Below are 111747 nucleotides of genomic sequence, written 5' to 3' on the forward strand. Positions count from 1 at the left end.
GTCGAGCGGTGCCGGGCGAACTCGTCGAACTCGACGAAGGAGCCCTCGTCGAGGAGGAGGTCGATGCGCTCACGGGCCGTCAACTTGCCCTTGGCATGCTGTTTCTCGACGGCGCGTTCCGAACCGGCGTGCGTCGCTTCCTCGATGCGGCGCTGGAGATCCGCGAGCTTGCCCGCGGTCGTGTGGATGTCGATCCCTGGGATCTCGTGGCGCTCTTCCGGCTCGGACATCGGGATTCGGCTCCCTGCCTGCTCAAAAGGGGGGACGGTTACTCATCCGTAGAGTAGTGGGGGCCCTACCGATCGGCAGTGCGGCATTGAACACACCTAGGGTGGGTTGCATGACACCGCGAGATGCAGCAGACGCAGGCGGCAGCCGGTGGTCCGATCTGGACCGTCCGCCCCTCAACGCCCCGGCCCTGCGCCGGGCGCTGGTGCGCGAGGGCGGGCTGTGGTCGCAGGTGGACGTGGTGCAGCGGACCGGCTCCACCAACTCCGACCTGGTGGCGGCGGCGAGCGCCGGCAAGGCGGGCGAGGGCGCGGTCCTCGTCGCCGAGGAACAGACCGCGGGCCGGGGCCGGCTGGACCGGCAGTGGACGGCGCCGCCGCGCTCCGGGCTCTTCTTCTCCGTGCTGCTCACCCCGAGCGAGGTGCCGGTCGCCCGCTGGGGCTGGCTGCCGCTGCTCACCGGGGTCGCCGTGGCGACGGGACTGTCCCGGGCGGCGGGCGTCGACACGGCACTCAAGTGGCCCAACGACCTCCTGGTGACCGTCGGGGGCGAGGAACGCAAGGCCGGCGGCATCCTCGCCGAGCGCGCCGGGGAGGACGCGGTGGTGGTCGGCGTCGGCGTCAACGTCTCGCTGCGCACGGACGAACTCCCGGTGCCGCAGGCGGGCTCGCTCGCCCTGGCCGGCGCGGTGACCACGGACCGCGACCCGCTGCTGCGCGGCGTCCTGCGGGCGCTGGAGGAGTGGTACGGGCGCTGGCGGACCGCCGGCGGCGACCCCGAGGCGAGCGGTCTGCAGGAGACGTACGCGGCCGGGTGCGCCACGCTGGGACGAACGGTACGGGCCGAGCTGCCGGGGAACCGGTCCCTGGTGGGAGAGGCGGTGGCGGTGGACGGCGACGGCAGACTCGTGATCGCCACGGCGGAAGGCGTCCAGCAGCCGGTGGGCGCGGGTGACATCGTGCATCTGCGGCCCGCCTGAGGCCTGCACACGGCCCGCATGAGGCCGCGTCTTTCCGGCATTTTCCCCGGTCGGCCCCCGTCTGACAGGAACGCCGGGCAACATGTTCCCGCCGGCATCGAACGGAGTGAGCTGGCGCACACCTGCCGTAGAGTTGAGGCCGGTCGATACCTGACCGCGGAAGATCGGAAGGGCAGCAGGCGTGACCGTCGACGACACGGGCTCCGGCGCGGGCGCGGACGGCCGGGTAAACCTGCCGGCCGCTGAACCCGGCGAACCGGGCGACCCCGGAGAGGACCCGCATCCTCTCGCGCTGCGCCTCGAACAGCTCATCCTCGGCGCCGAGCGGCGCTACACCCCTTTTCAGGCCGCCCGTAGCGCCGGCGTCTCCATGGAGCTGGCCTCGCGGTTCTGGCGGGCCATGGGCTTCGCCGACATCGGACAGGCCAAGGCGCTCACCGAGGCCGACGTCCTCGCCCTGCGGCGGCTGGCCGGTCTCGTCGAGGCGGGCCTGCTGAGCGAGGCGATGGCCGTGCAGGTGGCGCGGTCCACCGGACAGACCACCGCCCGGCTGGCCGAATGGCAGATGGACTCCTTCCTGGAGGGCCTGACCGAGCCGCCCGAGCCGGGTATGACCCGCACCGAGGTCACCTACCCGATCGTCGAGCTGCTCCTGCCCGAGCTGGAGGAGTTCCTCGTCTACGTCTGGCGCCGCCAGCTCTCCGCCTCTGCCGGGCGGGTGGTGCAGGCCACCGACGACGAGGAGATGGTCGACCGCCGGCTCGCCGTCTGCTTCGCCGATCTCGTCGGCTTCACCCGGCTGACCCGGCGGATGGAGGAGGAGGAACTCGGCGAGCTGGTCGAGGCCTTCGAGACCACCTCCGCCGACCTGGTCGCCGCCCGCGGCGGACGGCTGATCAAGACCCTCGGCGACGAGGTGCTGTACGCCGCCGACGACGCGGGCACCGCCGCCGACATCGCGCTGCTGCTGGTCGAGACGATGAGCAATGACGAGACGATGCCCGAGCTGCGCGTCGGCATGGCCTTCGGCACGGTCACCACCCGGATGGGCGATGTCTTCGGCACGACCGTCAACCTCGCCTCGCGGCTGACGTCGATAGCGCCCCGGGACGCCGTCCTCGTCGACAGCGCCTTCGCCGAGGAGCTGATCCGCACCGGCGACGCCCCGGCCTCGGAGGCGGAGGCCGCGGAGGAGGCGGCCGCCGCCGAGAAGGAGGGCGAGGAGCCGCCCACGTACCGCTTCGCACTGCAGCCGATGTGGCAACGGCCGGTGCGCGGCCTGGGAGTGGTCGAACCCTGGCTTCTTACCCGCCGCCATACCGTGGACGGCTGAGGGCTCTGGCGCTGGGCTGTGCCGCGCTGTGCCGTCGTTGCCCCGCGGCGCCGTCGTGGCTGGTCGCTCCCCCACTCTCGACTGCGCTCGAGCGGGGGGACCCCCATCGCGGCGGAGCCGCATATGTCAGCGCCCCGCGCCCCTTCAGGGCGTGACCAGCGGGTCTACGCAGAGGCCGATGATCGGGACGCAGACGGCTGGGTGGCGGGGGGTTTCCGGGATTTCCGGGGTTTCCGGCTCGGGCTCCGGGGCCGCGGTGGTCGGGGTCTGCTGTGCGGGCTGCGGGGCCGTCGTCGGCGTGGGGGCGGGGGCCGCCGGGGTGTAGGTGGCGCCCGGGGTGAGGGCGACGGACGTCGGGGAGCCGGGGGCGCCCGGGAGGAGTCGGCCCGGCTCGGGTGTCGGGGCGGTGCGCGCGCCGCCCATCGCGCTGGGCGCGGTCGGAGTGGCCGTGACGAGGTCCGGTGTGTCGGCCGAGCGGCCGACGCCGCTGTCCGCGTCCGCGTCCGCGTCCGTGTCTCTGTCCGCGTCGGCGCCGAGGTCGTCCGTCGTGCTCGCGACCGGGTCGGGCTGCGGCTCGGCCTCGACCGTGCCGAGACCGCTCGCGCTGCCCGGATCGGGGGTCAGCCGGACGAAGCTCAGCACCCCGGCCGCCAGCGCGAGGCCGCCCGCGGCGAACAGCACCTTGCGCGGGCGGGGGCGGCGATGCCGGCCCCGGGCGCGCGGGGCCCACGGCCGGTCGGCCTCCGCCGGCCCCGCCACGTCCTGGGCCGCCGTGTCGTCGTGCCCGGTCCGGGTGCTCGTCATCGTGTTCCCTCCCCGATGCGGTCGCGCCCCCGATGCGCCGGGGCGGACGCACGTTATGCGCTCCCGTGAGCGGTGCGGGGGGAGTTGGGCGGGATGTCACTCGAACGGGTGGGCGGGGCCGTTTCCGGGGACCGGTCCGCCCTTTCGCTCGCGGGCCCGGGCTGGGATGATCGGACGGGAGTTGTTAACCGTCGTTAACCGGAGGGTGTCGTGAGCGGAGTCGGCGAAGAGCGGTTCGGGGAGTTCGTGCTGGTGCGGCGGCACGGGGACGGCGGGCAGGTCGCGGAACTGGCCCTGGACCGGCCGAAGGCCATGAACGCCGTCTCCACCGACATGGCCCGGTCGATCGCCGGGGCGTGCGCGGCGCTGGGCGAGGACCGGGACGTCCGGGTGGTCGTGCTGACCTCGACGCATGAGCGGGCGTTCTGCGTCGGCGCCGACCTCAAGGAGCGGAACTCCTTCAGCGACGCCGACCTGCTGCGGCAGCGACCGCTGGGGCGCGCGGCGTACACCGGGGTGCTGGAGCTGGCGGTGCCCACGGTCGCCGCGGTGCACGGCTTCGCGCTGGGCGGCGGGTTCGAACTGGCGCTGGCCTGCGATCTGATCGTGGCGGACGGCACCGCCGTGGTGGGGCTGCCCGAGGTGTCGGTGGGCGTGATCCCCGGCGGCGGCGGGACGCAGCTGCTGCCGCGCCGGGTCGGGGCGGCCCGGGCGGCCGAGCTGATCTTCACCGCGCGCCGGGTGGAGGCGGCCGAGGCACGGGAACTGGGGCTGGTGGACGTCCTGGTGGCGGACGGGCGGGACCGGGCGGAGGCGCTGGCGCTGGCCGAGCGGATCGGCGCCAACTCGCCGGTGGGGCTGCGGGCGGCCAAGCGGGCGCTGCGGCTGGGGCAGGGCCTCGACCTGCGGGCCGGGCTCGAGGTCGAGGACGCCGCGTGGCGGACGGTGGCCTTCTCCGGAGACCGCGCGGAGGGAGTGGCCGCGTTCAACGAGAAGCGCAAGCCGCAGTGGCCGGGGGAGTGAGCCGGGGGCCAAGCGGGCCAGGCGAAGTCAGCTGCGGTGAGGCAGCTCCCTGAAGGGGCGCGGGGCGTTGACATATGCGGCTCCGCCGCGCGGGCGCGATCAGCCACGATGGCGCCGCAGCGGAACGACGGCACATCGCGGCACTCCCAGCGGAGCGCTTGGTCGGGAGCGAGGGGGCGCGCTTCGGGGCCGGGTCGTGTGCGGAGTGTCACCCGTCACTCTAAGTGGTCCTTCGCGTCCCCTTTCTGGCTGAATGTCCCTAGCCTGGGGATATGGGTGAGGACAGACGCCTGGTGGCCGTGGTGGCGCTCGCGCAGGGGATGGCGGCCGCGCACACCCCCCGCGAGTCGTGGCGCGCGGCCGCGCTCGGCGCCTGCCGTGCGCTGGCCGGGAGCTTCGCCGCGCTCTCGGTGTGGGAGCGCGACCTCGGTCGGCTGCGCGTCCTGGTGAACGTGGGGGACCGGGCCGCCGACGAGGACGAGTTCCCGGAGGCCGAGGCCTACCCCGTGCACCAGTTCCCGGAGATCACCGAGTTCCTGCACGAGCGCTGGGTGTCCGGCGGCGAGCCCGACGCCTGGGTGGAGACCGCCGCCGGGTCGGCCGCCGCCGGGCGTTCCGGCTACTGCCATCAACGGGTCGCCGCCCTGCGCCGCCGGGGCCGCGGCTCCTGCGTGGTCGCGCCGATCGTGCTGCACGGGCGGGCCTGGGGCGAGCTGTATGTCGCGCGCTCGGCCGGCACGCCCGTGTTCGACCGGGCCGACGCCGACTTCGCCACCGTCCTCGCCGCGGTCGTCGCCGCCGGGCTCGCCCAGACCGAGCGGCTGGAGGAGGCCCGCCGGCTCGCCTTCACCGACGCGCTCACCGGCCTGGCCAACCGCCGGGCCGTCGACGTACGGCTGGAGGAGGCGGTGGAGCGGCACCGTGCGGAAGGGGTCGTCGTCAGCCTGGTCGTGTGCGACCTCAATGGGCTGAAGCGGGTCAACGACACCCTCGGCCACGCCGTCGGGGACCGGCTGCTGGAGCGGTTCGGGTCGGTGCTGTCGCTGTGCGGGGCCATGCTGCCCGGCGCGCTGGCCGCCCGCCTCGGCGGGGACGAGTTCTGTCTGCTGGCCGTCGGGCCGCCCGCCGACGACGTCGTCAAGGTCGCCGACGACCTCTGCCGCCGGGCCGGTGAGCTGGAGCTCGGCGAGGGCGTCGCCTGCGGGGTCGCCTCCACCGAGGACCCCATCGGGCCGGTGCGCTCGGCCCGCCGGCTGTTCCGGCTGGCCGACGCCGCCCAGTACCGGGCCAAGGCCGTACGGGCGGCCCGGCCGGTGGTCGCCGGGCGGCAGGGGCCCGACGACCCCGTCGTACGCCTCGCCGACGAGCCGCGCGGCGAGCGGGCGACGGGCGAGCGGCGACGCTTCCGGGGGCGGTCGTGAGCGCGTCGGCAGCCACGGCGGTGATGGCGGTCGTGACCAATTCGGTAAGGGGCAAACCCGTGCCCCACTCGTGACATCCTCATCTTCACTGCGTACGCTCCTGAATATGGATATGCACACTGTGGTGGTGGGGACGACCGGGGTCACCGCGTCCGACGTGCTCGCCGTGGCGCGCGACGGCGCCCGGATCGAGCTCTCCCAAGAGGCGGTCACGGCCCTGGCCGCGGCCCGCGAGATCGTGGACGCCCTGGCGGCCAAGCCCGAGCCCGTCTACGGCGTCTCCACCGGTTTCGGCGCGCTCGCCACCCGGCACATCAGCCAGGAACTGCGCACCCAGCTCCAGCGCAACATCGTCCGCTCGCACGCCGCCGGCATGGGCCCGCGGGTGGAGCGGGAGGTCGTCCGCGCGCTGATGTTCCTGCGGCTGAAGACCGTCTGCTCCGGGCACACCGGCGTGCGGCCCGAGGTCGCGCAGACCATGGCCGACATCCTGAACGCCGGCATCACCCCCGTCGTCCACGAGTACGGCTCCCTCGGCTGCTCCGGCGACCTGGCCCCGCTCTCGCACTGCGCCCTCACACTGATGGGCGAAGGGGACGCCGAGGGCCCGGACGGCGTCCTACGGCCCGCCGGCGAGCTGCTCGCCGCCCACGGCATCGCCCCCGTCGAACTGCGCGAGAAGGAGGGCCTGGCGCTCCTCAACGGCACCGACGGCATGCTCGGCATGCTGGTCATGGCCCTCGCCGACCTGGAGATGCTCTACAAGTCCGCCGACGTCACGGCCGCGCTCAGCCTGGAGGCGCTGCTCGGCACCGACAAGGTCCTCGCCCCCGAGCTGCACGCCATCCGCCCGCACCCGGGTCAGGGCGCCTCGGCCGCCAACATGCTGGCCGTGCTGGCGGGTTCGGAGCTCACCGGCCACCACCAGGACGACGCGCCGCGCGTCCAGGACGCCTACTCGGTGCGCTGCGCCCCGCAGGTCGCCGGCGCCGGCCGCGACACCATGGACCACGCCCGGCTCGTCGCCGAACGGGAGCTGGCCTCCGCGGTGGACAACCCCGTCGTGCTGCCCGACGGGCGCGTCGAGTCCAACGGCAACTTCCACGGCGCCCCGGTCGCCTACGTCCTGGACTTCCTCGCGATCGCCGTCGCCGACCTCGCCTCCATCGCCGAGCGGCGCACCGACCGGCTGCTCGACAAGAACCGCAGCCACGGCCTCCCGCCGTTCCTCGCGGACGACGCCGGCGTCGACTCCGGGCTGATGATCGCCCAGTACACGCAGGCCGCGCTGGTCAGCGAGCTGAAGCGGCTGGCCGTCCCGGCGTCCGCCGACTCGATCCCGTCGTCCGCCATGCAGGAGGACCACGTCTCGATGGGCTGGTCCGCGGCCCGCAAGCTGCGCACCGCGATCGACAATCTGACGCGCGTCATCGCCGTCGAGCTGTACGCGGCCACGCGTGGCGTGGAGCTGCGCGAGGGGCTGACGCCGGCGCCGGCCACCCGCGCGGTCATCGACGCGGTGCGCGAGGCGGGCGTCCAGGGCCCCGGCCCGGACCGGTTCCTCGCGCCCGACCTCGCGGCGGCGGACGCGTTCGTCCGCGCCGGGCGGCTGGTGGCGGCGGCGGAGACGGTCACCGGACCGCTGCGGTGACATGGACGGGGCCCTGCCGTAGAGATCTACGGCAGGGCCCCGGTGTCCGTGGGTCCGTCGTGCGGATTACTTGAGCTTGGCGACCTGCGCGGTGATGAGGGCCGCCGGGACGTCGCCCATGTCGCCGCCCTTCTCGAACGCGGCGAAGTTCACCGTGTAGAAGGTGGCGAGGGTGTTGCCCTTGCGCACCACCTCGGTGTGGAAGGTGGCGGTGCCCGCGCCGTCCATGTCGACGTCCTCGTTGAACGCCAGCGACTCGTCGCCCGTCCCGGAGGCCTTCTCCGCGGCGACCTTGGTGACCTTCGTGTCCTCGCTGTCGGCCGAGAGACCGTAGCCCGCGGCGCAGGCGGTGATGCCGTCGGAGACGGCCTTCATGGCCTTCGCGGCGCCATCGCCCTCGTAGGAGGACAGGCCCACGAACGTGATGTCCATGTCCAAGGCGGCCTCGAGGTCCGCCGGCGGGGCCGTGGCCGTCGAGGACTTGTCCTCGGTGAGGCTGTTGCTGGCGTTCGCGGTCGTGTCGCCCGGGGCGAGCGCGCCCGTGGCCCAGGCGAGCGGGTCGCAGGCCGGCTTGTCGGTCTTCACCTCGGTCTTGGACTTCGGGAGGGTGTCGTCCCCCGAGTCGACCTTGAAGCCCTTCGCCTCGCCCTGGGCGAGCAGCAGCTTCTCGAGTTCGGCGGTGGTGAGCGCCTTCGCGGCCGGGGCCGAGGAGGAAGCGGACGCCGACGCGGAGGACTTCGAGTCCTTGGCGTCGGCGGAGTTCGATCCCTCGTCCGAGCAGGCGGTGAGGAGGGAGAGCGACAGTGCGCCTATTGCGGCAGTGGCGCACAGCCGCGCCCCCGAGGTTCTCTTCATGAGCGAACTATGAAGAGCCTGTCAAAGGAGAGTCAAATCAATTCAAAAACCCAGACGTTCACGGCGAATGGAATAAACCACGAAGCCGGCGCCGAGGGCGAGGAGCGTGGTTCCGCCGACGACGTAGGGGGTCGTGTCGAAGCTTCCGGTGTCGGCGAGCCGGGTGCCGTCGTCGGCCATGGTCCGGGCCGCCTGCTCGCCCGTCGTGTCGGCCGTCGTGTCGGTCGTCCCGTCGGTGGTCGTATCGGTCGACGTCGTGTGCGTCGTCGTCTGAGTCCTGGTGTTCGTGGTGTTCGTGGTGTTCGTGGTGTTCGTGGTGGTCGACGCGGTGCGCGCCTGGGTCGTGACCTGCGTCGTCGGCTCCGTTCTGGCCGGTGTGTCCTGGGACGCGTTGGCGGACGGGACGAACCACAGGGCACCCAGCAGGGTCCCCGCGGCGGTGGCGGTCAGCAACGGACGGCGAGCGGATGACACGGAATATCTATCCCCTTGTGGCGCTGGCGAATTGGCCGTGTGGCCCGATGCTAATGAAAGGCGCGGGTCGCGGGAAAGTTGCGGGAGCCATGAGCCGTACGCTCCGGCCATGAGAACTGAAGAGACATCACGTTTTGTACGGGTTCGAGTGGAGATTCTCGTCGAGGTTCATGACGAGGACGCCCTGACGAAGGCGGCGCTGCGCAGACTCGCCGAGGATACGGACGTCGCGGACGACGAACGGGCGCATGCCGAGGGCGCTGTGACGGAAGACACTGCGGAGGCTCTCGCCTGTCTCGTCGACCCGTTCGACCTGATCGGAGAGGTGCCCGGGGTGGAACTCCAGCAGGCCTCCTGGTCCAGCGAACACGTCGACTACGACCCGGATTCGCCCGAGTGGGACCTCGACGACGATGATGTCGACGAGGATGAAGAGGCGTTCGGCGACGACGAGCGCGGCATCGGCTGAACGTCTTGGGGAATTCGTGACCCCGGACGGCAACCGCCGCCCGGGGTTTCGTCGTCTCAGCAGACGCACGAACCGACACCCGCACCATCCGATGTCTGCACCACGAACGCCGCGAACGTGGCGTGCCCCACACCTTCGGAAAATGTGGAACGGGAAGAAGCGGTCGTAGCGTTGAAGATTCTTAGCGGGGATCTCGGGGTTTTGTTAACGGCAACGATGGAGAAGCGTGTGATGACGGACAGTAGGCGGCGTCGGGGTCTCATGACCGCGTCCGCACTGCTCGGCGGTGTTCTGGTGCTCTCTGCGTGTTCCGGCGGTGACAGCAGCGCCTCGGACGGAGGGGACAGCTCCTCGCAGGCCAAGGCCGACGAGGCGGCGGCCAAGAAGTCCTCCGAGGCCCAGATCAAGATCACACCTGCGGACGGCTCCGACAACGCCTCCATCAACAACTCGGCGGCCGTCACGGTGAGCAAGGGCACGCTCACCGAGGTGACGATGACCACCTCCGAGGGCGCCGCCGTCGAGGGCACGCTGTCCGCCGACAAGACCAGCTGGAAGCCGAACGACCAGCTGGAGCGCTCCACTACCTACAAGCTGGCGGCCAGCGCGAAGGACTCGGCCGGTCTTGAGGCCCACGAGAACGCCTCCTTCACCACCGTCTCCCCGGACAACAGCTTCATAGGCAACTTCACCCCCGAGGGCGGCTCGACCGTCGGCGTGGGCATGCCCGTGTCGATCAACTTCAACAAGGCGATCACCGACAAGGCCGCCGTCCAGAAGGGCGTCACGGTCACCTCCACCAGTGGCCAGGAGGTCGTCTGCCACTGGTTCTCCGCCCAGCGCATGGACTGCCGTCCGGACGACTACTGGAAGGAGAACTCCACCGTCACGCTGAAGCTCGCGCTCGACGGAGTGGAGGGCGCCTCCGGTGTCTTCGGCGTCCAGCAGAAGACCGTCACCTTCAAGATCGGCCGCAACCAGGTCTCCTACGTCGACGCGAAGACCAAGCAGATGAAGGTCACGCACAACGGCGCCACCATCAAGACCATCCCGATCTCCGCCGGCTCGCCCGACAACACGACGTACGAGGGCAAGATGGTGATGTCGGAGATGTTCAAGGAGACGCGCATGAACGGCGCGACCGTGGGCTTCACCGACGACGACGGCAAGGGCGAGTACGACATCAAGGACGTGCCGCACGCCATCCGCCTCACCAACTCCGGCACCTTCGTGCACGGCAACTACTGGGGCGCGAAGTCCGTCTTCGGCTCGGTGAACACCAGCCACGGCTGTGTGGGCCTGTCCGACACCAAGGGCGCCAACGACAAGGGCACCGCGGGCTACTGGTTCTACACGAACTCGATGGTCGGCGATGTCGTGGTCGTCTCCAACACCGGCGACAAGACGGTGTCTCCGGACAACGGCCTCAACGGCTGGAACATGGACTGGGCGCAGTGGAAGGCGGGTTCGGCCGTCTGACGGTCGCTCGGCCGGTCCGCTTTGCCGGCTTTTTCACAGCTTTCCGATGCCGCCCTCAGGGGCGGCATCGGTGTTTCCGGGGTTCAACACAGTCTTCTCATCGTTCTCTTATTTCGGCCTTATCCAGTCATCACCCGCCGTACCTAGCTTGCGGCCATGTTCTTCACCTACCTGAGGCGCGAGCTGCGCCGCCGCAGAAAGGCGGCCCTCGTCGTCGCCTCCGGCCTCGCGCTGGGCATCGCGCTGGTCATCGTGGTCACCTCCGTGTCCTCCGGCATGGGGAAGGCCCAGGACAAGGTCCTGGAGTCCCTGTACGGCCTGGGTACGGACATGACGGTCACCAAGGCCGCCACGCCCACCGCCAACGCCTCGGACCGTCCGCGCTTCCAGTTCGACGCGCAGGACCAGGACTCCGACGCCGAGCAGAGCACCGACCGCGTCATGGTGCAGGGCTTCCAGACCCTGTCGACGGCGACCGTCACCAAGGTCGGCAAGCAGAGCGGCGTCTCGGACGCGGTCGGCGGGCTGAGCCTGCAAGTCCTCAAGGTCAGCGGCCAGTTCACCCGCGGCCAGTTCCAGCAGGACGGCGGCGACACCGGCGGAGGCGGCGGAGGCGGCGGCCAGCCGGGCGGCGGCAACGGCGGCGGCCAGCCGCAGGGTGAAGTGCAGGGCGGCGGCGCCAACTTCGACGTCAACAGCTACTCCGTCTACGGCACCGACGTCACCCAGCCCGCGCTCGGCCCGCTGACCTCCTCGACGCTCACCAGCGGCCGCACCTTCAAGACCTCGGAGACCAACGGCAAGGTCGCCCTCCTCGACTCGGCGTACGCCAAGGAGAAGTCCCTCAAGGTCGGCTCCACCCTCACCATCAGCAGCACCAAGTTCTCGGTGATCGGCATCGCCACCGCCGACAGCGGCGACGCCGCCGCCAACGTCTACATCCCGCTGGCCCAGGCTCAGACCCTCAGCGACTCCAAGGACAAGGTCACCACGATCTACGTCCAGGCGACCGACTCCAAGAAGATCGACAGCGTCAAGTCGACCATCCAGAAGAACGTCTCGGGTACGACGGTGACGACCTCCGCCGACCTCGCGGACACCGTCTCCGGCTCCCTGTCCACGGCCTCCTCGCTCGCTTCCAACGTCGGCAAGTGGCTGTCCATCGCGGTGCTGCTCGCCGCGTTTCTGGTCGCCGGTCTGCTCACCTCCTCGGCGGTCTCCCGCCGCGTCCGTGAGTTCGGCACCCTGAAGGCGCTGGGCTGGAAGTCCGGCCGGGTCACCCGGCAGGTCGTCGGCGAGGCCATGGTCAACGGTCTGCTCGGCGGCGCCCTGGGCATCGGCCTGGGCCTGGCGGGCGCGTACGCCGTGACCGCCGTCAGCCCCACGCTGCAGGCCCAGTTGGGCGGCGGCGGGGGCGGTGGCGGCGGCCAGGGCGGTCCCGGCGGGGGCGGCGGCTTCGGCGGCGGCTTCGGCGGCGGTCCCGGCCGCCAGGCGGCGGCCAAGACCCTCGACGTCGCACTGACGGCTCCGGTGAGCGTCACGACGGTGGCCGTCGCGGTGGGTCTCGCCGTGGCCGGCGGCCTGATCGCGGGGGCGTTCGGCGGCTGGCGGGCGTCCAGGCTGCGCCCGGCGGACGCGCTGCGCCGCGTCGAGTAGCAGCCAACCCACCTACCAGCTCCAGGAGTTGTTGTCCCCATGTACGAACTCAGAGGCGTCACCAAGCGCTACACCCGGGGCAAGGACACGGTCCACGCCCTCGACGGCGTCGACCTGACCATCCCGGACGGCGACCGGCTCGTCATCCAGGGTCCCACCGGCGGCGGCAAGTCCACGCTGCTGCAGATGATCGGCGGCCTCGACCGGCCCAGCGAGGGCGAGATCGTCCTGGACGGCGTCGACCTGGCCAAGCTCTCCGAGGCCAGGCTGACGAAGGTGCGCAGCGAGAACATCGGCTTCGTCTTCCAGTCCTTCAACCTCATCCCGACGCTCAACGCGCAGGAGAACGTCGAGACGGCCCTCGTGCCGCTCGGCGTGAAGGTCAAGGAACGCCGCGAACGGGCCGCCGAGGCGCTGAGGTCCGTGGGCCTGGGAGAGCGCCTCGGACACCTGCCGTCCGAGATGTCCGGCGGTCAGCAGCAGCGCGTCGCCATCGCCCGCGCGCTGGTGAAGCAGCCGAAGGTGCTGCTTGCCGACGAGCCCACCGGCAACCTCGACGAGGGCATGCGCGACGAGATCATGGAGGTGCTGCACACCATGTGGAAGGAGCACGGGCTGACCTTCATCATGGTCACCCATGACTCCTCGATCGCGAAGAAGGCCCCTCGCGTGGCGACGATCCGCAAGGGCAAGATCACGGTGAAGGAGAACGCGGTTTCGTCCTGACGCGGCAGCCTTCGGGTTCGACGTATCTCACCCCCCGGCGCACTTCTGTGTGTTCCGGGGGGTTTGCGCGTGCAGCGGGTCAGGCGGAACGGGTCTGCAGGCCCGAATTCCGGGCGTCCGTGCCCCAGCTGGCCAGCAGGCGCAGCGCCTCCGCCGAGGGCGAGCCGGGCTCCGCGTGGTACGTCACCAGCGACTGGTCGCCGTCGTCCGCCAGCCTGAACCCCTCGAAGTTCAGGGAGAGTTCGCCGACCAGCGGATGCCGCAGCCGCTTCACCCCATGGCTCTTCTCCTTGACGTCATGGGTCGCCCACAGCCGCCGGAAGTCCTCGCTCTTCACCGACAGCTCGCCCACCAGCGCCGAAAGCCGCGGATCGTCCGGATAGCAGCCGGCGTCCATGCGCAGATGGCACACGATGTCGATCGCCTTCTGCTCCCAGTCCACGAAGAGCTCCCGGTAGTCGGGGCGCAGGAAGACCAGCCGCGCCCAGGTGCGCTCCGCCGGCGGCAGCTCCGCCCAGTCGCCGAATACCGCGGCCGCCATCCGGTTCCACGCCAGGATCTCCGAGCGCCGTCCGACGATGTACGCGGGCACCGAGTCCATCGTGTCCAGCAGCTGCCGCAGCGCCGCCCGTACCTGCTGCGGCCGGGCCGTCTGCTTCTTCTTGTGCTTCGGCTTCGCCAGGTGGGTGAGGTGGGCGTGCTCGGCGTCCGTCAGCCGCAGCGCGCGGGCGATCGAGTCCAGCACCTCCGCCGACACGTTCCGCCCGTTGCCCTGCTCCAGACGCGTGTAGTACGCCACCGACACCCCGGCGAGCTGCGCCAGCTCCTCGCGCCGCAGCCCCGGCACCCTGCGGTGCCGTCCGAAGTCGGGCAGGCCCACGTCCTCGGGCTTCAGGCGGGCCCGCCGGGTGCGCAGAAACTCGCTGAGCTCGGCACGCCGGTCCAGGGAGGCGCCGACGGGTTCGGGGCGTTCGTCCATGCCGTCCAGTATTCCCGGTCGTACGCACAGCAGCCTGACCCCGCCAGTGGTAGGCACAGCGGACGTACGCAAAGCCGTGACCTGGGTGAATCCGCAGCGGTGCGGCAGGCTGGACGCCGTACCCGGCCCGAAGGCAGGCCGGGACGACGAACCCCCCGCTAGGAGAACCCGGCATGACCACCGTTGCCGCGTACGCCGCACCCGCCGCCAAGGCTCCGCTGGAGCGCACGACGATCGAGCGCCGCGCGGTGCGCGAGTTCGACGTCCTGATCGACATCGAGTTCGCCGGCATCTGCCACTCCGACATCCACCAGGCCCGCGAGGGCTGGGGCGAGGCGATCTTCCCGATGGTCCCCGGTCACGAGATCGCGGGCATCGTCTCCGAGGTCGGCCCCGGCGTGACCAAGTACGCCGTCGGCGACCGCGTGGGCGTCGGCTGCCTCGTCGACTCCTGCCGTGAGTGCGACAACTGCAAGGCCGGACTGGAGCAGTACTGCACCGGCGGCAGCGTCGGCACGTACAACGCCGTCGGCAAGGACGGCGAGCCCACCTACGGCGGCTACGCGCAGAAGATCGTCGTCGACGAGAACTACGTCGTCCGCATCCCCGACACCCTGAAGCTCGACGAGGCCGCGCCCCTGCTCTGCGCCGGCATCACCACGTACTCCCCGCTCCGGCACTGGAACGCCGGCCCCGGCAAGAAGGTCGCCATCCTCGGCATGGGCGGCCTCGGCCACATGGGCGTCAAGATCGCGCACGCGCTCGGCGCCGAGGTGACCGTGCTGTCCCAGTCCCTGCGCAAGAAGGACGACGGCCTCAAGCTGGGCGCCGCCCACTACTACGCCACCAGTGACGAGAACACCTTCGAGGAGCTGCGCGGCGCCTTCGACCTCATCCTGTCGACCGTCTCGGCCCCGCTGAACCTGGACGCCTACCTGTCCCTGCTGAAGACGGACGGCGCGTTCGTGAACGTCGGCGCGCCCGAGGAGCCCGTCGCGCTCAACCTGTTCTCGGTGATCGGCGGCCGCAAGACCCTCGCCGGCTCCGGCATCGGCGGCATCCAGGAGACCCAGGAGATGCTGGACTTCTGCGCGGAGCACCGCATCGGCGCGGAGATCGAGCTGATCGGCGCGGACGAGATCAACGAGGCCTACGAGCGGGTGCTCGCGAGCGACGTCCGCTACCGCTTCGTGATCGACACGTCGACGATCTGACGACCGACGGGATCGGCACGTGGGCTGAGTCGCGCCCTGAAGGGGCGCGGGGAACTGCGCGACCAGCCACGACGGCGCCGCAGCCGAACGACGGCACATCGCGGCACCACGTAGGCACTCCCAGCGGAGCGCCTACGTGGTCCCGCCGGTGGCCGCCTCGGCGGTGAGGTCCGTGGGCGGGTTCGTGGTCCTCAGGAGGGCCGTACCTGCTGTGGCTCCCGTCCCAGCAGCCACAGCAGGTACGGCCCGCCGACCAGCGCGGTCAGTGCGCCGACCGGGATCTCCAGCGGCGGCAGCAGCATTCGGGCGGCCAGATCCGCGCCGACCAGGACGACCGCACCCGTCAACGCGCTGGCCACCAACGGCAGTTGGGGCGTACGGGTGAGGCGTCGGGCCAGCTGGGGCGCGGTCAGCGCGACGAAGCCGATCGGCCCCGCCGCACCCGTGGCGGTCGCCGCGAGGACGACGCCGAGGACCGTCAGACCGAGCCGCGCCCGGTCCACCCGAACGCCGAGCGCGGCCGCGGTGTCCGGGTCGAGACCGAGCGGACGGACCGCCCGGCTCGCCCACACCAGCGCGGGCAGCGAGAGCAGCAGCACCGCGGCCAGCGGCCCCGCCTGCTCCCAGCCGCGGCCGTTGAGGCTGCCGGTGAGCCACAGCTTGACCTGCTCGGCCGCCTCCAGCTCGCTGTCGGCGAGATAGAGCTGGACCACCGCGGAGAGGGCGACGCCGATCCCGACGCCGGTGAGCACGAAGCGGCTCGGCTGCATCCCACGACGCCAGGCCAGCGCGTAGACGAGGGCCGCGGCCGCGAGACCGCCCACGACGGACACGGCCGGCATCGCACCGGGCGAGGAGACCACGCCGGTGGCGAGCGCGAGGACGGTCGCGGCGGCGGCGCCATGGCCCACGCCGATCACGTCCGGGCTGGCCAGCGGATTGCGGGTGACCGTCTGCACGAGCGCCCCGGACATCCCGAGGGCGACGCCGACGAGGGCGCCCAGCACGATCCGGGGCACCCGCAGCTCGCCGACGATCAGGTCGTAGGGGCCGGTTTCGCCGCGCAGGGTGCGGTAGACCTCGTCCGGCGGGACATAGGTCTGCCCGCAGCAGGCGGCGGCGAGCATGACGCACCCGAGGAGGAGAAGAAGCGCGGTGGCGACGCAGGCGGCACGGCGGTGCAGGAGGACCGAGATCCGGGGGCGGGGCCGCAGCACGGTGACGCCCTTGGGACGGGCGACCGGAAACCGCTGCTCAGGGCGCACCTGTTCTGCCGCCCGTTTTGCCGGCAGCTCTGCCGGGACTTCCGCCGGGACTTCCGCCGGGACTTCTGCCGGGAGGGTCACGAGGCGATCGCCTTCCGCCGCACCAGTACCACCAGCACCGGCACCCCCACCAGCGCCGTCATCACCCCGGCCGGTACCTCCGCCGGAGCCCGCACCACCCGCCCGGCCACATCCGCGAGCAGCAGCAACGCGGCGCCCAGCAGCGCCGACAGCGGCAGCACCAGCCGATGCGCCGCGCCCCGCGTGACCCGGCGCGCGAGATGCGGCACCGCCAGGCCCACGAAGGCGATCGGCCCGGCGGCGGCCACCGCTGACGCGGTCAGCAGGGTCGCCCCGAGCGCCGCGCACACCCGTACCGTGTGCACCCGGTGCCCCAGCGCACGGGCCGTCTCGTCGCCGAGGGCCAGCGCGTCCAGCCCCCGTGCGCACGCCAGCACCAGCAGCGCGCCCGCCCCCAGGAACGGCAGCATCCGGACGACGGTGTCGGCGTCGCGCCCGCTCAGCGCGCCCACCTGCCAGAACCGGAACTGGTCGAGGGTCGCCGAACTCGACGTCAGGACGACGGTCGTGGCCCCCGCGGTCATCGCCGACAGGGCCGTACCGGCCAGCGCCAGCTTCACGGGGGATGCCCCGCCCCGGCCCCGGACGGCGATCCCGTACACCAGACACGCGGCGGCGACGGCGCCGAGGAACGCGTACCAGACATACCCCGAGAAGCCGTTCGCGAGGCCGAGGGAGATGGCGAGGACGACCCCGGCCGCGGCGCCCTGGCTGAGGCCGAGGATGCCGGGATCGGCGAGCGGATTGCGGGTGACCGCCTGCAGCGCCGCCCCGGCGAGACCGAGCGCGGCTCCCGCCGTCAGCCCGATCTCGGTCCGCGGCAGCCGCAGCGACCGGACGACGAGGGCGTCCGGTGAGCTCCCGCCGTTCAGCAGGGCGTCGAGCACGGCGGACGGCGGCACGGCCCGCGCGCCGACGGCGAGGCTGAGCACGGCCGCGACGGCCACCAGCAGGGCGGCCGCCGGCCAGGCGAGGTGTCTCACGGGACGGCAGACCCTACCCGCCGAGGCGGTCGGCAAGCTCGGTCACGACCAGCCGCGCGGCCGTCGGACCCGCGTTCAGGTACCAGGGGTCGTCGTCGACCTTGACGGCCTGCCCGGACTTCACCGCGCCCATCCCCTTCCACAGCGGCCCGGCGACCACGCTCGCGGCGTCCGTCTTGCTCGCGTCGCCCTGGACCGAGTAGAAGATCCAGTCACCGTCCGCGGTATCGATCTTCTCGGCGCTGATGTCCTGCGAAATGGCGTTGAACTGCTGCGACTTGGGGCGGGAGAGCCCCATGTCCACGGCGATCGACCCGGTGAAGGACGACACGCCGAACATGCGCGTGCGGTCCGGGGTGAACCGCACCATGGACACGATCGGGTCGCCCTCGACTGCGGCGCCCTTCGTCCGCGCGTCGCCGACGATGCCGTCGAGCAGCTTCTGCGCGGCCTGCCCCTTGCCGATCGCCTCGCCGACGAGCAGCAGGTCCCGCTTCCAGTTGATGCCCTGTCCGGCCGTGACGACGGTCGGCGCGATCTTCGACAGCTTGGGGTAGAGGTCGCCGAGGGAGTCGTTGAGCAGGATCAGGTCCGGCTTTGCGGCCGCCAGGGACTCCAGGTTGGGCGCCTGACGGGTGCCGGCGTCGGTCATCGCGGCGAGCTTCGCCTTGTGCTGCGGGAAGGCGTCCGTCAGATAGTCCGGGACGAGACCGGCGTTGTCGGCGCGGGTCGAGGCGGTCGGGACGACGCCGAGGCTGAGCAGGTCGTCGAGCTGTCCCGTGCTGAGGACGGCGATCTTCTTCGGCTCCGTCTTGACGGTCGTGCTGCCCTGGAAGTGCTTGACCGTGCGCGGGAAGGCGCCGTCCGCGTCGGTGTCCGCGCCCATGCCGTCGGCGAGGGCGCTCGGCGCGGCGGTGGGTCCTTCGGAGGCCCCGGCGACGAGGTTCTTCTCACCGTCGGCCTTCGCGCCAGCGGCGGCTGAAGCCGACGAGTCGGCATCGTTGTCAGAGGCGGACGAACAGCCGACGAGCAGTCCTCCGACGGCAACGACGGAGACCACGGAGACCCGGGAGACCACGGGGACTTTCCACTTCAACGTACGCACTCCACTGCTTCCGGTCATCCACTAAGGCGAGCCTTACCTTAACCGGTGTTGGAGTGCGGTGATGACGGGGGTCGGGGTCGGGCGACGGAGGCCCGCCCCCTGGAAACACCCTCAGCCGCCCGCCTGGAGGCCCTGAAGACCGTCGTACGCGGCCATGACGAGCTCCATTCCCCGCTGGTCGTCGGCGGGTTCACGCATCTGGTTCGTCACGTACGCGACCGTCATCCGCGACTCGGGGTCGATCACGACCAGCGAGCCGCCCCAGCCGCCCCACCCGTACGTGCTGCCGAAGCGCCCGTAGCCCAGACCCCAGCTGACCGGGACGCCCAGGACGCGGTCCTCGCCGCTGAACTGCTCCTCCCACGCGCGCTCACAGCCTGCCCGCGACAGCAGCCGCACCCCGCGCACGGAACCCCCGCAGGCCATCACGGACTGGACGAGCGCCACCGAGCGGGCGTTGCCGAAGCCGCTGGCCGCGGGGATCTGCGCCCGGCGCCAGGCCACGCTGTTGCCGTCGCGGACCCGGATCGCGGTCGCCGCGGTCGGGGCGGCGGTGCCGCCGGGCGCGCTCGCGGCGTAGTCCTCGTCGCGCGACGGCGGCGGGATCGTCGCCGCCACCCGGTGGTCGTGCTCGGGCGGCAGCCCCATGCGGAAGTCCGCGCCCAGCGGTCCGGCGATCTCGTCGGCGAAGAACTCCCCGGGGCTCCGGCCGGTGATCCGGCGGACCACCTCGCCCACGAGGAACCCCTGGGTGAGCGAGTGGTACCCGACCGCGCTCCCCGGCTTCCACTGCGGTGCCGTCGCGGCCAGTCGTGCCGTTGCCGCCGACCAGTCGTAGACCTCCGCCAGCGGACCCTCCCAGTCGGGCAGGCCCGCGGTGTGCGAGAGCAGGTGCCGGACGAGCACGCCCTCCTTGCCCGCCGCGGCGAACTCCGGCCAGTACCGGGCGACCGGCGCGTCCGGATCGAGCTCCCCACGGTCGGCCAGCACCAGCGCGCACAGGGCCGTCATCGTCTTGGTGACGGAGAAGACGTTGACGATCGTGTCCCGCTGCCACGCAGCCGTGCGCTCCGCGTCGGCGAACCCGCCCCAGACGTCCACCACCGGCTCGCCGTCCACGAACACGGCCACCGAGCCACCGGCGTCCCCGCCGTCCAGCAGCGCGGCGAGGGCGGTGGGCACGGCGCGGAAGAGATCGTCGTACGAGCCTTGAACGCCGCCAGTGCGAGCGATGCCAGCCATGTCAGCCATGTCAGCCATCTAGCCTCGGTCCGTCCGCCCACGGCAACCGAATTTCGCTGCCGCGCGGGATGCGCATGTTGCTGCCTACGCTCGAAGGGAGATCGCGCGGAAACGGTCGCGGAGGTGACAGCCATGCGTGCCTCGCTGATACAGCTGTCCGTGGACTCGTCGGACACCGCCGAGGAACGCCGCCGCAGGGCAGCGTCGCTGGTCCGCGGCCGCGCGGGCGACGATCTCGTGGTCCTGCCGGAGCTGTGGACGGCCGGCGCATGGTCGTACGACCGCTGGGGCGACGATGCCGAAGGCGTCGACGGCCCCACCGCCGAGGCCATGTCGGCAGCCGCCCGGCAGGCCGGGGTGTGGCTCCACGCCGGATCGATCGTCGAGCGGGACGCGGACGGGACGCTCTACAACACCGCGCTGCTCTTCGACCGGACCGGCGAGCTGCACGGGCGCTATCGCAAGATCCACCGCTACGGCTTCGACACCGGCGAGGCGACCCTGATGGGCGGCGGCGACGACATCGTCACCGTGCCCGCCGACTTCGGTGTCGTCGGCCTCGCCATCTGCTACGACCTCCGCTTCCCCGAACTCTTCCGGGGCCTGCTCGACGCGGGCGCGGAACTGATCGTGGTGCCGGCCGCATGGCCCGCGGCCCGCCTCAGCCACTGGCAACTCCTCACGCGCACCAGGGCCCTGGAGGAACAGGTCTTCCTGCTGGCCTGCTGCGCGGTCGGCACCCACGGCGACATGGAACAGCTCGGCCACAGCGTGGTCGTCGACCCCTGGGGGACGGTCCTCGGCGAGGCCGGCACCACGCAGGAGACGCTGACGGTCGACCTCGACATGGCCGAGGTCACCCGCATCCGCACCGAACTCCCCGTACTCCGAGACCGAGTCCTCTCCATCGAGGCCCCCACCAACCGATGAGCTTCGCTCCGCACCCACAACCGGCCGCCGCGACCATCGCGTGAAACAGCCATCGGAGCCCTGCCCTGTCCTGTCCTGTCCCGTCCTGCCCTGCCCTGGCCGCATGTTCTTGGCTGAAAGGATTCGGGCGGTGGTGGACAGGACGGGTTGTGGAATCCATGACGGAAGAGGAGTCGCGCCAGAGGCAGCGGGCGCGCTTCGAAGGACTGGCGCGCGTGGTGGTGGAACCGTTGCACCGGTACCTGCTGCGACGGACGAGCGCCGACATGGTCGACGACGTCCTGGCGGAGGCGATGCTGGTGCTGTGGCGCCGCATCGACGACGTGCCCGGCCTGGGGCCGGCGCCGCGTTCTCTGCCCGACCCCGATGACGTGCTGCCGTGGTGCTACGGGGTGGCGCGGGGCTGCCTGGCGAATGCCCGCCGTGCCGACGGGCGCCGGCTCCGGCTGGTCGAGCGGTTGATGCGGACGCAGGAGCAGCAGTCGGCCGGGGTCGCCGACCACAGCGAGCTGCACGCCGCGCTCGCCGCCCTCGGGGCAGTGGACCGTGAGGTGGTGCGGCTGTGGGCGTGGGAGGGGCTGGCGCCGGGGCAGATCGCGGAGGCGACCGGGCTGACGTCCAACGCCGTGAGCATCCGGCTGCATCGGGCGAAAAAGAAACTCGCCGAGCAGTTGAGGCGAAAGCATGACGAACCGTCCGGACACAAGAGCGATGAAGGAAGGAGCGGTCAGTGAATGACGACGAGTTGCTGGCCCGGCTGAAGCCCGCGGATCCGGCGCTGACCCCGCATGCTCCGCTGCCCGACATCGACCGACTTGTGGAGGACATCTTGACCACCGACACCGCGCTCCGGACCGGCGATACGGTTCCCGCGAAGACGGCTGTGTGGCGGAGTCGCCGTCAGCTCGTCGGGCTCGCGGCGGCTGCCGGGCTGCTTCTGCTCGGCGGCGGCATCGCCGGCGGAGTCATGACGAACGACGACAACGGGCACGCGGCTTCCACCGGCCCACTGACACTCACCGTCCAGAGCGGCTTCGGCAATCAGAAGTGTGTGGCGCCCAGTCCCGACACCCTGGGTGCGTATCCGACCCTCTTCGTGGGCACAGTCACCTCGATCAAGGGTTCCACGGCCACCTTCCGCGTCGACCACTGGCTGAAGGGCGGCGACACGGAGACGGTCGTGCTCGACGGCGACGCGAGCCGGCCGGAGGCGTTGACGTTCTTGGAAGGCGAGCGCTACGTCGTGGCCGCCGAGAACGGCGTCGTCCCAGTGTGCGGGGCGAACGGGGCCCCGGACGAGACCGTCGACGAGTTCCGCCAGGCGTTCGGGAAGTGACGCCGGAGGATCCGGACGGCTTCGCCGCGCCTCAGAGCAACAGCGGAAGGGCCACGAGTGCCGCGGCGCTCGTGGCGAGTGCGGCCATGAGTGACTCGGGCCAGTTGCCCGTCCGGGCGTAGGTCAGCAGCCCTGCCAGCAGTCCTGCCACCACCGAGGCTAAGAGTATGAGCCCCCAGCGCAGGGGCAGCCGCTCCGACGGTGGGGGTGCCGGCGGTGGCGTGGGTGAGGGGGACGGTGGTGGCGAAGTCGGTTCGGACATACGGCACTCTCCCGTAGTTGCATCAGGAACCTCTCGAATGAGGATCACCGTACCCATATGAGCGCAGTCCAGGAAGGCTCCTAGTGCGTCATCGCGGGCGGGAAGGGAGTGAAGGGGTCGTGAGAGGGCGGTCGTGCGCAGACGTGCGCTCCGGTGCGCGCCCATTCGGTGCTCCGTGCTACTTCACGCGTGGCCTGACGGCTGACCAGAGCGGCGCTGTGACCTAGCGTTTATGTCATGACTGGTCATGAGTTAGACCCTCGCGTGGATTCCGAGGACGCCCTGCGCAGTTCCACCGTCAAGGTGGTGGAACTCCTGGGCTGTCAGATCGTGGAGGGGGCCAAGCCGCGCGACCAGCACCTGACCGTGGACGCCGTCGTGCACGAGTTCGGGATCACTCGGCCCATGGCGCGCGAGGCACTGCAGACGCTGCATCAGAAGGGCCTCGTGAATCTGCAGCCGCGGATCGGAGCCACCGTCCAGGCGCTGGAGCGGTGGGACCTGCTGGACCCCGACGTGATCACGTGGCGTCTGGAGGCGGCCCCCGACAGCCAGATGCGGTCACTCACCGAGCTGCGGGAGGTGATCGAGCCACGGGCCGCCAGGCTCGCGGCGCTGAGCAGGTCCGCAGAGGTCTGCCACGACCTGACCAGCCAGGCCCGCACCTTGCTGGCCCTCAGCGAGGAACCGGACTTCGCGAAGGAGGAGGAAGGGGCCGCGATCCGGCAGCGCTTCCGGGACGTCGACGCCGCCTTCCACCGCACCCTGCTGGCCGGCTCGCGCAACGAGTTGTTCCTGCGGCTTTCCCACCCGGTCGTCATGGCCCTGAACCACCGGATCGACCGAGACTGGGCGGGCGGCCACCAGGAGGCGACGGTCGTGTCGGCGCGCGCGGCCGTCGGCGCCGACACGGTCCAGAGCTACCCCTCCCGGCCGGAGCCGATCGCCATGTGGCTGCACATGGGGCTGGCCTACGCCGTCGACCAGGGACTGGCGACGGCGTCGGAGGCCTTCGCGGAGGCCATCCTCGCCGAGATCCGGGGCGGACGACTGCAGGATCCCGCGGTGCTCGACCATCTTCGGGCGGGGTTGGCCGAGTTCAACGCGAACGGACTGCCGACCGTCCATCGAACCGGTTTCGGGGACGCCATGGCCGCGTTGGTGCGTGCGCGGCGCCCTCCCATCGTCGTCATGGGCGTGACCGGGTGCGGCAAGAGCACCGTGGGCCGGTACTTGGCGGAGTCGCTCAGGGTGCCCTTCGAGGAGGGGGACGACTTCCACAGCAGCCGCAGCCGGGAGTCGATGGAGCGCGGCGACCCTCTCGACGACCGCAGCCGCAGCCCGTGGCTGGCCGCCATCGCGCGCCGTATGCGGGCGGCCGGCTCGGAGGAGGGGCTGGTGATCACCTGCTCGGCCCTCCGACGCATCTACCGCGAGCTGCTGCGGGTGGCCCGCGCCGACGCGTTCTTCGTGCACCTGGAACTCGGCCAGGACGAGGCCACCGCCCGGGTGGCCGGCAGAGAGTCGCACTACATGCCCGCCTCCCTGGTGCCCTCACAGTTCGAGGACCTCGAACCCTTGCAGGACGACGAGGTCGGCATGACGGTCGACGCGACCCTGCCCGTCGAACGCATCGTCGCCGAGGTCCAGACCGAACTGGCCCGACACACGCGACGACGCTGAGCCGGCCCGTCGGCCCCCGACGCCCCGCCCGATCAACCTGCCCGATCGACCTGCCTGATCAACCCGCCCGATCGCTCGATTGACCTGCTCGAAGAGAGGGGACCTCGTCATGCGGATCGAGTCTGCCGAGGTGATCGTCACCAGTCCGGGACGGAACTTCGTCACCCTGCGCCTCACCACCGAGGACGGCATCACCGGCCTTGGCGACGCCACGCTGAACGGCCGGGAACTGGCCGTGCGGTCGTATCTGGACGACCATGTCGTCCCCCTGATCCTCGGCGGCGACGCCTCGCGCATCGAGGACACCTGGCAGTACCTCTACCGGGGCGCGTACTGGCGGCGCGGCCCCGTCACCATGGCCGCGATAGCCGCGGTCGACACAGCGCTGTGGGACATCAAGGCCAAGAGCGCCGGGATGCCCCTCTACCAGCTCCTCGGCGGCGCGTCCCGCAGCGGGGCCATGGCCTACGGGCACGCCTCGGGCCGCGATGTGCCCGAACTGCTCGACTCCGTCCGCAAGCATCTGGAGCTGGGCTACCGCGCCATCCGCGTGCAGAGCGGCATCCCCGGCCTGGATTCGGTCTACGGGGTGGCCGCCGCCGGAGCGGAGGGCGAACAGCGCTACGACTACGAGCCCGCGCGCCGCGCCACCGTCGGCGGACGGCTCCGCCCGACGGTGGAGACCTGGGACACCCGCGCGTATCTGCGGCACATGCCGTCCGTCTTCGAGGCCGTCCGGGCGGAGTTCGGCCCCGAACTGCCCCTACTGCACGACGGGCACCACCGGATGACGCCGATCCAGGCCGCCCAGCTCGGCAAGGCACTGGAACCGTACGACCTGTTCTGGCTGGAGGACGCCACGCCCGCCGAAGATCAGGCGGCGCTGCGCCTGATCCGGCAGCACACGACGACACCGTTGGCGATCGGTGAGGTCTTCAACTCGGTGTACGACTACACCACGTTGCTGAGCGAGCGGCTGATCGACTACGTGCGATCCGCGGTCACCCACACCGGTGGGGTCACCGCCATGAAGAAGCTGCTCGATCTCGCGGATGTCTACGGCATCAAGTCCGGAATGCACGGCCCGACCGACATCTCCCCGGTGGGCATGGCCGCGGCCCTCCACCTGGACCTGGCGATCCACAACTTCGGCATCCAGGAGTACATGCAGCACTCCGAACGCACCCTGGAGGTCTTCCGCACCTCGTTCCGGTTCGAGGACGGGCTGCTGCACCCGTCCGACACCCCGGGACTGGGAGTCGAACTCGACACCGAGGCGGCGCGCCACTTCCCGTACGAGGCGGCATACCTCCCGGTCAACAGGCTGACGGACGGCACCCTGCACGACTGGTGACCCGAAGCCCGCCCCGACGACCGCCTCGCGGCTGAGCGGCCGCGCGGCTGCGCGGCTCTCATCCGCCTAGGCGGGCAAGCAGCTCGTCTCCCGAGGGGTAGGGGCGTTCCTGGGGCAGCAGTCGGGCGGCGGAGTCCAGGTCACCGCTGCCGACGAGGGCGTGGATCTCGTGGGCGAGTGAGGTCACGTCGCTGATGGAGACCGTCCACTCGTCCGCGTAACGCCGTGCGGCCTCGCCGGAGAGGCCGAGTTGCAGGGCCCGGTACGGCAGGGGCTGCAGGCGCAGGTCCCGCTCGGGGTCCCACTGCACGCGGGCGGGCGCGCGCTTCAACTGACGTTGCCAGCTCGCTCGGTCGGGGTGCACTCCCCGGACGTAGCTCGACAGGCACGCGTGACGCAGCGCCCACTCGAAGCCGTCCCGGGTGATCTCGACGGCGAGGACGGTCTCCTGCCCTTCCTTGGAGCCCCAGCCGCAGCGGTACATCATCCACAGGAAGCTCGGCTTGATCCATGTCATCCGGTCCCGCTTCCACGCCGCGGGGAAGCGGCCCTCCTGGGCTGCCGGGCGGCCGAGCTGCGGGGTGTACGCCTGGTAGACGGTGATCGTGGATTCGGTGTGGTGTGCGCGGATGCCGTGTTGCGGTTCTTCCATGCGGCACAGCCTCGGGGCTGTCCGGTCACGGAGCCACTGATTTTTGACCTTCGTGGGGGCGGCCGTGGCCGGCGGACAGGGCGGGGTCGGGCGGCATGGAATCGGCTGGGGTCCTCGTGCGTTGAGGGCAGTGGGCATGGGATGCCGGTGGTGTGCGAGCCGGGCAGTCCGAGTGACCGAGCCGAAAGATATTGGAGGGGTCGTAATGGCGGCGCAGACGCAGAGGGCCGTGCTGGCTGGTGGATGCTTCTGGGGGATGGAGGAGCTGATCCGCCGACTCCCGGGCGTGACCGGGACCCGGGTCGGCTATACGGGGGGTGACGTGGCGAACGCGACGTACCGTAACCACGGCACGCACGCGGAGGCCATCGAGATCGTTTTCGATCCCGAGCAGACCGACTTCCGCGCGATCCTGGAGTTCTTCTTCCAGATTCACGACCCGAGCACCAAGAACCGCCAGGGCAACGACATCGGCCTCAGCTACCGTTCGGCGATCTACTACGTGGACGACGAGCAGAAGCGCATCGCCGAGGACACGATCGCCGATGTGGACGCCTCCGGACTCTGGCCCGGCAAGGTCGTCACCGAGGTGGAGCCGGTCGGTCCCTTCTGGGAGGCCGAGCCCGAGCACCAGGACTACCTGCAGCGTTACCCGAACGGCTACACCTGCCACTTCCCGCGCCCGGGATGGCGACTGCCCGCCCGCGCGGAGGGCTGACAGCCAGCCGGAGGGGGCGGGGGGCCGACTTGTCGGCCCCCCGCCCCCTCGTCGATTTCAGTGCGGCAGCGTCGCCGGGCTACCGCCGTTCGCCTCGTAGCCTGCGACCGCCAGCGCTCGGTAGATCGCGAACTCGCCCGCCGGGTCGGGGGAGAGGGTCCAGGGGAGGGCGCCGACATGGCCGTCCACGTGTATGAGCTGGCTCATCGCCTCCGACCAGCGCTCGGACCGCACCAGGAAGAAGACCAGCAGGTGGCGGACGTGCGCCAGCATCGGGTCGTCGGGCCGGGCCGCGTGCACCGCGAACAGTGCGCCGTGCATCGCCTTCGTCACGACCTCGCTCTGGTAGAAGCCGCTGACCAGGTTCACCTCGGGCAGGTGCTCGAAGACCGCGAACAGGGGCATCGCCGCGAGGAGCGAGCCCTGGGGGGCTCTGGCCGCCGCCGCCTCCGCGAAGGTGTTCGCCAGCTCACGCGAACCGTGCCACTTCTCGCACCAGTAGTGCAGGGCCGCCAGATGCGCCCCCATGTGCGCCGGAGCGCGGTCCAGGATCTTCAGCCAGAGCTGCTCGAACTCCGCCTGCGAGTAGTTCAGGCCACGGGCCACCGACAGCTCGACGATGTACGGGATCGGGTCGCCGGGGGCGAGCAGCGCCGCCTGACCGCAGGCCTCCCTCGCCTCCTCCATGATGATCCGGAAGTCGTCCGTGCCCCGCGTCGACGTCCGCCACGCCTGCTGGACCAGGAACTCGGCGTGCACCGCCGCGCCGCCCGCGTCCTTCGGCGCCTCGGTCCGCCACACCCGCAGCCACTGTCCGCCCGGCGTCTCGCTGACACCGCCGGGACGCTGCTGCAGCTCCAGCGCCGCCGCGCCCGCGAAGGCCTGCACGCGCTGCCAGCGCAGCTCGCCCGCCGTCTCGGTGCCGGCGAGCAGCTGCTGCGCGGCCCGGTAGTCCTGCGTGTGCTGCACCACGTCCAGCACATCCAGCAGATCCTGGTCGGCGCCGGGCATGCGGATGTCCAGCTCCTCCGTGCGCACGAAACCGTACGTCGCCGGGTTCGCGGCGTCCGGGTGATCCTCCGGCACCAGCCCGATCGGGCCGCGCCTGCGCCGCACGAAAGACATCAGCACGAAGCTGATCATGGCCAGCGCCATCAGGACCCAGAGAATCTCCATGCCACAAGCGAACCAGACCGCGCCGACAATTGGCGAACCCACCCCCGCGCCTGTGGATAACTCTCCGCTCACGGCCGAGGAAACCGCCCGTCCGTTGCCCGCCACCTTGCCCGCCCCCCTGTCCGTCCCCTGCCGTCCCCGGGGCGGTTTCGCGCCGTCTTGCGCTCGTCCCGCGCCCGTCTTCCGCCCGTCCCGCGTCCGGCCCGCGAGCGGACTACGCTCGTTGTCCATGAGCGACAGGCACATCAGTCAGCATTTCGAGACCCTCGCGATCCACGCGGGCAACACCGCCGATCCCCTCACCGGCGCGGTCGTCCCGCCGATCTACCAGGTCTCGACCTACAAGCAGGACGGCGTCGGCGGCCTGCGCGGCGGCTACGAGTACAGCCGCAGCGCCAACCCGACCAGGACCGCCCTGGAGGAGAACCTCGCCGCCCTCGAAGGCGGCGCCCGAGGCCTTGCGTTCGCTTCCGGACTGGCGGCCGAGGACTGCCTGTTGCGTACGCTGCTCAGCCCCGGCGACCACGTGGTCATCCCGAACGACGCGTACGGCGGCACGTTCCGGCTCTTCGCCAAGGTCGTCGCCCGGTGGGGGGTGGAGTGGTCGGTCGCCGACACCAGCGATCCGTCCGCCGTACGGGCCGCCCTCACGCCGAAGACCAAGGTGGTGTGGGTGGAGACCCCCTCCAACCCGCTGCTCGGCATCACCGACATCGCCGCCGTCGCCCAGGTGGCCCGGGACGCGGGCGCCCGGCTCGTCGTCGACAACACCTTCGCCACGCCGTATCTGCAGCAGCCGCTGTCGCTCGGCGCGGACGTCGTCGTGCACTCCCTGACCAAGTACATGGGCGGCCACTCGGACGTCGTCGGCGGCGCGCTGATCACCGGCGACGCGGAGCTGGGCGAGGAGCTGGCGTTCCACCAGAACGCGATGGGCGCGGTCGCCGGGCCCTTCGACTCCTGGCTGGTGCTGCGCGGCACGAAGACGCTGTCGGTGCGCATGGACCGGCACAGCGAGAACGCCACCAAGGTCGCCGACATGCTGACGCGCCACGCGCGCGTGACGAGCGTGCTGTACCCGGGCCTGCCGGAGCACCCCGGTCACGAGGTCGCCGCCAAGCAGATGCGGGCGTTCGGCGGCATGATCTCCTTCCGGGTGGCCGGCGGCGAGGAGGCGGCCGTCGAGGTCTGCAACCGCGCCAAGGTGTTCACCCTGGGCGAGTCGCTGGGCGGCGTCGAGTCCCTCATCGAGCACCCGGGGCGTATGACGCACGCGTCCGTGGTCGGCTCCGCCCTCGAGGTGCCCGGCGATCTCGTCCGTCTCTCCGTGGGCATCGAGAACGTCGACGATCTCCTCGAAGACCTGCAGCAGGCCCTCGGCTAAGCGCTCCGCTGGAAGTGCCGCGATGTGCCGTCGTTTCGCTGCGGCGCCATCGTGGCCGGTCGCGCCCGCGCGGCGGAGCCGCATATGTCAGCGCCCCGCGCCCCTTCAGGGCGCTGCCGAACCGCAGCCGACTTGGCCGGACCCGCTTAGACCCCCGCCGGGGGCACGTTCGTCACCAGTTGGTGAGGGGTGGAGTCGTCTCCGACGGCGGCTCCACCCAGGGCTGGGCGATCACCGCCCAGATCACGAACGCCACGGTCGCCGCGAGCAGCAGCAGCCACAGCAGGCGCCGGGCGATCGTCCGGCGGCGCAGCATACGGCTGCCCCTGCGTATGACGTCCGCGTGGAGCTCCGCGGGCACGTGGGGCGTCGTCCGCTCCATGAGCTGCCGTACGGCGGCGTCCCGCTCGACGCGGTTCACGACGCGGCCGCCTTCGCCCGCCGCGCCGTGGGGGCCGGTCCGCGCGGGGGGTGCAGAAGCGTGGCCGCCGCGCGCTCGCAGACCGAGCGGACCCGGTCCGTCGGAAGGCCGAGCAGGGCCGCCACCTGTTCCTCGGCGACGCCCTCGTACAGCCTCAGGACGAGGACGAGGCGCTCTTGAGGAGTGAGCCGGGCCAGTGTGCCGACGGCGGCGGGGCGCTGCAGGATGCGGCCCAGGGGCAGCGCGCCGTACTGGTGCCACGCGCCGTGCAGGAAACGGGTGGCGAGGTGTTCGCGGGCCCGGTTGTACGGGTCCTCGCCGTGCAGCCGGTCCCAGTACGCGTACGTGTGCGCGAGCGCGAGGGTCAGCAGGCGACGCGCGCGCGGGTTGTCGTCCGGGGCCTCGGCCGTGAGCAGGGTCGCGGCGTGCAGCAGCCGTCCGCCCGCCCCGGCGACGAACGCCTCGAACTCCCGGGCCCGGCCGGCTTCCTGGGCCGCACGCGTCTCTCGCACACCGAGCCTCCCGCCCGACGGCGTCCGCCCGAACCCCTGGATCCCGGAGCTTGCGGCGCCTCCGCCGGATCCGTGGCCCTTGGACGGCCATGTCCTTCGGTCTCATATGAGGCCAGGGGCAGGCTTTCGGTCAAGAGCCGCGCACTCCCCGTTCGACAGCCGCGCACCTTGGGCACCTTGCGCGCCTCGCGCACCTCGCGCCGTTCCCGCCGTTCGTTCAGGAGGCGGACGGCGACGGCTCCGCGCCCGGCAGGCCCTGGGTGGCCATCCGGGAGGACAGCGCGGTGTTGAAGCGCGTGAGGAGCGTGCAGAACGCCTTGCGCTCCTCCGGCGCCCAGTCCTCCGTGAGCTCGGCCATCAACTGTCGCCGGGAGGACCGTACTTCCTCCAGCCGCGACTGCCCGCGCGGGGACAGCTGCAGCACCACGGCCCGGCCGTCCTCGGGGTGCGAGGTCCGCTTGACCAGGCCGGTGTCGACGAGCGGGGCCACCTGCCGGGTGACCGTGGACGAGTCGATGCCCATGCTCGCGGCGAGCGCCTTGACGCCCATCGGTCCTTCCTTGTCCAGGCGGTTGAGCAGGAGATACGCGGCGCGGTCCATGGAGTTGCGCACCTGCCCGACACCGCCGAGCCGGGTCTGTTCGGCACGGCGGGCGAACACCGCGACCTCGTGCTGCAGCGTGTCGAGAAGACCGGTGTCACCGACGGTCGTCATGTCCATCGACATTTCAGGTGTTGTGGGCATGGCCGGGGGCTCACTTCATGAAGGGGCTGCTGGAATGGGGGACAGAGTACGCGGCTGGAAGGCGGGTCGTACGGGCGCTGCGGAAACCGGTCTCGGAGGTTGGTCACAGCGGTTGTTTCCGCCTGTGAACTGCGATGCTGGTGTCATGAGCTACCGCACGGCTGACTCCTTGCGTGCCGTCACCCTGGACGATGTGCGTGGCGCCCAGAAGATGTTGTCGGGCGTCGCACGGATGACCGCGATGGAGGGCAGCAGGCATCTCTCCCAGTTGGTGGGGGCTCCGGTGCACCTCAAGTGCGAGAACCTCCAGCGGACGGGATCGTTCAAGCTGCGCGGCGCGTACATCCGGATCGCCGGGCTGCTGCCGGAGGAACGCGTCGCCGGGGTCGTCGCGGCGAGCGCGGGCAACCACGCGCAGGGCGTGGCGCTGGCGTCGTCGCTGCTGGGCGTGCGTTCCACGGTGTTCATGCCGCAGGGCGCGCCGCTTCCCAAGATCAGCGCCACCCGCGAGTACGGCGCCGAGGTGCGCCTGCACGGCGCGGTGGTCGACGAGACGCTGGCCGCCGCGCAGGAGTACGCGATCGAGACGGGGGCGGTGTTCATCCACCCCTTCGACCACCCCGACGTCATCGCGGGGCAGGGCACGGTCGGCCTGGAGATCCTGGAGCAGTGCCCGGAGGTGCGCACGATCGTCGTCGGGGTCGGCGGCGGCGGTCTGGCGGCGGGCATCGCCGTCGCGGTGAAGGCGCTGCGGCCGGACGTGCGGATCGTCGGCGTGCAGGCGGCGGGGGCCGCGGCGTATCCGCCCTCGCTGGCGGCGGGTCGGCCGGTGTCGATCCGCAATCCGGCGACGATGGCCGACGGCATCAAGGTCGGCCGGCCCGGGGATGTGCCGTTCGCCCTCGTCGGCGATCTGGTGGACGAGGTGTGCACGGTGACGGAGGACGAGCTGTCCACCGCGCTGCTGCTGTGCCTGGAGCGGGCCAAGCTGGTCGTGGAGCCGGCCGGCGCCAGCCCGGTGGCCGCGCTGCTGAGCCGGCCCGAGTCCTTCGACGGGCCGGTCGTCGCGGTGCTGTCCGGCGGCAACGTCGATCCGGTGCTGATGCAGCGGGTGCTGCGGCACGGCATGGCGGCGCAGGGCCGCTACCTGGCCGTACGGCTGCGGCTGACGGACCGGCCGGGCGCCCTCGCCACGCTGCTCGGGGTCTTGTCAGTGGTCGACGCCAACGTTCTGGACGTGGGCCATGTGCGGACCGATCCCCGGCTCGGGCTGACCGAGGCGGAGGTCGATCTGCACTTGGAGACGAAGGGGCCGGCGCACTGCGCCGAGGTCGGCCGGGCCCTGCGCGAGTCCGGCTACACCGTCATCGACTGACGGGCTGATCGACTCGTCGTCACTCATTCGAGTAAGTCCGTTGTGAGACGCGATACATCGCGTTATGGTGTGTCGCATGCCGCTCATTCCCTGCCCGGTCGTGCCGAGCGACGGGTGGAACGAAAAGTACAAACTTAGACTTTCCGAAGAATCCCCAACGACGTGGAGACTCATATGCCAGGCGCCATCTACGCCGAAGGCCTGGTCAAGACCTTCGGCGACGTAAAGGCTCTGGACGGCGTCGACCTCGACGTCCCGGAGGGCACCGTCCTCGGCCTGCTCGGGCCGAACGGCGCGGGCAAGACCACCACGGTCCGCTGTCTGACCACCCTCCTGCGCCCCGACCGGGGCCGGGCCGTCGTCGCCGGCCTCGACGTGCTCAAGCAACCCAACGAGGTGCGCCGCTCGATCGGCCTGTCCGGCCAGTTCGCCGCGGTCGACGAATACCTCACCGGCCGCGAGAACCTCCAGATGGTCGGTCAGCTCTACCAGATGAAATCCGCCGCCGCCAAGGTCCGGGCCGCCGAGCTGCTCGACCAGTTCGACCTCGCGGACGCCGCCGACCGCACCGCCAAGACCTACTCCGGAGGCATGCGCCGCCGCCTCGACCTGGCCGCGGCGCTGGTGGTCTCGCCGCCCGTGATGTTCATGGACGAGCCGACGACCGGCCTCGACCCGCGCAACCGCCAACTCCTGTGGGAGGTCATCAAGCGTCTGGTCTCCGGCGGTACCACGCTGCTGCTGACCACCCAGTACCTCGAAGAGGCCGACCACCTCGCGCACGACATTGCGGTCGTCGACCACGGCCGCGTCATCGCCCGCGGCACCTCCGACCAGCTCAAGGCCCGCACCGGCGGCGAGCGCGTGGAGGTCGTCGTGCACGATCGCGAACACATCCCCACGGCCGCGGAGGTACTGACCGGCTTCGGCAAGGGCGAGACAACCGTCGAGCAGCACACGCGCAAGCTCACCGTGCCCGTCGCGGGCGGCGCCAAGCTCCTCGCCGAGGTCATCCGCGAGCTCGACACCCGCGGCATAGAGATAGACGACATAGGCCTGCGCCGCCCCACCCTCGACGACGTCTTCCTGTCCCTGACGGGACACGTGGCCGAAGCGCGGGCCGCGGGCGACGAGCACGGCGAACGCAACGGACAGAGCGAGAGGGAGACCGTCAAATGAGTGCCGTCACCGACGCCGTACGCGGCGCGGCGCCCGCGCCCGCCCATCCACTCGGACAGTCCGTCCGCGACTCGCTGGTCGTTGCAAAGCGCAACCTTATTCGGATGTCCCGCATTCCTGAGATGGTCATTTTCGGGCTCATCCAGCCGATCATGTTCGTGGTGCTTTTCACCTACGTGTTCGGCGGCTCCATGCAGATCGGCGGCAGCACGAGCGCCACCGACTACAAGAACTTCCTCATGGCGGGCATCTTCGCGCAGACCGTCACCTTCGCCACCGCGGGCGCCGGTGCGGGGATCGCCGACGACATGCACAAGGGCCTCATAGACCGCTTCCGCTCCCTGCCCATGGCACGCGGCGCGGTGCTCACCGGGCGCACCCTCGCCGACCTCGTCCAGACGGCGCTCACGCTGCTGGTCCTGGCGATCGTCGCCCTCCTGGTCGGCTGGCGGGTCGGGTCCGACGGCAACACCAACGCCGGTCGGGTGCTGGCCGCCTTCGGTCTGCTGCTTCTGCTCGGGTACGCGTTCACCTGGATCGGCGCCCTGATCGGCCTGACCGTCCGCACCCCCGAGGCGGCCACCTCCGGTGGGCTGATCTGGCTCTTTCCGGTGACCTTCATATCCAACGCGTTCGTCGACACCGGCAATATGACGCCCTGGCTGCGTCATGTGGCCGAGTGGAACCCGTTCAGCGCCACCGTCCAGGCCTGCCGGGTGCTGTTCGCCAACCCCGGGCAGTCGGCGTCGGACGCCTGGCCCATGCAGCACCCCGTCTGGGCCTCGTTGATCTACTCGGTCCTGATCGTCCTGATCTTCCGGACCCTGGCGGTCCGCAAGTACCGCTCCGCCACCGCATGACGAAGCCCCGGCAGCACGAAGCCCCCGGCGGCACGGGGCGCCGGGGGCTTCGGTCCGGAAGGTCCGGAAGGTCCGGGAACAGGAACGTCCAGGAAGGAGGGCTCAGCCGCGGTGAGGGTCAGGCGCTGTAGGGCTCGGCCTTGAGGATCCGCACGGAAGCCTTCTTGCCGTTCGGCAGCTCGTACTGCGCGTCCTCGCCGACCTTGTGACCGATCACGCCGGTGCCCAGGGGCGACTGCGGCGAGTAGGTCTCGATGTCGGAGCTCGCGTACTCGCGAGAGGCGAGCAGGAACGTCGTCGTGTCGTCCTCGTCACCGTCGAACGCGATCGTCACGACCATGCCGGGCGCGACCGCGCCGTCCGTGGAAGCCGGGGCCTCGCCGACCTTGGCGTTGTCGAGGAGCTGGGTCAGCTGGCGCACACGAAGCTCCTGCTTGCCCTGCTCCTCCTTGGCCGCGTGGTACCCACCGTTCTCACGCAGGTCCCCCTCCTCGCGCGCGGCCGCGATCTTGGCGGCGATCTCCGTGCGCGCAGGACCAGTAAGGTACTCAAGCTCGACCTTGAGCTTGTTGTACGCCTCCTGGGTCAGCCAGGTGACGGACTCGCTGGTCTGGGTCACAGGTGCTCCTCGTCGGTACTGGGAATACAAAGCATCGCCCTACCCAGAAGCATGTTCCTCAGGGGATGGGCGAAACCACGAGCCTAACAATTCAGCGGGCGAAGGGGGAGGACATAAGCCATCAGAATTACGTCAACGCAGGTCAGCGTGTACGTATTGCGGAGGATGACCCCGCCTGGGCGGCCCGGCGTCAGCCGGCGTGGCAGCCGAGCAGCTCCGCCGTCGTGCCCTTGGCCGTCGTACGCAGGGTGACGACCCGGTCGATGCGCGTGTCCGAACCGGAGAAGCGGAAGTCCGCCCGGCCCACCTCGGTGCCGTTCTCGGCCTGCGAGCGGACCGTGCAGTAGCCGTTCGCGCCCGAGTCCTTGCGGACTTCCAGGTGGACCTGCACCGCGTTGTCCGAGGTCACATCGAAAGCGATCAACTCGGCGCTGATCTTGTTCTGGCCGACGTAGTGGTAGGCGAAGTAGCCGACCACCGCGAGCAGCAGCGCGCCGAGCACGGCGCCTGCGATCCTGAGCTTGTGGTCGGCGCGCTCGTCCGAGGTGTGGCCGTAGCGGCCCTCGGGCAGTCGCGTGCTCGCCGTACTCATGATCGTCCTCCCGGCGCGGAATTAATCGCCCTCCGATTCGGTCACTATAGAAGCCTGCGATCGCGCCGGTGCACACCGGGCGCCGACTTACCGAGGATTGAGTCTTGACTGACCAGCTGCGACTGATGGCCGTCCACGCGCACCCCGACGACGAGTCGAGCAAGGGCGCGGCCACCATGGCGAAGTACGTGTCCGAGGGGGTGGACGTGCTGGTCGTGACCTGCACGGGCGGGGAGCGCGGCTCCATCCTCAACCCCAAGCTGCAGGGCGACAAGTACATCGAGGAGCACATCCACGAGGTACGCAAGAAGGAGATGGACGAGGCCAGGGAGATCCTGGGCGTCAAGCAGGAGTGGCTCGGCTTCGTCGACTCCGGGCTGCCCGAGGGCGACCCGCTGCCGCCGCTGCCGGAGGGCTGCTTCGCCCTGGAGGACGTCGACAAGGCGGCCGGCGAGCTGGTGAAGCAGATCCGCTCGTTCCGCCCCCAGGTGATCACCACCTACGACGAGAACGGCGGCTACCCGCACCCCGACCACATCATGACCTACAAGATCTCGGTGGTGGCCTTCGAGGGCGCGGACGACGCCGAGAAGTACCCCGAGGCCGAGTTCGGCCCGGTGTACCGGCCGCTGAAGCTCTACTACAACCAGGGCTTCAACCGCCCGCGCACGATGGCGCTGCACAACGCGATGCTCGAGCGCGGCCTGGAGTCGCCCTACGCGGAGTGGCTCAAGCGCTGGGACGAGTTCGGGCAGCCGGAGCGCACCCTGACCACGCACATCCCGTGCGCCGACTTCTTCGAGATCCGTGACAAGGCGCTGATCGCCCACGCCACGCAGATCGACCCCGACGGCGGCTGGTTCCGCGTTCCCATGGAGATCCAGCGGGAGGTCTGGCCGACGGAGGAGTACGAGCTCGCGAAGTCCCGCGTCGATACCTCCCTCCCCGAGGACGACCTCTTTGCGGGCATCCGCGACAATGCCTGATATGAGCGCAAGCGTGAGCCTGGCAATGACGCATCTCGTCCCCCTCGCCAAGGAGGTCGACGAGAACAAGGTCACCCCCGGCGTCCTCGGCTTCATCGTCTTCGCGGCGATGGCGGTGGCGGTGTGGGCCCTGATGAAGTCCATGAACAAGCACATGGGCAAGGTCGACTTCAGCGAGCCGACGGGTTCGGACGAAGCGGGCGGTAAGGGCGCGTCTACGGCTGGGAAGCCGTCGTCGGCGACCTGAGGCGAAGGCGGGGGCGGGGGCTGGGCGATCAGCCCAGCCCCCGGCCTTGCCTAAGGGCCCCCGCCCCGGCCTTCCCTGAGCGTTTCGCTGCGGCGCCGTCGTGGCTGGTCGCGCAGTTCCCCGCGCCCCTTTGGGGCGCTGCCGAACCGCTGCCGACTTCGCGCGGCCCGCTCGGCCCCAGCCAAGGCCCCCGGCCGATGCCCCCAGCCCAGGCCCCCGGCCCTCCCCGCCGGTTACCCCGTGGGGAGTGCCACGCCCATGATTTCGCGGCCGTGTCTGCTCGGGACCATTCCCAGGCGCCAGGCCTGCCAGCCCGACTCCAGGCGGATGCCGCGCTCCAGGAGCAGGGCGTAGGCCTCCAGGCATTCGGTGAGGCGGCCGTCGCGCAACGGGTGGTGGGACCGGCTCAGCTGGGCCAGTTCCTCCTGGGCGACCGCCGTGCCGACCACGACGCCGCCCGGGGCCGCGTACGGCAGCAGGGTGCAGCGCAGGAAGTGCGCCCAGTCCTCGCCGCGCCGGTCGCCGTAGGACGCGAACAGGGCCGCCGCCTCCTCGCACAGGGCCAGCGCGGCCTGGGCACGGGCGTTGCCGGCGTCGACGATCGCCAGCTCCAGGCAGGTCCAGGCCTCGCCGTGGGGGACCCCGATGCGCTGGAAGTCGGCGCGGGCGTCGACCAGCAGCTGCCGGGCGAAGCCGGAGTTGCGCAGGGAACCGGTCTGCGCGGCGCGCTGGTCGCGGGTCACCCGGGCCGAGTGGTGACGGGCGCAGGCCAGGCCGTAGACGTCCCGCATCCGGGAGAAGAGGCTGCGGGAACGTTCCAGCTCGCGGACGGCGTGGTCGAGGTCGCCGGTCTCCTCCAGGGCCAGCCCCAGGTAGTAGATCGTCCAGGCCTCGCCGCGCGCGTCCTCGTTGTCCCGGTGCCGGGCCGCCGCCCGGCGCAGATCCTCGGCCGCCGGGCCGGGATCGCCGGCCATCAGCCGGGCCCGGGCCAGCTGGGTCAGGGCCCAGGCCTCGCCGCGCCCGTCGCGGGTGCGGGCGTACAGATCGAGGGCCTTGTGCAGCTCGGCCTCGGCCTCCGGGACGTCGCCGCGCCGCAGATGCAGCTGGCCCAGCTGGAAGTGCGCCCACGCCTCGCCGTGCACGGAGCCGCCCTCGCGGTGCAGGACCAGCGAGCGGGTGAGCAGGTCCAGGGCCTCGGCGAGATGGGCGCGGTCCCGCTCCACCGCGGCCAGCGCGTGCATCGTCCAGGCGCGGTCCGTGGCCAGCTGGGGCGAGGCCTGCAGATCCATCGCCTCCCGCAGCTTCGCCGCCGCCTCGGTGAGCTGGCCCTGGTGGTGCAGGGTGATGCCCAGCGAGCACAGGGCGCGCGCCGCGCCCGCGTCGTGATGGGCCTGGAGATAGAGGTCGACGACCGAGCTGAGCGTGGTGCGGGCCTTGTCGAGCTCGCCCAGCTGACGGGCCGCGATGCCGGTGCGCCACTGCACGGACCGCACCAGCAGGTCCTGGCCGACCGACTGGGCCAGCTCGCTGATCTCACCGAGCCGGTAGAGGTCGCCGCGCAGCAGGCAGTAGTCGCACAGCGCGCCGAGCAGGCTCATGACGGCGTTCTGGTCGACGCCCTCCGCGTGCCGCAGCGTCGCCGTGATGAAGCTGGACTCGTCGTCCAGCCAGCGCAGCGCCTCGTCCAGGGAGGTGAAGCCGTGCGGGGTGAACCGGTCCGAGCGGGTCGACATGTTGCCGTCGACCAGCCGCAGCACGGAGTCGGCGAGCTCGGCGTAGCTGACGATCAGCCGCTCCTGGGCGGCGGAGCGGTCGGCCTGCTCCTCCTCGTCCAGCAGCCGGGCCTGTGCGAAGGCGCGCACCAGGTCGTGCAGGCGGTAGCGGTCGCCGCGGACCAGGTCGACCAGACCGGCGTCGGCGAGGGCCGCGAGATGCCGGGCCGCCTCGCCGCGGTCCGTGGCGAGCAGCGCGGCCGCCGCGGCCGCTCCGAGCGAGGCCCGTCCGGCCAGCGCCAGCCGGCGCAGCAGTCTGCGCGGGACCTCCGGCTGGTCGGTGTAGCGCACCCACAGCGCCCGCTCGACGGGCTCCACCGGACCGTACGCGCCCAGATCCGCGGCCAGCGTGCGCGGTGAACGCGGGCCCAGCGAGGAGCCCGCCACGCGCAGCGCCAGCGGCAGCCCGCCGCACAACTCGGTGATCCGGTCGGCGGATTCGGCGTCGTAGGGACCCGAGGCGTCCTGCGCCACCGCGCCCAGCAGTTCCTCCGCGCCCGCCGCCGCCAGCGGGCGCACCGCCAGCTCGTGCACCCACGCGGACAGCCCGGCCGGCAGCGCGGGCGGGGTCCGCGCGGTGATCAGGACGAGGCTGTCGGAGCGTTCGGGGACGAGCGCGCGGACCTGCTCCGGATCGGAGGCGTCATCGAGGACGACGATCACCGGCAGGCCCGTCAGATGCTGCTGATACAGCTCGCTCAGCCGTTTGACCTGCTGGTCCGCGGAGGAACGCTCACGGAACAGGAGCTGCTCGCGGGGCGCGCCCAGCCGGTTCAGCAGATGCAGCAGGGCGTCCCGGGTGGCCAGCGGCGTCTCCTGCGCGCTGTCGCCGCGCAGGTCCACCACGCACGCGCCGCGGAACTGGTCCCGCAGATCGTGCGCGGCCCGCACCGCGAGCGTCGTACGGCCGCTGCCGGGGCCGCCGTGCAGGACGACCACGGTGGGCCGGGTCTCCGTACTGGCCCGCGCCGACTGCACCCACTGCCGGATCTGCGCCAGCTCCGCCCGACGGCCCGCGAACGGGCCGGACGGCTCGGGGAGTTGGGCGAACGACTGCGCCAGCACCGTCCGGCCGCGCGCCTTCGCGCTCTTGTCCGCGCCGCGCAACTGCGGTCCCGGCGCCTTCTTCGCCCCGGTCGTCGCGCTCAGCACCCGCTGCTGGTCCAGGAACGGCCGGATGCCCCGTACCTCCAGCGCCGTGAGCCACTGCAGCCGCAGTTGCTCCGCGCCGCCGGGCTGTCCCGCCTCGCCGGCCCGGTGATGCGCGGCCGGCAGATGCGACCCCGCCACCTTCACGACGGTCGCGGCGGCCCCGACGACCCCGACGGCCACCCCGGCCCCGAGCGCCGTGCCCGGACCGGTGCCCAGCGCGAGGTCGGCGACCGCCGTCGTCACGGCGGCAACACCCGCCACCAGCAACGGAGTCCGTCCGCCCTCGCGGGCGTAGCGCTGCCCGAAACTGATCCGGCGGGCCTCCGACTCCTCCAGGGCGCGCGCATACGCCTCGTACTCCTCGGCGGCCGTCTGCGCCATGGCGTCCAGCGCGCCACGCGCCCGCGTCAGCAGCGCCTGCCGGTCGGCGCGCCCGCCGGACCGCCGTACCTCCTCCTCCACGGCCCGCGCCAACAACCGCTCGGCTTCCGCCCTATGGCCGTCCCGCATGTCCCGTCCCCCTCCGGCGGTCACACATTTCTTGGTCAAGTGTGCTGCGGGCGGCTCCGTGGCGCGAGGGGGCGTGGGCCGCGATCGCCCCGCCCGGGCGCGCTGAGCGGGTCGGGCGAAGTCGGCTTCGGTTCGGCAGCGCCCCGAAGGGGCGCGGGGCGCTGACATTTGCGGCTCCGCCGCGGTGGGGGTCCCCCCGCTCGAGCGCAGCCGAGAGTGGGGGAGCGACCAGCCACGACGGTGCCGCAGCAAAACGACGGCACATCGCGGCACTGCACTTCCAGCGGAGCGCTTACGCCGCCGTGCGGTGGACGCCTGACGCATGAGCGGTGGGGTACTGCGGCAGGATGGACCCCATGCCGAACCGACTGGCTCATGAGACATCCCCCTACCTCCTCCAGCACGCCGACAACCCCGTCGACTGGTGGCCCTGGTCGGCCGAGGCCTTCGAGGAGGCGCGCAGGCGGGGGGTGCCGGTGCTGTTGAGCGTGGGGTACAGCAGCTGTCACTGGTGCCATGTCATGGCGCACGAGTCCTTCGAGGACCAGGAGACGGCCGAGCAGCTCAACGCGCACTTCGTCAACATCAAGGTGGACCGCGAGGAGCGTCCCGACGTCGACGCCGTCTACATGGAGGCCGTCCAGGCGGCCACCGGCCAGGGCGGCTGGCCGATGACGGTGTTCCTCACGGCCGACGCCGAGCCCTTCTACTTCGGAACGTACTTTCCGCCCGCGCCGCGGCACGGCATGCCCTCCTTCCGGCAGGTGCTGGACGGAGTCCGGCAGGCGTGGACCGAGCGGCGGGACGAGGTGGCCGAGGTCGCCGAGAAGATCGTGCGGGACCTGGCCGGGCGGGAGATCTCCTTCGGGGACGGCCGGGCCCCCGGCGAGCCGGAGCTGTCACAGGCGCTGCTCGGGCTGACCCGGGAGTACGACCCGCAGCGGGGCGGGTTCGGCGGGGCGCCGAAGTTCCCGCCGTCGATGGTCGTCGAGTTCCTGCTGCGGCATCACGCGCGGACCGGGGCGGAGGGCGCCCTGCAGATGGCGCAGGACACGTGCGAGCGGATGGCCCGCGGCGGGATCTACGACCAGCTCGGCGGCGGGTTCGCCCGGTACTCCGTCGACCGCGACTGGGTCGTGCCCCATTTCGAGAAGATGCTGTACGACAATGCGCTGCTGTGTCGCGTGTATGCCCATCTCTGGCGGGCCACCGGGAGCGAGCTGGCGCGTCGGGTCGCGTTGGAGACCGCCGACTTCATGGTGCGGGAGCTGCGCACCGACCAGGGCGGCTTCGCCTCGGCGCTGGACGCCGACAGCGACGACGGGAGCGGCAAGCACGTCGAGGGCGCGTATTACGCGTGGACGCCCGCGCAGCTCGCCGAGGCGCTCGGGTCGGACGACGCCGAGCTGGCCGCCCGCTACTTCGGCGTCACCGAGGACGGCACCTTCGAGCACGGCTCCTCCGTTCTCCAACTCCCGCAGCAGGACGGGGTCTTCGACGCCGAGAAGATCGCCGACATCAAGGAGCGGCTGCTCCGCGAGCGCGCCGAGCGGCCCGCGCCCGGACGGGACGACAAGGTCGTCGCCGCCTGGAACGGGCTCGCGATCGCCGCGCTCGCCGAGACCGGCGCCTACTTCGACCGCCCCGATCTCGTGGACGCGGCCCTCGCCGCCGCCGACCTCCTCGTCCGGCTGCATCTCGACGACCTGGCCCGGATCGCCCGTACCAGCAAGGACGGGCAGGTCGGGGCCAACGCGGGCGTCCTGGAGGACTACGCCGACGTCGCCGAGGGGTTCCTCGCGCTCGCCTCGGTCACCGGGGAGGGCGTCTGGCTGGAGTTCGCCGGGTTCCTGCTCGACCACGTCCTCGTCCGGTTCGCCGACCCCGAGTCCGGTGCGCTGTACGACACCGCGGCCGACGCCGAGCAGCTCATCCGGCGGCCGCAGGATCCGACCGACAACGCCGTCCCCTCCGGCTGGACCGCCGCCGCCGGCGCGCTGCTGAGCTACGCGGCCCACACCGGCTCCGAGCCGCACCGCACCGCCGCCGAGCGGGCGTTGGGGGTGGTGAAGGCGCTCGGGCCACGGGTGCCCCGGTTCATCGGCTGGGGGCTCGCCGCCGCGGAGGCGCTGCTCGACGGGCCGCGCGAGGTCGCCGTCGTCGGCTCCGACCCGGACGACAAGGCCTCGAAGGCCCTGCATCGCACGGCGCTGCTGGGGACCGCCCCCGGAGCCGTCGTCGCGTTCGGGACCCCGGGGAGCGACGAGTTCCCGCTGCTCGCCGACCGGCCGCTCAGCGGCGGCGCACCGACCGCCTACGTCTGCCGCAACTTCACCTGCAACGCCCCGACCACCGACCCGGACCGACTCCGCACAGCACTGAACAGCTGAGCGCCCCCGAAGGGGCGCGGGGAACTGCGCGACCAGCCACGATGCCGCCGCAGCGAAACGACGGCGCTTCCGCCGCAAGGCTTAAGCGGGTCGGGCGAATTCGGCTGCGGTTCGGCAGTGCCCGAAGGGGCGCGGGGAACTGCGCGACCAGCCACGACGGCGCCGCAGCGAACGACGGCGCATCGCGGCACCTCCAGCGGAGCGCTCCGCGCTCAGTTCCCCTGGGCGCGCATGTTCAGGGCGTCCTCCACGATCGCCGTCAGCTGTTCGTGGTGGGCGCCCTTCCAGTACGCGCGCTTGCAGGAGCGGCACTGGGCGAACACGTCGTACGACTCTTGCGTGCCGTGGCGCAGCTGGTCGGCGACCTCGTCCTTGGTGGCTTCCTTCAGGAGGCCGTTGCAGGCCGTGCACCGGGTCCAGGGCTGCAGTTCGGGCGCGAACCGGTCGAGGACGTCGCGGAGTTGCTGCTCGGGGTCGGTGCTGTAGACGTAGGCGCCCGCCCACAGTTCGCGGCGGCGCAGCAGCCCGCGGTCGCGGCTGAGCATGACGCGCTGCTGCGCCGCCGAGCGCGCGGCGAGCGCCGGGTCGCCGATGTCGGTCGACTCGTACGCCGCGTCCACGCCGAGCAGCCGCAGCCGGCGGGCCAGGGTGCCGAGGTGGACGTCGAGGATGAACCGCAGGGGAGCGCCCGGGACCAGCTGGGGGCGGGCCACGGGCTGGACGGCGACCGACTCGCCGTCGGCCGGGATGTGCGAGACCCGTACCTCGCGGCCGTCGACGAGCAGGGCGCCGACCTCCGTGAGGGGCACCCCGAGGGACTCGACGACATGGCCGAGGGTCGAGGCGCCGTCGACGGCGAGCGCGGTGGCTCCGGCGCGCCGGGCGTGCGGGACGAACAGGGCGAGCTCGGGGGCGATTTCGACGCGGATCTCAAGTGCGTTCACCTGGTCAGGATGGCATGCGGAGACCCCCGGGATCAGCGGGTTTCCCTGCCGAGGCCGTGTTCCAGGACGTCCAGCGTGCGGTCGACGAGGCTCGCGAAGTCGTCCTTGTGACCCTGTTCGGCCCAGTACAGGGACGTCTCCATCAGGCCGCCGATGAGGGACATCGCGTAGACGCGGACCTCCAGGCTGTCGGGGTCGCGGCCGGTGCGCTCGCCGATCGCGGTGCAGATCATGCGGCCGGTGACCGACATGCTCTCCATCATCCGCGAGCGCACGGCCGGGATCTGGACCATGAGGTGGGTGCGCAGCCGCGCCACCTCGATGTCCTCCTCGATGCCCTGGCGGATGCCTTCCTTCATCACGTACCGCATGGTCTCCGGTACCGGCTCGTCCGCCGGGCGGGCCCGCAGCTCCTCCAGGAGGATCGGGTCGTACTCGTCGGTGAGCACGATGTCCTCCTTGGTGGGGAAGTAGCGGAAGACGGTCGAGGGCGACACCTCGGCACGCTCGGCGATCTGGTCGATCGTCGTCGCGTCGTACCCCTGTTCCTTGACCAGCGCGTAGGTCGCGGTGCGGATCGCCTCGCGGGTCTTGATCTTCTTGCGCTCACGCAGGCCCACCTGGGGGCGGTCGGCGGGAGAGCTGAAAGGTGAGGCCGTCATGTGGCTCATTGTCGGGCATCGGCCGTGGCGTCGGCCATGGCGGTGTCGTCCGCGGCCGTGTGCGCGGCCGCGGACGCCCCCGGCAGGAACGCCGCCGCCAGCAGTGCGGAGACGAGCGCGGCGATCGCGCACACCAGCATGGCCAGGCCCATGCCGTGCACGTAGGCGCTGTTCGCGGAGGCGGCGAGATCGGGCAGGTGGGCCTTGTCGGCGATCAGATGGGCGGCGACGACCGAGTCCCCGGCGGTGTCCGCGGCCGCGGCGGGCAGGCCGCTGACGTCGAGGCGGTCGCGGAAGGCGCCCGCGAGCAGGCTGCCGAGCAGGGCGATGCCGATCGCGCCGCCGACCTGGCGGAACGTCATCAGCAGGCCGGAGCCGCTGCCCGCCCGGTCGGACGGCAGGGCGCCCAGCGCGCCGGACATCGCGGGCACGACCGAGAAGCCGAAGCCGAGCCCGGCGAGCGACAGCCAGAGCGCGACGAAGCCGTAGCCGGAGTCGACCGTCGTCCGGCTGCCGAGGAGGGCGGCGAAGGCCAGCACCACCAGGCCCGCGCTCACCACGGCCCGCGACCCGAAGCGGGCGACGACCGGCTGCGCGGTCCGTGCGGCGACGATCAGGCCGCCCATCATCGGCAGCAGCCGCACACCGGTGCCCAGGGAGTCATGGCCGAGGACGGCCTGGAGGTACGGCGGCAGGACGAACATCAGTCCGGACAGCACGAACATCACGAGGGTCGCGGCGAGCGCGTTGAACAGGAATCCGCGGTGGGCGAGGAGCCCCATGTCGAGCATCGGCCGCACGGCGCGCCGCTCGCGCAGCACCAGGGCGGTGATCAGCACGACGGACGCGACGAACATCGCGACGACCAGCGGATCGGTCCAGCCGCGGGTGGGCGCCTCGATGATCGCGTAGATGAGCGTGCCGAGGCCGGCCGCGGTGAGCGCGGTGGAGACGGCGTCGACCTTGGGGGAGGCGGGGTCGCGGGTCTCCGGCAGCAGGAAGACGCAGGCGGCGATGCCGATCGCGGCCATCGGGAGGTTGATCAGGAAGACCGAGCCCCACCAGAAGTGGTTGAGCAGCCAACCGCCGAGGATGGGCCCGAGCGGCAGGCCCAGCGTCGAGCCGGCGGAGACGATGCCGACGGCCTTGGTGCGCTCCTCGGGCGTGAAGAGCGAGGGCAGGACCGACAGCGCGAGCGGGGTGACCAGCGCGGCGCCGACGCCCATGAAGGCGCGGGCGGCGATCACCGTGTCGACGCTCCCGGCGAGGGTGCCGACCAGGGAGCCGACGAGGAAGATGCCGAGCCCGGCGATCAGCATCCGGCGCCGGCCGAACCGGTCGCCGAGGAGTCCCGCCGGGAGCATCAGCGCGGCGAACACCACGATGTACGCGTCCGCCATCCACTGCTGCTGGCCGGTGGTGGCGCCGAGCTGCTCCGCCATCGTCGGGAGGGCCACGTTGAGGATCGTCGTGTCGAAGCCGAGCGTGAGCATGCTCGCGACCAGGGCGCCCAGAGCCCACCAGCGACGGGGGTCGGTGCCCGTCTCGTAGTCGTGCGTGACAGTAGCCATGAATTGAGAGTAGCTCTCAAAAGGTGGTACCTGTCAATCGCGATGTGCTGGCAAAAAAAGAACCGGCCACGGCGGGGAGCCGTGACCGGGGAGAAGGCGGAGAAGCGACGGTTACGCGTGCTGGTAGGCCACCAGGGAGATGCCGACGTAGTGGACGACGAACGCGGCGAGCGTGAACGAGTGGAAGACCTCGTGGAAGCCGAACCAGTGCGGTGAGGGGTTGGGGCGCTTGATGCCGTAGATGACGCCGCCCGCGCTGTACAGCAGCCCGCCGACGATCACCAGGACCAGCACCGCGATGCCGCCCGTCCGCATGAAGTCCGGCAGGAAGAAGACGGCCGCCCAGCCCATCGCGATGTAGCACGGCGTGTAGAGCCAGCGCGGGGCGCCGACCCAGAAGACCCGGAAGACGATGCCGGCCGCGGCCGCGGCCCAGATGCCCCACAGCAGCCACTGCCCCTTGGCGCCGGGCAGCAACAGCATGGTCAGCGGCGTGTACGTGCCCGCGATGATCAGGAAGATGTTCGCGTGGTCGAGTCTGCGCAGGATGCCGTCCATGCGCGCGTTCCAGTTGCCCCGGTGGTACAGGGCGCTCACGCCGAAGAGCAGGCAGGCGGTGAGGGCGTAGATACCGCAGGCGATGCGGCCGCGGGAGGAGTCGGCCAGAGCGGTCAGCGCCAGACCGGAGATCAGTACGGCCGGGAACATGCCCAGATGCAGCCAGCCGCGCAGCTTGGGCTTGATTTCTTGCGGCAGGGAGAGCGCGACGGGGCCGCGGCCGGCGGCCGGCGTGTCCGTGGGCGCGTCGGGGACGGGCGCAGTCATACCCCGAATCGTACCTACGGAACCGTAAGTTATGGATCAGTCCGACGAGATGCGCGGCGAAGAGTGGCCATCGTCTCACGGGAGTTCGGTCAAAAGGCTGTCGTCCGAACGTCATGTGGACGCAAAGCGTCGTCCGTACACCTGGCGGGGTACGTGGCCATCCTCACTCCGCTCACCTGTGAGGCCCTATGGACATATGGGCGGAACGGTCGGATGATCAAATGAGTGCGGTCGACACCGGATGAGCGCCAAGGTCACCATCGAGAAGCATCCGGGTCGCAGCCCCCACGGGGCCTCCAACAAAAAACCCCTCTTTTAGGAGCAATCGTGGCGCGCGACATCGCGGCTCCCCCCGTCATCCCCACCGACCACCAGGAACTCGTCTCCTGGGTGAACGAGATAGCCGAACTGACGCAGCCGGACAACGTGGTCTGGTGTGACGGATCCGAGGCCGAGTACGAGCGACTGTGCGAGGAGCTCGTCGGCAAGGGCACCTTCCGCAAACTCGACCCGATCAAGCGCCCGAACTCCTACTACGCGGCCTCCGACCCCACCGACGTCGCCCGGGTCGAGGACCGCACCTTCATCTGCTCCGAGCAGGAGGAGGACGCCGGCCCGACCAACCACTGGAAGGCCCCCGCCGAGATGCGGGAGATCTTCTCGGGGGAGAAGGGCCTGTTCCGCGGCTCGATGCGGGGCCGCACCATGTACGTCGTCCCGTTCTGCATGGGCCCGCTGGGCTCGGACCTCTCCGCCATCGGCGTCGAGATCACCGACTCCGCCTACGTCGCCGTGTCCATGCGCACCATGACCCGCATGGGACAGCCGGTCCTGGACGAACTCGGCGCCGACGGGTTCTTCGTGCGTGCCGTGCACACGCTCGGAGCGCCGCTGGCCGAGGGCGAGGCGGACGTCCCCTGGCCCTGCAACACCACCAAGTACATCTCGCACTTCCCCGAGAGCCGCGAGATCTGGTCCTACGGCTCCGGCTACGGCGGCAACGCCCTGCTCGGCAAGAAGTGCTACGCCCTGCGGATCGCCTCCGTCATGGCCCGCGACGAGGGCTGGCTCGCCGAGCACATGCTGATCCTCAAGCTCACCCCGCCGCAGGGCGCGTCCAAGTACGTCGCGGCGGCCTTCCCCTCGGCCTGCGGCAAGACCAACCTCGCCATGCTGGAGCCGACGATCTCCGGCTGGACCGTGGAGACCATCGGCGACGACATCGCCTGGATGCGCTTCGGCGAGGACGGCCGGCTGTACGCGATCAACCCCGAGGCCGGCTTCTTCGGCGTCGCGCCCGGCACCGGTGAGCACACCAACGCCAACGCGATGAAGACGCTGTGGGGCAACTCGGTCTTCACGAACGTGGCGTTGACCGACGACAACGACATCTGGTGGGAGGGCATGACGGAGGAGACCCCGGCCCACCTCACCGACTGGAAGGGCAACGACTGGACGCCGTCCGCGGACGCCCCCGCCGCCCACCCCAACGCCCGCTTCACCGTCCCCGCCGCACAGTGCCCGATCATCGCGCCCGAGTGGGAGGACCCCAAGGGCGTGCCGATCTCGGCGATCCTCTTCGGCGGGCGGCGCGCGAGCGCGGTCCCGCTGGTGACGGAGTCCTTCGACTGGAACCACGGCGTGTTCCTCGGCGCGAACGTGGCGAGCGAGAAGACCGCCGCCGCCGAGGGCAAGGTCGGCGAACTGCGCCGCGACCCCTTCGCCATGCTGCCGTTCTGCGGCTACAACATGGGCGACTACATGGGCCACTGGGTCGACGTCGCCAAGGGCAAGGACCCGGCGAAGCTCCCGAAGATCTACTACGTCAACTGGTTCCGCAAGAACGACGCGGGCAAGTTCGTCTGGCCCGGCTTCGGCGAGAACAGCCGCGTCCTGAAGTGGATCGTGGAGCGGCTGGAGGGCAAGGCCGAGGGCGTCGAGACGGCGATCGGCGTGCTGCCGGCGAAGGGCGCGCTGGACACGGCGGGTCTCGAACTCGCCGAGGCGGACCTCGACTTCCTGCTCACGGTCGACAAGGAGGTCTGGCGCGAGGAGGCGGCGCTGGTCCCCGAGCACCTGAACACCTTCGGCGATCACACGCCGAAGGAGCTGTGGGACGAGTACCGGGCGCTGGTGCAGCGCTTGGGCTGACGCCCGCCCTGTGATCGGCGAGGCCGCGTACAACGGCGTATGCGGTTGTGGGTCTGTCGTCGGTTCCCCGTCCGCCCCGACGGGGAGCCGACGACGGACCCTCGCCTATGCGGTTTTTCGGGTGCGGGCCGGTGGGGGCTGGTCGCTCCCCCACTCTCGGCTGCGCTCGAGCGGGGGGACCCCCATCGCGGCGGAGCCGCAAATTGACACAGCCCCGCGCCCCTAAGGGTGTTGCTGTGAGCGGTCTTCCAAGTAGCGGGTGTGGGACTCCTGGCGTCTGGCCTCCGTCTCACGCAGCGCGGTCGCCAGGCGCTCCGCTTCCTCCTGGAGCAGTGTCAGCTGTCGTTCCAGGTGGCGTTCCGGGGGTTCCTGGCCCGGGGTCATCCTCGTCCACCAGCGTGCCCTGACGAAGCTGTCGACCGCCTCCGGCACGTCCTGCCGTACCGCTCTCGACAAGGTGTGGATGCCCTCCGGGTCCTGGGCGAGGATCTCGGCGACCCAGCCGGGGTCCAGCAGGGCGGTCAGCAGGGTGGTGAGTTCGGTGAGGCGGCCGGCGGCGGCCGGGGGCAGGTCGATCTCCGCGAGGTACGCGCCGAGCCGTTCGAAGTCGGCGCGCAGTTCGTCGAGTTGGGCGGACGGGTCCGGGAAGTCGGGCAGCGGGGGCCGTTCCGGCGGGGCGATCAGCGCGCCCGCGCCGTAGAGGCCGAAGACCACGACCGGCCAGTACGGGCCCGCGACGCCGGTGAAGGTCAGGATCAGGCCGACCAGTCCCGCCGCGCTGCCGGTGATGTTCTTGCGGGACTCCAGGTATCCGACGAACCTGCCGGCGTATCTACTGGTAGCCACGGATCTCCTCGAAGGCGCCGTCCAGCGAGCCCTTCTGGGCGTCGAAGAGCCGGCCGCCGGTCAGTTCGGCGATGTGCTCCAGTTCGCCCCGGTCGGAGTCGCCGAAGAGGATGGGGAAGACGGGGATGTCCTGCCGTTCGGCGCTGAGGCCCCGGTAGAAGCCGTCGAAGTCGTCGGCCTTCGCGCCCGCCGTGTTCTCGCCGTCGGTCATCAGCACGATGGAGGTGAACGCGTCCCGGTCGGCGCCGAGGTGGTCGTACGCCTTCTCCAGCGAGGTGTAGATGGCCGTGTCCCCCTCGGCCGACAGCGCCTTGGTGTCCTTGCGGATCGCGGCGAGCCCGGTGTCGGGGTCGGTGGGGGAGACGACGTGCGTTTTGACGCTCTTCACGTCCGAGCCGAACGGCATCAGCGTCACCTCCTCGCGGTCGCGGAAGTCGGCGGTCAGGTCGGTGAGGGCGGCCTTGAGGCGGCGCAGCCGGTCGCCCGACATCGAGCCGGAGGTGTCGAGGACGTACACGGTCCGCGAGGGGCGGCGCAGTTCGTTCTCGTAGGCGTCGAGCAGTCCGTCGGCGACGGACCGGGTGCCGGGGAAGGGCAGTTCGCGCCGGCGGGTGGTGTCGAGTCCGGGCGCGGGCGGCACGGAGGCGACGACCGGGCGGCGGTGCGTCTTGGCGGTGATCAGCCGCTGGACGGCCTCCGTGCGCAGGGCGTCGGTGACCCGCTTGACGTCGTCGCGGGTCGTCGCGTCGGTCGCGGCGAGGGAGGAGAGGGGGTAGTCGGCGGTGACGACGCCGTCGGTGGGGCGGATCACGGTCAGTCCCGGGATGCCCTTCAGCACGGACTCGTAGTTGAGCAGTGCGTCGACGTCGCCGCGCCGGGCGTACGCGCTCGCCAGCCAGCCGGACGAACCCGAGGTCAGCTGCTGCCCCTTGAAGAACTGCTTCAGCCTCGGGGTGGCCTTCGCGACATCCGCGTCGGTGAGCGCGGACTGGGCTCCCGAGAGCGCCGAGGCGACCGAGACGAGGGTGGAGAAACCGGAGTTGGAGCGGGCCGGGTCGGTCATGCCGTAGGTCAGCTTGCCGTCCTGGACGGCCTGTTCGATCTGCGACCAGGTGACCTGGTCGGCTTTCCAACCGAGGGAATCGAAGGTGGCCGTCTTCACCCCGAGGGCCACCGGGCTCGACATGATCGGCGTCTCCGAGACGACCTTCTTCGCCGCGTCGGGGCGCAGCCGCAGATAGTCGTCGGACGACAGCCACACGGCGTCGTACCTGCCGTCCGTGCCGGACTTGGCCAGTACGTTCACGGCGTCCAGGGTGCCCATGTAGGTGGGCCGGATCGTGACGCCGGTGTCCTTGCGGACCTGCTCCAGGACGGGGGCCATGTCGCTCAGCTCGCTGGAGGCGAGGACGCGGAGGGTGCCGGGCCGGGCGGCCTCGGGGTCCTTCTCGTCCCCGTCGGCCGCCGCCGAGCAGGCGGTGAGCAGCAGGGCGAGGGCGGTCAGCGCGAGGAGCGGCCTGAAGGGCTGTCTCATCCGAGGCCCCCTTCCAGCGCGCCGCGTGAGCGGCTGCGGTCCAGGTAGCCGCTGGCCTGCTGGAGTTCGGCGGTCAGGTTCTCGACGGTCACCGCCATGGCCTCGGTCGCCTGCACCTTGTAGGAGTCGATGGTGTCGAGGGTGCGGTAGATCTGCTGGAAGGCGGCGCGCAGGGTCTCGGCGCCGACGGCCGGGTCGGCGGCGATGCGCTGGATCTCCCCGCTCTGCGTCGCCAGCATCTCCGCGTTGCCCCGGATGAGGTCCTCGGTGGTGCCGCGCAGGGCGTTGACCTGCTCGATGACCTTCTTCTGGTTGTCGAGCGCGGAGGCCAGCATGACCGAGATGCGCAGCGCCGAGACCGTGGTCGTGGCGGCCCGGTCGACGCCCTTGATCAGCTCGTCGTTGTTGCGGCGGACGACGTCCATGGCGAGGTAGCCCTGGGCGCACACCGCGAGCTGGGTGAGCAGGTCCTGGTGCTTCTGCCGGACGGGGAAGAGGACGTCGGCGCGCAGGCTGTCGGCCCGCTCCGGGTCGGTGAGCTGGGTGCCGGAGATCTGCTGTTCGACGGCCGAGTCCAGGGCGTCGGTCAGCACGATGTACTCCTGGAGCTTGCCCATGGTCTCCCAGAGCCGGACCCGCTCGGTCTGCAACGCGGCGTTGTCGCGGCGCAGTTCGTCCTGGCCGCCGCGCAGCGAGCCCACGATCTTGTTCAACGTCCCTTGCGCGGAGGCGTACTTGGCGACATGGTCGCGCAGCTTGTTGCCGCCGGGGAGCTTGGAGAGGAACTTGCGGCCCTTGCTCGCCGGCAGGTCCCTCGGGTCCAGGTCCTCGACCACGCGCCGGAGTTCGACGAGCGAGCCGGCGACCTTCGACTGGGCGTCCCCGCCCTGGTCGGGCAGGCTCCGGATGGTCCGCTCCAGCATGCGGTTGGACTGCGCGGCGGCCGTGCGCATCTCGCCGGCGCCGAGCGCGGTGATCTCGCCGACCTTGCCGACGAACTCGGGCGAGCGGGCGTCCATCGCGGCGAGCCCCTCGACGTAGGCGGCGGCCTTGGTCGCCATGTCGGTGCGGACGGAGTCGTCGACGGGGACGAGTCCGCCGGCCCGCTCGCGCGGCACGGCGGCGACCGCCTCGGGCGGGGTGAGGGTGAAGACGTCGTCACCGCTGAGGGTGGGCTGACTGCTGTTCTGACTGGTGTTGTCGAAGCTGTTCATGAGGTCTCCCGTTATCCGCGCGCCCGTCGCGCCAGCTCGTGCAGCACCGCGGAGGTGGGCACGGGCGCCTGGCGGACGCCGGTCAGTTGCTGCTTGAGGTAGGTGCCGGCCGAGGCGAACTCGGCGGCGACGCCCTGCGGACGGAACCCGTGCCGGATCTCCAGCTTGCGCAACCCCGGTTCGGTGGACAGGAGTTGGGCGAGTCCGGCGCCGTTCTCGGTGAGCGGTACGGCGGTGTGGTCGCTGTTGACGGTGGTGTCCGGGTAGAGGACGACCAGGTCGTCCGGCTGCTGTCCGTCCGCGAGGAGCGAGGCGACCTGCGACTCGTAGACCAGGACGAGCGGATTGCCGGCGCCGCTGACGAAGTCCCGGAACGCCGCGTCCGTGCCGGTCTGCTGGGCGCCCTGGACGCTGACCAGCTTGTGCAGCAGCGGCGCGGCCTTGTCGACCTCGGCGTCGCTCGCGACGACCTTGCCGCCGTTGGCGACGTAGGACGCGGCGGCGAGATAGAGCGCGCCGGAGTTGGAGGTCTCCGGGTCGGTGCTGGAGAGGTAGAGGGTGCCGGTCAACTCCCCGTACTTCTCGGCGCCCTTGAGCTGCTGCCAGGTCCGGTCGGCGCGGGCCGCGTCGAGATAGGCGGCCATCTTCAGCGTGCCGCGGTGCGCGGCGTCCAGCGTGGCCAGGCCGTTGCCCGCGAGCACGTCGGCGGCGTTCTTGTGCGCCACGACGACGAGGGGCGAGTAGAAGGGGCGGGGGAGGGTCCCCTGCACCTTGTACTTGGCCGCGAGCTCGACGGCGGGCGCCTGGCTGCTCGGGAACGCGAGGTCGTACCCCTTGAGGTCGAGTCCCTCCATGGCCCAGGACCCGGAGGTCTCGGCCTTCACGGTGTAGCCCTTGGCGGCGAGGGCCTTCACCACGTCCGGGTCCGCGAAGAACTCCGCCTTCTCCGACCCGATCACCGTCCGCACGGTCTTCGTTGCCGTGCCCTTGTCCTCATCGCTGCGACCTGCGACGACGGCGACCACCACACCCGCCGTCAGCAGTACCGCGAGGACGATTCCCACGATTCGTCTCACAGACGGATCGTGCTCCCGGAACCCCACATTCCCGGGTGCTCCGAATGAACACGGGGCAACACACAAGCTCCGGCCCTGCAACACCCCTAAGGGGCGCGGGGAACTGCGCGATCAACCACAGCGCACCCGCACCCGCAAATGAGGCGCGACCCAGACGGCGAATAGGCGCCCCCCGCCAAAGCCACGCAGTGCATGGCTCCCGGTCCGCGCGTCGCTGCGGGTGCACGCGGACCGGGGCCGTTCGGGGTTTCCGGGGGAGTCCCCCGGAGGGTTCAGCCGGCGGTGTTGCTCAGTTCCCTGGGTTCCGTCAGAGCGGCCGTGTGCGCTTCCATGCGCTGGGCCGCCAGGATCGCCGCCGTGGTGTCCGCGCGGGACGCGGCGACGAGGAGGGCGCGGCCCGCCAGGGCGTTCGCCCGCTCGTGCAGCACCGCGAGGTGCGGCTGGGCGGCGGGGGCCGGGCGGACCGGAGTCCGTCCTCCCCGCAGCCGGGTGACCTGCTGCGCGAGCCGGGCGGCCGCGGTGTCCAGGTCGGTGGACGGGGCGGTGGCCCGCAGCTCGTCGGTGACGGCGAGCAGCGCCGCGAGATGACCGGCGAGCTGGATGTCCAGCTCCTCCTCGCGGGAACGGTGGGGGAAGTCCGAGGGTGTGCCGGCCATCGTGGTGTGGACCGACTTGGTGCGGATCGGTTCGTACATGAGGATGGCCTCCTGTGCTGTCAGGAAACCATCCTAGCTTAGATTTCGTCTAAAGTAGACCAACGGCCGAAGCCCGGTCGAGGCTGCCCTCACGCCTGGCCGAAGCCGCCCTCACGCCTGGCCGTAGCCGTCCAGGAAGCGGGCGATCCGGCCCACCGCGTCGCGCAGGTCCGTCGCCGTCGGCAGGGTGACGACCCGGAAGTGGTCCGGTTCCGGCCAGTTGAAGCCGGTGCCCTGGACGACCATGATCTTCTCCCGGCGCAGCAGGTCCAGGACCATCCGCCGGTCGTCCTTGATCTTGAAGACGCCGGGGTCCAGGCGCGGGAAGAGATACAGCGCGCCCTTGGGCTTCACGCAGGTCACGCCCGGGATCTGGGTGAGCAGCTCGTACGCGACGTCCCGCTGCTCCTTGAGCCGGCCGCCCGGCAGCACCAGGTCGTTGATCGTCTGGCGTCCGCTGAGCGCGGCCACGACCCCGTGCTGGCCCGGCATGTTCGCGCACAGCCGCATGTTCGCCAGGATCGTCAGGCCCTCGATGTAGGAGTCGGCGTGGGCGCGCGGGCCGGAGATCGACATCCAGCCGACCCGGTAGCCGGCCACTCGGTACGCCTTCGACATGCCGTTGAAGGTGAGGGTCAGCAGGTCCGGGGCGACCTTGGCGGTCGGGGTGTGCGTGGCGCCGTCGTAGAGGATCTTGTCGTAGATCTCGTCCGAGCAGATCAGCAGGTTGTGCCGGCGTGCGATGTCCGTCAGCCCGCGGATCATCGCCTCGTCGTACACCGCGCCCGTGGGGTTGTTCGGGTTGATGATGACGATCGCCTTGGTGCGGTCGGTGACCTTGCGCTCGACGTCGGCGAGGTCCGGCATCCAGTCCGACTGCTCGTCGCAGCGGTAGTGCACGGCGGTGCCGCCGGAGAGGGAGACGGCCGCGGTCCACAGGGGGTAGTCGGGCGCGGGGACGAGGACCTCGTCGCCGTCGTCCAGCAGGCCCTGCATCGCCATGACGATCAGCTCGGAGACGCCGTTGCCGATGAAGACGTGCTCGACGTCCGTCTCGATGCCGAGCGTCTGGTTGTGCATGACGACGGCCCTGCGCGCGGCCAGCAGGCCCTTGGCGTCGCCGTAGCCGTGCGCCGTCGAGACGTTGCGGAGGATGTCCTCCAGGATCTCCGGCGGGCAGTCGAAGCCGAAGGCGGCCGGGTTGCCGGTGTTCAGCTTGAGGATGCGGTGGCCGGCCGCTTCCAGGCGCATCGCCTCTTCGAGAACCGGGCCCCGGATCTCGTAACAGACGTTGGAGAGCTTGGTCGACTGGATCACCTGCATGCCTGGGAGCTTACGGCCCGGTAACGCATCCCGTGGCGTGTTTTCCACCACGTGAGACGGGTGGTTTGAGCTGTTATCGCCGGTAGCTGTCCCAGGAATCACACCTGTCCCTAGAATCTGCAGCCATGTCCAGGTCAGGTGAGAGCGGTACGCCCCAGGTTCGGCCGATCGTGTACGACGCGTACGCCGAGTCCGACCCCACCTCTTACGAGCAGTACGCCGATCCGGCGGCGGCGCACGGATGGGAGAACGCGTACGACGAGACGCAGCGGCTTCCCCCGGTCCCCGCCGTGGAGGAGGGTGCGGGCGGTCGCGCGGACCGTCGGCGCGCCGTGCGGCGGACGGGCGGGTGGCGTTCGCGTCGGGTCGTGGTCGCGGCGGGCGCGGTGGGCGCGGTGTCGCTGGCCGCCGTGGTGGCGGGCCTGTCCTTGTCCGGTCCGGCGACCGACGATCGGCGGGGCGAGCGGGGCGGGAGTGCGGATACGCGCTCGTCGTCCGACGACACGGTGAGCCCCTCGGCGTCGCCGTCCCCGTCCGCGGGCGGGCCCACCGGTTCCGCGGGGCCGGGCCCGTCCGCGTCGACCACTGCCGCTGCGGCGCCGTCTGCGGGCGGTACGACGCCCTCGGCGCCCGTGGACGCCTCTTCGGCCGGCGACCCGACGGCGAGCGACCCGGCCTCTTCGGCGGCGCCGGGATCCGGGAAGGGCAACTCCGGGAAGGGGCGGGGGGCCGGCAAGGGGGGCAGGTAGGCGGGATGCTCACCGGCTCCCGCCCGGCCGCTTCCCGGCGGCCGAAAACCAACCCCCGCCTGCCCCGCCGGCACGCCGGCGATCGCTCAGGGCAGCGTCCAGATCTGGGTGGTGATGACGTAGAAGACCACGACCCAGAACGCCATCAGCGCGGCGACGACGCCGAGGCCGACGAGGTCGGTGCGCCCCGCGGGCTCGTCCGGGGGCGGCCGCAGCCACCGTCCGAGGAGCCGGTTCACGTAGTGCGGCATGGTGAGGAAGCTCATCAGGAAGCTGGACAGCAGGTTGCCCACCAGCAGCCCGAGCCAGAGCGGCATGCCCAGCGGCGACAGGGCCAGCGTCAGCAGCACCACGGTCGGGTACAGGCCGACCCAGACGGCGATGGACGTCTTCGTCTCCGAGGGCGGCGGCGCTTCCTTGCCGTTCTCGTCGAAGGCGAACCAGCTGCCGAACGAGTTGTCGATCGTGCGCAGTCTGAAGTCGTTGAACTTCGCGCCTTCGGCGAGCAGCTCCTGCCGCCTCGGGGACGTCAGCCAGGCGTCGAGGTGCTCGGCGCTGTCGAATCGGTACATCGTGGTCCAGTCGTCCTGGACCCCCTCGACCGGACGGAACAGCTCGGTCCCGCGGAAGCCCTCGAACTTCTCCTCCTCCGCGCTCATGCGGCGCTGCCAGGCGAGGAACTCGTCCACGTGGCCGGGGTCGACGCGGTGGGTGATCACGACCGTCACCAGCGGATCCGCCGGCCGGTCGCCGCCGCTGACGACCTGCTGCGTGCCGGGGCCGTCCAGGTAGGTGTCGCCGACCTCCAGGAGGCGCTGTCGGGTCGCGCTGTTGATCCACGCCTGAAGATGGGCCACCGAGTCGAAGCGGTAGACGACCACCCATTCGGGTTGCAGCTTTGTCGGCCGGGACACCTCGACGCCGAGATACCCCGCGTAGTCGGCGGCGGCCGCGTTGACGTCCTCCTGCCATGATGCGTACTGCTGTTCGAGTCCGGGCAGGACCTTCTGGCCGATGATCGCCGTCGCCGCCGCGCCCGCGTGCTGTTCGGTGCTCATGAGCCCGGTCCCGTCGACACCGACTGCTTCTCGATGAGCCGGCTGTAGATCCGCTCCGGACTCAGCGGCAGCGAGCGGAAGCGGACGCCCGTGGCGTCATGGAGCGCGTTCGCCAGCGCCGGGGCCACCGGGTTGATGCAGCACTCCGCCATGCCCTTCGACCGCAGCGGGCCGACGGAATCCGTGGAGGCCACGAGGAGCACATCGGTGCGCGGAACGTCGGCGTAGGTGGGGATGCGGTAGTTGCGCAGGTTCGGGTTCACCATGACGCCGTCCGCGTCGATGTGGTGGTTCTCGGTCAGCGCGAACCCGATGCCCTGGGCCACCCCGCCCTCCACCTGTCCGCGCACCTGGGCGGGGTTGACGACCGCGCCGGCGTCGGCCGCCTGGACGCTGTGCAGGATGCGGATCTCCCCCGTCACCCGGTGCACGGCGATTCGGAAGCCCTGGGTGTTGGAGGTGACGCTGCGCGGCGAGCCGTAGGCCTTGCGGGCGGCGGTGAACCGGATTCCGCGCGCCCGGGCCGCCGCGACCAGCGCGGCCAGCGGCACCCGCCGCTCGCCGCACAGGACGTCCTCCTCGCCCAGCGAGCACAGCACCGGATGGACGCCCGTGTACGCGGCGGCGTACTCCACGATGCGGTCGCGTACGGCGTCGGCCGCCCGGAGCACCGCGTTGCCCGACACGAACAGGCCCGCGCTCGCGAACGCGCCCGTGTCGAAGCCCGTGCGGTCGGTGTCGGACTGCACCAGCCGGATCCGCGCCGGCGTCGTACCGAGCTGGCCGGCCGCGATCTGGACGTGCGCGGTCGACGTGCCCTCGCCGAACTCGACCGTGCCGACGGCCAGTTCGTACACCAGGTCGTCGCCCAGCGTGACCCAGGCCTCGGAGATGTGCTCGGTCGGCGGCGCGGTCTCGTGCAGGGAGCTCGCCACACCGGTCCCGACGAGCCAGTCGGGGCCCGGGGGCGCCTGGCCCGCGGTCCGGGCCAGGGCCTCGCCCACCCGGTCGATGCACTGCGCGAGGGAGTCCTCGGTGAACGACACGTCGTCGGGGCCGTCGTGCAGGGCGACGAGCGGGTCGCCCGGACGCACGATGTTGCGGCGGCGCAGTTCGAGCGGATCGAGGTGCAGGGCGCGCGCCAGCTCGTCCATGGCCGACTCCACGGCGAACGCCGGCTGGGTCATCCCGTAGCCGCGCAGCGCGCCGCTCGGCACGGTGTTGGTGTACACGGAGTACGCGTCGTACTTCTTGTTCGGACAGCGGTAGATCATGACGGCCGCGCCGCCCGCGTACAGCGTCTCGCCGCCGTGGTTGCCGTAGGCGCCGGTGTTCGACACATTGCGGACCTGGAACGCCGTGAGGGTGCCGTCGGCCTTCGCGCCGAGCTTGACCGTCAGCGTCATCGGGTGCCGGGGCGAGGCCGTGGTGAACTCCTCCTCGCGGGTGTACTCGAAGGACACGGGACGTCCGGTGTCCAGCGCGGCGAGCGCCGCGAGGTCCTCCGAGATCACCTCCTGCTTGCCGCCGAAGCCGCCGCCCACCCGCTTGCAGAACACCCGGAGCTGGTCCGGGCGCAGGGCGAACAGATGGGCGAGCTTGACCTTCGCGATCGACGGCGACTGCGAACTGGTGCGGACGTTGAGCCGCCCGTTCTCCAGCCAGGCGATCGAGCCGTGCGTCTCCAGATGCGCGTGCTGCACCCGGGGCGAGGAGTACGTGCCCTCGTGGATCACATCGGCCTCGGCGAACCCCGCGGCGACGTCGCCGATGTGCGTGTGGATCTCCAGCAGCACGTTGTGGACGGGATCCAGGGCGAACGGATCCTCCGTGCCGTGCAGTTGCGGCGCGCCCTGTGCCATCGCGGCCTCGGCGTCGAACACGGCCGGCAGCACCTCGTACTCCACGACGACCTTCCGGCAGCCCTCCTCCGCCGCCCCGACCGTGTCGGCCAGGACCGCGACGACGCGCTGTCCGACGAAGCGGATCGTGTCGTCGAGGACGAACGTGTCGTCCGGGTCGACGAGATGGTCGGTGTGGATCGCCGTGGTGAAGCGCCTGCGCGGCACGTCCTGCCAGGTGTAGACGCGCCGCACGCCGGGGACCGCCAGGGCGGCGCTCTTGTCCACGGACACGATCCGGGCGTGCGCGTGCGGCGAGTGCAGCACCTTGAGGTGCAGCATGCCGTCCAGGCGGGTGTCCATCGTGAACTCGGCGCGGCCGGTCACCACGTCCTCGGCGGCCGGCGCGCCGACGCTCGTCCCGACGGCCTTGCCCGGCGCGGCACGCTCCACGCCCACGACGCCCCGCACGGCGTCCTCGACCGCCCGATAGCCCGTGCAGCGGCAGAGGTTGCCCTTCAGCGCCCGGGGCAGGTCCGCCCGCTGCGCGTCGGTGAAGGTCGCCGACGTCATGATCATCCCGGCGGTGCAGAAACCGCACTGGAACCCCGGGGCGTCGCGGAAGGCGCGTTGCACCGGATGCAGGTCGCCGGGGGCGCCGAGGCCCTCGATCGTCGTCACCTCGTGGCCGTCCGCGCGGAAGGCGGGGGTGATGCAGCTGTGCACGGGGTCGCCGTCCAGCCACACCGTGCAGGCCCCGCAGTCGCCCGCGTCGCAGCCCTTCTTGACGCCGTGGTGGCCGAGCGAGCGCAGGAAGGTGCGCAGACACTGACCGGGCGCCGGTTCCTCGGCGAAGCTCCTGCCGTTCACCAGGTAGTTCATGTCAGGTCACCGGTCTTGGGTGAGTTCGCGACGGATCTCTTCGGCGAAGTGCCGCGTCAGATGGCGACGGTGGTCGGGGGTCCCGTTGGGATCGGCGAACCAGAGTCCGGCCGGGACGGCGTCGATGCGCCGGCGCAGGGTGCGGGCGTCGGGCGCGCTGTCGAAGGCGAAGCGCACCGGGCGGGTGGTGCCGGCCGTGACGGTGAGCAGCAGGTCGCTTCGGCCCGGCGTCCGGGTGCCGATGAGGAACACCGTCGAACGGCCGAGCCGGGTCAGCGTGAAGCGGCGGTGCGCGGTGCGCTTGCGCAGTGCGTGGGCCGGGATGCCGACGCGACGCAGGATCTCCCCGGGAGCCAGCACATTGCGGTGGTCCCCGGTGACGAAGTCGACCGCGTCCACGACGCGCGTCGATCCGTCGGGAGCCCAGAGCTCGTAGCGGGCCTCCAGCGCGACCGTCAGCGTGATCATCGGGCCGGCGGGCAGGGACATGCAGATGTTGCCGCCGACGGTGGCCGAGTTCCAGACCTTGAAGGAGGACAGGAAGGCCTCGCAGCTCGCCGCGAGGAGGGGGCCCGCGATCCAGTCGCGCGGGGGCGCGTAGGCGTACAGGTCGCGGACGGTGCAGGTGGCGCCGATCTCCAGGCCCGCGTCGCTGGCGACCAGCGGCGCCCAGCCCAGCGCGGTCAGATCGACCAGTCGGCACAGTTGCGGCTGCTCGGTGGAGAAGAGCCATGTTCCGCCGGCGAGCCAGGCATCGCCCTCGCGCCAGTCCGCACCCGGCCGGTCCGACGGCGGTCGTCGGACGACTTCGGTGATGGTGTTCAGGTCCATGGTCGGGAGCCGATCTGTGAACTGCGCCCTTCTCCAGCGTAGTCCCGGAGGCCGAAAACCGACTCTTGATCTCACCCCTTACGGCACTAACAATGCGCATGACAAAAGTGTGCATGACAAGTCAGTGGGCGACCGGAAGATCTCCGGTCGCCTTGTCGTAAGAGGGGACCCCCACATGAGAAAGCCTCTCGTCGCCGCGTTCTTCGCCCTGGCCATCGCCGGGGCGGGCGCGGCACCCGCGGTCGCCGCGCCGGTGAGCGCGCCGGTGAGCGCACCGGCCCAGGCCGGGACGACGACCGCGACCAAGGCCTCCGCGCCCACACTCCAGGCCGTCACCCTCGCCGGGACCGTCGCGCTCAGCAACTGTTCCGGCTCGGTCATCCGCTTCCCCAACTCGCTGGCCACCGACCCGGCGCTGGTGCTGTCCAACGGCCACTGCCTGACGACCGGCTTCCCGGAGCCCGGCGAGGTGCTCGTCAACCAGGCCTCCAGCCGCACCTTCGGCCTGCTCAACGCCGCCGGCACCCGGGTCGCCACCCTCAGGGCCAGCAAGCTCGCCTACGGGACGATGACCGACACGGACGTCTCGATCTACCAGCTCACCAGCACCTACGCGACGATCCAGTCCGCGTACGGGATCGCCCCGCTGACCGTGCAGGACACCCACCCGACCGCCGGCACCGCCATCACCGTGGCCTCCGGTTACTGGAAGACGCTCTACAACTGCAGCATCGACGGGTTCGCGTACCGCCTGAAGGAGGGCGACTGGACCTGGAAGGACTCGATCCGCTACACCTCCGCCTGCCAGACCATCGGCGGCACCTCCGGCTCGCCGGTCATCGACCAGGCCACCGGCAAGGTCGTCGGCGTCAACAACACCGGTAACGAGGACGGCGAGACCTGCACGCTGAACAACCCGTGCGAGGTCAGTGAGAGCGGCACCGTCACCGTCCGCGAGGGCATCAACTACGCCCAGGAGATCTACCAGATCCCGGCCTGCTTCACGACCGGCAACCAGCTCAACCTCAGCGCTACCGCTTGCACCCTGCCCAAGCCGTAGCGCTCCGCCGGGTGCGCCGTTCTCGTCCGCGGGCGCGTGGGGGCTGGTCGCGCAGTTCCCCGCGCCCCCTGGTGCCTCCGGCACCCCCGGGGAGGTCCGCTACAGCGGCGTGCGACGAATCGCTCGGCCCGCCAACTCATCCGTGCGGCGACCGTCCTCGATGACGAAGCGGCCGTCCACCAGGACGTGCGGGATGCCCGTGGGCGGTGTGCGCGGGGCGTCGTACGTCGCACCCGCCGCCACCGTTCGCGGGTCGAAGAGGACCAGGTCGGCGCGGTGGCCCTCGCGGACCAGGCCCCGGTCGGGCAGTCGCAGCCGGGCCGCCGGGCGCGAGGTGAGATGGGCGACGCAGTCCTCCAGGGACAGGACGCCCAACTCCCGCACATAGTGGCCGAGATAGCGCGGAAACGTGCCGTACGCCCGCGGATGCGGCTTCGCGCCCCGCAGGATGCCGTCCGAACCGCCCGTGTGGACGCGGTGCCGCATGATCGTCCGGACGTTCTCCTCGTGGCCCACGTGCTGGAGGATCGAGGGGGCGAGCCGGTCGTCCAGGAGCAGCCGGCGGGCCGTCGTCCAGGGGCTCTCGCCGCGCGCCGCCGCCGACTCCCGGACGGTCCGGCCGACGTACTCCCCGAGCGCCGGGTCGCCCACGCCCGAGATCTCGATCGTCTCCCAGTCCACCGGCACCCCGTGACAGCCGTCCGCGCCCACGACCTCCAGCTGGTGGCGGACGCGTTCTGCCGTCTCGTCGTCCGCGAGGCGGCGCAGGGTCTGCGCCGGGCCGCCCTCGCTCGCCCAACTGGGCAGCAGGGCCGCGAGCGTGGTGCTGCCGGGGGTGTACGGGTAGGTGTCGAGACTGATGTCGGCGCCCGCCGCCAACGCCTCGTCCAGCAGCGCCAGCAGCTCGGGCGCGCGGCCCTCGTTCTCGCCGAAGTTCATGGTGGCGTGCGCGAGATGGAGCGGACAGCCCGCCCTGCGCGCCAGCTCGACCATCTCCGCGTACGCCGCCAGCGCACCGGCGCCGTAACTGCGGTGGTGGGGGCAGTAGTAGCCGCCGTAGGACGCCACCACCCGGCACAGTTCGGTGAGTTCGGCGTCCGGCGCGTACATGCCGGGCGTGTAGGTCAGCCCGGACGACATTCCGACCGCGCCCTGCTCCAGCCCCTCCGCCACCAGTCGCCGCATCCGGTCCAGCTCCCGGGGCGTGGCCGGGCGGTCCTCCCAGCCGACCGCGAGGGCGCGGACCGTGCCCTGCGGGATCAGATACGCGGCGTTGACGGCGATCCCGCGGTCCAGCCGGTCCAGGTACTCGCCCACCGACCGCCAGTCGAAGTCGACGTCGTCGCCGGGGCCGTTCCAGCCCGCTATGGCCGAGCGGACCTCGGCCAGCGTCCGGTCGTCGACCGGGGCGTACGACAGACCGTCCTGGCCCAGCACCTCCAGGGTCACGCCCTGCGCGGCCTTCGCACTGTGGTCGGGGTCGCGCAGCAGCGCGAGGTCGCTGTGCGCGTGCATGTCGATGAAACCGGGGGAGAGGACGAGGCCCTCCGCGTCCAGCTCCCGCCGCGCCTTCGGCCGTTGGCACCCGGCCGCGGCCGCCTCCTGCACGATCCCCACGATCCGGCCGCCGTCCACGACCACATCGGCGCGGTACGAGGGCCCGCCCGAGCCGTCGACGACGTCCGCGTCCCGGATGACGAGTTCTTCCACGACGGGCCTCCAGCGAAAAGAAGTGCGATGAACGTGCCGATGGGAGTGCCGCGATGTGCCGTCGGTCCGCTGCGGCGCCGTCGTGGCTGGTCGCTCCCCCACTCTCGGCTGCGCTCGAGCGGGGGGACCCCCATCGCGGCGGAGCCGCAGATGTCAGCGCCCCGCGCCCCTTCAGGGCGCTGCCGTACCGCGCCTGTCTAGAAGAACGTGCGGATGTATTCCACGACCGTGCCGTCCGCCTTCGCCAGCGGGATCAGCGGCCACTTGTCGAAGGACGTGCAGGGGTGGGACAGGCCCAGGCCGACCCAGTCGCCGACCTCGACGTCCGCCTCGGCCGTGGTGCGCAGCCAGGCGTGCTGGTCGGACAGGCCGGTCACCGACACGCCGGTCGCCGGGCGTTCCGTGCCGGCGCGGCGGATCGCCTGGGCGAAGGGCAGGTCGAGGTCGTAGGCCGCGTCCCGCTTGCCCGCGTTGAGGAACGCCTGCTCGGGGGAGGGCCGGGAGACGACCTGGGCCCACAGCCGGAACGCGGGCTCCAGCGCGCCCTCCTCGGGTACCCGGTTGAACGGCGTGAGCTTGCGGTAGTGGCCGTCGTCGTGCGAGACGTACGCGCCCGAGCGCAGCAGCTTCAGGACCGGGAGCGAGAGTCCGGGGATCTCGGCGAAGACGTCGGCGACCGCGTCGAACCAGGCGCTGCCGCCCGCGCTGACCACGATCTCCTCGGCGCCCGCGAACCGTCCCGCCTTGTCGAGGTCGACGGTGAGGGCGACGAGCCGGCGCAGCCAGGCGCGCACGCGCTCCGGGTCGGCCTGCGGGACCTCGCCCTCGTAGCCCGCGACCCCGACCAGCCGCAGGGTCGTCGTGGCCGCCACCGCCTCCGCGACCGCCGCGCACTCCGCCTCCGTGCGCACCCCGGTGCGGGCGCCCTCGCCGGCGGCCAGTTCGACGACGACGTCCAGCGGGCGGCCCGCGCCGCGCAGGGCGGCGTCCATCAGCTCGACGCCGCGCACCGAGTCGACGTAACAGACGAAGGCGAAGCCGGCGTCGGCGTCGAGCTGCGCCGAGATCCAGCGCAGGGCGGCCGGGTCCACCAGTTCGTTGGCGAGGAAGACCCGCTGGACGCCGTACGCGCGGGCCACCCGCACCTGGTGCGGGACGGCGAGGGTGATGCCCCAGGCGCCGCGGTCGATCTGACGCTGGAAGAGCTGCGGGGCCATGGACGTCTTGCCGTGCGGGGCGAACGCGAGGCCGTGCCGCGTCGCGTACGTCTCCATGAGGTCGAGGTTGTGCTCCAGGCGCTCGGCGGAGAGGGCCAGCACCGGCGTCGCGAAGCCGCCGGTGAAGAGGTTGCGGCGCTGGGCGGCCAGCTCGCCGACGGTGAGGCCGTCGGCGTCCGGCGGGAGGCCCTTGAAGCGGTGGTCGACCCGGTCCTCGGCCAGTCGGGCCAGCGCCTCGCGTGCCTCGATGCTCATGGAACCTCCCTGATCAGGAGCGTTGCAATATCCGCAACGTCCATTGCGTATGTCGCTTACTGCTGTCTAACATCTCCGCCAACGCCGGGTCAACGGAGCAGCCGACCCGCACCAGCACAGGAGCCCACGAGGTGGACGTCGTAGACGTGGTCGCGCTCGGCGAGTCCATGGTCACCTTCCTGCCCACCCGGCCGGGCCGCCTCGCCGACGTGCCGTCCTTCGACCGGGCCATCGGCGGCGCGGAGTCCAACGCGGCCTGCGCGCTGGCGGCCGCCGGACACCCCGTGCGCTGGGTCAGCCGGGTCGGCGCGGACGGCTTCGGCGACCACCTCGTCGAGGCCGTCGGCTCCTACGGCGTCGACATCGCCTCTGTACGGCGCGACCCCGACCGCCCGACCGGCGTCTACTTCCGCACCGCGGGCGACCGGGCCACCGACGCACACGAGGTCGCCTACTACCGCGCCGGATCCGCGGCCTCCGCGATGTCCGTCGACACCGTCGACCTCGACGCCGTCCGCGCAGGCCGCGTACTGCACCTGACCGGCATCACGGCCGCCCTCTCCGACGACTGCCTGGACCTGCTGCGGGAACTGACGGCCCGCCGCCCCGGACGCCCGCTGATCTCCTTCGACGTCAACCACCGCGCCGGGCTCTGGCGCGCCGCCGACGGCCCGCGCGTGCTCCTGGACCTCGCCCGCGCCGCCGACCTCGTCTTCGTCGGGGAGGACGAGGCGCAGGAGGCGTGGGGGATCACCGGCGGCCCGCCGGCGATCAGAGGGGCCCTGCCGGAACCACGCGTACTGGTGGTCAAACAGGGCGCCCGGGGAGCCACGGCCTTCGAGGACGACGGCGACGCGCAGCCGACCGTCACCTTCGTGCCCGCTCCCGCCGTCCAGGTCAGCGCAGCGGTGGGGGCCGGGGACGCCTTCGCCGCCGGGTTTCTCTCCGCGACCCTGCGCGGGCTCCCGGCGCGGGAGCGGCTGCGGCACGGGCACCTCATGGCCGCCGCCGCCCTCACCGCCCCCGGCGACCTCGCCGTACCCCCGACGCGCGCGCACGCGGACCGGCTGGCCGACCTCGACGACCCCTCGTGGGAGACACTTCGACTCGGCCCCGGCTGGACCCAGGCCCCGGCCCCGGAGGAGGTACGCACCCCATGAGCCAGACCGTCGACCGCGCCCTGAGCATCCTGCCGCTGCTCGCCGAAGGCCCCGCCGACCTGGGACAGGTCGCCGACCGGCTCGGCGTGCACAAATCGACGGCCCTGCGGCTGCTGCGCACCCTGCACGAACACGGCCTCGTCTACCGCCAGTCCGACCAGCGCTACCGCCTCGGCGCGCGCCTGTTCGCCCTCGCCCAGGAGGCGATGGAGAACCTCGACATCCGCGAGATCGCCCACCCCCACCTCGTCCGCCTGAACGAGACCTGCGGGCACACCGTCCACCTCGCCGTGTACGAGGAGGGCGAGGTCCTCTACATCGACAAGGTGGAGAGCCGCTACCCGGTGCGCATGTACTCGCGGATCGGCAAGCCCGTCGCCATCACGGTCGCCGCCGTCGCCAAGCTGCTCCTCGCCGACCTGCCCGAGCCCGAGCGGCGCGCGGTCGCCGAGAAGCTGGACTACCCCCTCTACACGGCCCGTTCCACCCCCAACGCCCCCGCCTTCGTACGGGAGTTGGAGAAGGTGCGCGAGCAGGGCTGGGCCACCGACCTCGGCGGCCACGAGGAGTCCATCAACTGCGTCGCCGCGCCGATCAGGGGCTCCGACGGCCGGGTGGTCGCCGCGATGTCCGTCTCCGCGCCGAACGTCGTCGTCACCGCCGACGAACTGCTCACCCTGCTCCCGCTGGTCCGCCGCACGGCGGACGCCATCAGCGGGGAGTACTCCGGACGAACCCCAGCAGCCTAGGAAGCCACCTGATGACCGAGAAGATCGCGCTCACCCCGAAGACCCACACCACCCCGCCCGCCAAGTTCTCCCACGGCGTGAAGAAGGGCAACCTCCTCCAGGTCGCGGGCCAGGTCGGGTTCCTGCCCGCCGAGGAGGGCAAGCCCCCCACGCCCGCCGGACCCACCCTGCGCGAGCAGACCCTCCAGACCCTCGCCAACGTCAAGTCGATCCTCGAGGAGGGCGGCGCGAGCTGGGACGACGTGATGATGATCCGCGTCTATCTCACCGACGTCGACCACTTCGCCGAGATGAACGGCATCTACAACGCCTACTTCGAGGAGCAGCGCCTCACCGCGCCCCCGGCCGCCCGCACGACGGTCTACGTCGGCCTCCCCACCGGGCTCCTCATCGAGATCGACGCACTCGCCGTCCTCGGCTGACACCGCTCCACGGATTCCCGCGCGTCGGCGGCCGGATTGAGCCTCTTCGTGTAGGTCTCCGGTAACGAAGTAGGGGCTGACTGTGTCCGGCACAGGATCTTCGACCATACTGCCCGCTGTGGAGCAGCGCATAGGTTCGAGCAGCCAGCCCCTGGAGGGCGCCGGATTCGACCCGGCATTCATCCCCGGGCTCACGTCGCCCGTGACCGCGGAGCCGGAGGACGCGAAGCCGGCCGAGGACGAAGAGGGGGAGCCGACGACGGAGGAGACTCCCGCCGCGGAGACCTCCGCCGAGAAGCCGAAGCCGGCCGACGACTCGGCCGACGACTCCGACGGCGACTCGGCCGACGGCTCTGACGACGAGCCGGAAGAGGAACTGTCGTCCGAGGGTCCCGTCTTCGAGGCCTCCGACCGCCGGGCGCGGATCGCCGCCGACGCCAAGGGCGTCCGGCTCCGCCTCGACGAGGAGGAGTGCGAGTTCCGCTGGGACGAGATCGGCGCGATCGAGACGGAGTCGCCGCGCTTCGGCAAGCGGTTCACGATCACGGTGCACACCCCTGACCGCCGCTGGTACCCGATCGAGATCGAGGCGACGGCCAGGGCCCGCTTCAACGAGTGGGAGAAGCAGTTGGACGACGTCCTCGACGCCTACTTCGAAGAAGGCGACGCCGAGGACGACGACGTCGACGTCGAGGACGCTGACGTCAAGGACGCCGACTAGCTGCAGTACTGGGTCGCCTTGCCGATGGACCGGTACATACAGTCCGCGTTTTCGAGAAGCTGCAACACCGCGTCCCGGTTACGGGAAGTCTCCCGCTCGATGACCTCGTCGGGCGGGTAGAACCCGCCTCCCGCGCTGGAGGACGGGTACATCTCGAAGGTGTACGAGAAGATCTTGTGCGCGCCCCAGAGATAGTCGTCGATCGACCCGTCCGTGATGTACAGGTCACTGGCCTGCTCGGCGGTGTACCCGTTGCTCGCGGCCATCTTCTGCCCGACGGCCTTGAACGCGGCGTTGTCGTCCACGGTCATGCCGGTCGCCGTGTCGGCGGTCGTGTACCCGAAGGGCCACAGCACCAGCTGGCTGTAGGTGTGGAAGTCGATGCCCGCGGTGATCTGCTGCTTGCCGCCGACGATCCGGCTGCGCACGAAGTCCGAGACCACCTTCACCTCGGGGGCGGACTCGGCGGACGTGCCCCGGTAGGTCTCGGAGGACGTGGACCCTGAGGAGCCGCCGCAGCAGCCGAACTTGTAGTTCCAGTTCCGGTTGAGGTCCGTGCCGACGTACGAGGAACCGGAGTTGGGCTGCCGGTTCTTGCGCCACGAGCGGTAGGAGCCGGTGGCGACGTCGTACTCGCCGCCGTCGGGGTTGAGGTCGGGGACGATCCAGATCTCGCGGCCGTTGACCATGCTGGTGACGCGCGAGTCGGAGCCGTAGCCGGCGCCCAGCTCGCGGATCAGGTACAGGGCCATCTCCACCGTGAGGTGCTCGCGGGCGTGCTGGTGGTGGGTGAACAGCACCTCCGGCTCGGCCTCGTCGGTGGCCACGTTGTCGCTGATCTTGATGGCCACGATGTCCCGGCCCTCGTACGACTTGCCGATGACCCGCTTGCTCATGATGCCCGGGTAGGCGGCGATCCGCTGATTGATCTCCGTCGTCATCTCGGCGTAGTTGTGGTACCGGGAGTCGGCGGACGGGAAGTCGAAGAGCCGTACCTCGTCCTCGGCGACCCGGTCCGGCGCGGAGCCCAGCAGGGTCACCTCGTACCCCTGCGAGCGCAGCTTCTTGATGTGCTCCGCGCGGCCGGAGACCACGACGGTCTCCTCGTCGGCCTCGTCGATGCTCACGCCGGACGCGGCGATCGCGGTGCGCAGCTGTGGGGTGCTGTGGGCGATGTGGATCTCGTACTGCCGGATGTCGTCGGCGGAGGGCGCGGCCTTGGGGGCGCTGCCCGCCGCCGCGTCGGTGACCGTCGCCGAGACCGGCGCCGCGAGGGCGAGGGCCAGCAGGGCGGCGAGCACGGCCGTCCTCCTGCCGCTTCGGCCGCCGGTGGCGCCGGGACTGCCTGAACCTGAGCCGCGAATGCGAAGTCGCATGAACTCTCCTGATGGGGAGTCGGGTCGTGGGGGGCTGTGCGCTTGCTGTGTGCGGCGGTACGGGTGCCGCTCATCGTCGATGTCTGGCATGAGCAGGTCAAGAGACGACAAAGCGTCGATGTGGCTGGAATCGTGCGGAATCGGCCTTGACCGGCCGCGCAGTGTAGTCGTGGCGACGCTCGCCCGAGCGATCCCACGCGAAGTGCACCCACCCGTGTGAGGCGAGTGTGCATATATGTACGCGTCGGGGAAAGCTGGGGTTTCGCGACGACGACCAAGGACTGTTCATGGGCGGATCAGCGCCGCGCCGGGACGGTCACCTGCCGGTGGAGACGACCAGCTTCGTCGACCGGCGAAGCGAACTGGCGGCGGGCCGTGAGCTGTTGGCCAGAGCCCGACTGGTCACCCTGACCGGCCCCGGCGGCGTCGGAAAGACCCGGCTGGCCGGCCGGATCGCGGCCCGCGTGGAACGGGCCTTCCCCGACGGCGTCCGCTTCGTGCCCCTCTCCGGCCTGCACGACCCGACGCTGGTCCCCCTCGCCGTCGCCGACGCGCTCGACCTGCACGACCACTCGGAACGCCCCGCGCTGGACGCGCTGGTGGAGCAGCTGACGGACCGCCGCCTGCTGCTGGTCATGGACAACTGCGAGCACCTGCTCGCCGCCTGCGCGACCCTGGCCGGCGCCCTCCTGCGGGGCACGACCGGCGTCCGCGTCCTCGCCACCAGCCGCCACCGCCTCGGCCTGACCGAGGAACACCTGATGGACGTCCGACCGCTGCCGGTCCCCGACCCGGACGGCGACCTCGCCGCCGCCGACGGCTACCCGGCCCTCGCCCTCTTCGCCGACCGGGCCGCCGCGGTCGCCCCCGGCTTCCGCCTCACCGCCGCCAACCGCGCCGCGGTCGCCCGCCTCTGCCGACGGCTGGACGGCCTCCCCCTCGCCATCGAACTCGCCGCGGTCCGCATGCGCGTCCTGGACCTCCCCCAGCTCCTGACCCGCCTGGACGACCGCTACCGCCTCCTCACCACCGGCGGCCCCACCGTCCCGCCCCGCCACCAGACCCTGCGCGCGGCCATCGACTGGAGCTACGAACTCTGCGACGCACGCGAACAGCTGACCTGGTCCCGGCTGTCCGTCCTGCCCGGCACCTTCGACCTGGACACGGCCGAGGCGGTGTGCGCGGGGGAAGGACACGGCGAAGGACAGGGGGAAGGACACGACGAAGGACACATGCAAGCCGGCGACGTCCTGGACGCCGTCGCCGGTCTGCTCGACAAGTCCGTTCTGTGCCGGGAGACCGGCCCGACCGGCGGCGCCCGCTACCGCCTCCTCGACACCCTCCGGCAGTACGGCCTGGAGCGCCTGCGGGAACGCCCCGGAGAGGAGCACCGGGCTCTGGTCCGGCACCGCGACCGGATGCAGCACCAGGCCGCCACCGCCGAGCGCGACTGGTTCGGCCCCGCCCAGCCGGACATCGTCGCCGGTCTGCGCGCCGACCGGGACAACCTGCGCAGCGCCCTCGACTTCAGCCTCACCACCCCCGGCGAGTCCCACGCCGGCCTGCGGCTCGCCGGCACCCTCTGGTTCCACTGGCACGCCTGCGGAGCCCCCCGGGAGGGCCGCTACTGGCTGGACCGGGCCCTGGAGGCCAACCCCGAGCCCACCCCCGAACGGGCCCGCGCCCTGTGGGTCGCGGGCCTCCTCGCCGGCTGCCCGGAGGACCTCACCCGGGGCCGCCGCCGCGCGCAGCAGGCCCGCGAACTGGCCGAGACCCTCGGCGACCAGGCCGAAGCGGCCCACGCCGACTACGTCGTCGGCGTCATCCGGCTCTTCAGCGACGACCTCACCGGCGCCCTCGACCACTTCCGCGCCGGCGTCGCCCGCGGCCGGGTCCCCGGCCAGCACCTCAGCCTCGTCGGCCTGGACCGGGTCGAACTGGCCTGCGCCCTCGCCTACCTGGGCCGCGCCGACGAGGCCATCGAGGTCTGCGAGGCGACCCGGCGGCTGTGCGCCGAGCACGGGGAGCGCTGGGTGCTGTCGTACGTGGAGCGCATCCTCGCCCTGGCCCACAGCGTGCGCGGCGACTGGGAGCGGGCGCAGCGGCACGGCCGGGAGGCGATACGCCTCAAGCACGCGGTCCACGACGTCCTCGGCATGGGCCTCACCCTCGACCTGCTGGCCCGGATCGCGACGGCCCGCGGCGCCCACGAGCACGCGGCGGTCCTCCTCGGCGGCTCCGACCGCGCCTGGGCCGACGTCGACCGCGACCGGTGGGGCTCCGCCTGCCTCAACTCCACCCGGCGCGGCAGCGAGGAGCGCGTCCGGGCGGCGATCGGACGCGCCGCGTTCCGCCGGGCCTACGACCGCGGGGCCGCCCTCACGCTCACCGACGTGGTCGCCCTCGAACTGGCGGAGCAGCCGCCCGCGGCGGCCCCCGCCGAGGAACCGCCCACCGCCCCCGGCGTCCGGCTCACCCGCCGAGAGGCCCAGGTCGCCGAACTCGTCGCCGAGGGCCTCGCCAACCAGCAGATCGCCGACCGGCTGGTGATCGCCCGCCGCACCGCCGAAGGGCACGTCGAACGCATCCTCAGCAAGCTCGGCTTCAGCAACCGCAGCCAGATCGCCTCCTGGGTGACCGCCCAACGCTGACACCCAGGCGAGTCGCCTCCACCCGACCGCTCGACCGATGGGGACCCATGACCGCTCAGCCTGCCGCCACCCCGAGGACGTTCGACCACCGCATGTCCGTCTCCGCCACGGACGAGGGGTTCGTCGCCGCCGCCCTCCCCTTCCTCGCCGAGGGCCTGGCCGCCGCCGGGGAGCCCCCGCCCGTCGCCATCGTCGCCCCCGACAAACTGGACCTCCTGCGCGACGCCCTCGGCGCGGACGCCCGGCACATCGGCCTCGTCCCGCACACCGACTGGTACACCGGCTCGGCCGCCAACGCCATCGCCCGGGCGGCCGGCCACCTCGCCGCGCACGGCGGTCCGGGCGGCCGCCTCCACCTCCTCATGGAGCCCGTGTGGAACGGCCGGGCCGGCCGCTCCCCGCGGGAGAGCGCCGAATGGATCCGCTACGAGGCCCTCGCCAACCTCCTCTTCGCCCCGACGGCGACCACCGCGATGTGCGTCTACGACACCCGTACGGCCGGCTCCGTCCTCATCGAGGCGGCCCGGCGCGCCCACCCCGACACCGGCGTCTACGCGGACCCGCTGCGGGTGGCGGCGGAGCTGGACGCCGTGCCGCTGCCCCCGACGCCCGCCGACGCCCACCGCCTCGCCGACCCCGCCCCGGACGCCGTCCGCGCCTGGGCGGCCGGCCGGGGACTGGGCGCGGCGGACGCGGAGCTGTTCGCCACGGCCGTCGCGGAGGCGGCCTCCCTCGGACCGGTCACCGGGGCCCTGCTGTGGGGCGAGGCGCCCGGCTGCGTCTGCGAACTGCTCCTCGCCCGCCGGCTCGACGACCCCCTGGCCGGCTTCGTCCCGCCGCCGACGCTGGAACCGACGCCCGGCCAGGGCCTGTGGTTCGCCCGCCAGGTGTGCGCGTACGTCGACGTCCGGGACGCCTACCCGGGCGCGGACGGCCGGGTCGACGCCGGCGTAGGCACGACCGTACGACTGCAGTACGCGTAGCCGTGACGGGGGCCGCTCGACGGGTACGGAATCGGGTAGTCCTCCCCGTACGTGGACGGCCCGGGGGAGGAGATCCTGAACCCATGCTGCGACTTTCCGGGGGAAGCGGCCCCCTCCCGGACCCCCGCCCCCAGTACGCCGCCTACCCCCAACCGCCGATAGGGGCAGGCCATTCGAGCGTCGAGTACGAGCCCCGGCCCTCCGCCGTCCGCGAGGCCCGCGCCCAGGTGCGCAGAGAGCTGGAGGGCTGGGGGCTCGCGGACCGGGCGGAGCTGGTGGACACGGCCGAACTGCTCGTCAGCGAACTGGCCACCAACGCCCTGCTGCACTGCGCGAGCAGCTTCCGCCTCACGCTGAATGCCGCGCACGGCGTCCTGCGCTGCGAGGTGACCGACTCCGGCCGCCGCGTCCCGCAGGTGCTGCACGCGGGCGGCGCCGAGCGCGGCCGGGGGATGTTCCTGGTGAACGCGCTGGCCCGGCGCTGGAGCTGCCACCAGGACGGGGCGGGCAAGACCGTCTGGTTCGAACTGGGCACCTGCGGGGGCGACGGCTGCGAGAGGTGATCAGATCGGGTGGAGATCGCGCCCGCCCCCTTGCCGGACCGGTCGCTCTAGGCTTTCTTGACCTTCATGGCGGACACCACGGGAAACCCCACGGACACCGAGGCTCCATCCGACATCGACAACCCCTCCACCAATGCCTCCCCCCGCAAGGCGAGTTGGAAGTACATCGGACCCGGCATCGTCGTCGCCGCGACCGGCGTCGGCGCCGGCGACCTCGTCGCCACCCTGATCGCGGGCAGCAACTTCGGCTACACCCTCCTCTGGGCGGCGGTCGTCGGCTGCCTGGTCAAGATCTCCCTCGCCGAGGCGGCCGGCCGCTGGCACCTCTCCACCGGCCGCACCCTCTTCGACGGCTGGGCGAGCCTCGGCCGCTGGACCACCTGGTTCTTCGTCGTCTACGTGGTCGTCTGGGGCTTCGTCTACGGCGCGGCGGCGATGTCGTCGAGCGCGCTGCCGCTCCAGGCGCTGTTCCCGGACGTGATGGACCTCAAGGCGTGGGCCGTCGCCTGCGGGCTGGTGGGCCTGGCGTTCGTCTGGTTCAACAAGTACGCCGTCTTCGAGAAGGTCATGACCGTCCTGGTGGGCGTCATGTTCGTGGTGACGGTGTACCTGGCGATCCGGGTCACCCCGAACCTGGGCGACGCCTTCGCGGGCCTGCTGCCGGTCCTGCCGGACGAGAAGGACTCCGTCCTCAACACCCTGGGCCTGATCGGCGGCGTCGGCGGCACCATCACGCTCGCCGCGTACGGCTACTGGGTCAACGCCAAGGGCTGGACGAACACCGGCTGGATGAAGGTCATGCGGCTCGACAACCGGGTCGCGTACGTCACCACCGGCGTCTTCGTCGTCGCCATGCTCTTCGTCGGCGCGGAGCTGCTGCACTCCGCGAACGTGGCGATCGCGAGCGGCGACAAGGGGCTCCTCCAGCTGAGCGACATCCTGGAGGCGGAGTACGGCACGGCGACGGCCAAGTTCTTCCTCATCGGCTTCTTCGCCACCTCCTTCACCTCGCTCATCGGCGTCTGGCACGGCGTGAGCCTGATGTTCGCCGACTTCGTGGCCCGCTTCCGCGGCCGGGGCGGCGCGGGCGGGAAGGAGGTCGCCTCCGGCGAGCGGGAGCGCTCCTGGCCCTTCCGGGCGTATCTGCTCTGGCTGACGTTCCCGCCGATCGTGCTGCTCTTCCAGGGCGAGCCGTTCCGCCTGATCATCCTGTACGGCGTGCTGGGCGCGGCCTTCCTGCCGTTCCTGGCGGGCACGCTGCTGTGGCTGCTCAACTCCTCCCGCACACCACGTGAGTGGCGCAACGGGCTGCTGAGCAACGCGATGCTGGTGCTGGCGGGGCTGCTGTTCCTGGTGCTGTGCGTGAAGCAGATCTGGGACCAGCCGTGGTCGGAGTTCTTCTAGCCGCCGACCGCGGACCGCCGACCGCGGACCGCCGACCGCGGACCGCCGACCGCCGGCCACCCGAGAAACTATTTGAGCAACTCAAGCTTGATTAACTCAAGCTTGAGTTCGGCAAGCATCTCTCCTAGGCTGCTGATCCCCGCTGTTGATCCCCTAGGAGAGGTGCAGGCCGTGGCAGTGACCGTGCTGGACGACAAGACCGCGCTCGTGCTGATCGACCTTCAGGCCGGCACGCTCGCCGCCCCCACCAAGCCCTACCCGGCCGCGGACGTGGTGGCCCGGGCCGCCGAGCTCGCCGACGCCTTCCGCGCCGCCGGCGCCCCCGTCGTCCTGGTCCGGATGGCGGCCTCGCCCGACCCCGCCGACGCCGTGCCCGGCCGCAGCGAGGCCGCCCGACTGGCCGGCGGCCGCTCCCGCGCCCATGACCTGGGCCCGATCGCCGAACCGCTCGCCGGCCACGACGAGGACATCCTGGTCGCCAAGCGGAGCTGGGGCGCCTTCCACGGCACCGACCTCGACCTCCGGCTGCGCCGCCGGGGCGTCACCCAGATCGTCCTGGGCGGCATCGCGACCAGCCTCGGCGTCGAGTCCACCGCCCGCGCCGCCCACGAGCACGGCTACCACGTCGCGTTCGCGACCGACGCGATGACCGACATCAGCGAGGACGCGCACCGGCACAGCGTGTCGTACCTCTTCCCGCTGATCGGCGAGCCGGGCACGACGAAGGAGATCCTCGCGCTGCTGGCCGACCGCTGACGGACGGGCCCTCGGCCGCGGACCCGTCTCGGACGCCGGCGGTCAGCCGCCGAGCACGTCCCAGTGCGAGCTGAGCGCGATCTGCCGCAACTGGGCCATGGTGAGGGCGGGTTCCGGACGCGTCGCGGCCGTCGACTGGCTGCCCGAGTTGAACGCGCTGATCACCACCCGCCTGCCGTCCTTGCGCATCGTGTCCACGGTCCACATCACGACGCCCTCGCCGCCCTTCTCGCCCGGCTTCTGACTCGTCGCGACCCGGGTGCCGTCGGGAAGGGTCTCGGCCGAGCCGTACAGCTGGTCGGCGACGTCGGACATGTTCGACTGGAGGTTGACCTGGACGTAGCTCTTGCCCTTGCCGTCGTCCACGACGGCGTAGGCGAACCCGGGCTGGCCGCCGGTGGCACCGACCTTCAGCCCGTCGGGGAGGGTCCTGCGCAGGGTGGCGATCATCCGCTGGACCGCGACGCCCGGATCGGCCTGGGCGTTCGACGAGGCGGCGGGGGTCGGCCGGGCGTTCTTGCCGGGGATGGCGGCGATGATCCGGCGCCAGTCGTCGGCCGCGGCGAGCGTCTTCAACTGCGCGGTGCTCAGCGGCGGTTCGGGACGGCTGACCGGCTCGCCCTTCTCGGCCGGGGCGTTCCACTCCAGGACGCTCACATGCTGCCCGGCCGGTGTGACCAGGTCCGCGCCCCACGCCTTGGTGTCCTCACGGCGGTCGGGGTACTCGTAGCCCTGGTAGACGGTGATCGCGGACCCGTCGGGCAGCAGCTCGGTCTTACAGCTGTCGAGGCCCGAGTCCGGACCGTCCGAGCAGGGCATCACCATGGCGGACGGATCGATCTTCCCCGCGTCCGCGGGGATCTGGTCCAGGCCCACCGAAATGGCCGCGTCGCCCTTCCCGTCGTCGAACACGCCCAAGGCGAGCGGCGGCCGGTCCTCGTGCGTGCCGCGCGCCTCCGTCTTGGTGAACTTCCCCTCGGGGAGCAGCTTCTGGAGCGTGCGGAAGACTTCGTCGGCGGAGTACCCCGGTTCTGCGGGGCTGCGGCTGCCGGACGCGGCGACGGAGGACGGCTCCGGGGTGCCGCCGCCCCACGGTGCCAACAGCGCCCCGCTCACGCCCACGAGGGCGAGGCCCGCCGCGCTGCCGACGATCCGCTGCAACTGAAGCCGACGCCCGCGCCGTTGGCCGGCGGTGGCGAGTTCGGTACGGGGGGAGTCGAAGGCGCCGCCGACGTCGTGCAGGGCGGCGGAGAGACGGTCCTCGAAGGGATCGCTGTGCTGGTCGACGGGCATGGTGGACCACCGTTTCCGCAAGATGGGTCGAAGGGAGTGACGGGCGAAGGCGAGCGAGCGCCAAGGCGAGGGAGCGCCAGGGCGAGGGAGCGTGAAGGCGAGAAGAACCGGAGGCGGTACGGGAGGCTCAGGGGCGGGCGTATTCGCCGATGTCCTCGCCGAGCAGTTCCCGCAGCCGTCCGAGGGCTCGCGTGCACCGCGTCCGCACGGCCGCCGAGCTCGCGTTCATCGCGCCCGCGGTCTCCTCGATCGAGCGGTCCTCCCAGTACCGCAGGACCACGACGGCCCGGTCCTTGGCGGGCAGCCGCCCGAGGGCCTGGAGCAGCGTCATTCTCAACGGCGTGTCGGTGCCGCCGCCGTCGGCCACGTCCGGGAACGTGTCGACGGCCCGCTCGCGGCTGCTGCGCCGGCGCTGGTGCGCGAGGAAGGTCCGGGTGAGCACGGTCTGCGCGTATCCGGCCGGGTTCTCGACCCGGGACACCCGGCCCCAGCGGACGTACAGCCTGCCGAGGGTCTCCTGAACCAGATCCTCGGCGAGGTGCGTGTCCCCGGCGGTGAGCAGACACGCCGACCGGTAGAGGTGCCCGGTGCGCGCCGCCGCGAACTCGGCGTACTCGTCCGCGCGGACCTGCCTCATGAGTGTTCCCCCCTGCGTCGGTTGCCGTGCTGTCCTCACCTCACTAATGCGCCGGGGGGCGCGGAATGTTTCAGGGTCGGCTTCCAGGGGACCGAAAGCGGCCGCACAGGGGCCGCCGGGTAGGTTGCGGCTGTGACAGACCAGCCGCCGCCGACCCCGCCGCTTCCGTCGACCCCGCCGTCGACCACGCCGCCCGCGCCGATCCCGCCGGGCTTCGGCCCGCCCCCGCCCCAGTACGCCCCGCAGCCGGGCCCGCCGCAGCCCGGCCCGGAGTTCCTGGCGGTCGACAAGCACAACTCGGTCGTCGTCGACGCCTCGGGCGTCGGCTTCGAGATGTACGACATCACCGTCGACTTCCCCTGGGACGAGATCCGCAGCGTGCACTACAAGGCCGCCCCGAACGGCAAGGCCCTCATGGTCGCCGTGGTGCACGTGGACGGCAGGGTCTACGAGTGCGTGGTCACGGCGAAGCCACGAGAGCGACTGCAGGGCTGGTTCGCCCAACTGGCCTGGGTGCTGGGGTACTACCGGCCGGCGGGGTGACGAATCACAGCAGGTGGTCGGCCTTCCCCGCCTTGATGTCGAGGATCATCGTGCGGAGCGCGTCGCGAGAGTCGGTGAGGTAGGAGTCCTCGGCGCCGGCTATGGCGATGTAGGCGTTGCCGTCAGGGTCGGTACCGAGGCGGAAGCAGGCCGATCCCTCGGCGCAGAACGGTTCTTCCCACGTGATGTCGGCCATGATCGTTCGTCCCCTCAGAGGTGGCTGGCGATGTCCTGGATGAACGCGTACGACTGCTCGGCGGAGAGCGCGCGTTCCTCCATCCAGTTCAGGTGTGCTCGGTACTTGGTCAACTGAGCTTCCTGGTACAGGAATTCCGGTCCGTGCGCACTGTCGATCTGAACGGTGTCCAGCCGGGCCACGGGCCCCTCCAGATAGACCACGGTCTGTCCGGCACCGGGGAACGAGCCCGCGTCGAACGGAATGACGCGCAGCGTCACATGGGGGCGCCGCGACGCGGCGAGCAAGTGCTCCAACTGACCGCGCGCGACCTCGCGCCCCCCGAACTGCATGCGCAGGGCCGCCTCGTGCACTATCCCGACGTATTCGGTGGGCGCGTCGCCCTCCAGAATCCGCTGCCGCTCCAGCCGGTGAGCGAGCCGCAGGGCTACCTCGTGCTCCGGCAGTGGCGGGAGCGCGACTTTGAAGACGGCCTGGGCGTGGTCGCTGGACTGGAGGAGCCCGGGCATGTGGATCAGGTGCAGGCTGCGGATCCGTACGGCGTGGTGTTCCAGTTCGGCGATATCAAGGAATCCGGCGGGAAGACTGCCCCGGTACCTTTCCCACCAGCCTCGTGAGGTCGGTTGGGCCAGCTCGACCAGGGCGTCGATGTACGCCTCGTCGTCACAGTCGCAGTTGCAGGCCAGGGTGCGCAGTCGTTCGGCGCTGATGGCTCGGGTGCCCGACTCGATGTTCGAGATCTTGCCGCGGTCCACGCCGAGCAGCCCCGCCGCGTACTCGCCGGTCATGTCCGCAGCGGTACGCAACCTCCGCACCTCCGCCCCGAGCCTCTTCTGACGCTCGGTCGGAGCCGTCCTCGCGGCCATGCCGTTCCCTTCTCGAAGTCAGAGTCACCCTATCGGTGCCTATGTTCTCCCGAAGCTAGGGCAACATAACCCCCGATGCCTTACCTTCAGTAGTGCACAAGCTACACACGGCAGTCGGCAGTGCACCGCGCGATCCTGCCCGCACGCTCCTTCCCTGGGAGGGGTCGGGTTCGCGCCAGGGAGACGAGCCACCGACTGCGCACCCGCACGACGACCGTGACGACGAACGGCAAGGAGCCCCCATGCCCCTCTCTCGCTGTCCCCTCGCCCCCGCCTACCCCGCGGACTTCACCCCGCCCGTCCCCGAGACGCTCGCCTACAGCCTCACGCTTCCCGCCGCCCTGGCGAGCCCCGCCCTCGCGAGGGCGACCACACGCGAACTTCTCAAGGCGCACGGCCTGGACGACATGCTGGACCCGGCGCTCCAGGCGGTCGGCGAACTCACGGCGGTGGCAGCCCAGTTCACGGAGACGCCGAACTTCTACCTCTCCCTCCGCTATCGAGCCGACACCCTCCGAGTGATCGCCTACGACAGCCACCCCCGCCACACGCAACCCCACCTCGTCGCAACCTGTGACACCCGCCGCCGCGCGGCCCTCCGCCTCCTCGCGTGCGTCTGTCGCGCCTGCGAGGGCAGCTGGGGCTTCGGCGAGGCTCACGAACCCGGCGGCGGGACGCGGATGTGGGCACGGCTGCCCAGGGACGGCGCGAGGGGGTACGGGGCGGAGGCTCCGTACCCCCTGACGATGACCGGCGCTTGACCGAGCGTGAAGGGTGAGCCGGGCGTGGGCGGCATGGGTCCAGTCCTCCACGGGTGCCTGGTCCAGACCAATCCGGTTGTCAAGGGGTCCGTTTGTGGAGGGTCGGTGTGCGTAACCTGCCCCGTTTTGCTGTGAGTTGCGCGAAGAACAGTTGCTTACCGGCTACGGAAAGCTGTTCTCCGGCCACAGGGGCGTGGATACAGTGCTGAGGTAGTCACGCAATGAAGTCACCCCGGTCCACCGGAGTAACTCCGGCGGGCCGGACCGCGGGAATCGGGGAGCTGCGCGTGCCAACAGCCATTGCCGTGACCGGAGCAGACCTCGCGCTGCCGCCGCAGGACGAACGCACCCTGCCCGCCGCCGTCCTCGCCGACCTCGACCAGCAGCCGCTGGACCGGTCCGTCGCCGCCGTCCAGACGCTCCTCGATCAGTACGGGCATCTGATCGTCCTGTACTCGCGCGCCGCGCCCACCGCCGTGGAGCAGCGACTGCACACCGTCCGCGCCCTCCTGGAGAGCGACCGCATCGCGCTGTTCCGCCCCGACCTCCCGCCGCTGGGAGTCGCCGTCCTCGCCCGCCAGTTGCGGCAGCTGGCCTCCTGCGACCTCGGGCCCGGCGTTCTCGCCTCCGCGGGCCGGCTGCTCACCCACTACCTCCACGCGGGCGCGCTCCTCGGCTCGGTCGCGCGCCTCGACCGCGTTCCCGTCGTCGGGCTGAAGTCGCATGCCCGGTCCTGGGTCCCGGGCGCCCAGTTCGGCGTGCTCGCCCACCCGCAGCCGCAGTTGGTCCGGGCGACTCCCGAAACCGTGCTGCCCGGACCGGAGTTCGGCACCTGGCTGCTCGTGGCCCGCGGGCAGCTCCAGTCCGACTGGGTGACCGACGCACTCGCCCCCGCCTGGAAGGTCCAGGGGCTGCGCGAGACGGCACTGCCCGCCGAGTCCGCCGACTGGTGGGGCACCGGCAAGGCGATCGAGTTCTGCGCCTACCTGCCCGACCTCTCGGTCCTCTACCAACTGGTCACCTCGGTCCGGCAGAGCGTCTGCCACTGGTGCGGCATCGACGTCATCGGCGACCGCTGCGTCTTCTGCTCCGCCACCCCGCCGCCCACCTCCGAACTCACCGCTCGATCCGCCCGATCCGCCCGATCCATCGGATCCGACGGATCCACCCGATCCGCCCGCGCGCTCACCGCGGGCGACTGAACCGCCCAAGCAGTCCGTCCCGAATACCCCGTCCCAGGCCCCCGTTCCGTCCGCTCGACCCGACCCCCAACGAGGTTGCACCGGCTCATGAACTCCCGTCAGCGCCGCGGCGTGATCCTTCTGCTTCTGTCGGTCGTATGCGCCCTCGGCGCGTTCGCCGGCGTCCTCTCCGTCATCGACGACGTGAAGTCCAAGGTCGGCCCCGAGGTCACCGCGTACGAGCTGCGCTCCGACGTGGCGCCCTACACCGCCCTGAGCGCGGGCCAGTTCAAGAAGATCGAGATGCCGGAGCGCTGGCTGTCCGAGAACGCCGTCACCGACCTCGCCGCCATCAGCGGCAAGATCGCGGTGACGACGCTCAAGAAGGGCTCCCTGCTGCAGAGCGACATGCTCGTCGACCAGCCCGCGCTCCAGCCGGGCCAGCAGGAGGTCGCCATCATGATCGACGCGGCCACCGGCGTCGCCGGCAAGATCACCCCGGGGTCGTCGGTCAACGTCTACGCCACGTTCGAGGGCGCCCGCGAGTCCGACCCCGACCAGTCGAAGATCATCGTGACGAACGCCCGGGTCCTCGACGTCGGCGAGCTGACCGCCCTCGAACCGGACGCGAACGACCGCGGCCGGTCGGTGACCGACGCGGTCCCCATCACCTTCGCGCTGTCCACGCTCGACGCCCAGCGCATCACCTACGCGGAGTCGTTCGCCAAGCGGGTCCGCCTCGCCCTCGTCGCACCCGGCGGCGACACCCCGGTCCCCGACCAGGACCGTACGTACGAACTCGCCACGGACAAGTGAGAGGCCGCCGCCCATGCCCACGAGGATCCTCCCGGCCGTCGGCGACGCGGACGCGGTCCGTTCCCTCACCACCCTGCTCAGCCAGCTCCCGGACGCCGAACCTGTCGCCCCCGTCTCCGACTCCACCCAGCTCGTGGACACTCTCGCCCGGCTCGCCGCCGAGTCGGTCGACGAACTCCCCGAGGTCGTCGTCGTCCACGAACGCATCGGCCCTGTACCGGCGTTGGAGCTGGTCCGCGAGGTCGCCCTGCGCTTCCCCGCGGTCGGCGTCATCCTCGTCACCACGGACGTCGGCCCCGGCCTGTTCGCCGCCGCCATGGACTCCGGCGCCCGCGGCCTGGTCACCCTGCCGCTGAGCTACGAGGATCTCGCCAATCGCGTCCAGGCCGTCGCCCAGTGGTCGGTCGGCGTCCGACGCCATCTCGGCCACGGCGGCGATGTGTTCACCGGCGTCGGCGGCACGGTCGTCACCGTCAGCGGCGCGAAGGGCGGCGTCGGCGCGACCCTCACCGCCGTTCAGCTCGCCCTGGCCGCCCAGGCGTCCGGCCGCCCCACCGCCCTCGTCGACCTCGACCTCCAGGCCGGCGACATCGCCTCCTACCTGGACGTCCAGTTCCGCCGCTCGGTCGTCGACCTCGCCGCCATCGCCGACCTCTCGCCCCGCATCCTCGCCGAGGCCGTCTTCCGCCACGACACCGGAGTGGCCCTGCTGCTCGCCCCCGCCGAGGGCGAACGCGGCGAGGAGGTCACCGACCGCGCCGCCCGCCAGATCCTCTCCGCCCTGCGCTCCCGCTACGAGGTCGTCGTCGTCGACTGCGGCGCCCAGCTCAGCGGCGCGGGCGCGGCCGCCGTCGAACTCGCCGATCGCGCGCTGCTCGTCACCACCCCCGACGTGGTCGCCGTCCGCGGCGCCAAACGCACCGTCCGCATGTGGGACCGGCTGCAGATCCGCAAGGCCGAGGAGACGACCGTCGTCGTCAACCGGCACACCCGCGGCACCGAGATCCAGCCGCCGCTCATCCAGAAGATCACCGGCACGGCCATCGCCGCGACCACGGTCCCCGCCAACTTCCGGGAACTCCAGGCCGCGGTCGACGCCGGCCGGGTCCACGCCCTCGACGGCAAGGGCGCCGTCCGCCAGGCCCTGTGGGCGCTCGCGGCGGAGCTGGAGCTCGTCAAGGCCCCGGAGACCGCGCTGGTGCGCCGGGGCGGCAGCCGGGCGCGCGCCGCGGACCGGAGCCCGGTCGGGTTCCGGCGGCGGAAGGAGTGACGCCATGAGCAGACGGTGGGGGCGCGACCGGGGCCAGGTCACCATCGAGTTCCTCGGCATGACACCGCTGATCATCATCACCCTGGTGGTGGTGTGGCAGTTCGTCCTTGTGGGGTACACGTTCACGCTCGCGGGGAATGCTGCCGACGAGGCGGTGCGGGCCGGCACGGCGGCGCACCCGGGGGAGCGGCAGGCCGCGTGCCAACAGGCGGGCCTGGACAAGCTGGGGAGCGCGTGGAAGGGGAACGCCGAGGTGAACTGCGGCGGCACCGGCTATGTCACGGCCGACGTCACCCTCCACGTGCCCGTCCTGTTCCCCGGCCTGATCGACTTCCCGTTCCCGGTGCACGGCCACGCCGGCGCCGTCGAGGAAGAGGACGGCGACTGAGATGGCCGACGGACGCCGGACGCGCCCCGGGCGCCCCCGTGACCGGGGTCAGGCAGCCCTGGAGTACCTGGGCTTCCTCCCGCTGCTCCTGCTGGTCGCGCTGGCCGCCGTCCAGCTCGGCCTGATCGCCTACGCGGCGCAGCAGGCCGGCACGGCGGCCCGCACCGGCGCGCGCAGCGCCTCGCTGCGCGAGGACTACGCCACGGACTGCGCGAACGCCGTCAGCGGCTGGCTGGACGCGGGCTGCACGCCCGCGTATTCGGGCGACGAGGTCCGGGTCACCTCCACCGTCTCCATCCCGTCCGTCATTCCCGGCATCGACTTCGGCACGGCCAGCAAGACGGCCGTCATGCCGGTGGACCACTGAAAGGCGGCACGGGCATGAGTCTGCGGGCACGCATCACCTCCCCCGAGGAGAACGGCGGCCGGAGCGAGGACGGCCATCTGGTCTCCTCCTACCGGACCAAGCTGCTGGAGGAGATCGACCTCGCCGAGATGAGCTCGCTGGCGGCGGCCGAGCGCCGGGCCCGGCTGGAACGGGTGCTGGGGCACATCATCAGCCGCGAGGGCCCGGTGCTGTCGACGACGGAACGCGCCCAGCTGATCCGCCGGGTCGTCGACGAGGCACTGGGCCTGGGCATCCTGGAACCGCTGCTCGAAGACGCCTCGATCACCGAGATCATGGTGAACGGCCCGGACTCGATCTTCGTCGAGCGCGGCGGCCGGGTCGAGCAGCTCCCCCTGCGCTTCGCGTCGAACGACCAGCTGATGCAGACGATCGAACGCATCGTCTCGACCGTCAACCGGCGGGTGGACGAGACCAACCCGATGGTCGACGCCCGGCTCCCGTCGGGCGAGCGCGTCAACGTGATCATTCCCCCGCTGTCGTTGACCGGCCCCATCCTCACCATCCGCCGCTTCCCGCGCTCCTACACCCTCCACGAGCTGGTCGGCTTCGGCTCGCTCGACGAGCAGATGCTGTACCTGCTGGCGGGCCTGGTGCAGGCGAAGTTCAACGTGATCGTCTCCGGCGCGACCGGCACCGGCAAGACGACCCTGCTGAACGCGCTCTCCGGGCTGATCCCGGAGGGCGAACGCATCATCACCATCGAGGACTCGGCGGAACTCCAGCTCCAGCAGGCCCATGTGATCCGCCTGGAGTCCCGCCCGCCGAACGTGGAGGGCAACGGCCGCATCACCATCCGCGACCTGGTCCGCAACTCGCTGCGGATGCGCCCCGACCGGATCGTGGTCGGCGAGGTCCGCGGCGGCGAATCGCTCGACATGCTCCAGGCGATGTCCACGGGCCACGACGGCTCCCTGGCCACCGTCCACGCCAACAGCGCCGAGGACGCCCTGATGCGGCTGCAGACCCTCGCCTCGATGTCCGACGTCGAGATCCCCTTCGTCGCCCTGCACGACCAGATCAACAGCGCGGTGGACGTCGTCGTCCAGCTCACCCGGTTCGCCGACGGCGCCCGCCGCGTCACCGAGATAGCCCTGCTCGACAGCCACGGCGGAGAGCCGTACCGGCTGGCCACGATCGCCCGCTTCAACGCCCGCCCGATGACCGCCGACGGCCGTATCCACGGCGACTTCGAGTACTTCCCCCTCCCGCGCCGCACCGCGGACCGCCTGTACATGGCGAGCCAGCCGATCCCGCAGGCGTTCGGGGTGGCGCGCGGGGCACACGAACTGACGACACGGGAAGCCCGGTGACGCCGATGGACCTCGACACCCTGACCACCCTCACCACCGGCGTGACCGTCCTGACCTGCACCCTGGCCGTCGCCGGCCTGCACGCCTACGCCAAGGGCCGCGCCCAGCGCGCCGAACTCGTCGAACGCCTCTCCTACACCGGCCGGCTCCCCGACACCGGCCGCCGACGCCGCTTCCGCGGCCTGGACCGCCGGCTGCGCCGCACGAAATCGGGCCGCACCCTGGAACTGAAGCTCGCGGCGACCGGCCTGGACGTGACGCCCGGCGAGTTCCTCGCCTACATGCTCGCGACGGTGGCCGGCCTGTGGCTGATCGGCCAGGCCGTCCTCGCCCCGTTCTTCGGCCCCATCGCCGGCCTGCTGGGCGTCTGGGCGGCCTGGCAGTTCCTCAACTGGCAGCGCCAGAAACGCATCGAGCGGTTCATCAACCAACTCCCCGAACTGGCCCGCATCCTGGCCAACGCCACCCACGCGGGCCTGGCGCTGCGCACCGCCATAGGGATGGCGGCGGAGGAGCTGGAGGCCCCGGCGGGCGAGGAACTGGCCAAGGTCGCCAACCAGTTGGCGGTCGGCCACTCCATGGACGACGCCCTGGGCGAACTCGCCGACCGCCTCCCCTCCCGCGAACTCGTCGTCCTCGTCACCACGTTGGTCCTCTCCAACCGGGCCGGCGGCCAGGTCGTCGGGGCCCTGCGGAACCTGACGGAGACGCTGGAGGAACGCAAGGAGACCCGGCGCGAAGTGCGCACCCAGCTGTCGCAGGTGAATCTGACCTCGTACGCGGTGCCCGGCCTGGGGGTCGGGGCGTTGTTCCTCATGAACAGCGTCGAGAGCGGCACGCTGGACCGGATGACGGGCTCGCCCGTCGGCCAGGCCTGCGTGATCATCGCGTTCGGCCTCTACGCGGTCGGCTTCGTCCTCATCCGCCGCATGTCCCGCATCGACGTCTGAGCAACCAGAGGAACCGGGAGGAGAGGGACGGGATGGAGTACCTGCTCGCACTGGCCGTGGGGCTCAGCGTCTGGGGCATGTTCGCCGGCATCCGCATGTACCGGGCCGACGTGAAACTGCCCAGCGACCTCCAACTGGCCCTGGAGGTCGGCTCGACCCGCACCGGCGCGGTCGGCTCGGTCGTCGACCGGATGGGCATGCGCTACGCACCCGCCGTCCTGCGCCTGATGGGCCCCAAGCAGGTCACCCGGTACCGCCGCAGGATCGACCTCGCGGGCAACCCCGGCGGCCTGACGATCGACCGCTACGCCGCCCGGCGTGCCGTCTACGGAGCGATCGGCGCGTTCGGCGCGCTGGCCGCCCTGCTCCAGGGCAGCTACTTCGTCGCCCTGCTCATGCTCGGCTTCGGCCTGTTCTGGTCCGAGGTCGGCATCTGGTCCGCGATCCGGATCCGCAAGGACGCCATCGAACGGACCCTGCCCGACTTCCTCGACGTCCTCGCCGTGGTCGTCAGCGCCGGCCTCGGCTTCCGGCAGGCCCTCGACCGGGTCGCCTCCAAGTACGAGGGCCCGTGGGCGGACGAGATCCGCATCACGCTCCGCCAGATGGACCTCGGCGTGAGCCGCCGCGAGGCCTTCCAGGAACTGCGCCGCCGCAACGACTCCGAGCAGGTCGCCATGTTCGTCACCGCGCTCCAGCAGGGCGAGGAGCTCGGCGCGCCGATCGTCGACACGCTCGTCGCGATCGCCAAGGACATGCGCCGCACGGACGCGCAGAACGCCCGCCGCAAGGCGGCCCGAGCGGTCCCCAAGGCCACGCTGATGATCACCACGTTCATGGTCCCGGCGACGATGCTCCTCCTCGGCGCGGGGATGCTGCTCGGCTCCGGTACGGACTTCAGCTCGATCACGGGCGAGTAGGCAGGCGGGCGAGCGGGATGACGGCCATGACGACGATGACGACCATGACGACACCGGGCGCGGCGGGCGCGGCGGGCCGCGGCGGAGCGCTGAGGTGGCGTGTGCGGCTGCCGGGCCGGCTCGGCCGCGCGCAGGGGCCCGCCACGCCCATACCGCTCCAGGTCAACGCCCTGCAGGCGATGTGCCGTCAGGTCTTCGGCTTCCGCCTGGCCATGATCGCCGTCGCCGCCCCGCCCGCCCTGGTGAACGCGGCCCCGGGACTGGGCGTCCGCCTGGTGGGCGCCGCCGTGGTCGTCACCTTCATGGGCTCCTACGTCCTCTTCCGGGACTGGGAACGCTTCGGCCCCCTCCTGCTGCGCCACCCCGCGCTCCTGGTCGTGGACACCGCCTTCGGCACCCTGCTGCTGATCTCGGCGGGCCCGGAGACCACCCTCGCGTACGTCAGCGTCTGCACCCCCCTCCTCGCCGGCATCGTCTACGGCTGGCGGGGCGCCGCCTGCTTCGCCTCCCTCCAGTCGCTGATCCTGCTGCTGGTGCACGCGACCCTCGTGCCCGATCCCGGCGCGAGCCTCGCCGAACGGCTGCTGCTGCCGGGCCTGTGCGTCATCACCGGCGCGATGGGCTCGTCGCTGCGGGGCCTCATGCTCCGGTTCGGCGCAGCCACCCTGGCCCTGACCACCGTCAAGGCCCGGCTGGCCGTCACCGAGGCGGTCGCCGCCGAACGCGCCCGGCTGGCCCGCGAGATGCACGACTCCGTGGCCAAGACCCTGCACGGCGTGTCCCTCGCCGCCGACGCCCTCGCCCGCTCGGCCGCCGCGCCCGACATGGACCCGGCCCGGGTGCGGCAACACGCCGAACTGGTCGCCCGGGCTGCGCGCCGCGCCGCCGCCGAGTCCCGCGAACTCCTCACCGACCTGCGCCGGGATTCGGATCCCGCGCAGATCGTCGACATCCTGCCCGAACTCGCCGCCCGCACCGGCGACTTCGCACAACGCACCGGCCTGCCCATCACCTACCACCCCTCCGGCGACCGGACGACCCTCCCCGTCCCGCCCGCGGTCGCCCGCCAGCTCCTCACGATCACCTCGGAGGCCCTGGAGAACGCCCACCGCCACGCGGCCCCCACCCATGTCGAGGTGCGCGCGGCCGTGCACGGCGAACTCCTCACCCTCAGCGTCCACGACGACGGCTGCGGCCTCCCGCCCGACACCACCCTCGAACGACTCCGCCGCACCGGCCACTTCGGCCTGGTCGGCATGGCCGAGCGGGCCGCCTCCGTCGGCGCCCGCCTCCACATCGGCCACGGCGACGACGCCCGGGGCACCGAGGTGCGCCTGGAACTCCCGCTGGCCGCACTCACCCGAGAGGAGGCCGCCTGATGCCGGACGGCGCCGTGCAGCCGCTCTTCCCCCCACCCCCCAGGCCGGCCCCCGTGCGGGTGGTGGTCGCCGACGACAACCCGGTCGTCCGCGCGGGCCTGACCGCCCTCCTCTCCGGCCGGGACGACATCACGGTCGTCGCGGAAGCGGCGGACGGCCGAGCGGCCTACGAGGCCACCCGCGTCCACCGCCCCGACGTCGTGCTCCTGGACGTCCGCATGCCGGGCGTCGACGGCCTCGCCGCGCTTCCCCACCTGGCGCGGATCGCCCGGGTCGTGATGCTGACGTACAGCCACGAGGCCGAGATCGTCCGGGCGGCCCTGCGCGGCGGCGCCGGCGGCTATCTGGTCCACGGCGAGTTCACCGTGGAGGAACTCGCCTCGGCGATCCGCGACGCCACCTCGGGCCGCGCCCACTTCACCCCGACGGCGGCGACGGCGGTCCTCGCACACCTCCGGTCCGATGCGAATGCACACGCAGAACCGGACGCAACTACCCTATTTCCTGGGACATCTACAGAACCGCTTTCGCAGTTGCAATCGCCTGTGAGACAGTTGACACCTGTACAGAGGGCGGGGTTCCAACTCAGCGTGCGGGAGGCGGAGATCATGGACTTCATCGCATCGGGCATGAACAACCAGCAGATCGCCGCCGCCTGCTTCATCAGCGAGAAGACCGTCAAGAACCACATCAATCGCATCTTCGCCAAGCTGCACAGCAGCAGCCGCTCCGAGGCGGCGGCCAAGTGGCTGGGAACGGCGGTGACGTCATGACGCCGCGTCGAACCCCTCCCTGGGCCCGGAATTGGGCCCAGGGACCCTCGGCCGAACCGCCGCCCCCGTCGTACGGTGCCCCTCACGCCACGAACGGAGGGGAACGCCATGAGCGACCTGCTGCTGAAGACCGCCGTCGCGGCCAAGGTCCGGGTGAGCGGCTGGACGAACACCACGGTGCGGGCGGCCCGCCGCCGCACCGACGACAAGGGACAGACCGCGGTCGAGTACCTGGGCATCATCGCGGTGGTGGTGGCGATCGTGGTACTGATCGCGAACACAAACCTGGGCCAGACGATCGTCGACAAGCTGACCACCCAGATCGGCAAGGTCGCTCCCTGATCCGATCTGCTCGGTACAGAGATGCAGGGCAGGCTTTCCCCATCTACATCACGGTGGTGGCGGGCCTGCTCTTTCTCGCGTTCGCGTACTTCGCGGTCGGCCAGGCCGCGGTGAACCGCAACGGAGCCCAGACCGCCGCCGACGCGGCGGCACTGGCGGCGGCCCAGGAGACGCGGGACCAGCTGGCGGACCTGTGGGCCCTGGTCGTCAGCGACCCGACGAAGTGGCAGGACATCTTCGACGGCATCGGAGCGACCGACGACCCGTGCTGGCGCGCCAATGATCTCGCCGCGCAGAACGACGCCAGCGTGGACGCCTGCCACCCGGACGGCCTTCGCTTCAGCGTCGACGTCCAGACGAACAAGTCGGCGGGGGATTCCGTAATCCCCATCACGAGCACCACCCGGGCCCATGCTTCCGCCACAGCCGTGATCGAGTCCCTGTGCACGTTCAAGCTGCCGGACCCGACCCCGACTCCGGACCCGGCCCCGACCCCGACTCCGGACCCGACCCCGACTCCGGACGCCGAGGACGACGTGCTGCCGAGGCTCACCTGCAAGGACGGGGGGATATGGGATCTGGACCCGGCGGACCTCGGGGAGCTGCCCCGGCCCGAGGATCTCTTCTCCGTCCACCTGGCCGACTGAACGAGCGAACGACGAGTGAAGAAGGAGGCAGAGCGATGAGCATGCGGTTCACTGCGAAGGCCCGCAGGGCGACGGTCGCGCTGGCAGTCGCAGCCGGGCTGGCCCTCGGCTCGACCGCCTGCGGTGGCGGTGGCGGCGACGACAAGAAGCCGCAGTCCACGGCATCGTCCTCCAAGACCAGTGGCTCGCAGCCGAACACGCAGGAAGAGCAGCCCGATGAGCCGTTGGCCGAGCTGAAGGGCCCGAGCGGGCTGCTGCTCCAGGTCCTTTCTGCCGTTCGGGACTCCGGCGGCTTCGTCACCGTGAACGCCGCTCTGAAGAACGACAGCGGCACGATGGTCACGATCCCCTCCGCACTCAGCGGTAACGAGACCGAGATCATCAACAACGGACGATCCCTCGGCGGAGCCACCCTCGTCGATTCCAAGAGCAAGAAGCGGTACTACGTCCTGCGCGACACGGAAGGACGGCCGTTGACCACGACCGGGTTCTCCACCCTCAAGGCCGGTGAATCCATCGACGTCTTCCTCCAGTTCCCGGCCCCGCCCGCCAGTTCCACGGACGTCACCTTCCAACTCCCGCTGTTCCCCAGCGGGGTCATCAAGATCTCCGGGTGAGGCGGTCATGACCCCACGTCTTGCTCTGGCCGTGGCCACGGCCACCCTGGTGATCGTCGGTACGGTTCCCGCCGCGCACGCCGACACCGCCCCCAGCGTGCCCCCCGGCACCGAGCCCACCGCCACCGCCCCCGTCGAGGTGGACCCCAACGACCCCGATCTCAAGCTCCCCGAGGGCGGCACCCTGGCCGAACCCAAGGTGCTGGACATCAAGCAGGTCGTCGAGGACGAGACCGGTGACGAGCGCCGCGAGGACACCAACGCCGACGTCACGTTCGCCCTCCAGGCCGAGGTCCTCTTCGGCAAGGACAGCGCGAGTCTGGGCGCGGCGGCGAAGGCCCGGATCGGCACGATCGCGGCGGAGATCAAGAAGCAGAACACCACCCTGGTCCGCGTCTTCGGGTTCACGGACGACCTGGGCTCCTCCGCCCACGGCGACGTTCTGTCGAAGCAGCGGGCGGACGCCGTGCAGGCCGAGCTCGCCGGTGAGCTGAACAACCCGAACATCACCTTCGAGGTGCGCGGCTACGGCGAGCAGTACCCCATCTCCGACAACTCGACCGAGGCCGGCCGCAAGAAGAACCGCCGGGTGGAGGTCACGTTCCCGCGGACGGTGAGCTGACCCGGACCTCGACCCGCACCCCCGCCCGCACCCCCCACTGCGCCATGGCCCCCGCCGCGGCCTCCAGCACATGCCGGGACCGCAGCCGGGGCAACCCCAGCCGCCCCGGCCGCATGGTGCGCACGGCGATGACCGTCAGGTGCCGGTCGAGATACGCGACGTCGATCGGCATGCGCATCCGGAACGTGTGCACACTGCCGGCCGGCGTCAGCAGCATCGCCCCGGCCATGGAGTCCCGCCCGAGCAGGCCCTTGGTGCGGGCCCGGTAGGAGGCGGCGACCTCCAGCGGAATCCGCGGCCCGGCACCGCCGCCCACGATGAGTTCGCCTCGCCCGTCCCGCCAGCGCGCCATCCCCGTCTCCCCTCGGTCGCGTCGTTAGCCTCTGCACGGTAGCGAGCCGGGGACACGAAGGGTGGCTGTCGTATGGGGAAGATCGTCCTGATGATGTCGATGTCCCTGGACGGCTATATCGAGGGCCCGGGCCACGACATCTCCTGGCATCGGGTCGACGACGAGGTGCACAGCTACGTCAACGATCGGATCCGGGACCTGGGCGCCATGCTCCTCGGCCGGACCACCTACGACCTCATGGCCGACTTCTGGCCGACCGCCGACGCCGACCCGGCCGCCCCCGCCGCGGTGGCCGACTTCGCCGCCATCTGGCGCGAGAAACCGAAGTTCGTCTACTCGCGGACGCTGGACCACGTGGACGGGAACACGACGATCGTCCGGGACGTCGTCCCGGCGCAGGTGCACGCCCTCAAGGAGCAGATCGGCGGCGACCTCGGCCTCGGCGGCGCCGAACTCGCCGCGGCCTTCCTGCGCCAGGACCTGGTCGACGAACTCCGCGTCTACGTCCACCCGGTGCTCGTCGGCGCCGGCACCCCCCTGTTCGCCCGGATGGCCGACCCCGCCACCACCGCGCTGCACCTCGCCGAGTCCCACACCTTCGGCAACGGGGTCGTGGGGCTGCACTACGAGCGCCCCGAGTAGGACAGGGCTTGCGTGTGGGTCGGCGCATCGCGAAAATCAGCGGCGGCCGCCGCGCCTGCGGTGCCACGATCGCCGTATGGACGTCTTCGAGAGCCTCCTCGCGGAGGGCGGGGCCGTGCCCACCGAGGGGTGGGACTTCTCCTGGTTCGAGGGGCGGGCCACCGAGGCGCGACCCTCCTGGCGGTACGCGGCGTCGCTGGCCGGGCGGCTGGCGGGCGCGAGCGCCGCGCTCGACGTGCAGACCGGGGGAGGGGAGGTCCTGGACTTCGCCCTCGGCCGCGCCGCCCCCGAGGCGCCCGTCCTCACCGTCGCCACGGAGGGCTGGCCGGCGAACGTCGCCAAGGCCACCGCCCTGCTCCGCCCGCGCGGCATCGCGGTCGTCGCGTGCCCCGACGACGCCCCGCTGCCGTTCGCGGACGCCGTCTTCGACCTGGTGAGCAGCAGACATCCGGTCCGGCCGCTCTGGGGCGAGATCGCCCGCGTCCTGGGGCCGGGCGGGACGTACTTCGCCCAGCACGTCGGCCCCCGCAGCGTCTTCGAACTCGTCGAGTACTTCCTCGGTCCGCAGCCGGCGGCGGAGCACAGCGCACGTCACCCCGACCGCGAGCGCGCCGACGCCGAGCGGGCCGGGCTGGAGATCGTGGACCTGCGCGCGGAACGGCTCCGCGTCGAGTTCCACGACATCGCCGCCGTCGTGTACTTCCTGCGCAAGGTGGTGTGGATGGTGCCCGGTTTCACAGTGACGGCCTACCGGCCCCGACTGCGCGCCCTGCACGAGCGGATCGAGGCCGACGGCCCCTTCGTCGCGCACAGCACCCGCCACCTCGTCGAGGCGCGCCGTCCGTGAGCCGCCCCTGAGCCGTCCGGAGGCCGTCCGTGGGCCGCCCGGGGAGCGCTGTCGGGGAATTGGCCAGGAACCGCCCCCCCCCGCCGTCCCGGGCGCCGGGACGACCCCGAAACGCGGGCGTTCGCGTCAAGCGGGCGTTCGCGGGCGCGTTAGCCCGTCGGAGGGACGGATGGACAAGTGGCCTACCCGGGCTCAAGTCGCTCCAAAACCTCAGCATCCCTCGGCAAACGGGTGTATTCCCCTGGGAATCCGCTGTGTTCCGGCCATGAACCACCCATGAACCACGCCCGAAACGGCCACCGGCGCGTCGCCGGGCGACTCCGGAGAGTAGTTGTGGTGCGCCGATGCGCGCAGCATCACTTACGAAGGGTTATGGTGGAAACCCCCCCTCGGGCCGGTCCGTCTCCCCCCCACGGACCGGCCCGTTTTTTGTCCCCGTACCCCCGCACCCCCCCCGCACCGCCGTCGGCTTGCGTGTGACCGCTCCGAGCCCTGCGGGGTAGGCTGCGCCCGCGGGGACCGCACCGTACGGAGGGGCTGACAAACACGTGAACCTGCGCGACAAGCTGCGCGGCCTTCTGGTCAGGCTGTACGCACGCCGGGTGGAAGGTCACCTGGACCACGCTCAGGTGCCCAAGCACATCGGCGTCATCATGGACGGCAACCGACGCTGGGCGAAGGCCGCGGGTTCCACCACGGAGCACGGCCACCGGGCCGGCGCCGACAAGATCGAGGAGTTCCTCGGCTGGTGCAGCGAGACGGACGTCGAGGTCGTCACCCTCTGGCTGCTGTCGACGGACAACCTCGACCGCGCCAAGGAAGAACTCGTCCCGCTCCTCGGCATCATCGAGGACGTCGTGCGCACCCTCGCCGCAGACGGCCGCTGGCGGGTCCACCACGTCGGCAACCCCGACATCCTCCCCTCCCATGTGCAGACCGCGCTGAAGGAGGCCGAGGAGTCCACCGCCCATGTCGGCGGGATACTGGTCAACGTCGCCATCGGCTACGGCGGCCGCCAGGAGATCGCCGACGCCGTGCGCTCGATGATCGTGGACGCGGCCGACAAGGGCACCTCGATCGAGGACCTCGCCGAGTCCGTCAGCGTCGATCTGATCGGCCGCCACCTCTACACCGGCGACCAGCCCGACCCCGACCTGGTGATCCGCACCAGCGGCGAGCAGCGGCTGTCCGGATTCATGCTGTGGCAGACGGCCCATGCGGAGTACTACTTCTGCGAGGTCTTCTGGCCGGCCTTCCGCAAGGTCGACTTCCTGCGCGCCCTGCGCGACTACGCGGCCCGCCACCGCCGTTACGGCGGCTGAGGCGCCACCCTCGCGTCACCCCCCTTGGGGCGGAAGTAACAAGGAGTTCACCGGGGCGCCGTCATATGCCCTGGCATGGCAGCGCATGTTCGAGGGCATAAGCCAAGCAGGTCGACGCCCGAACCACGGGTGTCGGATCTCAGCGGGCGGCACGGGGCCGTCCGCCCGGGAGGCCCTTTGCACCAGCCCGACCGTGCGGTCACGGCACGGAACAAGCAGCGGGGGGCCGGTTCCCGGCCCGTGCAAGCGGGCCGGGAACCGGTCCAGCTCCACTCCGTCGCTCCCCGACCTCATCCGAGGGGGTACGTCCTTCCGTGGTGACCAGCACAAAGCGCCGTATGCCAGACCGGCGCACCTATGTTCTCGACACCAGCGTCCTGCTGGCCGACCCGAACGCCATGACCCGCTTCGAGGAGCACGAAGTCGTGCTTCCCATCGTGGTGGTCACGGAACTGGAGGCCAAGAGGCACCATCCGGAACTCGGCTACTTCGCCCGGCAGGCGCTGCGCCTGCTCGACGACTACCGGGTGAAGTTCGGTCGCCTGGACGCCCCCATTCCGATCGGCGAACTGGGCGGGACCATCCGTGTCGAGCTCAACCACTCGGACCCCAGCGTCCTGCCGTCCGGCTACCGCCTGGGGGACAACGACTCCCGCATCCTCGCGGTCGCCCGCAATCTGCAGGCCGAGGGATTCGACGTCACCGTCGTGTCGAAGGACCTTCCGCTCAGGATCAAGGCGTCCTCGGTCGGTCTCCTCGCCGAGGAGTACCGCGCCGAGCTCGCCATCACGGGCTCCTCCGGCTGGACCGGGATGTCCGAACTGATCCTGTCCGGTGAACAGGTGGACATCCTCTTCGAGGAGGGGCGCATCCATGTGCCCGAGGCCGCCGACCTGCCCGTGCACACCGGTCTGACCATCCAGTCGGAGCGCGGCAAGGCTCTCGGCCGGGTCACCGCCGACGGCAACGTCCGCCTGGTGCGGGGCGACCGGGAGGCGTTCGGCATCAAGGGCCGCAGCGCCGAGCAGCGCATCGCCCTCGATCTGCTGCTCGACCCGGACGTCGGGATCCTGTCGATGGGCGGCCGGGCCGGCACCGGCAAGTCCGCGCTCGCGCTCTGCGCGGGTCTGGAGGCGGTCCTGGAGCGCCGCCAGCACCAGAAGGTGATGGTCTTCCGGCCGCTGTACGCGGTGGGCGGACAGGAGCTGGGCTATCTGCCCGGTTCCGAGGCCGACAAGATGGGCCCCTGGGCGCAGGCGGTCTTCGACACGCTGTCCGCGGTCACCAGCCGCGAGGTCATCGAGGAGGTCACCGCGCGCGGGATGCTGGAGGTCCTGCCCCTGACCCACATCCGGGGCCGTTCCCTCCACGACGCCTTCGTGATCGTCGACGAGGCGCAGTCGCTCGAACGGAATGTGCTGCTCACCGTTCTGTCCCGGATCGGGGCGAATTCCCGGGTCGTACTGACCCACGATGTGGCACAAAGGGACAATCTGCGGGTCGGGCGTTATGACGGAGTGGTCGCCGTCGTCGAGAAACTGAAGGGGCATCCGCTCTTCGCGCACGTCACTCTGAACCGGTCCGAGAGGTCCCAGATCGCGGCGCTTGTGACCGAAATGCTGGAGGACGGGCAGATCTGAATACCCTGCCCCAATTGACGGGGATCGGGTGTGTGTTGGCGCCGTCCGACAAAGGCTGTGAGCCTAGTCGGGCGGCGTCGGCGTGTGTGGGGGTTTCGCGAAATACCCGGGGTCCCGACAGGTGTGAGCTTTCACACGTAACTCGGAATTGCCTTGCGCGGTTTGGTTACGGCAGAGTCTCAGTCCTGTCAGGCCCCGCATGCGACACAGCTGTATCCGCAACAGCACAGCGCCACTTGAGCATCACCTCAAACTCCATACCGACCGTCGTATGCCGCCCGCGCATCACGGGCGATCCCTTTCCGGGAGTCGTCCACCGGGCCCGCGTCTCCTGTGACCCCGTAGTTCGGAGACCAGCGCCAGGGGCACGATTGCGTCCGCCACGGTCACCGAAGCGGGCGCTGCTGGAAGGAAACCGTGTGAGCCGGATCTCGGTCCGGGGATTCGCAGTGGCCTCGGCCACGGCGGTCACCGCTGTCGGAAGCGTCGTCGGCGTTGCCTCGGGCAGTGTCGCGCAGCCCAACGACGCAGAAGCGACGGCAGGCGACTCGACGCTCCTCGCTGACATACCCGCGGGCCAGCAGGCCCAGGTGCAGACGGCGTCCCTCGCGCAGCAGGCCAACGTTCAGGCCATCGCCGCGGACGAGGGCGCGAAGAAGGTCGCCGAGGAATCGGCTCGCAAGGCCGCCGCCAAGACGGCCGTCGCGAAGAAGAAGGCCGCCGAGCAGGCGGCCAAGGACCGCGCCGAGGCCAAGGCCAAGGCCAGCCGCAGCGCGGGCGACTTCCCGATCCAGAGCTCCTACACCACCGCGCAGCTCAAGGCGATGGCGGCGGCGATGGTGCCGAGCGGTCAGTTCCAGTGCTTCAGCAACATCGTGGACCACGAGTCCAGCTGGAACCCGCAGGCCGTCAACCCCTCCTCCGGCGCCTACGGCCTCTTCCAGGCGCTGCCCGCGGGCAAGTACGCGTCGGCCGGCTCGGACTGGCGGACCAACCCGGCCACCCAGATCAAGTGGGGCCTCAACTACATGGACAGCCGCTACGGCAGCCCGTGCGAGGCATGGTCGTTCTGGCAGGCCAACCACTGGTACTAGGCCGTACGGCCGACGGCCGTACGCTCCCTTTCTCTGCCGATCAGCACACCTGACGACCAGCAGACCTGACGACCAGCAGAAGGAATCCGTGTGAGCCCGATATCGGCCCGGGGATTCGCCGTTGCCTCGGCTACCGCTGTCACCGCCGTCGGCGCCGTCGTGGGCGTCGCCTCGGGCGGCGCCGCGCAGCCTCTCGACGACGCCGAGGCGGCAGCGAGCGAATCCACCCTCCTGGCGGACTTACCCGTAGGCCAACAGGCCCAGGTGCAGTCCGCCACGCTGACGCACCAGGCAGACGTCCAGGCCATCGCCGCCGACACCACCGCCAGGAAGTCGGCGGAGGAGTCGGCCCGCAAGCAGGCGGCCCAGAACGCGGTGGCCAAGCAGAAGGCCGCCCAGGCAGCCGCGGACAAGGCGAAGGCGGACAAGGCCGCCAAGGACGCCGCCAAGGCGGCCGAGAACGACGTCGAGTCGACCTCCGCCTCCGGAAGCTTCCCCCAGCAGGCGTCGTACACGGTCGCCGAGGTCAAGGCCATCGCCCGGCAGATCATCCCGAGCGGTCAGTTCCAGTGCTTCAGCAACATCGTGGACCACGAGTCCACCTGGAACTACCAGGCCGTCAACCCCTCCTCCGGCGCCTACGGCCTCGTCCAGGCCTATCCCGGCTCGAAGATGTCGTCCGCGGGCGCCGACTGGCGGACCAATCCGGCCACCCAGATCAAATGGGGCCTCAACTACATGAACGACCGCTACGGCAGTCCCTGTGACGCCTGGGCCTTCTGGCAGGCCAACGGCTCCTACTGAGCCGCTGACTTCGCGGAATTTCTCAACCCTGCGCAGCCCCTCCCCGTCCTAGGGGGAGGGGCCATCGCCATGTACGGTCGGTACGGCCGTGACCGACGACTCCAGGGGGAGTGGTGGGGAGAGACGGGGGAAGAGGTCGGATCATGTCGCGAGTGCCAGGGTGGCTGGGCCGGCTCGGCACCAGGCTGAGCGAGATGGGCGAGCGGCTCGACGAGCGGCGTGCGGAGGTGGAGCGGGAGACCTCCGCCGAACTGAATCCGCCGCTGAACCCGGCGCGGGATCCGACGCCGGATCCGCGCCCTGATCCGCATGCGACGTCGAAGCCGGCGACGTCCGGGGCCGCCGTGACGTACGCCGGCTCCGTGGCGACCGCCGAGGAGTTCCTGGACGATCCCCCGCCGCGGGCCCCGCGTCCCGATCCCGCGCAAGTGGTGCCCTGGGGCGTCCGGGTCGCGGCCGAGGCGGGCTGGCGGCTGCTGGTGCTCGCCGGGACCGTCTGGATCCTGATCAAGGTCATCAGCGCGGTCCAACTGGTCGTCATGGCCTTCGTGGTCGCCCTGCTCCTCACCGCGCTCCTCGAACCGATGGTGGCCCGGCTCAAGCGGGTCGGCGTCCCCGGCGGGGCCGCCACCGCGCTGACGGCGATCTTCGGGTTCGTCGTCATCGGCCTGATGGGCTGGTTCGTCACCTGGCAGGTCATGGCGAACATCGACGACCTCTCCGACCAGGTCCAGGACGGCATCGACGACCTGCGCCGCTGGCTGCTGAACAGCCCCTTCCACGTCACCGACAAGCAGATCAACGGCATCGCCGAGAACCTGCGCGACGCGATCGGCGACAACACCGACTCGATCACCTCGGCCGGCCTGGAGGGCGTCACCGTCGTCGTCGAGGCGCTGACCGGCATCCTCCTGGCGTTCTTCTCGACCCTCTTCCTGCTCTACGACGGCAAGCGCATCTGGGAGTGGTCGCTCAAGCTGGTCCCGGCCGCGGCCCGGCCGGGCGTGTCGGGCGCGGGCCCACGGGCCTGGGCGACGCTCACCGCGTATGTGCGCGGCACGGTGATAGTCGCGTTGATCGACGCGATCTTCATCGGCCTCGGCATCTACTTCCTCGACGTGCCGATGGCCGTCCCGCTCGCCGTCTTCATCTTCCTGTTCTCCTTCATCCCGCTCGTCGGCGCCGTCGCCTCCGGGGCGCTCGCGGTCGTCGTCGCGCTCGTCACCCAGGGCGTGTTCACCGCCGTGATGACCCTGGCGGTCGTGCTGGCCGTCCAGCAGATCGAGGGCCACATCCTCCAGCCGTTCATCCTCGGCCGCGCGGTACGCGTCCACCCGCTGGCGGTGGTCCTGTCGGTCGCCGCGGGCGGCATGGTGGCGGGCATCGGCGGCGCGATCGTCGCCGTGCCCCTGGTGGCCGTCACGAACACCGTGGTGGGCTATCTGCACGCCTACTCCCGCGAACAGGCCCTGCGGCACGCGCCGCGCCCCAGGGGAGCCACCGCCTCGGACGTGGCGCCGGTGAGGGCCGCTCCGACGACCTGGGCAACCCCGGCGACCCGTCCCGCTCCGACGACCCGGGCCACTCCGACGGATGCGCCGCCCGCGGACGACACGTCAAATGAGCACTGAACAAAGCACATTGAATTCCCCGAAAGGCTGCTGAGCGCTCAACTTCCGTCAGCCGAAGGTCAGCTGAGGGCAGCTCGGAAATCCCCCGCTGGAATATGCGCCCCGACTGATACACATTCCCTCCTCAGCGCTACGCGTCAGGCGTATGTGCGAGAGGCCCTGGGGGAGTGATGTCGGGCTACGAAGTGCTGGCACGCGACCTTGCCGCGTGCAGCCGGGAGGGCTTCACCGGGGAACTGCGCGTCTTCGGCGCGCCCGGCGGCGCCTTCCATCTGTACGGCGGACTGGTCGTCGCGGTCGAGTCGCCGGGCGCGCCCGCGCCCGAGGCGCTGCTGCTGCGCTCCGGCAGGATCGGCGGCGAGGAGTGGGCCGGGCTGGTGCGCGAGTCGGGCGGCGCGCGCTGGCCGGCCGCCGGGCTGATCGCCCACGGCTATGCCGGGGCCGCCCAGCTCCGGGTGGTCTGCGCGATGGCCCTCCAGGACGCCGCGTTCGCAGTCGTCGCGGGCAGTGTCGACGGCTGTGAACGCGGCCTCGCGGAGGGTCCGCCGCCCGCCGCGGTCGCCGTCGGGGAACCGCCCACCCGGCTGCTCCAGGAGGCGTCGCGCAAGCTGGCCGCGCTGCTGGCGCTGCCCTGCCCCGTGCGCCCGGACCGGGAGCGGCCCGTGCCCGCCTCCCTGTCCTACGCGGCGGCCCGCCTCGGCGCGTTGCGGTGCGAGCTGCTCGCCCACGCGGACGGCCGGCGCACCGCCCGCGACCTCGCCTTCCGCACCGGGCGCGGGGTCTACACCGTCACCGTGGAGGTGGCGCGGATGCTGGGCGAGGGGCTGCTGGAGTGCGTGGACGCGCCGCGCCCGATCCCGGTCCGGCTGCCGCCCGACGGACACGGCGTGCGCCCCCGGGAACCGGCGCCGCCCGCGCTCCCGCCGCCGCAGCCGGTTCCGGAGGAGGCGCACGCGCTGCCCCGCCGCCGGCCCGGCGCCAGCGGTATCAACGAAGCGCTCACACCGGAACAGGACGACGACGACGCCGGCAACGGCACCGGCTGGAAGGAGTTCTTCCGCCTGCGGAACTCGCCGGCGAAATAGCGACCCCGCATACATGCCCCCCACACGCATGCCCCCCACACGCATGCCCCCACGCAAATGCCCCCCGCACACAAATGCCCCCACGCGAAACCCCCAATGAAAACAGACGGTCATATGCGATCAGAATCAGGGGAGTTGCCTTCATGGACCACAATGCCCTCGCGCGGGAGATGCGCGGCCTGCGCGAGCAGGTGACCGGCATCACCGACACCGCGGTGGCGGCGGCCGACGGACTGCTCATAGCCGCCGACACCGCCGACTCCATCGACCCGGAGGGCCTCGCCGCCCTCGCCGCGGCCGGCCTCGGCCTCGCCCGCCGCACCGCCGAGGCGACCTCCCGCGGCGCCCTGCACCGCACGGTGGCCTACGGCAGCCACGGCTGCGCCGCGTTCTACGCGGTCGGGGACACCGCGCTGATGGTCGTGCTCGGCGACGAGGGCATGGACGTGGAGCGCCTGCACACGGCGACCCAGCCCGCCCTGCGCCGTATCGACCTGATTCTCACCGAGAAGACCGGAGCCTGAAGGGATGGCGACGAAGCGTATGACCCCAGGTTTCTCCGACCAGGTGATGGGCCTGGTCAAGTCATTGCGTACGGATGCCCCCGACTGCGTCGCGTCCGGCGTCGTCGACATGTCGACCGGCATGCTGCTCTCCTACGAGACCGTCGACAACCATCCGCCCGAGGTCCTGGACCTGCTGGCGGGCGCCACGCTCGACCTCTTCCAGGGCCGCACGGTCGTGATGATCGAGGATGTCTTCAAGGAGCGGCGCGGGCACCAGAGCGACAACCACTTCTTCCAGGAGATCCTCGTCAACAGCGAGAACCTCACCCACCTGTTCGTGCGGATGACCGAGCAGCAGGACGTCGTCGCGGTGGTCGTCTGCCGCAAGTCCGTCAACGTCGGCATGCTGTTCGCGCAGGTGCGGAGGGTGGTGCGGGAGTACCAGCTGTGAACGGCGAAGGGCCCCTCGCCGGTGCGAGGGGCCCTTCGGGGTCGGCCCGGCCGTGATGCGCCGTCGTTCCGCGGCGCCTGAACCGCAGCCGACTTCGTCCGACCCGCTCAGGCCGTTGCCCGGCCGTTCCTCGGCGGCTACTCCGTGCGCAGCCCGTCCGGCCGCATCAGCCGCAGCAGCGGCGGCAGGCTGAGCAGCGTCACCACCAGGACGACGGCCGCGCCGATGCCGGTCATCGACAGCACGCTGGGCCAGTCGATGGCGACCGGCGTGTCCGTCATCTTCAGCAGGATCGCGCCCAGCGTGAGCCCGACGATCAGGGCCAGCGCCAGGCCCAGCGTGATCGGGATCGCCGTCTGCCACAGCACCGACAGGCCCAGCGTGCGCCGTCGGGTGCCGAAGGCGACCAGCGACGACAGCAGCTTGCGGCGCTCGCGCAGCTGCTCCAGCTGCGCGACCAGCAGACTCGCGCCGATCAGCAGCAGCACCGCGGCGGAGCCGACGAGCAGGCCGGTACGGATGGACACGTACTTCGCGGACTGCGTGTTGGCCGACCAGGTCATCGAGTACGCCAGCGGGTCCACCTGGGCCGCCGTGTTGCGGGAGTACTCGAGGGCGTCGGGCACCGACCGGTCGACCGAGAGATACACCTGACCGCTGACCGAGCGCAGGGCGTCCTCGGGGAACGCGCTCGGCGTGACCAGGAAGCCGCTGCGCTTGAAGCCGGTCGGGTCGTCGATCGCAGCGGCCTTCGTGACGCCCGCCGGGACCGTCCAGATGGTCTCCGGACTGTCGAAGCTCGACTCCAGGTACAGCTTCTTGCCGGGCTGGTTCAGCTCCGGTTTGTCCTGGGAGTATGCGGAGCCGGTCAGGAAGAAGACGTCGCCGTCCTTGCAGGAGGGCAGCTTCGCCACCTCGCGCAGGGCCGTGCAGTCGCCCACGGCCAGCTCGGTGGCCTTGTTCGGGCCCTCGTCGTCGGTGCGCCAGCTGGAGACGCCGAGATAGCCCTCCCACAGGGCCGTGACCTTCCGGACGGCCTTGGTGTCGGCGAACTTCTGGGCGGTCGCCGCCATCGGGGCGCCGTCCGGCACCTGCACCTGCATCTGCGCCCGCTCGACGTCCTTGCCGGTGGCCTTGGTGTAGTCGTCGTCCACCCCCGCGAAGAGCATCTGCAGCGCGATCGCCGCGGCCACCGCCACCGCGATGCCGTTGACCATCCGGGCCGCCGAGCCGCTGCTCAACTGCAGTCGCCGTACCGCCAGCTGCCAGGCGATGCCGCCGTTGCCGAGGCGGCCGACCGCGGTCTCCACGAGCCAGGGCAGCAGCGCGGTGACGCCGACGAGGAGCAGCAGGACGCCGCCGGTCACCAGGTACTGGTTGAAGTCGCCGTTCTCGGCGCCCTGCCCGATCATCGGGTAGAGCATCGCGATGCCGGCCAGCGGCAGCAGCAGCCGCCACCACAGCCGGCGCCGTCTGGGCTTCGTCTCGCGGACCACGCCGAGCGGCTCGATGACCACACCGCGCAGCGCGAGCAGGGTGACGAGCACGGCGGCCGTCGGCACCGCGACGGCGACCAGCGCGGCCAGCCAGGGCGAGGGGTTGAGGTAGCTGGGCCACACGCTGACGCCCATCACCTCGACGGAGCCCGCGATCTGGCGGCCGACGAAGAAGAAGCCCGTGCCGAGGACCAGACCGAGCAGCGCGCCCGCCATCGCCTCGCCCGCGGCGATGCGCCGGGTCATCCTGCTGTCGGAGCCCACCAGCCTGAGGGCCGCGAGCCTGCGGTCGCGTCGCTCGCCGCCGAACCGCACGGCCGCCGCGATGAACACGGCCACCGGCATCAGCAGCATCACGATCACGACGAGGTTGAGCAGGAGCAGCACCGGGTCGGTCGACGTGGGCTGCAGGTTCTTCTCCCCGAACCGGGTCAGCCGGGACACATCGCCCGCCCCGATCTCCCCGGCGAGCCCGGTGGCGCCCGAGTAGTAGGCGAGTTCCTGCGAGCCGATGAGCCCGCGCTCCCCGATGGTCCCGATGATCTTGTAAGGCAGCCGCTCCCGCAGCAGCGCCGCGTCGTCCGAGGCGAGCAGCTTCTTCAGCGCGGGGGAGACGAGCATCTCGCCCTTCGCCGGGTACGCGTCGAGGCCGGGCGGCAGCGGGGCGTTCGGCCCCTCCGGCTCGACCAGCCGGCCGCGCACGGACTTGTCGCGGAAGTCCGTGTCGACGTCGGCGACGATGACGGTGTTGTCGGCCTTCTTCGGCGGGGTCTCCGCGAACGACCAGTCCAGCCGGGCCTGTTCGCGCTCGTGCCGGACCGAGATCGCGTTCGGCAGCGCGGTCGACAGCAGCAGCAGCGCCACCCCGAGCCCGACGCCGAGCGCCGTCAGCACGGCCCGGACCCACCCCTCCCGGCCGCCCGCGAAGGCGAACCGGATGCCCATGCCCAGGTCCCGGGACCACTGGCTGACGCTCATACGACGCGCTCCATGTCGCGCGACTTGCCGTCCCGTACGACGATCTCGCGGTCGGAGTAGGCGGCGACCCGTGCCTCGTGCGTCACGAGCACCACGGCCGCGTTGGTCGATCGGGCGGCCTCGGTGAGCAGCTCCATCACGCGCTCGCCGTTGAACGAGTCCAGCGCGCCGGTCGGCTCGTCGGCGAAGACCACCCGCGGGCCGGTGACGAGCGAACGCGCCACGGCCACCCGCTGCCCCTGGCCGCCGGACACCTCGCCGGGCCGCTTCTTGCCGAGGTCGTCGACCTCCAGGCGTTCCATCCAGCTCAGCGCGGTGCGCTCGGCCTGCTTGCGCGGGGTGCCGTTCAGCCGCAGCGGCAGCGCGACGTTCTCCACGCAGGTCAGCTCCGGGACCAGCTGGCCGAACTGGAACACGAACCCGAACTCCGAGCGCCGCAGCTGACTGCGCTGGGCGTCGCTCATCGTCGCGAGCTCACGGTCGTTGTAGCGGATCGAGCCCGAGTCGGGCGTCACGATGCCGGCGAGGCAGTGCAGCAGCGTCGACTTGCCGGACCCGGACGGGCCCATCACGGCGACGACCTCGCCGGCGTGGATGGAGAACTCGGCGCCGTCCAGCGCCATCGTCGGGCCGTACGCCTTCTTCAGGTTCTCGGCGACGAGCAGGGATCCCCCGGGGGCGTTCATGCGGTGACCGCCGCCTTCAGCTTGTCGAGGCGCGCGGCGGTGAGCTCCAGCCAGCGAAGGTCGGCCTCCAGATGGAACAGGGCATGGTCGCAGATCAGCTGGTCGGCCAGATCGCCGTTGCGCTTGCGGTCGGTGAGGATGCGCATGCTGCGCAGGTGCTCGGACCGCTGGGTGTCGAGGATGTCGGCCGCGTCGCGGTCGGTCAGCAGCGCGAGGACGATCTTCGTGTACAGCGTGGACTGCAGATACGGCTCGGGCTTCTCGGGCGTGGCGAGCCACTGCGCGACGTCGGTGACGCCGGCGTCGGTGATCGCGTACCGCTTGCGCTCGGGGCCGCCGCCGGCCTCGATGCCGTCGACCGCGACGAGCCCGTTCTTCAGCAGGCGCGACATCGTCGAGTAGACCTGGCCGTAGTGCAGCGGCCGGTCGTGACCGAACTTCTCGTCGAAGGCCCGCTTGAGGTCGTAACCGTGGCGGGGCCCGGACTCCAGGAGTCCCAGGAGAGTGTGACCGATGGACATGAGAAGGACTGTACATGCGGTGTATACCCGGTGTGTATACAGGCTGTGCGCAGGCGCCGGCGGGGGCTGGGAGAACACAGGTGGGGGCCGATTGTCACTGTTCTGCTACAGACCCGGCCCGATCAGGCCGGCGGGGGGCCGGGGGTGGAGCCGCCCCCGGGGGGCCGCCCGCGGCGCGGGATGGGTCCCGCCTCGCCCGGCAGCCGCCCCGCGTCCTTCAGGGCCTTGCGCAGCAGGAACTCGATCTGCGCGTTCGCCGACCGCAGTTCGTCCGAGGCCCAGCGGGCCAACGCGTCGTAGACCAGCGGGTCGAGCCGCAGCAGCACCTGCTTGCGCTGCTGCTGCGGCCGACGCCGAGGGGCCTGGCCCTCTTCGGGGGAGGTCACTGGTAGAGCGTCCCGGTGTTCAGCACCGGCTGGGGCGATCGGTCCCCGCACAGCACCACCAACAGGTTGGACACCATCGCCGCCTTGCGCTCGTCGTCCAGTTCCACGAAGCCCTGCTCGGCGATCCGGTTGAGCGCCGCCTCGACGATGCCCACGGCGCCGTCCACGATCTCCCGCCGGGCCGCGACCACCGCACCGGCCTGCTGGCGCTGGAGCATCGCCGAGGCGATCTCGGGAGCGTAGGCGAGGTGGGTGAAGCGGGACTCGATGATCCGGACGCCGGCCGCCCGCACGCGCGCGTGCAGCTCTATCGCGAGCTTCTCGGTGATTTCCTCGGCGTTGCCGCGCAGCGACAGCCCGTCCTCGTCGTGCGAGTCGTAGGGGTACTCGATGGCGATGTGCCGGACGGCCGCCTCGGTCTGGGTGGCGACGAACTCCAGGAAGTCGTCCACCTCGAAGGAGGCCTGCGCGGTGTCGTGCACGTTCCACACCACGACCGCGGCGAGCTCGATCGGGTTGCCGTAGGCGTCGTTGACCTTGAGGACGGGCGTCTCGTGATTGCGGACCCGGGTGGAGATCTTCTCGCGGGAGGTGAAGGGGTTCACCCAGCGCAGGCCGTCCTCGCGGATGGTGCCCCGGTAGCGGCCGAAGAGCTGCACCACGCGGGCCTCGCCGGGCGACACCATGTTCAGCCCGCACATCGCGAGGAACGCGGCGAGGGCGACCAGGATGCCGCCGGTGATCAGCGCGGCCTCCAGGCCGGCCGCGCCCGCCATGCTGCCCGCGGCGATGATTCCGCCGCCGGCCAGCAGCCCGGCCAGGCCGAGCGTCAGCGCGAGCCCGCCGCCCACGCTCGTCGCGGTGAATTCGTGCACGGTCGGGTCGGGCATGTGCGGAGCGTCGACGGCGTCGGTCGTGGCGTCGGCGTGGACGTCGGCGGTGGCCGTGGGGTCGTGTGCGGACATGGAGGGATCCCCGTCTCTGTTCATCAGCCGTTTCAGTAATCAGCTGCCTAGCTAAGTGATATCACTTTAGCGCGTGATGGCAACCCTGTACGCCTCTCGTACGTCGAATCGGTGGGGACGTTCCACCGGTTCCACGCGGCGGGGTGCTGATTCTCACGCCCTCTGAACACCGGATCGAGAGCGTTCCGTCATAGAGAGCGGTGTTAGCTTTCTGAGCTGACCTGCCCCTGCCCTTGGGCACTGGTGTGACTGCCGAATCGGAAGCGGAGCGAGCGGACTCATGGGACGAGCGGAAGAGAGACGAGCGCGACAGCGCGGTGGCCGCCGCGCGGCGCCCAGGAACCGCTCGGCGGAGACGGAGGCGCCGCCCGCGACGCCGGAGTCCCCGGACACGGCCCCGGGCCCGGACTCGGCCACCGCCACGGCCTCGGCCGCCGCTGCGGACGCACCCGCGACCGGAGGCCGCGCGGCGGCCCGCAGGGGCGCGAAGAAGGGCGGCAAGGGAGCCAAGGACGGCAAGGACGGCAAGGGCAAGGCAGGCAAGAAGGACAAGAGCCTGATACGCCGGATCTTCACCTGGAAGAAGATCCTCGGCACGTTCCTCGGCCTGACCGTGGCCGTCATCGGCGCCTTGGTCTGGCTGTACGTCAGCACGCCGATTCCCAAGGGCAACCCCGACGCCGACCTGCAGAGCAACGTCTACGAGTACGACGACGGCGCGATGCTCGCCCGCGACGGCGACGTCAACCGCGAGAACGTCGACCTCTCGAAGGTCCCCAAGCCGGTGCAGCACACCTTCGTCGCCGCCGAGAACAAGACCTTCTACAACGACGCCGGCGTCGACCTCAAGGGCACCGCCCGCGGTGTCCTCAACACCCTGATGGGCAAGGGCGCGCAGGGCGGTTCGACGATCACCCAGCAGTACGTCAAGAACTACTACCTGACGCAGGAACAGACCGTCACGCGCAAGCTGAAGGAACTGGTCATCTCCCTGAAGCTGGACCGGGAGGAGTCCAAGGACTACATCCTGGCCGGCTACATCAACACCAGCTACTACGGCCGCGGCGCCTACGGCATCCAGGCCGCCGCCCAGGCCTACTACCGCGTCGACGCCGACAAGCTCAGCGTCGAGCAGGGCGCCTACCTCGCCGCGCTGCTGCAGGCGCCCAGCCAGTACGACTGGGCCGTCGCCTCCGACACCGGCAAGCGCCTGGTGAAGAACCGCTGGAACTACGTCCTCAACAACATGGTCGAGCAGGACTGGCTCGACAAGAGCAAGCGCGAGGCCATGACCTTCCCGGAGCCGCAGGAGCCCAAGGCGGCGCCCGGCAAGGAGGGCCAGGTCGGCTACCTGGTCGACGCGGCCAACGCCGAGCTCGCGCGCCAACTCGTCGCCCAGGGCATCGCCGACGACTTCGAGTCGGCCGCGGCCCTGGTGCGCAAGGGCGGCTGGAACATCGAGCTCAACATCGACAAGGCCAAGCAGAAGAAGCTGGAAGCGACCGTCAAGGAGCAGCTGACCAGCAAGCTGGACAAGAAGAAGCGCTCGGTCGACGGCGACGTCCAGGCCGGCGCGGTGTCCGTGAACCCGAAGACGGGCGCGGTCGAGGCGATGTACGGCGGCACGAGCTACACCGAGCACTACCTCAACAACGCCACCCGCACCGACTACCAGCCCGCCTCCACCTTCAAGCCGGTCATCCTCGCCGCGGCCTTCGACGAGGCCGCCAAGACGCAGGACGACGACCCGATCACCGCCAACACGATCTACGACGGCACCAGCAAGCGCCCGGTCGTCGGCAGCGACATCGGCTTCGCCCCGGAGAACGAGGACGACGCGGACTACGGCGACGTCACCGTCCAGACGGCGCTGAACAAGTCCATCAACTCCGTGTTCGCGCAGATGGGCGTCGACGTCGGGATGGCCGAGGTGCTGAAGGTCGCCGACGACCTCGGCATGGACACCGAGGACCTCAAGGCCGTGCCCGCCCAGACCCTCGGCACCATGGGCGCGAGCCCGCTGCAGATGGCCGGCGTCTACGCCACCCTCGATAACCACGGCAAGAAGGTCACCCCGGCGCTCATCAAGTCGGCGGAGAACAGCGCCTACCCGTCGTTCAAGCACACCGACCCCATCGGCGAGCAGGTCATCAGCCGCGAGGCCGCCGACTCGGTCACCTCGGTGCTCACCGGCGTGGTCGACGACGGTACGGCCAAGAAGTCCGTACGGGACAACCCGCTGCGCAAGGGCCAGAAGGTCGCGGGCAAGACCGGAACCTCCGACTTCAACAAGTCGGCCTGGTTCACCGGCTACACCCCCGACCTGGTCACCTCGGTCGGCCTGTTCGGCGAGTCCGCGAAGGCCCCTCACCCCCAGGTCCCGTTGACCGGCGCGACGACGGGCCTGACCACGGTCGCGGGCCGGATCAACGGCGGTGGCTTCCCGGCCCAGATCTGGGCGGCGTACACCTTCGGCGTCTCCACCAAGGTCACCAAGTTCGACCTGGAGACCGACCAGGGCGCGGCGGTCCAGACGGCGTCCCCGTCGCCGACCACCTCGCCGTCCGCTACGACGTCCCCGTCCGCGACCGTCACGCAGAAGCCGAGCCCGACGACGAGCAAGCCGACGACGAGCAAGCCGACGACGAGCGCCCCGACGACGAGCGCGCCCACCACCACGGAGCCGACCGGCGGTGTGACGACGCCACCCGCGTCGGAGTCCCCGTCGACGGAGCCGGAGGAACCGGAGGACCCACCGAACCGGTAGGCAGCCGGTCGGACAGCCGAAGATCCTGAGAGACGAGGACAGGGCGCCCGGGAAGACCCGGGCGCCCTGTCCTCGTCTCTGCGGCCGTTCTAAGACCGGTTCAGCTCGAACCAGACCACCTTGCCGGTGCTCAGCCGGGTCGCGCCCCAGCGCCGGGCGAGCCGGTTCACCAGGTACAGCCCGCGCCCGCCCTCGTCGGTGGCCCGGGCCTGTCGCAGCCGGGGCAGCTGAGGCACGTCGTCCCCGACCTCGCAGCGCAGCACATCGGTGCGCAGCAGACGCAGGGTGACCGGTCGCGTGGCATACCGCACCGCGTTCGTGACGACCTCGCTGACCAGCAACTCGACGGAGTCGGTCATGTCCTCCATGCCCCAGCGCGACAACGCCCGGCGGGCCAGCCGACGGGCCCGCCCCGGCGCCGCGTCCTCCGGTTCGAGGAACCAGTACGCCACGTCGCTGGGCGCGATCCCGTCGAACCGGGCGGCGAGCAGCGCGATGTCGTCGTCCCGGTCGCCGGGGCCGAGCATGTCGAGCACCTCGTCGCACAGCGCTTCGAGCGGCGGCGGATGGTCGGGACCGGTGAGCTGAGCGGTCGCGGCGAGCTTCTCCCGCAACTGCTCTATACCGGTCGCCACGTCCCGCAGCCGGGACTCGACCAGGCCGTCGGTGTACAGCAGCAGCGTCGCCCCGGCCGGCGCGTCGAGCTCGACCGCCTCGAAGTCGACCCCGCCGACGCCGATCGGCGCGCCCGGCGGCACCCGCAGCACCTCGGCATGGCCGCCCAGGTGCAGCAGAACGGGCGGCGGATGGCCCGCGTTGGCGATGGTGATGCGGTGCGAGACCGGGTCGTACACCGCGTAGAGGCAGGTCGCCATGCGGTCCGTGCCCAGCCGCTGGGCCTGCTCGTCCAGGTGGTGCAGGACCTCCTGCGGGGGCAGGTCGAGACCGGCCAGGGTCTGGGCCGTCGTCCGCAGCTGCCCCATGATGGCCGCCGAGGTCATGGAGTGCCCCATGACGTCGCCCACCACCAGCGCCACCCGGCTGCCGGGCAGCGGGATCGCGTCGTACCAGTCGCCGCCGACCCGCGCCGTCTCGGCCGCGGGCAGATACCGGGACGCCAGCCGTACGCCCGTGGGGCGCGGCAGGGTCTCCGGCAGCATCGTGCGCTGCAGCTCGTCGGCGATGTACGCCTCACGGTCGTACAGCACCGCCTTGTCGATGCCCAGCGCGCTGTGGGTGGCGAGCTGGGCGGCGACCAGCAGGTCGTCGTTCTCGAAGGGGATGCGCTCCGGGCGGCGCAGGAACACCGCCGCGCCGATCACCCGGCGCCGGCCCCGCAGCGGGGCCAGGATGGCCCGCTGGCCGCCCGGGATGGCCAAGGTGCTGTCCTCGCCGAGGAGTTCGGGCAGCGCGGCGCGTGCGGCCGGGGAGTCGGCGAACACCGGACGCACCCCGCGCAGCACCTCCGCGAGCGCCCCGCCGGGCCGCACCTCGCACAGCTCCGCGATCGCCGCCGACAGCTCGGCGGTCAGCTCCCCCGGCTCCGGCGGCGGCAGCGCCAGCGCGGCGAAGCCGGTCTCGGTGTCCCGCTCCTCCGGGATGC

General features: G+C 71.3%; 107 protein-coding genes (1 of these 107 only partly in view). 61 read left to right on the forward strand and 46 right to left on the reverse strand.

Annotated features, from left to right (window positions below):
* On the reverse strand, positions 1-230 hold a 230-nt coding region (locus tag ACWCPF_RS08660; protein ID WP_451044248.1), incomplete at its 3' end, for a carboxyl transferase domain-containing protein.
* 110 nt (positions 231-340) lie between these two features.
* Between ACWCPF_RS08660 and ACWCPF_RS08665 the strand changes: the two genes are divergently transcribed.
* Together ACWCPF_RS08665 and ACWCPF_RS08670 are read left to right on the forward strand one after the other, a co-directional pair.
* Entirely contained in the window at positions 341-1207 is an 867-nt protein-coding gene (locus ACWCPF_RS08665; protein ID WP_451044249.1) for a biotin--[acetyl-CoA-carboxylase] ligase, read from the forward strand.
* A 181-nt stretch (positions 1208-1388) separates the two neighbouring features.
* Positions 1389-2540, forward strand: coding sequence for an adenylate/guanylate cyclase domain-containing protein (locus ACWCPF_RS08670; RefSeq protein ID WP_451044250.1), 1152 nt, complete (start codon positions 1389-1391; stop codon positions 2538-2540).
* Positions 2541-2684: 144 nt separating this feature from the next.
* On the opposite strand, the gene ACWCPF_RS08675 is transcribed toward ACWCPF_RS08670, so the two are convergent.
* Positions 2685-3344: a hypothetical protein gene (locus ACWCPF_RS08675; protein WP_451044251.1), complete on the reverse strand. Its 660-nt coding sequence runs from the start codon at positions 3342-3344 to the stop codon at positions 2685-2687.
* 210 nt (positions 3345-3554) lie between these two features.
* On the opposite strand from ACWCPF_RS08675, the gene ACWCPF_RS08680 reads away from it, so the two are divergent.
* The 3 genes from ACWCPF_RS08680 to hutH all read left to right on the forward strand — a co-directional run bounded on the left by ACWCPF_RS08680 (position 3555) and on the right by hutH (position 7439).
* Positions 3555-4367, forward strand: coding sequence for an enoyl-CoA hydratase/isomerase family protein (locus ACWCPF_RS08680; RefSeq protein ID WP_451044252.1), 813 nt, complete (start codon positions 3555-3557; stop codon positions 4365-4367).
* A gap of 272 nt (positions 4368-4639) precedes the next feature.
* Complete coding sequence (locus tag ACWCPF_RS08685; protein WP_451044253.1) at positions 4640-5788, forward strand: diguanylate cyclase domain-containing protein; 1149 nt, start codon at positions 4640-4642, stop codon at positions 5786-5788.
* A gap of 112 nt (positions 5789-5900) precedes the next feature.
* Positions 5901-7439: a histidine ammonia-lyase gene (gene hutH / locus ACWCPF_RS08690; protein ID WP_451044569.1), complete on the forward strand. Its 1539-nt coding sequence runs from the start codon at positions 5901-5903 to the stop codon at positions 7437-7439.
* A 66-nt stretch (positions 7440-7505) separates the two neighbouring features.
* Here the strand turns inward: hutH and ACWCPF_RS08695 are convergent, their stop codons facing one another.
* Positions 7506-8294 carry a hypothetical protein gene (locus tag ACWCPF_RS08695; protein ID WP_451044254.1) on the reverse strand — a complete coding sequence of 263 codons (789 nt, stop codon included), beginning with the start codon at positions 8292-8294 and terminating at the stop codon, positions 7506-7508.
* A gap of 42 nt (positions 8295-8336) precedes the next feature.
* Positions 8337-8768 (reverse strand): LPXTG cell wall anchor domain-containing protein, encoded by a 432-nt coding sequence (locus tag ACWCPF_RS08700; RefSeq protein ID WP_451044255.1) that lies wholly within the window; start codon positions 8766-8768, stop codon positions 8337-8339.
* A 109-nt stretch (positions 8769-8877) separates the two neighbouring features.
* Between ACWCPF_RS08700 and ACWCPF_RS08705 the strand changes: the two genes are divergently transcribed.
* From ACWCPF_RS08705 to ACWCPF_RS08720, 4 genes are all read left to right on the forward strand, one after another.
* Entirely contained in the window at positions 8878-9237 is a 360-nt protein-coding gene (locus ACWCPF_RS08705; protein ID WP_451044256.1) for a hypothetical protein, read from the forward strand.
* Positions 9238-9453: 216 nt separating this feature from the next.
* A complete protein-coding gene (locus ACWCPF_RS08710; RefSeq protein WP_451044257.1) occupies positions 9454-10716 on the forward strand; it encodes a L,D-transpeptidase in 1263 nt (420 codons plus the stop codon).
* A gap of 156 nt (positions 10717-10872) precedes the next feature.
* The gene (locus tag ACWCPF_RS08715; RefSeq protein ID WP_451044258.1) at positions 10873-12372 is read left to right on the forward strand and encodes an ABC transporter permease; all 1500 of its coding nucleotides are present in this window, start codon (positions 10873-10875) and stop codon (positions 12370-12372) included.
* A gap of 39 nt (positions 12373-12411) precedes the next feature.
* The gene (locus tag ACWCPF_RS08720; RefSeq protein ID WP_451044259.1) at positions 12412-13098 is read left to right on the forward strand and encodes an ABC transporter ATP-binding protein; all 687 of its coding nucleotides are present in this window, start codon (positions 12412-12414) and stop codon (positions 13096-13098) included.
* Positions 13099-13177: 79 nt separating this feature from the next.
* Here ACWCPF_RS08720 and ACWCPF_RS08725 read toward each other — a convergent pair whose 3' ends face one another.
* Entirely contained in the window at positions 13178-14077 is a 900-nt protein-coding gene (locus ACWCPF_RS08725; protein ID WP_451044260.1) for a helix-turn-helix domain-containing protein, read from the reverse strand.
* 173 nt (positions 14078-14250) lie between these two features.
* Here ACWCPF_RS08725 and ACWCPF_RS08730 point away from each other — a divergent pair, with 173 nt between their 5' ends.
* A complete protein-coding gene (locus tag ACWCPF_RS08730; RefSeq protein ID WP_451044261.1) occupies positions 14251-15291 on the forward strand; it encodes an NAD(P)-dependent alcohol dehydrogenase in 1041 nt (346 codons plus the stop codon).
* A gap of 191 nt (positions 15292-15482) precedes the next feature.
* Here the strand turns inward: ACWCPF_RS08730 and ACWCPF_RS08735 are convergent, their stop codons facing one another.
* The 4 genes from ACWCPF_RS08735 to ACWCPF_RS08750 all read right to left on the reverse strand — a co-directional run bounded on the left by ACWCPF_RS08735 (position 15483) and on the right by ACWCPF_RS08750 (position 19967).
* Positions 15483-16556: a FecCD family ABC transporter permease gene (locus tag ACWCPF_RS08735; RefSeq protein WP_451044570.1), complete on the reverse strand. Its 1074-nt coding sequence runs from the start codon at positions 16554-16556 to the stop codon at positions 15483-15485.
* Between the two features lie 77 nt (positions 16557-16633).
* The gene (locus tag ACWCPF_RS08740; protein WP_451044262.1) at positions 16634-17620 is read right to left on the reverse strand and encodes a FecCD family ABC transporter permease; all 987 of its coding nucleotides are present in this window, start codon (positions 17618-17620) and stop codon (positions 16634-16636) included.
* 13 nt (positions 17621-17633) lie between these two features.
* Positions 17634-18725 carry an ABC transporter substrate-binding protein gene (locus ACWCPF_RS08745; RefSeq protein WP_451044571.1) on the reverse strand — a complete coding sequence of 364 codons (1092 nt, stop codon included), beginning with the start codon at positions 18723-18725 and terminating at the stop codon, positions 17634-17636.
* Between the two features lie 111 nt (positions 18726-18836).
* The gene (locus ACWCPF_RS08750; protein WP_451044263.1) at positions 18837-19967 is read right to left on the reverse strand and encodes a serine hydrolase domain-containing protein; all 1131 of its coding nucleotides are present in this window, start codon (positions 19965-19967) and stop codon (positions 18837-18839) included.
* 132 nt (positions 19968-20099) lie between these two features.
* On the opposite strand from ACWCPF_RS08750, the gene ACWCPF_RS08755 reads away from it, so the two are divergent.
* The 3 genes from ACWCPF_RS08755 to ACWCPF_RS08765 all read left to right on the forward strand — a co-directional run bounded on the left by ACWCPF_RS08755 (position 20100) and on the right by ACWCPF_RS08765 (position 22233).
* Positions 20100-20897 (forward strand): carbon-nitrogen family hydrolase, encoded by a 798-nt coding sequence (locus ACWCPF_RS08755; RefSeq protein WP_451044264.1) that lies wholly within the window; start codon positions 20100-20102, stop codon positions 20895-20897.
* 158 nt (positions 20898-21055) lie between these two features.
* Positions 21056-21631: an RNA polymerase sigma factor gene (locus tag ACWCPF_RS08760; protein ID WP_451044265.1), complete on the forward strand. Its 576-nt coding sequence runs from the start codon at positions 21056-21058 to the stop codon at positions 21629-21631.
* On the forward strand, positions 21628-22233 hold the full coding sequence (locus ACWCPF_RS08765) for a hypothetical protein (protein ID WP_451044266.1): 606 nt from the start codon (positions 21628-21630) through the stop codon (positions 22231-22233). The genes ACWCPF_RS08760 and ACWCPF_RS08765 overlap by 4 nt, the downstream gene beginning before the upstream one ends.
* A gap of 31 nt (positions 22234-22264) precedes the next feature.
* Here ACWCPF_RS08765 and ACWCPF_RS08770 read toward each other — a convergent pair whose 3' ends face one another.
* Complete coding sequence (locus tag ACWCPF_RS08770; protein ID WP_451044267.1) at positions 22265-22387, reverse strand: hypothetical protein; 123 nt, start codon at positions 22385-22387, stop codon at positions 22265-22267.
* 372 nt (positions 22388-22759) lie between these two features.
* Between ACWCPF_RS08770 and ACWCPF_RS08775 the strand changes: the two genes are divergently transcribed.
* Both ACWCPF_RS08775 and manD read left to right on the forward strand, forming a co-directional pair.
* Positions 22760-24178, forward strand: a complete 1419-nt coding sequence (locus ACWCPF_RS08775) for a gluconokinase, GntK/IdnK-type (RefSeq protein ID WP_451044268.1) — start codon at positions 22760-22762, stop codon at positions 24176-24178.
* 109 nt (positions 24179-24287) lie between these two features.
* The gene (gene manD, locus ACWCPF_RS08780) at positions 24288-25532 is read left to right on the forward strand and encodes a D-mannonate dehydratase ManD (RefSeq protein ID WP_451044269.1); all 1245 of its coding nucleotides are present in this window, start codon (positions 24288-24290) and stop codon (positions 25530-25532) included.
* 58 nt (positions 25533-25590) lie between these two features.
* Here the strand turns inward: manD and ACWCPF_RS08785 are convergent, their stop codons facing one another.
* On the reverse strand, positions 25591-26184 hold the full coding sequence (locus ACWCPF_RS08785) for a DUF4291 domain-containing protein (RefSeq protein ID WP_451044270.1): 594 nt from the start codon (positions 26182-26184) through the stop codon (positions 25591-25593).
* A 205-nt stretch (positions 26185-26389) separates the two neighbouring features.
* Between ACWCPF_RS08785 and msrA the strand changes: the two genes are divergently transcribed.
* Positions 26390-26902: a peptide-methionine (S)-S-oxide reductase MsrA gene (gene msrA, locus ACWCPF_RS08790; protein WP_451044271.1), complete on the forward strand. Its 513-nt coding sequence runs from the start codon at positions 26390-26392 to the stop codon at positions 26900-26902.
* A 57-nt stretch (positions 26903-26959) separates the two neighbouring features.
* Here the strand turns inward: msrA and ACWCPF_RS08795 are convergent, their stop codons facing one another.
* Positions 26960-28078 (reverse strand): hypothetical protein, encoded by a 1119-nt coding sequence (locus ACWCPF_RS08795; protein ID WP_451044272.1) that lies wholly within the window; start codon positions 28076-28078, stop codon positions 26960-26962.
* A gap of 229 nt (positions 28079-28307) precedes the next feature.
* Between ACWCPF_RS08795 and ACWCPF_RS08800 the strand changes: the two genes are divergently transcribed.
* Complete coding sequence (locus ACWCPF_RS08800) at positions 28308-29462, forward strand: cystathionine gamma-synthase (RefSeq protein ID WP_451044273.1); 1155 nt, start codon at positions 28308-28310, stop codon at positions 29460-29462.
* Positions 29463-29634: 172 nt separating this feature from the next.
* Here the strand turns inward: ACWCPF_RS08800 and ACWCPF_RS08805 are convergent, their stop codons facing one another.
* The 3 genes from ACWCPF_RS08805 to ACWCPF_RS08815 form a co-directional block, all read right to left on the reverse strand.
* Positions 29635-29883, reverse strand: coding sequence for a hypothetical protein (locus ACWCPF_RS08805; protein WP_451044274.1), 249 nt, complete (start codon positions 29881-29883; stop codon positions 29635-29637).
* Entirely contained in the window at positions 29880-30395 is a 516-nt protein-coding gene (locus tag ACWCPF_RS08810; RefSeq protein ID WP_451044275.1) for a sigma factor-like helix-turn-helix DNA-binding protein, read from the reverse strand. Before ACWCPF_RS08810 ends, ACWCPF_RS08805 begins: the two co-directional genes overlap by 4 nt.
* A 217-nt stretch (positions 30396-30612) precedes the next feature.
* On the reverse strand, positions 30613-31122 hold the full coding sequence (locus ACWCPF_RS08815; protein ID WP_451044276.1) for a MarR family winged helix-turn-helix transcriptional regulator: 510 nt from the start codon (positions 31120-31122) through the stop codon (positions 30613-30615).
* A gap of 163 nt (positions 31123-31285) precedes the next feature.
* Here ACWCPF_RS08815 and ilvA point away from each other — a divergent pair, with 163 nt between their 5' ends.
* From ilvA to ACWCPF_RS08830, 3 genes are all read left to right on the forward strand, one after another.
* Complete coding sequence (gene ilvA / locus ACWCPF_RS08820; protein ID WP_451044277.1) at positions 31286-32515, forward strand: threonine ammonia-lyase; 1230 nt, start codon at positions 31286-31288, stop codon at positions 32513-32515.
* 174 nt (positions 32516-32689) lie between these two features.
* Positions 32690-33694, forward strand: coding sequence for an ATP-binding cassette domain-containing protein (locus tag ACWCPF_RS08825; RefSeq protein ID WP_451044278.1), 1005 nt, complete (start codon positions 32690-32692; stop codon positions 33692-33694).
* On the forward strand, positions 33691-34554 hold the full coding sequence (locus tag ACWCPF_RS08830; RefSeq protein WP_451044279.1) for an ABC transporter permease: 864 nt from the start codon (positions 33691-33693) through the stop codon (positions 34552-34554). The genes ACWCPF_RS08825 and ACWCPF_RS08830 overlap by 4 nt, the downstream gene beginning before the upstream one ends.
* Positions 34555-34672: 118 nt before the next feature.
* On the opposite strand, the gene greA is transcribed toward ACWCPF_RS08830, so the two are convergent.
* Entirely contained in the window at positions 34673-35173 is a 501-nt protein-coding gene (gene greA, locus ACWCPF_RS08835) for a transcription elongation factor GreA (protein ID WP_351910111.1), read from the reverse strand.
* A gap of 190 nt (positions 35174-35363) precedes the next feature.
* Entirely contained in the window at positions 35364-35765 is a 402-nt protein-coding gene (locus tag ACWCPF_RS08840; RefSeq protein ID WP_451044280.1) for a DUF4307 domain-containing protein, read from the reverse strand.
* 125 nt (positions 35766-35890) lie between these two features.
* Here ACWCPF_RS08840 and mca point away from each other — a divergent pair, with 125 nt between their 5' ends.
* Together mca and ACWCPF_RS08850 are read left to right on the forward strand one after the other, a co-directional pair.
* Positions 35891-36751, forward strand: a complete 861-nt coding sequence (gene mca, locus ACWCPF_RS08845; RefSeq protein ID WP_451044572.1) for a mycothiol conjugate amidase Mca — start codon at positions 35891-35893, stop codon at positions 36749-36751.
* The gene (locus tag ACWCPF_RS08850) at positions 36744-36998 is read left to right on the forward strand and encodes a hypothetical protein (RefSeq protein ID WP_451044281.1); all 255 of its coding nucleotides are present in this window, start codon (positions 36744-36746) and stop codon (positions 36996-36998) included. The genes mca and ACWCPF_RS08850 overlap by 8 nt, the downstream gene beginning before the upstream one ends.
* Before the next feature lie 233 nt (positions 36999-37231).
* On the opposite strand, the gene ACWCPF_RS08855 is transcribed toward ACWCPF_RS08850, so the two are convergent.
* Positions 37232-40432: a tetratricopeptide repeat protein gene (locus tag ACWCPF_RS08855; protein ID WP_451044282.1), complete on the reverse strand. Its 3201-nt coding sequence runs from the start codon at positions 40430-40432 to the stop codon at positions 37232-37234.
* Positions 40433-40788: 356 nt separating this feature from the next.
* On the opposite strand from ACWCPF_RS08855, the gene ACWCPF_RS08860 reads away from it, so the two are divergent.
* A complete protein-coding gene (locus tag ACWCPF_RS08860) occupies positions 40789-42822 on the forward strand; it encodes a thioredoxin domain-containing protein (RefSeq protein WP_451044283.1) in 2034 nt (677 codons plus the stop codon).
* 212 nt (positions 42823-43034) lie between these two features.
* On the opposite strand, the gene ACWCPF_RS08865 is transcribed toward ACWCPF_RS08860, so the two are convergent.
* From ACWCPF_RS08865 to trhA, 4 genes are all read right to left on the reverse strand, one after another.
* Positions 43035-43766: a Mut7-C RNAse domain-containing protein gene (locus tag ACWCPF_RS08865; protein ID WP_451044284.1), complete on the reverse strand. Its 732-nt coding sequence runs from the start codon at positions 43764-43766 to the stop codon at positions 43035-43037.
* 32 nt (positions 43767-43798) lie between these two features.
* Positions 43799-44437 (reverse strand): TetR/AcrR family transcriptional regulator, encoded by a 639-nt coding sequence (locus ACWCPF_RS08870; RefSeq protein ID WP_451044285.1) that lies wholly within the window; start codon positions 44435-44437, stop codon positions 43799-43801.
* On the reverse strand, positions 44434-45999 hold the full coding sequence (locus ACWCPF_RS08875; protein ID WP_451044286.1) for a DHA2 family efflux MFS transporter permease subunit: 1566 nt from the start codon (positions 45997-45999) through the stop codon (positions 44434-44436). Before ACWCPF_RS08875 ends, ACWCPF_RS08870 begins: the two co-directional genes overlap by 4 nt.
* 111 nt (positions 46000-46110) lie before the next feature.
* On the reverse strand, positions 46111-46824 hold the full coding sequence (trhA, locus tag ACWCPF_RS08880; RefSeq protein WP_451044287.1) for a PAQR family membrane homeostasis protein TrhA: 714 nt from the start codon (positions 46822-46824) through the stop codon (positions 46111-46113).
* Between the two features lie 327 nt (positions 46825-47151).
* Between trhA and ACWCPF_RS08885 the strand changes: the two genes are divergently transcribed.
* The gene (locus ACWCPF_RS08885; protein ID WP_451044288.1) at positions 47152-48975 is read left to right on the forward strand and encodes a phosphoenolpyruvate carboxykinase (GTP); all 1824 of its coding nucleotides are present in this window, start codon (positions 47152-47154) and stop codon (positions 48973-48975) included.
* A 222-nt stretch (positions 48976-49197) separates the two neighbouring features.
* Here the strand turns inward: ACWCPF_RS08885 and ACWCPF_RS08890 are convergent, their stop codons facing one another.
* From ACWCPF_RS08890 to ACWCPF_RS08935, 10 genes are all read right to left on the reverse strand, one after another.
* A complete protein-coding gene (locus tag ACWCPF_RS08890) occupies positions 49198-49821 on the reverse strand; it encodes a hypothetical protein (RefSeq protein WP_451044289.1) in 624 nt (207 codons plus the stop codon).
* Positions 49808-51355, reverse strand: coding sequence for a substrate-binding domain-containing protein (locus ACWCPF_RS08895; RefSeq protein WP_451044290.1), 1548 nt, complete (start codon positions 51353-51355; stop codon positions 49808-49810). Before ACWCPF_RS08895 ends, ACWCPF_RS08890 begins: the two co-directional genes overlap by 14 nt.
* Positions 51352-52569: a toxic anion resistance protein gene (locus ACWCPF_RS08900; RefSeq protein WP_451044291.1), complete on the reverse strand. Its 1218-nt coding sequence runs from the start codon at positions 52567-52569 to the stop codon at positions 51352-51354. Before ACWCPF_RS08900 ends, ACWCPF_RS08895 begins: the two co-directional genes overlap by 4 nt.
* Positions 52570-52580: 11 nt before the next feature.
* Positions 52581-53645, reverse strand: coding sequence for a hypothetical protein (locus ACWCPF_RS08905; RefSeq protein ID WP_451044292.1), 1065 nt, complete (start codon positions 53643-53645; stop codon positions 52581-52583).
* Positions 53646-53917: 272 nt separating this feature from the next.
* Positions 53918-54340 carry an SCO4983 family protein gene (locus ACWCPF_RS08910; RefSeq protein WP_451044293.1) on the reverse strand — a complete coding sequence of 141 codons (423 nt, stop codon included), beginning with the start codon at positions 54338-54340 and terminating at the stop codon, positions 53918-53920.
* 111 nt (positions 54341-54451) lie between these two features.
* Complete coding sequence (locus ACWCPF_RS08915; protein WP_451044294.1) at positions 54452-55663, reverse strand: pyridoxal phosphate-dependent aminotransferase; 1212 nt, start codon at positions 55661-55663, stop codon at positions 54452-54454.
* 205 nt (positions 55664-55868) lie between these two features.
* A complete protein-coding gene (locus tag ACWCPF_RS08920) occupies positions 55869-56399 on the reverse strand; it encodes a hypothetical protein (protein ID WP_451044295.1) in 531 nt (176 codons plus the stop codon).
* 99 nt (positions 56400-56498) lie between these two features.
* On the reverse strand, positions 56499-57470 hold the full coding sequence (locus ACWCPF_RS08925) for an antibiotic biosynthesis monooxygenase (protein WP_451044296.1): 972 nt from the start codon (positions 57468-57470) through the stop codon (positions 56499-56501).
* Positions 57467-60193 carry a molybdopterin-dependent oxidoreductase gene (locus ACWCPF_RS08930; protein ID WP_451044297.1) on the reverse strand — a complete coding sequence of 909 codons (2727 nt, stop codon included), beginning with the start codon at positions 60191-60193 and terminating at the stop codon, positions 57467-57469. Before ACWCPF_RS08930 ends, ACWCPF_RS08925 begins: the two co-directional genes overlap by 4 nt.
* Before the next feature lie 6 nt (positions 60194-60199).
* Entirely contained in the window at positions 60200-61024 is an 825-nt protein-coding gene (locus ACWCPF_RS08935) for an FAD binding domain-containing protein (protein ID WP_451044298.1), read from the reverse strand.
* 175 nt (positions 61025-61199) lie between these two features.
* Between ACWCPF_RS08935 and ACWCPF_RS08940 the strand changes: the two genes are divergently transcribed.
* Positions 61200-62084: a S1 family peptidase gene (locus tag ACWCPF_RS08940; RefSeq protein ID WP_451044299.1), complete on the forward strand. Its 885-nt coding sequence runs from the start codon at positions 61200-61202 to the stop codon at positions 62082-62084.
* 99 nt (positions 62085-62183) lie between these two features.
* Here ACWCPF_RS08940 and ACWCPF_RS08945 read toward each other — a convergent pair whose 3' ends face one another.
* Both ACWCPF_RS08945 and ACWCPF_RS08950 read right to left on the reverse strand, forming a co-directional pair.
* Positions 62184-63794, reverse strand: a complete 1611-nt coding sequence (locus ACWCPF_RS08945) for an N-acyl-D-amino-acid deacylase family protein (RefSeq protein WP_451044300.1) — start codon at positions 63792-63794, stop codon at positions 62184-62186.
* Positions 63795-63991: 197 nt separating this feature from the next.
* Positions 63992-65266: an amino acid deaminase gene (locus ACWCPF_RS08950; RefSeq protein ID WP_451044301.1), complete on the reverse strand. Its 1275-nt coding sequence runs from the start codon at positions 65264-65266 to the stop codon at positions 63992-63994.
* A gap of 167 nt (positions 65267-65433) precedes the next feature.
* Between ACWCPF_RS08950 and ACWCPF_RS08955 the strand changes: the two genes are divergently transcribed.
* The 4 genes from ACWCPF_RS08955 to ACWCPF_RS08970 all read left to right on the forward strand — a co-directional run bounded on the left by ACWCPF_RS08955 (position 65434) and on the right by ACWCPF_RS08970 (position 68318).
* The gene (locus ACWCPF_RS08955) at positions 65434-66426 is read left to right on the forward strand and encodes a sugar kinase (RefSeq protein WP_451044573.1); all 993 of its coding nucleotides are present in this window, start codon (positions 65434-65436) and stop codon (positions 66424-66426) included.
* Positions 66423-67175 carry an IclR family transcriptional regulator gene (locus tag ACWCPF_RS08960; protein WP_451044302.1) on the forward strand — a complete coding sequence of 251 codons (753 nt, stop codon included), beginning with the start codon at positions 66423-66425 and terminating at the stop codon, positions 67173-67175. The genes ACWCPF_RS08955 and ACWCPF_RS08960 overlap by 4 nt, the downstream gene beginning before the upstream one ends.
* Before the next feature lie 11 nt (positions 67176-67186).
* Positions 67187-67597 carry a RidA family protein gene (locus ACWCPF_RS08965; protein ID WP_451044303.1) on the forward strand — a complete coding sequence of 137 codons (411 nt, stop codon included), beginning with the start codon at positions 67187-67189 and terminating at the stop codon, positions 67595-67597.
* 118 nt (positions 67598-67715) lie between these two features.
* The gene (locus ACWCPF_RS08970) at positions 67716-68318 is read left to right on the forward strand and encodes a hypothetical protein (protein ID WP_451044304.1); all 603 of its coding nucleotides are present in this window, start codon (positions 67716-67718) and stop codon (positions 68316-68318) included.
* On the opposite strand, the gene ACWCPF_RS08975 is transcribed toward ACWCPF_RS08970, so the two are convergent.
* Positions 68315-69694, reverse strand: a complete 1380-nt coding sequence (locus tag ACWCPF_RS08975) for a M14 family metallopeptidase (protein WP_451044305.1) — start codon at positions 69692-69694, stop codon at positions 68315-68317. The two genes, ACWCPF_RS08970 and ACWCPF_RS08975, sit on opposite strands and share 4 nt — an antisense overlap.
* 287 nt (positions 69695-69981) lie before the next feature.
* On the opposite strand from ACWCPF_RS08975, the gene ACWCPF_RS08980 reads away from it, so the two are divergent.
* The 5 genes from ACWCPF_RS08980 to ACWCPF_RS09000 all read left to right on the forward strand — a co-directional run bounded on the left by ACWCPF_RS08980 (position 69982) and on the right by ACWCPF_RS09000 (position 76051).
* Positions 69982-72345 carry an ATP-binding protein gene (locus ACWCPF_RS08980; protein ID WP_451044306.1) on the forward strand — a complete coding sequence of 788 codons (2364 nt, stop codon included), beginning with the start codon at positions 69982-69984 and terminating at the stop codon, positions 72343-72345.
* A 47-nt stretch (positions 72346-72392) separates the two neighbouring features.
* Positions 72393-73328 carry an MEDS domain-containing protein gene (locus tag ACWCPF_RS08985; RefSeq protein WP_451044307.1) on the forward strand — a complete coding sequence of 312 codons (936 nt, stop codon included), beginning with the start codon at positions 72393-72395 and terminating at the stop codon, positions 73326-73328.
* An 83-nt stretch (positions 73329-73411) separates the two neighbouring features.
* Positions 73412-73891: an ATP-binding protein gene (locus ACWCPF_RS08990; RefSeq protein ID WP_451044308.1), complete on the forward strand. Its 480-nt coding sequence runs from the start codon at positions 73412-73414 to the stop codon at positions 73889-73891.
* Between the two features lie 66 nt (positions 73892-73957).
* Entirely contained in the window at positions 73958-75295 is a 1338-nt protein-coding gene (locus ACWCPF_RS08995; protein ID WP_451044309.1) for an Nramp family divalent metal transporter, read from the forward strand.
* A 171-nt stretch (positions 75296-75466) separates the two neighbouring features.
* Positions 75467-76051, forward strand: coding sequence for an isochorismatase family protein (locus tag ACWCPF_RS09000; protein WP_451044310.1), 585 nt, complete (start codon positions 75467-75469; stop codon positions 76049-76051).
* A 42-nt stretch (positions 76052-76093) separates the two neighbouring features.
* Here the strand turns inward: ACWCPF_RS09000 and ACWCPF_RS09005 are convergent, their stop codons facing one another.
* On the reverse strand, positions 76094-77344 hold the full coding sequence (locus ACWCPF_RS09005) for a hypothetical protein (protein WP_451044311.1): 1251 nt from the start codon (positions 77342-77344) through the stop codon (positions 76094-76096).
* A gap of 127 nt (positions 77345-77471) precedes the next feature.
* Positions 77472-77981 (reverse strand): SigE family RNA polymerase sigma factor, encoded by a 510-nt coding sequence (locus ACWCPF_RS09010; RefSeq protein WP_351910039.1) that lies wholly within the window; start codon positions 77979-77981, stop codon positions 77472-77474.
* A gap of 132 nt (positions 77982-78113) precedes the next feature.
* On the opposite strand from ACWCPF_RS09010, the gene ACWCPF_RS09015 reads away from it, so the two are divergent.
* Entirely contained in the window at positions 78114-78524 is a 411-nt protein-coding gene (locus ACWCPF_RS09015) for a hypothetical protein (RefSeq protein ID WP_451044312.1), read from the forward strand.
* A 4-nt stretch (positions 78525-78528) separates the two neighbouring features.
* Here the strand turns inward: ACWCPF_RS09015 and ACWCPF_RS09020 are convergent, their stop codons facing one another.
* Both ACWCPF_RS09020 and ACWCPF_RS09025 read right to left on the reverse strand, forming a co-directional pair.
* On the reverse strand, positions 78529-78720 hold the full coding sequence (locus tag ACWCPF_RS09020; RefSeq protein WP_451044313.1) for a hypothetical protein: 192 nt from the start codon (positions 78718-78720) through the stop codon (positions 78529-78531).
* 14 nt (positions 78721-78734) lie between these two features.
* Positions 78735-79586 carry a helix-turn-helix domain-containing protein gene (locus ACWCPF_RS09025; protein WP_451044314.1) on the reverse strand — a complete coding sequence of 284 codons (852 nt, stop codon included), beginning with the start codon at positions 79584-79586 and terminating at the stop codon, positions 78735-78737.
* Positions 79587-79828: 242 nt separating this feature from the next.
* On the opposite strand from ACWCPF_RS09025, the gene ACWCPF_RS09030 reads away from it, so the two are divergent.
* The 15 genes from ACWCPF_RS09030 to ACWCPF_RS09100 all read left to right on the forward strand — a co-directional run bounded on the left by ACWCPF_RS09030 (position 79829) and on the right by ACWCPF_RS09100 (position 91971).
* The gene (locus tag ACWCPF_RS09030; protein ID WP_451044315.1) at positions 79829-80347 is read left to right on the forward strand and encodes an ATP-binding protein; all 519 of its coding nucleotides are present in this window, start codon (positions 79829-79831) and stop codon (positions 80345-80347) included.
* Between the two features lie 287 nt (positions 80348-80634).
* A complete protein-coding gene (locus ACWCPF_RS09035; protein WP_451044316.1) occupies positions 80635-81549 on the forward strand; it encodes a hypothetical protein in 915 nt (304 codons plus the stop codon).
* Between the two features lie 87 nt (positions 81550-81636).
* Complete coding sequence (gene cpaB / locus ACWCPF_RS09040) at positions 81637-82344, forward strand: Flp pilus assembly protein CpaB (RefSeq protein ID WP_451044317.1); 708 nt, start codon at positions 81637-81639, stop codon at positions 82342-82344.
* A 13-nt stretch (positions 82345-82357) separates the two neighbouring features.
* Positions 82358-83614 (forward strand): AAA family ATPase, encoded by a 1257-nt coding sequence (locus ACWCPF_RS09045; protein ID WP_451044318.1) that lies wholly within the window; start codon positions 82358-82360, stop codon positions 83612-83614.
* A gap of 4 nt (positions 83615-83618) precedes the next feature.
* Entirely contained in the window at positions 83619-84002 is a 384-nt protein-coding gene (locus ACWCPF_RS09050; RefSeq protein ID WP_451044319.1) for a TadE/TadG family type IV pilus assembly protein, read from the forward strand.
* A gap of 1 nt (position 84003) precedes the next feature.
* Positions 84004-84369 carry a TadE/TadG family type IV pilus assembly protein gene (locus tag ACWCPF_RS09055; protein ID WP_451044320.1) on the forward strand — a complete coding sequence of 122 codons (366 nt, stop codon included), beginning with the start codon at positions 84004-84006 and terminating at the stop codon, positions 84367-84369.
* 14 nt (positions 84370-84383) lie between these two features.
* Positions 84384-85721 carry a CpaF family protein gene (locus ACWCPF_RS09060; protein ID WP_451044321.1) on the forward strand — a complete coding sequence of 446 codons (1338 nt, stop codon included), beginning with the start codon at positions 84384-84386 and terminating at the stop codon, positions 85719-85721.
* Between the two features lie 5 nt (positions 85722-85726).
* Positions 85727-86671 carry a type II secretion system F family protein gene (locus ACWCPF_RS09065; protein ID WP_451044574.1) on the forward strand — a complete coding sequence of 315 codons (945 nt, stop codon included), beginning with the start codon at positions 85727-85729 and terminating at the stop codon, positions 86669-86671.
* A gap of 32 nt (positions 86672-86703) precedes the next feature.
* Positions 86704-87591 carry a DUF5936 domain-containing protein gene (locus ACWCPF_RS09070; RefSeq protein ID WP_451044322.1) on the forward strand — a complete coding sequence of 296 codons (888 nt, stop codon included), beginning with the start codon at positions 86704-86706 and terminating at the stop codon, positions 87589-87591.
* 26 nt (positions 87592-87617) lie between these two features.
* Positions 87618-88970 (forward strand): sensor histidine kinase, encoded by a 1353-nt coding sequence (locus ACWCPF_RS09075; RefSeq protein ID WP_451044323.1) that lies wholly within the window; start codon positions 87618-87620, stop codon positions 88968-88970.
* The gene (locus ACWCPF_RS09080) at positions 88970-89743 is read left to right on the forward strand and encodes a response regulator (RefSeq protein ID WP_451044324.1); all 774 of its coding nucleotides are present in this window, start codon (positions 88970-88972) and stop codon (positions 89741-89743) included. The genes ACWCPF_RS09075 and ACWCPF_RS09080 overlap by 1 nt, the downstream gene beginning before the upstream one ends.
* A 108-nt stretch (positions 89744-89851) precedes the next feature.
* A complete protein-coding gene (locus ACWCPF_RS09085; protein WP_451044325.1) occupies positions 89852-90085 on the forward strand; it encodes a Flp family type IVb pilin in 234 nt (77 codons plus the stop codon).
* Entirely contained in the window at positions 90082-90732 is a 651-nt protein-coding gene (locus tag ACWCPF_RS09090; protein WP_451044575.1) for a pilus assembly protein TadG-related protein, read from the forward strand. Before ACWCPF_RS09085 ends, ACWCPF_RS09090 begins: the two co-directional genes overlap by 4 nt.
* Before the next feature lie 35 nt (positions 90733-90767).
* Positions 90768-91349: a hypothetical protein gene (locus ACWCPF_RS09095; RefSeq protein ID WP_451044326.1), complete on the forward strand. Its 582-nt coding sequence runs from the start codon at positions 90768-90770 to the stop codon at positions 91347-91349.
* Positions 91350-91356: 7 nt separating this feature from the next.
* Positions 91357-91971: an OmpA family protein gene (locus ACWCPF_RS09100; RefSeq protein ID WP_451044327.1), complete on the forward strand. Its 615-nt coding sequence runs from the start codon at positions 91357-91359 to the stop codon at positions 91969-91971.
* On the opposite strand, the gene ACWCPF_RS09105 is transcribed toward ACWCPF_RS09100, so the two are convergent.
* The gene (locus tag ACWCPF_RS09105) at positions 91946-92323 is read right to left on the reverse strand and encodes a DUF192 domain-containing protein (RefSeq protein ID WP_451044328.1); all 378 of its coding nucleotides are present in this window, start codon (positions 92321-92323) and stop codon (positions 91946-91948) included. The genes ACWCPF_RS09100 and ACWCPF_RS09105 overlap by 26 nt on opposite strands.
* A 72-nt stretch (positions 92324-92395) precedes the next feature.
* Here ACWCPF_RS09105 and ACWCPF_RS09110 point away from each other — a divergent pair, with 72 nt between their 5' ends.
* The 10 genes from ACWCPF_RS09110 to ACWCPF_RS09155 all read left to right on the forward strand — a co-directional run bounded on the left by ACWCPF_RS09110 (position 92396) and on the right by ACWCPF_RS09155 (position 102345).
* Positions 92396-92965, forward strand: coding sequence for a dihydrofolate reductase family protein (locus ACWCPF_RS09110; protein ID WP_451044329.1), 570 nt, complete (start codon positions 92396-92398; stop codon positions 92963-92965).
* Between the two features lie 76 nt (positions 92966-93041).
* Positions 93042-93812, forward strand: coding sequence for a methyltransferase domain-containing protein (locus tag ACWCPF_RS09115; protein WP_451044330.1), 771 nt, complete (start codon positions 93042-93044; stop codon positions 93810-93812).
* A gap of 548 nt (positions 93813-94360) precedes the next feature.
* Entirely contained in the window at positions 94361-95134 is a 774-nt protein-coding gene (locus ACWCPF_RS09120) for an isoprenyl transferase (RefSeq protein WP_451044331.1), read from the forward strand.
* Between the two features lie 314 nt (positions 95135-95448).
* The gene (locus tag ACWCPF_RS09125; protein WP_451044332.1) at positions 95449-96774 is read left to right on the forward strand and encodes a PhoH family protein; all 1326 of its coding nucleotides are present in this window, start codon (positions 95449-95451) and stop codon (positions 96772-96774) included.
* 419 nt (positions 96775-97193) lie between these two features.
* The gene (locus ACWCPF_RS09130) at positions 97194-97868 is read left to right on the forward strand and encodes an aggregation-promoting factor C-terminal-like domain-containing protein (protein WP_451044333.1); all 675 of its coding nucleotides are present in this window, start codon (positions 97194-97196) and stop codon (positions 97866-97868) included.
* Between the two features lie 90 nt (positions 97869-97958).
* Positions 97959-98672 carry an aggregation-promoting factor C-terminal-like domain-containing protein gene (locus tag ACWCPF_RS09135; protein ID WP_451044334.1) on the forward strand — a complete coding sequence of 238 codons (714 nt, stop codon included), beginning with the start codon at positions 97959-97961 and terminating at the stop codon, positions 98670-98672.
* A 143-nt stretch (positions 98673-98815) separates the two neighbouring features.
* Entirely contained in the window at positions 98816-100303 is a 1488-nt protein-coding gene (locus ACWCPF_RS09140; protein WP_451044335.1) for an AI-2E family transporter, read from the forward strand.
* Between the two features lie 170 nt (positions 100304-100473).
* The gene (locus ACWCPF_RS09145) at positions 100474-101388 is read left to right on the forward strand and encodes a MarR family transcriptional regulator (protein ID WP_451044336.1); all 915 of its coding nucleotides are present in this window, start codon (positions 100474-100476) and stop codon (positions 101386-101388) included.
* Positions 101389-101531: 143 nt separating this feature from the next.
* Positions 101532-101912, forward strand: coding sequence for a roadblock/LC7 domain-containing protein (locus tag ACWCPF_RS09150; protein WP_451044337.1), 381 nt, complete (start codon positions 101532-101534; stop codon positions 101910-101912).
* Between the two features lie 4 nt (positions 101913-101916).
* The gene (locus ACWCPF_RS09155) at positions 101917-102345 is read left to right on the forward strand and encodes a hypothetical protein (RefSeq protein WP_451044338.1); all 429 of its coding nucleotides are present in this window, start codon (positions 101917-101919) and stop codon (positions 102343-102345) included.
* A 137-nt stretch (positions 102346-102482) separates the two neighbouring features.
* Here the strand turns inward: ACWCPF_RS09155 and ACWCPF_RS09160 are convergent, their stop codons facing one another.
* The 5 genes from ACWCPF_RS09160 to ACWCPF_RS09180 form a co-directional block, all read right to left on the reverse strand.
* Positions 102483-104819 (reverse strand): ABC transporter permease, encoded by a 2337-nt coding sequence (locus ACWCPF_RS09160; protein WP_451044339.1) that lies wholly within the window; start codon positions 104817-104819, stop codon positions 102483-102485.
* On the reverse strand, positions 104816-105505 hold the full coding sequence (locus ACWCPF_RS09165; protein WP_451044340.1) for an ABC transporter ATP-binding protein: 690 nt from the start codon (positions 105503-105505) through the stop codon (positions 104816-104818). Before ACWCPF_RS09165 ends, ACWCPF_RS09160 begins: the two co-directional genes overlap by 4 nt.
* Positions 105502-106026 (reverse strand): PadR family transcriptional regulator, encoded by a 525-nt coding sequence (locus ACWCPF_RS09170; RefSeq protein WP_451044341.1) that lies wholly within the window; start codon positions 106024-106026, stop codon positions 105502-105504. The genes ACWCPF_RS09165 and ACWCPF_RS09170 overlap by 4 nt, the downstream gene beginning before the upstream one ends.
* A 122-nt stretch (positions 106027-106148) precedes the next feature.
* Positions 106149-106412: a hypothetical protein gene (locus ACWCPF_RS09175; protein WP_451044342.1), complete on the reverse strand. Its 264-nt coding sequence runs from the start codon at positions 106410-106412 to the stop codon at positions 106149-106151.
* Positions 106409-107377, reverse strand: coding sequence for an SPFH domain-containing protein (locus tag ACWCPF_RS09180; RefSeq protein ID WP_451044343.1), 969 nt, complete (start codon positions 107375-107377; stop codon positions 106409-106411). Before ACWCPF_RS09180 ends, ACWCPF_RS09175 begins: the two co-directional genes overlap by 4 nt.
* Before the next feature lie 280 nt (positions 107378-107657).
* Between ACWCPF_RS09180 and ACWCPF_RS09185 the strand changes: the two genes are divergently transcribed.
* On the forward strand, positions 107658-110144 hold the full coding sequence (locus ACWCPF_RS09185; RefSeq protein WP_451044344.1) for a transglycosylase domain-containing protein: 2487 nt from the start codon (positions 107658-107660) through the stop codon (positions 110142-110144).
* 89 nt (positions 110145-110233) lie between these two features.
* Here the strand turns inward: ACWCPF_RS09185 and ACWCPF_RS09190 are convergent, their stop codons facing one another.
* A protein-coding gene (locus tag ACWCPF_RS09190; RefSeq protein ID WP_451044345.1) for a SpoIIE family protein phosphatase crosses the window boundary here: on the reverse strand, positions 110234-111747 show its 3' portion. Its footprint extends 685 nt past the window's final position; 1514 of the gene's 2199 nt are visible here — the last part of the coding sequence; the start codon falls outside the window, past its right edge — the gene reads right to left on this strand; it ends in the stop codon at positions 110234-110236.

It is taken from the genome of Streptomyces sp. NPDC001858, assembly GCF_053594615.1.

What these genes read in the sequence shown, in the direction of transcription:
- ACWCPF_RS08730 (WP_451044261.1), top strand. Translation starts at nt 14,251, where the DNA reads ATGACCACCGTTGCCGCGTACGCCGCACCCGCCGCCAAGGCTCCGCTG.
- ACWCPF_RS08830 (WP_451044279.1), top strand. Translation starts at nt 33,691, where the DNA reads ATGAGTGCCGTCACCGACGCCGTACGCGGCGCGGCGCCCGCGCCCGCC.
- ACWCPF_RS08710 (WP_451044257.1), top strand. Translation starts at nt 9,454, where the DNA reads ATGGAGAAGCGTGTGATGACGGACAGTAGGCGGCGTCGGGGTCTCATG.
- ACWCPF_RS08950 (WP_451044301.1), bottom strand. Translation starts at nt 65,266, where the DNA reads ATGAGCATCGAGGCACGCGAGGCGCTGGCCCGACTGGCCGAGGACCGG.
- ACWCPF_RS08720 (WP_451044259.1), top strand. Translation starts at nt 12,412, where the DNA reads ATGTACGAACTCAGAGGCGTCACCAAGCGCTACACCCGGGGCAAGGAC.
- ACWCPF_RS08855 (WP_451044282.1), bottom strand. Translation starts at nt 40,432, where the DNA reads ATGCGGGACGGCCATAGGGCGGAAGCCGAGCGGTTGTTGGCGCGGGCC.
- ACWCPF_RS08795 (WP_451044272.1), bottom strand. Translation starts at nt 28,078, where the DNA reads ATGGAGATTCTCTGGGTCCTGATGGCGCTGGCCATGATCAGCTTCGTG.
- ACWCPF_RS08870 (WP_451044285.1), bottom strand. Translation starts at nt 44,437, where the DNA reads ATGAGCCACATGACGGCCTCACCTTTCAGCTCTCCCGCCGACCGCCCC.
- ACWCPF_RS08900 (WP_451044291.1), bottom strand. Translation starts at nt 52,569, where the DNA reads ATGAACAGCTTCGACAACACCAGTCAGAACAGCAGTCAGCCCACCCTC.
- ACWCPF_RS08785 (WP_451044270.1), bottom strand. Translation starts at nt 26,184, where the DNA reads ATGGAAGAACCGCAACACGGCATCCGCGCACACCACACCGAATCCACG.
- ACWCPF_RS08725 (WP_451044260.1), bottom strand. Translation starts at nt 14,077, where the DNA reads ATGGACGAACGCCCCGAACCCGTCGGCGCCTCCCTGGACCGGCGTGCC.
- ACWCPF_RS08980 (WP_451044306.1), top strand. Translation starts at nt 69,982, where the DNA reads ATGGGCGGATCAGCGCCGCGCCGGGACGGTCACCTGCCGGTGGAGACG.
- ACWCPF_RS08825 (WP_451044278.1), top strand. Translation starts at nt 32,690, where the DNA reads ATGCCAGGCGCCATCTACGCCGAAGGCCTGGTCAAGACCTTCGGCGAC.
- ACWCPF_RS08850 (WP_451044281.1), top strand. Translation starts at nt 36,744, where the DNA reads ATGCCTGATATGAGCGCAAGCGTGAGCCTGGCAATGACGCATCTCGTC.
- ACWCPF_RS08935 (WP_451044298.1), bottom strand. Translation starts at nt 61,024, where the DNA reads ATGGACCTGAACACCATCACCGAAGTCGTCCGACGACCGCCGTCGGAC.
- hutH (WP_451044569.1), top strand. Translation starts at nt 5,901, where the DNA reads ATGCACACTGTGGTGGTGGGGACGACCGGGGTCACCGCGTCCGACGTG.
- ACWCPF_RS09110 (WP_451044329.1), top strand. Translation starts at nt 92,396, where the DNA reads ATGGGGAAGATCGTCCTGATGATGTCGATGTCCCTGGACGGCTATATC.
- ACWCPF_RS08840 (WP_451044280.1), bottom strand. Translation starts at nt 35,765, where the DNA reads ATGAGTACGGCGAGCACGCGACTGCCCGAGGGCCGCTACGGCCACACC.
- ACWCPF_RS08760 (WP_451044265.1), top strand. Translation starts at nt 21,056, where the DNA reads ATGACGGAAGAGGAGTCGCGCCAGAGGCAGCGGGCGCGCTTCGAAGGA.
- ACWCPF_RS08985 (WP_451044307.1), top strand. Translation starts at nt 72,393, where the DNA reads ATGACCGCTCAGCCTGCCGCCACCCCGAGGACGTTCGACCACCGCATG.
- ACWCPF_RS08925 (WP_451044296.1), bottom strand. Translation starts at nt 57,470, where the DNA reads ATGAGCACCGAACAGCACGCGGGCGCGGCGGCGACGGCGATCATCGGC.
- ACWCPF_RS09160 (WP_451044339.1), bottom strand. Translation starts at nt 104,819, where the DNA reads ATGAGCGTCAGCCAGTGGTCCCGGGACCTGGGCATGGGCATCCGGTTC.
- ACWCPF_RS09065 (WP_451044574.1), top strand. Translation starts at nt 85,727, where the DNA reads ATGGACCTCGACACCCTGACCACCCTCACCACCGGCGTGACCGTCCTG.
- ACWCPF_RS08895 (WP_451044290.1), bottom strand. Translation starts at nt 51,355, where the DNA reads ATGAGACAGCCCTTCAGGCCGCTCCTCGCGCTGACCGCCCTCGCCCTG.
- ACWCPF_RS09030 (WP_451044315.1), top strand. Translation starts at nt 79,829, where the DNA reads ATGCCCCTCTCTCGCTGTCCCCTCGCCCCCGCCTACCCCGCGGACTTC.
- ACWCPF_RS08910 (WP_451044293.1), bottom strand. Translation starts at nt 54,340, where the DNA reads ATGTACGAACCGATCCGCACCAAGTCGGTCCACACCACGATGGCCGGC.
- ACWCPF_RS08705 (WP_451044256.1), top strand. Translation starts at nt 8,878, where the DNA reads ATGAGAACTGAAGAGACATCACGTTTTGTACGGGTTCGAGTGGAGATT.
- trhA (WP_451044287.1), bottom strand. Translation starts at nt 46,824, where the DNA reads ATGACTGCGCCCGTCCCCGACGCGCCCACGGACACGCCGGCCGCCGGC.
- ACWCPF_RS09085 (WP_451044325.1), top strand. Translation starts at nt 89,852, where the DNA reads ATGAGCGACCTGCTGCTGAAGACCGCCGTCGCGGCCAAGGTCCGGGTG.
- ACWCPF_RS08940 (WP_451044299.1), top strand. Translation starts at nt 61,200, where the DNA reads ATGAGAAAGCCTCTCGTCGCCGCGTTCTTCGCCCTGGCCATCGCCGGG.
- ACWCPF_RS09025 (WP_451044314.1), bottom strand. Translation starts at nt 79,586, where the DNA reads ATGGCCGCGAGGACGGCTCCGACCGAGCGTCAGAAGAGGCTCGGGGCG.
- ACWCPF_RS08930 (WP_451044297.1), bottom strand. Translation starts at nt 60,193, where the DNA reads ATGAACTACCTGGTGAACGGCAGGAGCTTCGCCGAGGAACCGGCGCCC.
- ACWCPF_RS09060 (WP_451044321.1), top strand. Translation starts at nt 84,384, where the DNA reads ATGAGTCTGCGGGCACGCATCACCTCCCCCGAGGAGAACGGCGGCCGG.
- ACWCPF_RS08715 (WP_451044258.1), top strand. Translation starts at nt 10,873, where the DNA reads ATGTTCTTCACCTACCTGAGGCGCGAGCTGCGCCGCCGCAGAAAGGCG.
- ACWCPF_RS09045 (WP_451044318.1), top strand. Translation starts at nt 82,358, where the DNA reads ATGCCCACGAGGATCCTCCCGGCCGTCGGCGACGCGGACGCGGTCCGT.
- cpaB (WP_451044317.1), top strand. Translation starts at nt 81,637, where the DNA reads ATGAACTCCCGTCAGCGCCGCGGCGTGATCCTTCTGCTTCTGTCGGTC.
- ACWCPF_RS08815 (WP_451044276.1), bottom strand. Translation starts at nt 31,122, where the DNA reads ATGTCGATGGACATGACGACCGTCGGTGACACCGGTCTTCTCGACACG.
- ACWCPF_RS09155 (WP_451044338.1), top strand. Translation starts at nt 101,917, where the DNA reads ATGGCGACGAAGCGTATGACCCCAGGTTTCTCCGACCAGGTGATGGGC.
- manD (WP_451044269.1), top strand. Translation starts at nt 24,288, where the DNA reads ATGCGGATCGAGTCTGCCGAGGTGATCGTCACCAGTCCGGGACGGAAC.
- ACWCPF_RS09170 (WP_451044341.1), bottom strand. Translation starts at nt 106,026, where the DNA reads ATGTCCATCGGTCACACTCTCCTGGGACTCCTGGAGTCCGGGCCCCGC.
- ACWCPF_RS09055 (WP_451044320.1), top strand. Translation starts at nt 84,004, where the DNA reads ATGGCCGACGGACGCCGGACGCGCCCCGGGCGCCCCCGTGACCGGGGT.
- ACWCPF_RS08860 (WP_451044283.1), top strand. Translation starts at nt 40,789, where the DNA reads ATGCCGAACCGACTGGCTCATGAGACATCCCCCTACCTCCTCCAGCAC.
- ACWCPF_RS09010 (WP_351910039.1), bottom strand. Translation starts at nt 77,981, where the DNA reads ATGAGGCAGGTCCGCGCGGACGAGTACGCCGAGTTCGCGGCGGCGCGC.
- ACWCPF_RS08665 (WP_451044249.1), top strand. Translation starts at nt 341, where the DNA reads ATGACACCGCGAGATGCAGCAGACGCAGGCGGCAGCCGGTGGTCCGAT.
- ACWCPF_RS08800 (WP_451044273.1), top strand. Translation starts at nt 28,308, where the DNA reads ATGAGCGACAGGCACATCAGTCAGCATTTCGAGACCCTCGCGATCCAC.
- ACWCPF_RS08695 (WP_451044254.1), bottom strand. Translation starts at nt 8,294, where the DNA reads ATGAAGAGAACCTCGGGGGCGCGGCTGTGCGCCACTGCCGCAATAGGC.
- ACWCPF_RS08875 (WP_451044286.1), bottom strand. Translation starts at nt 45,999, where the DNA reads ATGGCTACTGTCACGCACGACTACGAGACGGGCACCGACCCCCGTCGC.
- ACWCPF_RS09185 (WP_451044344.1), top strand. Translation starts at nt 107,658, where the DNA reads ATGGGACGAGCGGAAGAGAGACGAGCGCGACAGCGCGGTGGCCGCCGC.
- ACWCPF_RS09050 (WP_451044319.1), top strand. Translation starts at nt 83,619, where the DNA reads ATGAGCAGACGGTGGGGGCGCGACCGGGGCCAGGTCACCATCGAGTTC.
- ACWCPF_RS09140 (WP_451044335.1), top strand. Translation starts at nt 98,816, where the DNA reads ATGTCGCGAGTGCCAGGGTGGCTGGGCCGGCTCGGCACCAGGCTGAGC.
- ACWCPF_RS09075 (WP_451044323.1), top strand. Translation starts at nt 87,618, where the DNA reads ATGACGACGATGACGACCATGACGACACCGGGCGCGGCGGGCGCGGCG.
- msrA (WP_451044271.1), top strand. Translation starts at nt 26,390, where the DNA reads ATGGCGGCGCAGACGCAGAGGGCCGTGCTGGCTGGTGGATGCTTCTGG.
- ACWCPF_RS08685 (WP_451044253.1), top strand. Translation starts at nt 4,640, where the DNA reads ATGGGTGAGGACAGACGCCTGGTGGCCGTGGTGGCGCTCGCGCAGGGG.
- ilvA (WP_451044277.1), top strand. Translation starts at nt 31,286, where the DNA reads ATGAGCTACCGCACGGCTGACTCCTTGCGTGCCGTCACCCTGGACGAT.
- ACWCPF_RS09105 (WP_451044328.1), bottom strand. Translation starts at nt 92,323, where the DNA reads ATGGCGCGCTGGCGGGACGGGCGAGGCGAACTCATCGTGGGCGGCGGT.
- ACWCPF_RS08990 (WP_451044308.1), top strand. Translation starts at nt 73,412, where the DNA reads ATGCTGCGACTTTCCGGGGGAAGCGGCCCCCTCCCGGACCCCCGCCCC.
- ACWCPF_RS09165 (WP_451044340.1), bottom strand. Translation starts at nt 105,505, where the DNA reads ATGAACGCCCCCGGGGGATCCCTGCTCGTCGCCGAGAACCTGAAGAAG.
- ACWCPF_RS08675 (WP_451044251.1), bottom strand. Translation starts at nt 3,344, where the DNA reads ATGACGAGCACCCGGACCGGGCACGACGACACGGCGGCCCAGGACGTG.
- ACWCPF_RS09005 (WP_451044311.1), bottom strand. Translation starts at nt 77,344, where the DNA reads ATGCCCGTCGACCAGCACAGCGATCCCTTCGAGGACCGTCTCTCCGCC.
- ACWCPF_RS08915 (WP_451044294.1), bottom strand. Translation starts at nt 55,663, where the DNA reads ATGCAGGTGATCCAGTCGACCAAGCTCTCCAACGTCTGTTACGAGATC.
- ACWCPF_RS09100 (WP_451044327.1), top strand. Translation starts at nt 91,357, where the DNA reads ATGACCCCACGTCTTGCTCTGGCCGTGGCCACGGCCACCCTGGTGATC.
- ACWCPF_RS09070 (WP_451044322.1), top strand. Translation starts at nt 86,704, where the DNA reads ATGGAGTACCTGCTCGCACTGGCCGTGGGGCTCAGCGTCTGGGGCATG.
- ACWCPF_RS09095 (WP_451044326.1), top strand. Translation starts at nt 90,768, where the DNA reads ATGAGCATGCGGTTCACTGCGAAGGCCCGCAGGGCGACGGTCGCGCTG.
- ACWCPF_RS08755 (WP_451044264.1), top strand. Translation starts at nt 20,100, where the DNA reads ATGCGTGCCTCGCTGATACAGCTGTCCGTGGACTCGTCGGACACCGCC.
- mca (WP_451044572.1), top strand. Translation starts at nt 35,891, where the DNA reads ATGGCCGTCCACGCGCACCCCGACGACGAGTCGAGCAAGGGCGCGGCC.
- ACWCPF_RS09020 (WP_451044313.1), bottom strand. Translation starts at nt 78,720, where the DNA reads ATGGCCGACATCACGTGGGAAGAACCGTTCTGCGCCGAGGGATCGGCC.
- ACWCPF_RS08955 (WP_451044573.1), top strand. Translation starts at nt 65,434, where the DNA reads ATGGTCACCTTCCTGCCCACCCGGCCGGGCCGCCTCGCCGACGTGCCG.
- ACWCPF_RS08960 (WP_451044302.1), top strand. Translation starts at nt 66,423, where the DNA reads ATGAGCCAGACCGTCGACCGCGCCCTGAGCATCCTGCCGCTGCTCGCC.
- ACWCPF_RS09145 (WP_451044336.1), top strand. Translation starts at nt 100,474, where the DNA reads ATGTCGGGCTACGAAGTGCTGGCACGCGACCTTGCCGCGTGCAGCCGG.
- ACWCPF_RS09180 (WP_451044343.1), bottom strand. Translation starts at nt 107,377, where the DNA reads ATGTCCGCACACGACCCCACGGCCACCGCCGACGTCCACGCCGACGCC.
- ACWCPF_RS08750 (WP_451044263.1), bottom strand. Translation starts at nt 19,967, where the DNA reads ATGGCTGGCATCGCTCGCACTGGCGGCGTTCAAGGCTCGTACGACGAT.
- ACWCPF_RS09150 (WP_451044337.1), top strand. Translation starts at nt 101,532, where the DNA reads ATGGACCACAATGCCCTCGCGCGGGAGATGCGCGGCCTGCGCGAGCAG.
- ACWCPF_RS09115 (WP_451044330.1), top strand. Translation starts at nt 93,042, where the DNA reads ATGGACGTCTTCGAGAGCCTCCTCGCGGAGGGCGGGGCCGTGCCCACC.
- ACWCPF_RS08975 (WP_451044305.1), bottom strand. Translation starts at nt 69,694, where the DNA reads ATGCGACTTCGCATTCGCGGCTCAGGTTCAGGCAGTCCCGGCGCCACC.
- ACWCPF_RS08995 (WP_451044309.1), top strand. Translation starts at nt 73,958, where the DNA reads ATGGCGGACACCACGGGAAACCCCACGGACACCGAGGCTCCATCCGAC.
- ACWCPF_RS08965 (WP_451044303.1), top strand. Translation starts at nt 67,187, where the DNA reads ATGACCGAGAAGATCGCGCTCACCCCGAAGACCCACACCACCCCGCCC.
- ACWCPF_RS09080 (WP_451044324.1), top strand. Translation starts at nt 88,970, where the DNA reads ATGCCGGACGGCGCCGTGCAGCCGCTCTTCCCCCCACCCCCCAGGCCG.